Source organism: Flagellimonas baculiformis (genome assembly GCF_033441575.1).
Classification (GTDB): Bacteria; Bacteroidota; Bacteroidia; order Flavobacteriales; family Flavobacteriaceae; genus Flagellimonas; species Flagellimonas baculiformis.
Genome location: NZ_JAUZVW010000007.1, coordinates 115343 through 224729 on the forward strand (window position 1 = coordinate 115343; position 109387 = coordinate 224729).

Consider the following 109387-nt stretch of genomic DNA (forward strand, 5'->3'; position numbering starts at 1 on the left):
AAAATCAACGGAGAAGTATTACAAAGGGTACTACGGTAGGGAAAACTCCGGCAACCTAGTGAGCATCACCAGCGATTATGGAGGCATTACATTTTATCAAAACTAAAACATCAAATCAGAAAACCATTTTAAACACAAGATCATGAAAAAAATCATCACGCTCGCACTGGTACTAAGCACAATGGCCATCACCAATGCCCAATGGGGAAGAAAAGTAAAGGGGGACGGCAATGTGGTCACCATCGAACGCTCCGTTGGAGACTATGACGGTGTGTCACTCGCAGGTTGGTTCGATGTGGACCTCGTGGCAGGCAATGAAGGGGGAATCACGCTGAGAGGGGAATCCAACCTTTTGGAGCATATCATAACCGAGGTCAAGGACGGCGTTTTGGTCATCAAGACCGAAAAAGGGCTGGAACTAAGGCCCTCCAACTGGAATTCAGGGATCCTGATTACCGTTCCAGTCGAATCCATCAGTTCCGTGAGCCTGTCAGGTTCTGGTGACATCGTGGGCAAGACCACTATCGAAGCTGAGAGTTTCAGCACTCGGATTGCCGGGTCTGGCGACATCAGCCTGTCCGTACAAGCCAAAGAAGTGGAGGCTTCGCTTTCCGGGTCGGGAGACATCAATTTATCGGGACGAACCACGGATTTCGATGTAATGGTATCCGGTTCCGGGGACATCAAGGCGTATGAACTGGAAGCGGAATTTGTGAAAGCCACCGTTTCCGGATCGGCGGACATCAAGGTGACGGCCAACCAGTCCATCGATGCGAAGGTTTCTGGATCGGGAGACATCCATTACCGCGGAAATCCTAAAAAAATCAATTCAAAATCATCAGGCTCAGGGGATATTTCCAGAGGATAACAGAAATTTATCACCAATCAAAAAACGAAAAATGCTCTGGAATTCCGGGGCATTTTTTTATGTTGTTGGTTTGAGTTTTTGGAATCGTCTAGGTTATGATCAGTTATGGACTTCAAAGTACGGACTTTGTCCGTTTGCAGGATAGGAAGATTATTGAAAATGTGCTTTTGATCGGATTACAGCAATTAATGATACACGGAGTGGTAGTTCTTTTTTTAAAAATATGTTCTAACGGCAAATTCAAATTGTTCGATAAAAATGTCTTTAAGGTTAGAAATATTATTCTGTTCGTAAAATAACAACATCGCCTTTTTGTAATCTATTGAATCTACTGTTCGGAATGATAATGGGCAGTAGTCGTAGTTTATCAAAATGGCATTGCTTACAATCCTTGCTGTTCTTTTGTTCCCATCCATAAATGGCTGGATATATGAAATCAAGACCAGAGCCAGTAAGGCCTTTTCAAAGATGCTTTTCTTGTTGTTGATTACATCGCAAGCACCTTCAAGAGCGTCCAATATCTGAAATTCGTTGTCAAGTGGTTTGTAATTTGTACCCGAAATACCGACACGTCTTTTTCTTAAATTCCTTTCAACTCCAAGTTCTTTGGTCAGGATATTGTGGATGTCCTCTATTTTTGATACGGTCAATGGATTTAAATAATCCTTGTTCTCAATGATGAAATCAAGTGCGTCTTTGTGATTTAAGAGCATTACAGCTTCTTCCTTTGTTTTTCCCGAAGCTGTTTGTTTTTCCTTTAATAACCGCTCTGTTTCCAATAGCGAATAGGTGTTTCCCTCAATTTGAGAGGATTTCCAACTCAGGTCAATGGCAAGTCTCTCCAACTCTTTTTGGTAATCGGATGGATTTAGGTCTTTGATATTGGATTCGTATTCTTTTTGGAGCAGATCTAGTCCGGCCAACTCATTATCCGTGAATACGCTGTTCTTGTTCAAAATTTCATTGACCAACCCAAAATTGAAAGTTTCCTTAATTCGCCTTTCATCGATTTCTTTTTCGTAGTACTCGTCAATGTTTATGGGTCGAATAAGTTCGTAAGATGGCGAAAGAAAATATTTAGTTCCTTTGCCTTGCCCCTCTGAAACCACATAATTATTCGAAATCAGCTTTGTCAAAGCCCGCTTTAAAGTAGCGTAACTAACAGATAAAGATGAGTTTTCAAAAATATCCTTGGAAGAGCTTCCTGCATTTTTCTTGATAAAATCAATGATTTGTTGGTCTCTTTTGGTAATCATAATGATATTTTCGAGCTCATAATAATACTGAATTAAGCTCAAAATATAGTGATTTTGACCAGTAATTTTAATATAATTGAGCTACATCTTGTCCATAGAAACATAAAAGACATCACCATACCTCTAAAATAGGAATATAATCGATGTTTAAGACCATCCTATATTTATTCAATCCTTGTTTTTCACCCGCATCAACAAAAGAATGCCTACCAAGAAGAAAAGTCCCAAAAAAATGGTGCTGTTGCGCATGCTCCCCGTAAGTTGGGCCACTATGCCATACAAGAAGGTGCCGATGATGATGCCTATTTTTTCGGCCACGTCATAAAAGCTGAAAAACGATGTAGTGTCCGTGGTCTCCGGCAAAAACTTGGAATAGGTGGAGCGGGAAAGTGCCTGGATACCTCCCATAACAATCCCTACCAGACCGGCAGCGATGTAAAAATCCATGGGAGTCTGCAAGAAATAGGCATACACGCATAGCAACATCCATACCATGTTGATGACCATCAGTGTCTTGATGTTTCCGTATGCCTTGGAAGCCCAAGCGGTGGCCGTTGCCCCGAAAATGGCCACCAGTTGAATCACCAAAATGCTGGTAATAAGTCCGGTGGTCCGTTCGTTATCCGTTCCCCAACTGATTTCCTCTTCCCCAAAATAGGTGGCGATGAGCATAATGGTCTGTACCCCCATGCTGTATACGAAAAAGGCTCCCAAGTAGCGTTTCAGGCGTGTATTTTCTCCCAATTGATGCCAAACACTCTTCAGTTCCCTGAACCCATTGAGGATGATGTGCTGCCGCTCCCCTTCCCTTTTGTATCCTTTGGGCAAGTGGGCAAATGTATATTGGCTGAAAACGATCCACCAAATCCCAACCGAAATGAAGGAATATTTCATGGCCTTGAGCTCGGCAATCTCTCCGCCACTGTCCGTGATACCAAAAAGGCCCGGTTTCATCACCATAATCAGATTGAAGACCAGCAATATCACACTCCCGATGTATCCCAAAGAAAATCCCTTCGCACTGATACGATCCTGCTGCTCCGGGTAGGCAATGTCCGGCAAATACGAATTGTTGATGGCGAAACTGACCCAAAACCCCACTAGGCCAAAGAAATAGCACACCAGCCCAAAAAAGATGTTCTCCAAGGAAAACCAGTACAGCCCAATACAGGAAAGCGCACCCAAATAGCAAAAAAACTTAAGGAACATTCTCTTGTTCCCCATATAGTCCGCAATACCTGAAATTAATGGGGTGACGATGGCGATGAACACAAAGGCCAATGAGGTAACGTAGCTGATCAATGGCGCCCGGGCAATCTCCCCGCCGAAGATGGTGACCTTTTCTATCCCGGCCGTGCGGAACAGCAATCCATAAAAAAGTGGGAAAACGGCGGAGGATATCACCAAACTGTACACCGAGTTGGCCCAATCGTAAAACGCCCAGGCATTCAACAGTTTTTTGCTTCCCTTCAATGCCAGTACCTGTTCCATAAACTCTCGTAAAAAATAAATGTCATTTCAAACTTAGTGAACATTGGTTATCCAAAGGATAAGATGTCCATTAGGTCGAAATGACATAGCTTGTTGTTGTTTGATCTCAATTTATTTGAATGAGGTCACCCCAAACTTTCGTGCTTCCTGCTTTGCAGCGGGCGCCCAAGCGGTCAGGTTGCTGATCCTGGTATCGTTGGATGGGTGCGTGCTCAAAAATTCGGGTGGCGCTTGTCCTCCAGAGTTGGCCTTCATACGCTGCCATAGTTTGGCCGCTTCGTCCGGATTATAGCCTGCTATGGCCATGATCTGCAAGCCGATGCGGTCCGCCTCGCTTTCGTGGCCACGGCTAAAGGGCAACATGACCCCTACTTGGGAACCAAGCCCATAGGCAGTATTGAACATGTTCCTTTTTTCTGGATCTTGAATGGCAACGTTACCCGCCACGGCACCGATCTGCTGGACCATGCCAGCACTCATTCGCTGGGCCCCATGGTCGGCAAGGGCGTGGGCAACTTCGTGGCCCATGACCACTGCCACTCCGGTCTCGTTCTGGGTAATCGGTAGGATCCCGGTGTAAAACACAATCTTTCCACCTGGCATGCACCAAGCGTTCACAGTTTCGTCCTGTACCAGGTTATATTCCCATTGATAATCCTTGAGATAGCCAGGATACCCATTGGCGTCCAACCAGCGTTCGGCGGCGGAGGCGATGCGTTGCCCCACCTTGGTGATCATCTGGGCGTCCGAAGTGCCCTTGACCACCTTGTTCTCTTCCAAAAATTGATCATACTGAGCAAAGGCCATCGGGAACATTTGGCTATTGGGATAAAAGTTCAACGTGCTCTTCCCTGTAAACGGATTGGTCTTACAAGAAGCGACCATCAGAAAAACAGCGGCCGTGAGAATCAATCTTTTCATAACAGTATCAGTGTTTAGTCTTAGGTAAATTACAAAAAATTATTTTCCGATAATGTGAAGTTCCGTGAAATCCTTGCTCACTTCAATGGAATTGTTCCCGTTCAACTTGATGTCATTCAGGTCCACTTCCTCATTGTCCACTTCCACCGTGCCGATGGTAAATGGAAGACCGTGCAGTGTCAGTTTGAATTTTTCATAGGACGTAATAAAATTACCGTCCTTGAATTGCTGGATGATGAGTTCGTTCTCCTTGCCCCTCAACCTGAACCTACGCAGGCTAAAACGTCCTTTTTTGTAGTCGTAGCCATCCTGTTGGTCCTCATATACGATTGAATTTTCCGTACCTTCCTTGTAATAGACATCCAAGAACAGCTCCGTGATCTCTTTCTCCCCCACATATTGCTGTACGGGATATTTCGGGATTATGGCCCCTTCCTTTACATAGAGGGGAATCCTATGGATCTCTGCGGGCACCCATCTTTCGAGTCCTCCTGCAATCACCTCATCGGTCCAATAGTTGTACCAGTTGCCCCTTGGGAAATACATTCTCCTACCTTGGGCATTCGGTTCTTGGACAGGGCAGACCAACATTTGTTCCCCAAAAAGGAACTCATCGGTCCTAAAGTGGGTCTGGGAATCCTCTTGATCATAGAACACCAAGGATTGCAGCATGGGTATCCCATCTTTGATGTATTTGTAGAACATGGTATAGAGATAGGGCAACAACTGGTAGCGCATCTCTATGAATTTCCTGACAATATCGGTGATCTCTTCGCCGAACGACCATGGTTCTTGATCTCCATGGTCCCCGCTGGAATGCACCCTGCAAAATGGGTGGAAAATGGCCAATTGTATCCATCTGGCGAATAGTTCGCCATTGGGCTGCTCGGCAAACCCGCCAATATCGGACCCTACAAAGGAATATCCGCTCATGCACATGCGCTGCATCTGCACATTGGCGATCCAAAGGTGTTCCCATGTGGCCACATTGTCACCTGTCCATGTGGCAGAATACCGCTGCGTACCCGAATACGCGGCACGGGTAAGCACAAAAGGCCTCAACGGGAACGTGAATTTTTTCACCCCTTCATAAGTGGCCCTCACCATTTGCATACCATAGACATTATGTGCCTTTCTGTGGCTACAGGGATGTCCGTCATAATCGTGGCGAACATCGAGGTTGGCCGTTTTGGATGGCACCTCCATGACAGCTGGCTCGTTCATGTCGTTCCAGACGCCCCTCACGCCCATTTCAGCGATCATTTCCTTGTATAGACCTGCCCACCATTCGCGTACTTCCGGGTCGGTAAAGTCAGGGAACTTGCACTCTCCCGGCCATACTTTCCCCTTGAAGTGGGGACCATCGGCCCTTCGGCAGAAAAATTCATTGTCCATGGCCTGTTGGTACACCCAATAGTCCCTGTCTATCTTGATTCCGGGGTCGATCATGGTTATGACCTTGAAACCGTCCTCCTCCATTTCCTCGATCATTTTCTTGGGGTTTGGAAAATAACGGTTGTTCCAGGTAAAGCATCTGAAACCTTCCATGTAATCGATGTCCAGGTAAATGGCATCACAGGGAATGTTGAGCTTTCTGAAGGTCGATGCTATTTTTTTCACCTTGCGTTCCGGGTAGTAGCTCCATTTGGATTGATGGAACCCCAAGGCCCACAAAGGGGGCAGCTCGGGGACCCCGGTAAGGTCGGTATAGGCTTCCACCACTTGGCCCATTTTGGGTCCGTAGAAAAAGTAGTAGTTCATTTCCCCTCCATCGGCCCAAAAACTGGTGACGTTCCTTTTCTCGTTCGCGAAATCAAAATAGGTACTGAAGGAGTTATCAAAGAAAATACCGTAGGCCACGCTCTCTTTGAGCCCTATATAAAAAGGAATGGACTTGTAGAGGGGTTCCTGGTCCTTGCCATAGGCATAGGAGTCCGTGACCCAATTGTTCACCCTTTTTCCCTTGAGGTTGGTATGCGAGGCTTTGTCCCCCATTCCGTAATAACTTTCCCCGGAATGGCATATCTTACTCATCTTCACGATGTTGCCACCATAATCGAAGTTCTCTTCCCAGTGGAAACCTAGCTCATCCTCGCATAGGATCACATCTTCCAGGTCCACAATCTGGACCTTTAGGTCCGTTTTGTTGACATAGATCTTGATTTTGGAAGTGGTGATCACAAACTCAGGGATCTCTTCCTTTACCGTAAGCTCATTGTACCCTAAATTCACCCCATCGCTGATGGCATAGGAGAAGTCCGGCTCAAACACATATTCCGTGGCATATCTGAAGCGAACGACACTGTCGCGCAGTATGGTCACCTGAAGAATGACCCCGTTATGTGTGGTAAAATAAATCTTGTCTCCTTCTTGTTTGAAATCGACTATATGGTCGGGGTATTGGTTGCCCCTTTTCTCTATTTCCGTATTGGTTATCATTACTGATCAAATTGTTGCCCACAAAAGAAACACATTGGGCCGAATAATTAAAACGATGTTTTGAACATAAACCCACTATATCGTTATAGTTTGGCCGCTATTTATAAACGACCACTGACAAGGGCGGCAATGTCATCACAACCGATTGCTCATGTCCGTTCCAGGCTGTTTTTGATGGCTTGAGGGTCTTTTTGCCCATGCCACTACCCGAATATTTGCTGTCGTCACTATTGAAGACCAACTTGAGCTGTGTATGCTTCGGCACCCCTACCCTGTAGTCTTCGCGGGGCACCGGGGTAAAGTTACAGGCCACGATCAGGTCTTGCTTGGGGTCATTCCCTTTTCTGATATAGGTGACGACTGAATTTTCCCTGTCGTTGTACTCGATCCATTGGAAACCATCGGGACTGAACTGCTTTTCGTATAGGGCCGGACTGGTCCTGTACAGTTTGTTCAGATCCTTGATAACTTCTTGGATACCTGCGTGAAAATCGTATTGCGTGAGGTGCCAATCCAGACTTTCCTGAAAATTCCACTCGGATGATTGCCCAAATTCCCCTCCCATGAACAACAAATTGCCCCCAGGGTGTGTAAACATGTACCCGAACAGCAGCCTCAGATTGGCAAAACGCTGCCATTCGTCCCCGGGCATCCGGTACAAGAGGGATTTTTTTCCATAGACCACCTCGTCATGGGAGAACGGCAACATGAAGTTTTCCGTAAAGGCATAGGTCATACTGAAGGTGATCATATTGAGGTCGTACGATCGGTGGATCGGTTCCTTTTTGAAAAATTCCAAGGTATCGTGCATCCAGCCCATCATCCATTTCATACCAAAACCCAGTCCGCCATAGTGCACGGGCTTGGTCACGCCAGAAAAGGCCGTGGATTCCTCGGCAATGGTCTGGACGCCCTTAAAACTTGCGTAGACCTCTTGGTTCATCTCCCGAAGGAAGGACATGGCCTCCAAGTTTTCGTTGTTGCCATACATATTGGGCTCCCATTCACCATCTTCCCGGGAATAGTCCAGGTAGAGCATGGATGCCACGGCATCTACTCGAAGTCCGTCCACATGGTACTGGTCCAACCAAAACACGGCATTGCTGATCAGAAAGGCCCTTACCTCATTCCTGCCATAATTGAAAATGAGGCTCTTCCAATCGGGATGGTAGCCCCTTCGTCTGTCCGGGTGTTCATAAAGGTGCGATCCATCAAAAAAGCCAAGTCCATGGGCATCTTCGGGAAAATGCGACGGTACCCAATCCAAAATGACCCCTATGCCCCGTTGGTGGAACTTATCGACCAACATCTTGAAGTCCTCCGGTTTCCCAAAACGGGAGGTCGGTGCAAAATAACCAGTGAGTTGATATCCCCAAGAAGGATCAAAAGGGTATTCCATAACGGGCATGAACTCCACGTGGGTAAAGCCCATTTCATCCACATAGTCCACCAATTGGTCCGCCATTTCAAGGTAGGAAAGGGATTCCCAGCCATTCTTTTTCTTCCAGGAGGCCAAGTGCACCTCATAGACGGAATAGGGCCTGTCCAACCCATTTTTTTCCTCTCGGGTGTCCATCCATTTGCTGTCCTGCCATTTGTGGGGCGCATCCCAGACCAAAGAGGCAGTATTAGGAGGCTGCTCGCAATACCTCGCGAACGGGTCCGCCTTCTCTGTCCAGATATCATTGTTGTGGGAATGGATCTTGTATTTGTACTTGGTACCCTTGTCCACACCGGGAATGAACCCTTCCCAAATACCACTACCATCCCATCGTACATAGAGTTCGTGCTCCCCTGTGGTCCAGAAATTGAAATCGCCGACCACAAAGACCGCTTTGGCCGAAGGCGCCCAAACGGCAAAGTAGGTGCCCTTCACCCCATCCACTTCCGTCAGGTGGGAACCCAGTTTGTCATACAGACGGAAATGTTTCCCTGCCTTGAAAAGATCAACATCGAACTCTGTAAAAAAACTATGTGGGACTACCTTTGACATACTTGAGGATTTGACATTTACAATATTAAGCATCTTTGTCCAAGAATCCGACTTTGACCACTTATATCGGAAAGAAAACACTTTTTTAAAAAAATGGAACGCTTTTTGATTTTATTGCTTTGACAAACAAAAATCGAAGACAAATCCAAAATCTAAAATCATGAATAGACTCAACACTTTTTTAGGGGCATTTTTAGTACTTTTTATCATATCGTGTGAAGGACCCGAAGGCCCTCCAGGACCTCCCGGTTTTGACGGCGCACCAGGCCAAGATGGACTTGATGGCATTCAGGGCCAGGTAGTGGAGGTCGAAAATGTCAACTTTGGCTACGATGGTGAAGCCAATCTTTTCAGCACCCTGATCAATTTTAGCGATGTCACCGATTTCGAAGTTTTTGAAGCAGATGCCGTATTGGTTTACAGATATGCCGGTTCCATTTCTTTGGACGATGGCAGCATGGCCGATTTGTGGAGCCAGATCCCACAGAACTATTTTCTGCCCGAAGGGACCATTCAATATGTTTTTGAACACACCTTTGTGGACCTCGAACTCTTCATCGATGGCAACTTTGACCTTTCCACTCTGAGCACTGATTACACGGACGACCAAATTTTCAGGATTGTCTTTGTGCCCAGCGTATATGCCGAAGCATCCAAAATGGATACTTCCAACATCGAAAATGTAATGTCCGCTCTGGGCATCGAGGAAAATCAGGTAAAGAAATTGGACTTGAACTGATTTTCATATAAATGTTTACCTTGAGTCCCATTGGAGTTTCCAGTGGGACTTTTTTATTCTTTACCATCAAAAAAAACTGAAAGGAAAAAAGTGCTGCTACGTCTAACAACTTAAAAAGTCGCATACATGGGAAAAAGATTGCTATTGATTGTACTGGTCGTCCTTTCGGGATGCAAGGGCCGTACACAGGAAAAAGAAAATAAAAAGGAAGCCAAAAAGGAAGCTGCTTTCAAAGTGAACAAGACCGATGCCGAATGGCGTGCCGAATTGACGGACATGGAATATCAAGTCCTAAGAAAGGAAGCCACTGAACGGGCCTTTTCGAGCGACCTGCTGGACAACAAACAAAAAGGGACCTATGTCTGTGCCGGTTGCGGCACTCCTCTTTTCAAAAGCGAGCATAAATTTGATTCCGGAACGGGATGGCCCAGTTTCGACCGGGAGATCAAGGGCAATGTGGCCTATAGCGTGGATTACAAGATCGGGGTGGCCCGTTCGGAAGAGCACTGCGCAACATGCGGGGGACACTTGGGACATGTTTTTGACGATGGGCCCCGAAAAACCACTGGGAAGCGACACTGCATCAATGGAGCGGCACTGGATTTTATCCCGGATGAAAATTGATTTGAACAAAACCATGGAAAAAAAATACGGAGTACAGAAAACCGAGCAAGAATGGAAAGAGCAACTTTCCTCTGAAGAATATTATGTTTTGCGCCAAAAAGGTACGGAACGCCCACACACAGGCCAGTACAACCTACATTTTCAGGACGGGGACTACCACTGCAAGGCCTGTAACGCAATACTTTTTAAAAGCGACCACAAGTTTGAGAGCGGTTGTGGGTGGCCCTCTTTTGACCAAGCCGTGGAAGGGGCCATTGAATACATCAGGGACACTTCCCATGGCATGATCCGCACGGAGACCCTTTGTGCCAATTGCGGCAGCCACCTGGGGCACGTCTTCAACGATGGGCCACGGGAAACCACCGGCCAGAGGTACTGCATCAATTCGGTGAGCATAGGGTTTGATCCTGCCTAATATAATTTTGACCGTTCTTGATTCTATTTAATATCTTTGAAAGTATGATACCAATCATCGAATCAAATATTGAAAGGGTACGCAAAGTATGTATGAAACATCCTATTGCCGAACTATATCTATTTGGTTCGGCGGCTTCAGGATCTTTCACTGATGATAGTGATATAGATTTTGCGGTGGTGTTCAAGGAATCTTTAGATCCCCTTGAGCAAGGTGAAGCTTTCTTTGGATTACTGGATGACCTGGAAGAGCTTTTCAATAGATCCATTGACCTGATTTCATACAGTTCCCTTAAAAACCCCATTTTCATTGAAGAGCTCAATAATTCAAAAGTTTCATTGTATGCTGCATAAGGCTGCCCTGAAGTATATTTTGGATATTGAATCCATTATTTTGGAATTGGAACATATCACTGAGCACCATAAACATGATTACAACAATTTCAGTTCAAACTTTATATCTATCAGAGCTGTTGAACGTGACTTGATGATCATTGGGGAGGCGATAAACAAGATGACCAAACTGGAACCGAATATTACTATTTCCAACACAAAACATATCGTTGGGTTACGGAATATGATAGTTCATGCGTACGATTCAATTGACCCTACTTTACTTTGGACCATCTTGATCAAAGATATTCCAATGCTAAAGAAAGAAATTTTGGATTTGAAAGGATAGATGCCTTGCCTAAGCGGTAATTAATGTCCGATTTACCACAATCATATAGCATTACGGTACTGCATCAATTCGGGAGTATCGATTTTGACCCCTCTGAATAAACAAACCATGGATTTCCAAGAAAATTACCTCTCCAATGTGAAGTTTGAGTTCCTTCGGTACAAGACCCTAGGGGAAAAGACCTTTGACCAACTCACGGATGATGAGATCCTTTGGAAGCATGGTGATACCGATAATTCCATTGCCTTGATCGTAAAGCACATGGTCGGGAACATGCTGAGCCGTTGGACCCACTTTTTCACCGAAGATGGTGAAAAGACCTGGCGTGACCGTGAATCGGAGTTTGAGGCCCCATATACTTCAAAAGTCATAATGGTGGCCCATTGGGAAAAGGGTTGGAAATGCCTTTTCGATGCCTTGGAATGTATCGATCCTTCCAACTTTGGGACCAAGATCAAAATAAGGGACCAAGAACACACGGTTGTGGAGGCCATTAACCGGCAATTGGCGCATTATGCAAGCCATGTGGGCCAGATTGTACTGTTGGGTAAAATGATCAAGGGCCCTGACTGGGTCTCACCATCCATTCCAAAAGGGAAATCCGAGGCCTTCAACCAAAAGATGTTCGGGACCCCAAAAAGCTGATTTCACAAACAAAGCCATTTTTGCCTTTTTTCAACTTGGGATTTGGGGATGGTTTTCCGTACTTTTGCACCTGCCGCTTTTAGGCCGGCTTCAAATCTAACAACTAAAAATCACGATCTAATGAGCAAGTTTGATATAATTGTTTTGGGCAGTGGTCCCGGTGGATATGTTACGGCTATCAGGGCCTCTCAATTGGGTTTCAAAACAGCCATTGTTGAAAAGGAAAATTTGGGCGGTGTCTGTCTCAATTGGGGATGTATCCCTACCAAGGCCCTGCTGAAATCCGCTCAGGTCTTTGAATATTTGAAGCATGCCGGTGACTACGGATTGAATGCCGAAAACGTGGGACACGATTTTGGTGCCGTGGTCAAGCGAAGCCGTGGGGTGGCCGACGGGATGAGCAAAGGCGTCCAATTCCTGATGAAAAAGAACAAAATCGAGGTCATCAATGGTTTTGGAACACTAAAAAAAGGCAAAAAAATCGAGGTGAAATCCGATAGTGGAACCACCGAATATTCCGCAGACCACATCATCATTGCCACTGGAGCGCGAAGCCGTGAATTGCCCAGCCTTCCCCAAGATGGCAAAAAAGTGATCGGGTACAGGGAGGCCATGTCCCTTGACAAACAGCCCAAAAAGATGATCGTTGTGGGAAGTGGTGCCATCGGTATCGAATTTGCCTACTTCTACAATTCCATGGGCACCGAAGTGACCGTGGTGGAATTTATGCCCAACATTGTCCCTGTGGAGGACGAGGACGTATCCAAACAATTGGAGCGTAGCTTCAAAAAAGCTGGGGTCAAGATCATGACATCGGCCGAGGTCACCAAAGTGGACACATCGGGAGATGGCGTAAAGGCTACCGTAAAGACCTCCAAAGGTGAAGAAGTGCTTGAGGCCGACATTGTTTTGTCCGCTGTCGGGATCAAGACCAATATCGAAAACATCGGACTGGAAGATGTGGGCATCGCTGTAGATCGCGATAAGATCCTAGTGAACGATTACTATCAGACCAATATTCCGGGATATTATGCCATTGGCGATGTGACCCCAGGCCAAGCCCTGGCCCACGTTGCCTCTGCCGAAGGTATCCTCTGTGTTGAAAAAATAGCGGGTATGCACGTGGAAGCCCTTGATTATGGCAACATCCCCGGATGTACCTATTGCATTCCCGAAGTAGCCTCTGTAGGATTGACCGAAAAACAGGCCAAGGAAAAAGGATACGACATCAAAGTAGGTAAGTTTCCTTTCTCCGCCAGTGGAAAAGCCAAAGCTTCAGGAAGCGCCGATGGATTTGTCAAAGTCATTTTCGATGCCAAATATGGAGAATGGTTGGGCTGCCACATGATCGGGGCAGGCGTTACCGACATGATTGCCGAGGCCGTTGTGGCACGTAAACTGGAAACCACTGGACATGAAGTGTTGAAAGCCGTACACCCCCACCCTACCATGAGCGAGGCGGTGATGGAAGCGGTCGCCGATGCCTATGATGAAGTGATCCACCTATAAGAAAGCCCTATGCTGAAGTTATTTAGGGCCACCGCCATTTTAGAGGGAATTTCCTATTTGTTGCTTTTTGGTATGACCATGCCCTTGAAACATTGGGCGGACATTCCCGAACCCAACAAATTTGTGGGATATGCCCACGGAATCCTGTTTATCCTCTATGTGGTCGTGGCCTTGATTTTTTGTTGGGAGCGCAAGTGGGGCATCAAACGGTATATAGTATTGTTTGTGGCATCCCTACTTCCGTTTGGAACTTTCTATGCCGATAAAAGGTATTTGAAGGACCTAGCCTAAAAAACTCTGGATGGCCAGATCATAACTCTGCAGGCCAAATCCCAAAATCACTCCTTTTGCCCCGGGCGATATGTACGAGACATGCCTGTATTCCTCTCGTTTGTGCGTATTGGAGATATGGACCTCAACCACGGGGGTCTTTATTGCTTTCACGGCGTCCCCGATGCCCACCGAAGTGTGGGTGTAGGCGGCGGCATTCAAGATGATGCCATCATAGTCAAAACCCGCTTCCTGGATTTTACCGATGATTTCCCCTTCTATATTGGATTGGAAATATTCCAGTTCCACTTGTGGAAATTGCTGCTGTAACTGTTTAAAATAGTCTTCAAAAGTGGTACTCCCGTACACTTCAGGTTCCCGTTTGCCCAAGAGGTTGAGGTTGGGGCCATTGATGATGATCAGTTTCATGTCGCTAAAAATACAACAAAAAGAAAAGGGCGGGAATATCCCGCCCTAAAGTCTATGGTCACTGCTCTTTCTTAATTGAAGGCATAGCGTATTCCAAAGCCAAAGGCCCCAGCTTCGCCATCTCCAGCATCGCTCAGAACAACGGATGGTCTCCAGTCAAAGTTCAATACGATCGGAACGCCATCAATTTTGAAATCCAATCCAGCATGTGGACGCAGCGAAAAAATATTGTCAAAGTCATCAATCAGGATGATACTTGGTCCTATACCGGCATACCAACGCAGACCTGGAGCGCCATTGAATTCCTTGTGATAGGAATAAAGCACCGTAATCATGGTTGCATTGTCCTCAAAGCCCAAATCGGCCTGACCGACATGGTTCTCTGAAAAGAAATATTTACCACTTGGGCCAACAAATGTGGCCGAATCGTATAGGTCGATTCCCAGACCCACAGCGCCAGTATAACTGGTCTGGGCCATAGCCGTTCCAGAAACAAGTACTACAAAAGCAAACAATAACTTTTTCATTTTTAACAGTTTAATTTAAAGGTTACAATTCATAATTAATCAAAAACCGTTCTTCAAAACCAATTGACGGAACGGACTTACTTTTTTGAATGATGTCAGTTGTTTTGGGTAATCAAATATAACGGCTTTTTTTTACAACCCATCTTTGAATGCATGATTAATTTTAGTCCAAACGCTATATTGCAACCGTTCAAAAGTTTGAACTTTGTGCAACATTTCCCAAAAAATTATCAATAATCCTTAACATCTCCCCCTCATTTCTATCAACCATAAAAAAAGCGGGGATTTGATCCCCGCTCAACACATTCTGTCCTTTTCTTTCCTGAAAATCTTGTCCCAGTCTTAATTAAAGGCAAACTGAAGTCCAAAACCGAATGCACCGACTTCATTTTCACCCACTTCGCTGAGTACCACAGAGGGTCTCCAATCAAAGTTAACCACAAAGGGCACACCATCCACTTTAAAATCCATGCCCACATGGGGACGGAGCGCAAAAATATTGTCAGTGTACTTCAAAAAGATAATGCTGGGGCCCACACCGGCATACCAACGCAGCCCCTTCGCGCCCACAAACTCCTTGTGGAAGGAATACAGAAAAGTGGCAATGGTGGCATTGTCCTCAAAACCCAGATCGGCCTGCCCCACATGGTTATCAGAGAAGAAATACTTCCCCGTCGCCCCAAAAAAGGTGGCATTGTCATAAAGATCGATCCCAAGGCCCAAAGCGGCCTTGTAATTGGTCTGGGCCTTTATGGTCGTTGAACATAGCACTACCACACCAAAAGCAAACAGTAATTTTTTCATTTTTTTTGTGTTAAATTGGTTAATATTCATGGTTTTCAACTGCTTGTTGGGGCTATGAACAGTTGTTTTTCATTATCTAGAACAAGAACAGAACTCCCAATGCGACCATGGAGAAATTTCCATCATTGCTAACGTTGATGTACGACACATTGAGCTCGGTATTGCCAGTGATGTTGTAGCCGATGGAGGGCCGAATGTAAAGTCCTCCTTCATTGCCCTCATTTATACCCACTGCATATCCTACATCTGCACCCAGTTTAAAATCATACGTTGGGTAAATTCGCAAAGCCGCTGCCACAGGCAAGAACTGAATATCACCAAAATCCCCCGAAACGGTAATCGGTCCTTCGGTGATGTCAACCTCGCTACCAAACGCATGGATAAAACCTGAGGCCAAGCCAGCATCAATCAATTCCGATACCCCCCAATGGTAGGCCAGATCGAGGCCAAGGGCAAAACTGGAAAACTCTGAAGCATCACCCACGGGGAGGGCTGCATGGACACCTGCTTTGAAACTGCTCCTGTCCACATACTGGGCCATGGACGTGAAACTAAAGGCAATGAATGCCACAACTACGAATACTACTGTCTTTTTGTTCATATGTTAAAATTTTGTCAAGAACAAAACGCATTCTTCTTGGATATAGTACTTGTTTGTACTAAAAATCCTAATAAAAAAAATCAAGATTTATCGAACAGTGAAGGCCAGTTCAAAAAATCTTTCCGAAAGTATTGAAACAATTTTTACCAATGCCACCCCATTTGACCAAAGTGCCTTTTCAATTGATCGATGCAACGAATGGGGCCATGGTTGTGCATTTTGTATCTATCTTTGGTTCATGAACTGGTCACAGGCAATAACGGATTATCAAAATTATTTGAAGATCGAAAGGGGACTTTCGAAGAATTCGGTCACCAACTATGTGCTGGACCTTCAAAAACTGGTCGGCTATTTGGATGAGTACGAAATCAACGAAAGTCCAATCAAGGTTTCCAAGGAAATTGTCCAACAGTTTGTCTATGATGTGGCCAAAAATCTCAATCCCCGATCTCAGGCACGTATCATTTCCGGACTGAAGGGGTTCTTCAATTACCTGATTTTCGAGGATTATAGGGCCGACAACCCGATGGACCTGATAGAGACCCCAAAAATTGGACGGAAACTGCCCGACACCCTTTCCGTGGATGAAATCAATGACCTTATTTCCGCCATCGACCTCTCCAAACCCGAAGGCGAGCGTAACAGGGCTATTTTGGAAACTTTGTATGGATGTGGCCTCAGGGTTTCTGAACTGGTGAACCTGAAACTGTCCGATCTGTATTTTGACGAAGGGTTTATCAAGGTCACGGGCAAGGGCAACAAACAGCGCTTTGTGCCCATTAGCGATATCAATATCAAATACATCCAACTGTACCACGATGGCATTCGGGTGCACCTGCCCATTCAAAAAGAACATGAGGATGTTGTTTTTCTGAATCGAAGGGGAAAACAGTTGACCAGGGCCATGATCTTTACGGTGATCAAACAGTTGGCTGAAAAAATCGGATTGAAGAAAAGCATCAGCCCCCACACGTTCCGGCATTCCTTCGCCACCCATCTATTGGAGAACGGGGCCGATCTCAGGGCCATACAGCAAATGTTGGGACACGAGAGCATCACTACTACGGAGGTCTATATGCACGTCAACCGCGTACATTTGACCAAGGTCTTGAACGAGTTCCATCCGCGGAAGTAAAAATAAAACTTGAAGTGGGTTTAATCCTGCATCAACTTGCTACGGTCTGCTTGATTCTGTTTTTTAAAGGGACGAATGATCAATCGCGCCTCCCTATCGAAACGGATGTAGTTATAGACCCAATTGATAAAGACCACGACCCTGTTCCTGAAACCAATCAAAAAGTAGAGGTGGACGAACATCCACACAAACCAAGCAAAAACGCCCTGGAACTTGAACCTGGGCAGGTCCACTACGGCCTTGTTCCTTCCTACGGTCGCCATGCTGCCCTTGTCCCTGTACACAAAAGGTTTCATGGGTTTTCCGTCAATCAACCGGACCATATTTTCCCCAAGACTTCGCCCTTGCTGAATGGCAGGCTGCGCCATCATGGGGTGTCCTTCGGGAAATTCCTCGGTCTGCATTTGGGCCACATCGCCAATGGCAAAAATCTCCCCAAATCCTTCCACTTGGTGAAATTGGTTCACTTTCAAACGATTACCCCTAGCGAGGATTTCCTTTGCATCCAATCCCTTTATGCCTACGGCCTGCACGCCTGCCGCCCAGACCAATGTGGCTGCCTCAAAGACGGTGTTCGTATTGGTTGAGACACGTATCCCATCATAATCGGTCACACGGATATTTTTCCAGACATTGACCCCCAGACCTTCCAAAAAACGTTCAGCCTTTCGGGAGGCCACTTCGCTCATGGCCGGCAGCAGTCTATCACCGCTCTGTATGAGGTTGATCTGTGCCCTTCGGGTATCCAGGTCGGGATAATCCTTGGGGAGGATTCCTTTTTTGATTTCCGCCAGTGCACCAGCAAGTTCCACCCCCGTTGGTCCACCACCCACGATCACAAAGTTCATCAGCGCATCCCGTTCATGGAGATCGTCGGTCAGGAGGGCCTGCTCAAAATTTTCAAGGATCAGGCTTCTCAAATTCAACGATTGGGGAATGGTCTTCATGGCCATACCCATGTTCTGGATGCCCTTGTTCCCAAAAAAATTGGTCTCGGAACCCGTGGCCACCACCAGATAATCGTATCGGATGTCCCCAATATTGGTCAACACCCTTTTACCCAAAGTATCAATTTCCAGCACATTGGCCAACCGAAAATAGAAATTGGGATACCCCTGCAATACTTTTCGGATGGGATAGGCTATGGAGTCCGGCTCGAGCCCCCCTGTGGACACCTGATAGAGCAGTGGTTGGAAATTGTGGTAGTTGTGCTTGTCCAACAAGACCACTTGGGCCTCCTTTTTGCTCAATTTTTTGGCTAATGCTATGCCTCCAAAACCGCCACCAATGATGATGACCCGTGGAAAACTGGACTGTGGAATGTTCATGCTGCTGGACATGTCTGCAAATGTAAGTATTCCCATTTTCGCCATGCCATTTTAGGGTATGTTTTTTATATATTTAAGGGCTAACTCAAAAACTCCATACCATGAGAAAAAACCAACCACTGGTCGCTCTATCTCTTTTGTGTGCCTTGACAATGTCTTCGCAACAAAAAAAAGATGACGTTTTGAAAGACCTCGACTCAAAAACCAAACAATACGCTGAAATTGCCCTCAATATTTGGGATTTTGCCGAGATGGGCTATCTGGAAGAAAAAAGTTCCGCCTTGCTCCAAGAAACCTTGTCCAAGGAGGGTTTCTCCATAAAAAAAGGTGTGGCCGGCATCCCTACCGCCTTTGTGGCCGAATTTGGTTCCGGATACCCCGTGATCGCTATCCTTGGGGAATATGATGCATTGCCAGGCCTATCGCAAGAGGCTGCGCCGGAAAAGAAATCGGCAGGAAAAGCCGCTGGACATGCCTGTGGACATCATCTGTTCGGAACGGCATCCACTGCAGCGGCCATTTCGGTCAAGGATTGGCTGAAATCCAACAAAATGGAAGGAACCATCCGTTTTTATGGTTGCCCTGCTGAAGAAGGGGGTTCCGGTAAGGTATATATGGTCCGTGAGGGAGTTTTTGACGATGTGGACGTTGCGTTACATTGGCACCCAGGATCAGCAAATGCAGCAAGTGCCGGGGCAGCATTGGCCAACAAGTCGGCCAAGTTCAGGTTCCACGGCATCTCTGCCCATGCGGCTGGTGCTCCAGAAAAGGGCCGTTCTGCTTTGGACGGTGTGGAAGCGATGAACAATATGGTGAACATGATGCGCGAACACATCCCACAGGAAGCGAGGATACACTATGTGATCACCGATGGCGGGAAAGCTCCCAATGTGGTCCCTGATTTTGCCGAAGTGTACTATTATGCCCGTCATTCCAACCGTGAAGTGGTGGTGGATATTTTTGACCGGATCGTAAAAGCAGCAGAAGGGGCCGCCCTCGGGACCGGGACTACCATGGAACATGAAATGATTGGCGGAACACATGAGCTCCTACCCAACCTGACCCTTCAGAAAATGATGCACGAGAACCTTACCGAGGTAGGTGGAATATCCTATACCGAAGAAGAAAAAGTGTTTGCCGAGAAAATTTCCAAAACCTTGGGGAAAGAAACCTTGGACATGGAAACTGCTCAAAAAGTACAGCCCTACCAAGAAACGGCACGTGCCTATGGTTCAACGGATGTGGGAGATGTCAGTTATACGGTGCCCACTGCCGGTCTGGGAACAGCCACTTGGGTTCCGGGAACCCCCGCCCATAGCTGGCAAGCGGTTGCAGCTGGCGGAATGTCCATAGGAACAAAGGGAATGATGGTCGCTGCCAAAACACTCGCGCTTACCGCCATGGACATTTTTGAAAATACAGAAGTCATCGATGACGCAAAAAAAGAACTCGAGGAAAGAAGGGGCAAGGACTTCAAGTATGTGCCCATGCTGGGCAACAGACCACCTGCCCTCGATTACCGCAAGTAGATTTTTTGGCATTCGGTTGTAACAAATCCAATTTTATCCCTACCAATAAGCAAAGTAAACTTACCAACCTTTAGTGAACAAAGAACTGGAACATCGTTTTGTGACGGAGCTTGAGAACAATCAGAACATTGTTCATAAGGTGTGCAGCCTATACACCAACGACAAGGATTCGCACAACGATCTCTTCCAGGAGATCACGATCCAATTGTGGAAGGCCTATCCAAAGTTTCGGGGAGATGCCAAATTCAGCACATGGATGTACCGGGTCGCCTTGAACACTGCCATTACATTGTACAGAAAATCCAAGAAAAGGGTGCAGACCCAAGACTATGATTCTGTCGTACATAAGATAAAGGCCAACGATTATGATGATACAGAGGAAAAGCAATTGAAGCTGATGTATGATGCCGTGCGACAGTTGGGCGACATTGACAAGGCATTGGTTTTCCTTTATCTGGAAGACAAGGATTATTCGGAAATAGCCGAAACATTGGGTATCACTGAGGTAAATGCAAGGGTGAAAATGAACAGGGTGAAAAACAAATTAAGAACCATATTAAATCCGTAGATCATGGTGGATGAACTGGAGCTCTTGAAAAAAGACTGGCAAAAAAGGGAAGCCGACCTTCCCAAATTGTCGTATGACCAAATCTATAGGATGACCTGGAAAAAATCGTCATCCATAGTCAAGTGGATATTTTACATCAGTCTCATTGAACTGGTATTTTGGGCAGCGATCAACATCATCTTCAGTGATTCCGAAACCATGGAAGAGCTCAAGGCCCTGCACATTCACAAAGTGATCATGGTGCTCAACATCGTCAACTACGGCATCATCCTGTACTTCATCTACAAGTTCTATATCAATTACAGAAAAATATCCTTTACCGATTCTTCCAGAAAATTGATGAAGGCCATCCTCAAAGTGAAAAGAACGGTGACGCAGTATGTTTGGTTCAACCTCATCATCTTCACCACCTACCTCATCATCAACATGTATGGTGTTTTGTTGTATGCCCCCGAGGGTCAAAAAATTGTACAGGCCGCTTCGGAAGATGGTAACAGTTTTTCCTTTTGGGCGATGGTGATCACCATTTCAGTAATCTTTACCGCTGTCGTGCTACTGTTGATATGGCTATTCTACAAATTGCTCTATGGAATTCTGCTGAAAAGGCTCCGTGAAAACTACAACGAACTCAAGAAACTGGAAGTCTAGTCGCCCCGGTAACTGTAGCGCCTCTTTTCGTTTTCGGCCTCGTAGGCCAATAGCTCTTCTTTGGGGATCACTTTGAGAAAAGAAGGATGCTGCTCGATGGCATACTCCAATTTTTCCAATATCGCATCAATGGATTCATTGTCGTAGTCAATGTCCAAGGGCTGTTTGATCTGCATGGATTGAAGGATGCCCTTCTTTTTCACGCGAAGCCCCTTTTTGTCGAATGAGCGTCTAAAACCATCGATCACCACCGGAACCACTACCGGTTTGTACCGCTTGATAATGTGCGCTGTACCCTTGCGCAAGGGTTTCCAAGGTGTGGTGGTCCCTTGTGGAAAGGTGATCACCCAACCATCATCAAGGGCCTTTGCAATATTGCTGATGTCGCTGAATTTCACCTGCCTGTTCACGTCCTGACCATCGGCCCTCCACGTTCTTTCAATGCTAATGGAACCCGCATAGGCCAATATTTTGGTGAGCAGGCTCTTCTTCATGGTTTCCTTGGCCGCTACGTAATAGATGTTCAGTTTGGGGTTCCAAAGGTATCCCAAGTTCTTGATGTTGTCGTCCCTTCCCTTCAAACTTGCATTGAACACATGGAACATGGCCACCACATCGGCAAAATAGGTCTGGTGGTTGCTGACAAAAAGGACATTGGTCTCCGGAAGGTCCCGGATAATCTGTGATCCCTCAATCTCAAGGGTATTGAAACGCTTGTATCGCGCATGTGTCATCATTCCTGCGATACGGATCAACCACCGTTTTAAAAATAAAATATGGCCAAAAGGATTTCTCTTGAACAGACCCATGAATCAATAAATTGGACACAAATTTACAAAATAGCCGTCAAAGCGCTTCCAGCAAAAGTTCCTTGATCTCGCTCAACATCATGGCCGTGGCGCCCCAAACTGTGTAACCGTTTAATTTATAAGCAGGTACATTTATATTTTTCGCGTAGGAAGTACTCAATATTTCTTCAATATGGTTGGAATCATCCAAAAAATCCTTCAAAAACACCTCCACAATGCGTTCCACTTCGACCTCATCCTTCACAAATGGCCGCGGGTCTGGGTACATGCCCATAAAGGGTCTCACCAAAAAATTGCTTGGGGGAATATAGACTTCGCTAAGTTCCCTGATCACCTCAACGGCATTTGGGGCAACACCTACTTCCTCATAGGTTTCCCTCAGTGCCGTGTGCAAGAGATCCTTGTCCCCCTGTTCCACTTTCCCCCCCGGGAATCCGATCTGGTTGGAATGGATGCCCTCATACACCTTTCGCAGGATGAGCAACAATCGGGTCTCGTTCCCCTCATCAGGATAGAACAAGGCCATCACCCCTGCCCGCTTCGGTTTGAAATCCTCAATTTTGTTCGCCTTTAACCATTGAATCCGTAATTCGGGTGACATTTTATAATGCGATGTCTCCCCGGGTAGTGGGAGATTTTTTAATTTTAAGGCTACTTGACCAAATTCATCAAATTTCATGCTGTTGAGACCATTGGCTTTTTCTATACTACTGTTCGTGATATGTATCTCCTGCGGAGAATCCCCAAAAAAGACTACCGACAAAGTTGGTGAAAAAATTGTAAAAAAGGATACGGTATCCCAGGTCCAAAACGATACCATCCCCGAGGAGCCCGAAGAGGAGCCTTTTGTCCTCACCGAGGAAAATGCCATCGACTTCTTTTTCAATTATGCCAAGGAGCTCAAAAAAGACAAGGTGAAAATCACCACGAACATGGGTAGTTTTACAATCGAATTGTATGACAACGTCCCTTACCACAAGGCCAATTTCATCTATCTGACCCGAAAGAAATACTTTGACAGTACACAGTTCCACAGGGTGGTAAAGGATTTCATCATCCAAGGGGGCAATTCGGACGACCAAAGGACCGCAAAAAAAAGGGATAAGATCGGCAGGTACCTACTTCCCCCCGATACCCGAAAGGGACACAAGCACCATAGGGGCACCATTTCCATGCCCAGTAGTGAAAGGGACAACCCGCACATGCTTGCCTCTCCCTATGAATTCTTTATCGTGGTGACCAATCCCGGCTCCTATCACCTGGACGGTTCCTATACCCCTTTTGGGCGTGTCATAGAAGGCATGGAAGTCGTGGATGCCATAAACAAGGTCGATGTGGGGGACGGTGACTGGCCCTGGAAAAGTGTCTATATCCTCAAGGCAGAAGTGTTGTAAAAAAATCGGAAAATAATCTAATTTAGGTTGGACAAGGAACAACTAACTCATTATGATCAAAACAGACAAATTTACGTACTCCGGCAATGGACAGACCTATCAAGGGGTCATTGCCCATGACACCGTTTTCAAGGGCAAACGCCCAGTGGTGATGGTTTCCCACACTTGGATGGGTCAAGCCAAATTTGAAGAGGACAAGGCGACCGAACTGGCCAAAATGGGCTATCTGGCCTTTGCCATAGACGTTTTTGGCAAGGGAAAAAGGGCGAAGAACGCAGAACAGGCCGAAGAATTGATGAACGAGGCGTTGGCAGATCGCCAAGAGCTGTTGGACCGATTGCTATTGGCTTTGGAAAAAATCAAGGAACATGAGTTGGCAGACTCAGCAAAAGTGGGGATCATCGGTTTTTGCTTCGGCGGAAAATGCGCCCTTGATCTGGCACGTTCCGGAGTGGACATACAGGCCACCGTTTGCTTCCATGGCATGTTCGACCCACCGGGACTGGAACAGGAGGGCGATATCAAATCCAAGATACTGGTGCTCCATGGTTGGGAAGACCCCCTTGCTTTTCCCAAGGACATTGTTGCCTTGGGCTACGAGCTCACCGAACGGAATGCGGTCTGGGAAATGGACATCTTTGGCCATACCGGTCATGCCTTTACCAATCCCAACGCCAAATCCCCCGACCAGGGCATGGAATACAATGCCTTGGCCAGTGACCGATCTTGGCAACGCATGACACACTTTTTTGAAGAGGTTTTCGGAACCAAATAAACGGCTGACCTTACATTTTTAGGTTGATTCCAAAAATGATCTGGCGAAAACCTCCGGCAAAGACCCCGGAGGTGGCCCTGTTCAGACGTGATGCCCTGTACACTTCATCGGTGATGTTCTTTCCGTTGACAAATACCGTGGCCTCGACCGAGGTTCCAATGGTAAAATCATAGTTCACAAAAGCATCGATGGTGGTGAAGGAAGGCAATTGCCCAATGGCCCCATCAGCCGATTCGTTCACAAAATTGTGGAACTCCGTGAACTGTTTTCCCACATGGTGCACATTGAACCCGCTTGAAAGTCCCTTCCAATCGTAGTTCAGCCCTAGACTTAAGTTCACTTTTGGAGTATAGGGCGCCTCGGCATCAGAAAGCCCATCATCCCCAAAGGTGATCACACTTTTGGTGATGTCCGGAAAATCAGCAGCGTCGATGGTGGCATCGGTGAGCAAAGTTTCCCCGCTTCCCGTATCCACATACACATCATAGGCATCGCGATTGGCATTCACTTTTGCGATATATTCGTTTTGCGTATCCGTGCCATGGACCACTTGGGAAAACAGGTCCTTATCTTCCAATTTTCCTTCCATTACTTTGGAATCCATATAGGTAGCATTTGCCAAGAAATGGAGCTGATGGCCATTCCCGTTGAACAATTCGGCATCCAAAGCCATCTCCACTCCCTGTACATTGATCTTGCCCAGTTCGTTAAAGACCTCATTGCGCCCCCCGGCATAAAAGTTTCTGCTGGCATTATGGAAATAGGTCCATTGTCCATGGACACGATCGGCCCATAGGCTTCCCCTCCAGCCCAGTTCCTTGTTCCAGCTCAACTCCGGTTCCATATTGATGCTCTGCCCGGCCAAGGGATTGGTCACCACACCATCCTGCTCCACCAAGAACCCAAAGACTTTCGAAGGGGCTATCATTCCCTGATAAACGCTACCGTACAATTCACCTGATCCTAAAGGATAATCCAAGCTGATTCCCGGTAAAAATTGATTGTACACACTGGGTTCCCTTCCTTCGGAAGTGCCCTGAAGGTCTGGGTCTTGTGCCAGGACCAGCAAATTCTGACGGTACATGTCCACATGCTCAAAACGCAGGATAGGGACAATGCCCAAATCACCCAAATGGAATTCGTTGCGAACATAACCGTTCGCGGACCAAAGTCGGTACCACAGGTCCGTGGTGGTCCTTCCGCTCCTCGCCCATCGGGAACTATCGGCCTCCAAAAGCACATCCTTGAAGGTTTCCCTGTGCATATTGATGCCTGCTTCAAATTCGCTGGGAGCATTGAAAGCCTCCCATTTGGCCTTTATGGTTTCCTTGATGCCCGAAACCCTATAGATCCACCTGCTGTCCGTAGTGCTTTCGCGTCCGTTCAAGATCCTGCCCACAATCACATAATCCTCGTCATCAAACGACCGACCCTGGAGATATCGGTACCGGTCCGCAAAAATCTGGTCCCCTACATAGTCCTGGACGTCTGATGCCCTCACCTTTGCGGTCACCTGTCGCCACCAATCCCTTTCAAAATCTGAGGCATACACCTTTGTGGTAAAGCTCAAATCTTCATTCGGCAGCCATTTATGGATGATATCGACCCCATACCGCCTCATGATGAACTGATCGGCATCCAAAGGATTTTGGGTAGGGTCAGCTTCAAAAGTGAAGGGTGTTTGGGAACTCAGTGAAGCCTGATTGTCCTCGAACTGCCCACTTACTTTGAAATATAGGGACTGGTCTTCGGACAACTGGGCAAAGATTTTCGCATTCAGGTTCAAGATCTCTACGGATGAATTGTCGATAAAACCATCAAACTTCTTGTACACTCCTTCAACCAAGCCGCCAATATTTTTCCAAGTGCCCCCGTAGGAAAAGAGTCCCGAGGTATAATTGCGCTGCCCGCCTGTCAATTTCAGCCGCAGTGTTGGTTTTTGCGGAGGGAGTGCCGTGATGTAGTTTACCGCACCGTACATATTATTGGGCCCGTATTTTAAGAGATCGGCCCCTTTATACACCTCAACGGAAGTGATACGGTCACTCACCGGGTTGTAGTACGCTCCAGGAGCAATGTAGGGTGCCGGTGCCGAAGGTGTACCGTCTTCCATGAGCAGCACTTTTTTGGACCTTCTTCCCCAAGAGCCCCGTATACTGATATTGGGACGGTTGGACAGGCCCATATCCCCCACAATGTTCACACCGGGAACGGTGCGCAGTACCTCTTCGGTGTTCAATGGGTTCATGTTTTTTAAAGCTACGGGATTGATTCGATAATTGCTCCCCACAAATTCACTCTTGAAATTTTTGGCCGATGCACTCACAACCACCTCATCCAAGGTGGTATTGGAGCGGGTGAGTCCTATAATCCCCATATCCACATCTGAAGTAGAAAGCGAAACCTGCTTTTCCTCATACCCCAAATATTTTACGATAAGGGCATGGTCCCCTTCATTTTTCAGGATAGTGAACCTCCCAAAGTCATCCGTGACGGTTCCCTTATTGGTGGGGACCAACAGGACTTGGGCACCTAGTAAGGGCTGACCGTTGTCCGCATCCACTATTTTTCCGCTAATTCTGTCCTGTGCTTGGGCCAATGCCCCTGTCAACAAAAAGAGCATAAAGCCCCAAAGGACCAACGGCCCTTTACCGTTCCTGTACATTTCTTTTTAAAATTGTATTGCTGCTTTATGACTGTTCCCAAAGGAAACCTAAAAATATTCTATGTCTTTTCCGAGAAAATCAGCTCTTGAATTCACCCATCAATTCAGGGGCTACTTTCACCTTTTTGTTTGAAAAGCGGTAGGAAACCCCCACGTTGATCAAATAATCGGCAAAGGCGGCATCCCCTGCCCTAGGTTCGCCCGTAAGTTCCTGGGTTTCGAGGTCGGTAACACTTTGGGGACGTTCCCTTCTTACTGCAAAAGGAACATTGAGGTTCAGGGAAAAGTTGTTCTTCATGAAGGCGATGCCCGGGTCTATGGAAAGTACATTGCCCGGCCTTCTGAAACCATCGTTTCCACCAATAAGGTCTTTTACGGGAACCCCTTCATACCTAGCACCCAATGAAGTCGAAATGACACTGCTTATGGCATAACTGGCGCCGGCACGCACCGAAAACTGATCGGGAACGGCCATGATGGCCTCATTTTCCAGAAGAGGGCTCAAGGTTTCCCGAAACGTCCGAGTTCCGTTGGTCTCCCTTGGGTTGATCAAATAGAATCCGCCTCCATAAGCAAACAGCTTTTCAGCAATCTTCTGATAAAATTGAAAATCCAGGGTAACCCCAAAACCACCATCACCCGGCTGGATGCTCTGGTCAACAGGTCTGGTCTCCGGACCTCCTTCGGGACCTACATTGTAGAAGATATCCGAAGCATTGAAACTTCCGGTGGGCAGTTTTATGCCCAATCCAAACGCAAGGTTTCCATTTTGATGTTTTTCTAGGTCGAACAGCCAGTAACCCACCCCTACCCTGATATCGGCAAGTCCTCTGGAGTAGGTGGTGTTCCGTTCGTCCCTGCCGTGTTCATACAGTGAGGAACGAGTGTTGATCACCGTTGGGATGGTGATGCTGGTGTACAAACGGTCAGTGATTCCATAGGTCAGGAAAAAATCCCAGGAGTGGGAATGATTGATCACCTCCGTTTCGTTGGAAACCCTATCCGGCTCTTCATGTGTTCCCCTGAAATGCCTAAAAGACTTAAAATAGCGATAGTTGCTCCCTATCTGGATATCTCCCTCCCCCAACAGGTTGCTCTCCAACGTATTCCCCACACAGGATGAAAAATGTCGGATTGCGACACATCCTTGGGCATTGATGCTATCCATCCCAAAAAAGGAAGCAGAAAGAAAAAGGGTCAGTAAAACGGTTTTTGGTGTTTTCATATGTTAAGGTCTCGATTGGTTGATAAAAAGGCCGACACTACTGGGACGGCCCTTATACTTAATGAAGATTACAAAACTGGACACCAAAGTAGTGTTATCCTTGGCACGAGAAGGCTAACAAAAGGGTAAAAAAGATTAATCAAGGGTTAATCGTGCTAAGCAACAATTAACGGAAAAGCCATTGATCTACCTTATCTCCCCTCTTTTTCATAGACACTGGGCAAACGGACATCGTATTTTACGGCCAACAACCTTAGGGTGATCACCACCACGATCGCCGCGATGTAGGCATAGCCTTCCTTGATGGGAAGTTCAACAAAAAGAAAGTAACTGGCCCCGCCCACAATGCAGGTGGTGGCATAGATTTCCTTTCTTCTAAAAATGATTGGGATCTCATTGCACAGCATATCCCGGATGACGCCCCCAAAACAGGCCGTCATGGTGCCCAGAAAAATGCACATGATGGGCAAAAGGTCGGCTTCCAAGCCTTTTTCTACCCCGATCATGGTATACAGGCCAATCCCAATGGTATCGAACAGAAAAAGGGATTTTCTCAAATATTTCAACTGCTTCACAAAAATAATGGCGAAGACCACGGCTATGAAAATGGTGACCACATAGGTAAGGTCCCGCATCCACACCACTGGCGTGTTCCCTATGAGCAAATCCCGCAAGGTCCCGCCCCCAATGGCCGTGACAAAGGCGATGATGAGCACCCCAAAAAGGTCCAGCCGTTTTTCCATGGCCACCAAGACCCCTGAAATGGCAAAGGCCACGGTTCCCAAAATATCAATGGTCTGGTAGAGCATGGCTACATTTTTTGGGTGTAGTAGTTGTAATCTTTCAGCACCGTGTCAATATACTGCACATCGTACAGGTTGGAATTGGTCTTCAAAATGCTATCCACTTTGATTCTAAGTGCGGTCAGGGTCTTGAAATCCCCACTCTTTTTGGCAATGTGATATGTTTCCTTGATCAATCGGACATCCTTGTCCGTGAGCAGGGTCACATTGGTGAACTGGGGCTCGTAGGCCTCCTCCACTTCTTCCAAAATGGTATGGGACACCTTGGTCTTTCGTTTGGTGCTGATCACCACAGTGCCTGCGGCCGCATCTCCCACCCGTTGTTTTTTTTCCGAGAACAGGATGCTCAAGATGCCAATGGACCCCAAGAAAATCCAAATGTCCACGAGGCGCAACATCCATCGGACCAAGAGATTGCTCCAATGCACCGGGGTGCCATCCAAACGGACCACCCGCATCTTCATCAACATCTTGCCCACCGTCTGACCGTTGAACAAGCTGTGCATCAAAAGGGAATAGAACATGGCCGGCAAAAAAATCAACGAAGCCAGCCCACGTTGTGTCCAAGTATCTTCATAAATGAAACCAATGGCATTGCTGATGAGGCTTACCAAATAGGCATACATGTACAAAATGAGTCCATCGATGAGAAAAGCAACGATTCGCTCCCCAAGGCCCACAATCTTATAATCTAAGTTGACATTTTGCGTTGTATTGATTTGGAGGTTGCCCATATAAACGTATTTTTAAACTTGGGAAATAAATTCCATCTATGCGCGAAGCTGCTTTTGTGAAGCAAAATAAGGAAAAATGGATCGCTTTTGAAAAAGCGGTCGCATCAGGTTCACATACAGATCCGGATGCGCTTGTGGACGGCTACATCCAACTCACCAATGACCTTGCCTACGCACAGACCTATTACGCGGAAAGCAAGACTTTATTGTACCTGAACTCCCTTGCGTCACAGGCACATCAAAAAATATACAAGAACAAAAAGGAATCGGGCAACCGGATCATTGAGTTCTGGGCGCATGAATTCCCGCTTTTTTTTAGGCAATACCATAAAACTTTATGGATCACATTCCTGATCTTTATCACGGCCACGGCCATCGGCGCCATTTCCGCATTGAATGATACTTCCTTTGTTCGGTTGATTCTGGGTGATGCCTATGTGAACGAGACCCTGAACAATATTGCCAATGGGGAACCCACGGCCATTTATAAAAGCGGAAGTGAGATAGGTACCTTTTTGGGTATCACCATCAACAATATCCGCGTGGGCTTTTTGGCTTTCGCCTTTGGGGTGATCACCAGCATTGGTACGGCCTATATTCTATTCAGCAATGGGGTGATGTTGGGGGCGTTCATTACTTTTTTCTATACCAAAGGGGTGTTTTTTGAAGCGAACCGCCAGATTTGGCTGCACGGCACCATAGAGATTTCCGTGATTATTGTGGCGGGCTGCGCCGGATTGATCATGGGCAACAGCATCCTTTTTCCCAAGACTTTTTCCAGGCGGGTCTCCTTCATGAAAGGGGCCAAGGACGGGTTGAAAGTAGTGGTGAGCACCATTCCGTTTTTCATTATTGCAGGCTTCATCGAAGGGTTCATCACCCGGTATGCCAATATGCCCGATTGGTTGGCCTTCACGATTATTGGAGGGTCATTGTTGCTGATTGTTTTTTATTATATCATATATCCCATCTTACTAAACCGAAGACTACATGAAGGACAAATACATCGAGCTTAGGATCAACCGTGACTTTGGCGATATCCTCTCCGTTTATTTTGAATTTTTAAGGCAGAACATCAAAAAGTTCACCAACGTGTTCCTGAGCTATAATGGTATTTTCCTGGTCGGTCTCTTGATCACCAGCTACTTGATGGTATCCGGGTTCGTGGGCATGGTCTCGGAGGGTTCCAATATCTACGGAATCGGTTCGGGAGAAAGCAACGAAGGCACGTATTGGACCTACATTATCGTGGGCAGCATCATTTTTTTCATCATCTTCATTTTGGTGGCGGGCTTCAACTTTAGTCTGAGTTCTTCCTATTTGGTCAAATATGACGAACACAAGGGCCAAGGATTTGACAAAAGGGAAGTCTGGGAACATACGAAGGGTAATTTGGGCAATACGTTGATGTTCATTCTCTTGCTGATTCCCATTTATGTTTTGTTCTTTATCGTGGCCCTCATTTTTGCGTTCATTCCTTTATTGGGCATGTTCGCACAATATATTGTGCAATTTGCCATGACCGCTTGGATCGGGGTTTCTTTTTTTAGCATGATGAGCCAATCCAAGGGCGTGATCGATGGTTTTGGGGAAGGCTGGAACTTGGTCATCAACAATTTTTGGAGATCGGTGGGGGTGAATTTCATCCTCGGCTTGCTGAATGGCCTGTTGTTCTTCATCATCCTTATTGTGCCATCCATAATCATTGGGATCTATACCTTCCATGTGGTGGAAAACAATGTGGATGTGGGCGGCTCGGTCATTTCCACCGTCATTTACACCCTCGGACTGTGCCTATTGCTCATCTTGATGGTATATGCGCAATGCCTGTCCCAGTTCGTGAACGGCGTTCTCTTTTATGCCCTGCACGAGAAAACATACAACATCAACACCCGAAGTAAAATAGATCAAATAGGACAGACCGATCAGTGATCAAGCAGAGCTACATCCTTATCCTTTTATTGTGGGCAAACTTGGGTCTTGCGCAGAAGGATTCCATTGCCCTGCCCATAGACTGCAGTTCGGTGCTCACGGAACGCCAAATCACGGAAGACCTTGGCAAAAAATATACTGGGGAGGATTTTGACTATGATGTTAAAACAGGGGAATCCGCCAACTTGCTCAGCCGCTTTGTCCGATGGTTCCTGAATGCCATCAGCAGCGCTTTCGGGTTTGACATTTCACCCAAAACCCTTTTGATCCTGGAGTACATCATTTATGCCCTGATGGGCGTCCTGGTCATTTATCTATTAGTGCGGATGTTCATCAATGAAAAGTTCAGTTCCATTTTTACCCAAAAGGCCCGGTCCATCATCGACCTGGACCTTTCCGAACAGCACATTGAGAGCATCGACTTGGATTCATTGATGGAAGAGGCCCTTAAGAATGGGGATTACCGACTTGCCGTCCGCTACCAGTTCCTAAAGATCTTGAAACTGCTTTCCCAAAAGAACATCATCGATTGGCATTTTGAGAAGACCAATGTGGACTATGAACGGGAAATCACCCAGACCCAATTGCAACTGGAGTTCAAAAAGGCTTCTTACCTGTACGAGAACATCTGGTACGGGGAGCAGCCCATCGATGCATCCGGTTATGCCAAAACGGATTTGCGCTTCAAGGCCGTAGAAAATTCAATCCCGAGATAATTATGGATTTATACCCAACTCTTTTTGCCAAAACAAAGCTTCAAAAATCAAAGTGTACATTATTTTGTACATTTATAAAAAGATGATTTGATATGAAAACAATCAGCGTCACGGAGTTTAGAAAGAATCTTAAAAAATACCTCGATTTGGCACATACAGAAAAATTGGTGGTCCATCGAAAAAGTGAGGCATACATTGTTCTTCCTTTGGAAGAATTGACAAAAGACACGGACCTTTTAAGCGAAGATCAGAAACGGGCCATAGATGAAGCGATTTTGGATGTTGAAGAAAATAGGTTTTTTTCGCATGAGGAGGCAATGCGGGCCATTGGAGAAAGAGCGCCGAAATATTTCAACAAAAAATGAGAGTTATTATTTGGTCCGACAAAGCAATGGATGATTATCTGGAAAACATTGATTATTTGGAAAAAAACTGGACCGAATTGGAAATCAAAAATTTTATCACCAAGACCGATGATGTGCTTGGTAAACTTAAAATGGACAATATCCGTTTTTTATCCACAGGATATAGGGACACCTTTCGAGTTCCGATAACCAAACAAGTTACACTGTTCTATATGTTCAGGGAAAACGAAGTGATCTTGCTGCGGTTTTGGAACAATTATCAAAATCCCGATGTATTCAGTACAGAGTGAACCGTATGGACCGAAAATCGAAAATAGTCATTGCGGTATTTGCCCTGGTCGTTGTCGGGATCATCATTACGGAGATTGTGCGGCCTAGGCCCATCAACTGGCGGCCATCCTACACTTCGGTGGACAAGATTCCGTTCGGGTGTTTTGTGCTCTACAACGAACTCCCTTCCATTTTCCCCAATAGTACGATTGAAACGGTGGATAAAAGTGTCTATGATTTCATGATCGATCGGGATTCCACCCCAACGTCCAACTATATGTTCATCAACGAATATATTGAGCTGGACCACCAAGAAACCAATCAGATATTGGACTATGTGGACCGGGGAAATACTGTTTTCATTGCTGCCACTGGTTTTGGTTGGGAGCTGATGGATACCCTCAATATCGATTTTGGGGCCGACTATTCGCTGAAAGAGGGCACGACCATTTTGGACCTGACCCATGAAAAATTCAAAAAGGAAGAATTCAAACTATCCCGTGGGGTGTACAACGCCTATTTTACGAGTGTGGATTCCACCAAGACCACCATTTTGGGGCATATCTCCTATACCCCGGAGAACTTTCTGGAAGGGCAACCCGAAGAACAGGTGACCAAACCCAATCTGATCAAGACGCGTTTTGGAAAGGGCCATTTCATCATTTCCGCAACCCCCCAGGCCTATTCCAATTATTATATGCTCAAGGGCAATTCGGACTATGTGGCCCATACCTTTTCCTATCTTCAGGATGCCGATGTACTGTATTGGGACAATTACAAAAAATCCGGTCGGGTTTTCATTGATTCCCCCATGCGCTTTGTGCTCAACCAAATTTCCTTGAAATGGGCCTATTATCTGAGTATTTTGGGCATCCTGCTCTTTGTCATCTTCAAGGGCAAGCGGGAACAACGGATCATTCCCGTCATCGAACCCCTAAAAAATTCCTCGGTGGAGTTTGCTCAGGCCGTTGGGTCGCTGTACCATCAAAATAAAGACTATACAGATCTGATTAACAAAAAAATAAACTACTTTTTGGCCTACATCCGCAGTCAGTACCATATCGAAACGGCGCAACTCAACGAAAAGACGATACAGCTACTGGCAGCCAAGGCAGGAAAGGACATTCAAGAGACCAAGGTTTTGATCGAATATATCTTGAAACTGAAAAATAAAAATGCCCATACGGAGCAAGAAAGCATAGCACTCAATAAAAAAATAACCGCATTTAAGCAGTAACTTATGGAAGAACAAGAACCAAAAGACGACGCACTACAGTTCAATTCCCGTGTGGATCTCACCCGATTACAGGAAGCTGTCTCCAACATAAAGTCCGAACTGGGCAAAGTGATCATTGGGCAGCAGGATATGATAGAACTGCTCATTATTTCCATTTTGGCCAATGGGCATTCCCTCATCGAAGGGGTTCCCGGGGTGGCGAAGACCGTCACGGCCAAGTTGCTGGCCAAGACCATGAGCGTGGATTTCAGTCGAATCCAATTTACCCCAGACCTGATGCCGAGCGATATTTTGGGAACTTCCATCTTCAACATCAAAACTTCTGAATTTGAGTTCAAAAAGGGACCTTTGTTCTCGAACATCATCCTCATCGATGAGATCAACCGGGCCCCTGCCAAGACCCAAGCCGCCCTTTTTGAGGCCATGGCCGAGAGACAAATCACGATGGACGGTGTGGAATATGCCATGGAACCCCCATTTTTGGTGTTTGCCACCCAAAACCCCATTGAGCAGGAAGGCACCTATCGATTGCCGGAGGCCCAATTGGACCGTTTCCTGTTCAAGATCAATGTGAGCTACCCCTCATTGGAAGAGGAGATCCAGATCTTGGAGAGCAAGCATGAACAAAAAGCCAAAGTGGAGGAAGACCTCGTAACTGCCCTACTCTCTGCAAAGCAGATTGCGGAGTATCAGGATACCATCAAGGAAATTGTTGTGGAGAAAAACCTGCTCAAGTACATTGCCTCCATAGTGGACAACACCCGTAGCAATGCCAATCTGTACTTGGGTGCATCGCCCAGGGCCTCGATTGCCATCATGGATGCTTCAAAAGCGCTCGCCGCGATCAACGGTAGGGACTTTATCACTCCCGATGACATTAAAAAAGTGGCCATTCCCGTTTTGGGACACCGGATTTTGCTTACCCCAGAAAGGGAAATGGAAGGATTGACCGCCCATCAGGTGGTGAAACAAATCGTGGACGGCATCGAAATCCCAAGATAAAAAGTGAAAAGGCTCTTCAGACCCATATACCTGCAAAAACGATTTTTCATGATCCTCACGGCGCTCATCGTGGGATTTGTGATTTCGTATATGGTCCCCAACCTCTACGGGGCACTGAAGGTGCTTTTCTTTGTCCTGGTCCTATTGCTGATGGTTGACATCATCCTGCTCTTTGCTTCCAAGGGAAAGGTAGAAGGACACCGAATTTTGTCCGACAAACTCTCCAATGGGGACGAAAACCCGATCCAACTACGGTTGATGAACGGATATTTGTTCCCTGTAAAAGTCAAGGTCATCGATGAGATTCCCTTCCAGTTCCAGAAAAGGGATTTTCTGTTGGAGACCAAGCTGCCCAGTGGTGGGAAAAAAATATTCCACTATCAACTACGGCCCACCGAACGTGGGGTGTATTCCTTTGGAAGTCTTAATATTTTTTCGGTTTCACCCATAGGTTTCATGGCCAGGAAACATGCCGTGGGCCAATCCCAGGAAGTTCCCGTTTACCCCTCGTTCCTCCAACTCCAAAAATATGATCTGCTGGCCTTCACCAATCGTTTGCACGAATATGGCCTGAAGAAGATCAGGCGTATTGGACACACCATGGAATTTGAGCAGATAAAAGATTATGTGCTGGGCGACGATATCCGGAACATCAATTGGAAAGCCACGGCCAAGCGGGGACAATTGATGGTGAACCAGTATCAGGATGAAAAATCTCAGCCCGTATATTCAGTGATCGATAAGGGACGGGTGATGAAAATGCCCTTCAATGGCCTCAGTCTCCTGGATTATGCCATCAACGCCACCTTGGTGATCAGTAACATTGCCCTGAAAAAACAGGACAAGGCAGGCATGTTCTCCTTTAGCGACAAAATCGAGAACAGGGTGGTCGCAGAGCGGCGAAGCTCCCAGATGAACCTCATCCTTGAAACACTCTATAATCTGGAGACGAATTTTATCGAAAGTGATTTCAGTCGTTTGTATGTGGATGTAAAACGAAACTTGAACCAACGGAGTCTTTTGCTGCTCTATACCAATTTTGAGACCATGGATGCGCTGCACAGACAGCTCCCCTACTTGGTGGCCATGGCCAAACAACATCTGTTGGTGGTGATTTTCTTTGAAAATACCGAACTGAATGAATTTGCCCATAAAAAAGCCGAGACAGTGCATCAAATTTTTGAGCAGACCATTGCCGAAAAGTTCATTTATGAGAAAAAACTCATCGTGAACGAACTCCGAAAACACGGCATACAGACCATCTTGACCAAACCAGAGGACCTGACCGTCAACACCATCAACAAATACCTGGAAATCAAGGCAAGGGGATTAATTTAAGTACACCTTTTAGGCCGTCCAGCAAATGTCAGGTCGATCGCGTTCGAGACCTTGATAGTGCCCAAAACACTTCTCGACTGCGGACAAAGTGACAAAAATATCATAGCCGTTTATTCAAGAACAAACTGCTGATTGGAAAGTCCCAAGGTAGTCAAGTTGGGAAGACTACCATCCAAAACCACAAATTCAGATTTGGGATAGGGAAAGGGCTTTTGCTTTTTCAGATCTAGTTGGGAATAGCGGCCACGCAGCCTTTTTTTATCGTCCTTTTTGGAAAACAAATCAATGGTGACCCCCACGGTGACGCCACCCAAGACCGTTGCGGCCAAATCGTCGTTGTCCCAACCGTTCTCGCGCTGTCCCGCATCGACCGCTTCCTTGGCCAAGCCTATGAGTGTACTTCCTGCCACCGAGCCCACAAAGGTCCAGATACGGTTGCCCTCAGAGGCCTGTTTGGCGATTCCTGCTCCGGCCAGACCAAATAGGTTGCCGCCCAAAAAATGGAGTGCTTTGTCCCGCTCCACTTGCCCATGGCAATAGGAAGCGAGCACCAAAAAAACCAGTGTGGGGATAAGTGTTCTCATTGCTCTGGGATAAATGTATGAAAAAGCGCGAAAAGCTTCAACCAAACAGTCTAATAATCACTCACTTCCAACTTGGCCTTTTGGAATTCGGCCATCAAGTCGGTTACAATTTCGGCAGCAGGCTTTACCTCATGGATCAATCCGGAAACTTGGCCAATTTCCAACTCCCCTTCTTCCATATCCCCCTCGAACATCCCCCGCTTGGCCCTGGCCCTTCCCAGTAGTGTTCTCAGATCATCCACAGATGCGCCTTTGGCATAGGCCGCCTGCACATCTTGGTAGAATTTGTTCTTGAGCAGGCGCACGGGAGCGAGCTCCTTCAAGGTCAGTTGGGTGTCCCCTTCCTGTGCCTCCACCACTCTTTTTTTGAACGACTCGTGCGAGGAAGCTTCGGGAGTGGCCACAAACCGACTACCCACCTGTACGCCATCCGCCCCGAGCACCATAGCGGCGAGCATGGCCCTTCCGGTCGCAATGCCTCCCGCAGCTATGAGCGGAACAGTGATTTTTTCCTTCACGGAGGGTATCAGGACCATAGTAGTGGTCTCGTCCCTTCCGTTATGTCCTCCCGCTTCAAAGCCTTCGGCCACAATGGCGTCCACTCCAGCCTCTTGGGCTTTTAGGGCAAACTTGACACTGCTCACCACATGCACCACGGTGACGCCTTTCTCTTTGAGAAAACCTGTCCAGGTCTTGGGATTCCCTGCGGAAGTGAACACAATCTTTACCCCCTGGGAGACGATGATCTCCATCAACTTTTCAATATCGGGGTACAGCATGGGAACGTTCACGCCAAAAGGTTTGTCGGTCGCTTTTTTGCACTTGATGATATGTTCCTCCAATACTTCCGGGTACATACTTCCCGCGCCCAATAGCCCCAATCCGCCAGCATTGGAGACCGCCGAGGCCAACCGCCATCCGCTGGCCCATACCATTCCGGCTTGGATGATGGGATACTGTATTCCGAAAAGTTGGGTGATGGGATTCAAAAACGGTATATTTATGACAATGGATTATTCAGTATTTTAGAATATCATTCAGCGTGTTCTTTATTTTTTGTAATTCCGCAGAAGAGATTACTCCTATTTTCCGCTTAAAGCGGTCTTTTGATAGCGAACGAATATGAAAGACCATTATCTCTGAAGTTTTCAACAAACCATTTTCTTGAGACGGCATCAACACAGGATTTCCCTCATAATTATGCACTGAGGTGGTTATAGGGCAGACCACCACTACATTCAAATTGTTATTGAGCGTATTTCCACTAATGATTACCGCTGGTCGATTGCCCGCTTGCTCGCTTCCCTTTACAGGGTCAAAATATACTTGCCATATATCTCCTTGCTTCATTTTTCGGCCTCTTCAATCATCTTTAGGTATTCGGCCATGCCCTCCTCTGCCATGAGCAATACATTGGGATCTTTGGATGCTTTTTTATATGATTTGACATACTTTGCCCGTTTCAATTCATCCAAAAAAATTTCCAATGCCCGTTCAATTATTTTGTTCTTGGGCTGTTTCAATTCCTTGGATGTTTCAGCAAGCCTGTCCAAAAGTTCATCGGGAAGCGAAGAAGTATATGTTGCCATTCTAATTCATATTTATATTTTGTAAATATACAATATAAATCAAAAATTACGCAATAACCCCTGAACCCACCAACTCATCCTCCACATACCAAGCCACAAACTGCCCTTCGGTGATGGCGGATTGTTTTTCTTGGAAATCCACATACAGTCCGTTCCCTACTTTGTAGAGGGTCGCTTTTTGCAATGGTTGACGGTAGCGGATACGTGACATCACTTCCATGGTTCCGTCTTCTTCCAAAGCCAAATCTGGACGTACCCAGTGGAGTTCGTCCTCTTTTACAAAAAGTGTGTTCCTGTAAAGGCCTGGATGGAACTTGCCCTGTCCGGTATAGATGATGTTCTTGTCCACATCGGTTTCAATGACGAACAAGGGTTCCTTTGTGCCCCCAACGTTCAGCCCCTTTCGTTGCCCAATGGTAAAATAATGGGCCCCTTGGTGCTCTCCCACCACTTTGCCATCTTCCATGGAAAAAATGGGTTTTTCCGCTTGGAAGGCCAATTTCTCCCTTTCGTTATGAAATTCGGGAACAGCCACCGCAAACTGTGAAGCAGTGCTGGGTACTTCCACAATAATCCCTTTTTTGGGCTTCAATTTTTGCTGTAAAAAGTCGGGCAGGTGCACTTTGCCCACAAAACAGAGTCCTTGGGAGTCTTTTTTATCAGCAGTGATCAGATTATTCTCGGCAGCAATCTTTCGAACCTCAGGTTTTAGCAATTCCCCAATCGGGAACAAAGTTTTGGACAGTTGCTCTTGGGACAATTGGCACAAAAAATAGGATTGGTCCTTATTAGGGTCTTTTCCCGCCAACAATTGGTAGGTTTCGGTACCATCTTCATGCAGGATGGTGCCTTTTCTACAATAATGGCCTGTGGCCACGTAGTCGGCACCCAATTGCAGGGCAATTTTTAAAAAGACATCAAACTTGATCTCGCGGTTGCAGAGCACATCCGGATTGGGTGTACGTCCCCTTTCGTATTCGTTGAACATATAGTCCACAATACGCTCCTTGTATTCCGCGCTCAAATCTACGGTCTGGAACGGAATGCCCAATTTTTCGGCCACGATGAGAGCATCATTGCTATCTTCCAGCCACGGACATTCCTCTGAAATGGTCACGGAATCGTCGTGCCAATTCTTCATGAAAAGGCCGATCACCTCATACCCCTGCTCTTTTAGGAGATATGCTGCTACACTGGAATCCACTCCTCCCGAAAGTCCTACAACAACCTTTTTCATTTCATTGCTATTATGGGTACAAAAATAGAAAATAACAGGCATTCATATGATATGTACCTAAGTCGTACCACACCGCTGAACATTTCAAAATGGGTGGTTTTTCTAAAATGTTAAACTTTTTACAATTTTCCTTAAACAAAATCAATTTTATTTTGTTTAACTATATCTTTAAATCATTAAACAATATATAACAGCAACAAGATTATGAAAGCATTAGAAAAACTATCCCGTTTTACCCTACTATCATTGTTCTTGATTTTCACGTCCTGTTCGGATGATGACAACGGAACCACAGACCCACCAGAAACCGATGTGACCATTGTGGCGGCTGCCCAAGCTACTCCACAATTGAGCAGTCTGGTCAGTGCACTTCAAAAAGCCGATGAAAGTGCCAACAACGACCTTGTGGCCGCATTGAACGGCGAAGGTCCTTTTACCGTTTTTGCCCCTACCAATGATGCCTTTGCAGACCTATTGGCCCAATTGGACGGTTTTGATTCGCTGGATGACTTCAATACCCAACAGTTACAAGATCTACTCGCTGTGGTACTGACCTACCACGTGGTTGCTGATGCGGCCGTGCTTTCTACCGATTTGAGCGATGGACAGACCATCACCACTCTGCAAGGTTCAACCTTGGAAGTTTCAACCCAAGGCGGGGTGTTCATCAGCGATGCCACTGCTGAAGCGGCTCAGGTAACCACTGCCGATATCGAGGTGTCCAATGGTGTTGTACACATCATTGATAAGGTATTGCTTCCACAAGCTGCACTGGACGCTCTGGCCGATGTATTATTGGTTCCCATCACCGATCTTGCCATAGGCAATGAGAACCTTGAAAATCTAGTGGCGGCCCTTGTTGCTGCCAATGGTGACCTTCCCACTGTACTGAGAGGAGATGGTCCCTTCACCGTTTTGGCCCCTACCGATGAAGCTTTTGAGACATTCTTGGATGGTGCCCAATTGGAGGACATTCCCGTGGAGGTTTTGACCAATGTACTGCTCAACCACGTTATCAGTGGTGAAGTGACATCCGAAGATCTTACGGGTTTGGGTTCTGGCTACACCAGTACACTCGCTGTTGGTGCGGGCGACCAGAACATGAGCCTTTTCTTCGACACTTCGGGTGATGTTACCTTCAATGGCGTATCCACAGTGGTAATGGCCGATGTTAAAGCATTGAACGGTATTGTACATGTGGTGGACGCCGTAATCGACCTGCCCAATATAGTGGACCATGCCGTGGCCAATCCAAATCTGACCTCTTTGGTAGCTGCTTTGACCGATGGCGGAAACACTACGTTCACCGATTTGCTTTCCAATGAAGAAGAAGATTTCACTGTATTTGCTCCATTGAACGATGCTTTTGATGCATTCACCAATCCAAATTCCAACGATTTGAATGCCATCTTGGCCAATCACGTAGTGGTAGGCGCCGCTGCATTTTCTTCAGGATTGACAAATTCATACGTGAACACTGCTGCCGAGTTTGATACGGACGAGAACCTCAGCCTCTACATCAATACGGATGATGGGGTAACCTTGAACGGTACGAGCAATGTGGTCTTGGCCGATATTGTTGCCACGAATGGTGTCATCCATGCAGTAGATGCTGTGATCGATTTACCAACGGTGGTCACCTTCGCTGTTGCTGACCCGATGTTCGATTCTTTGCAAGCGGCCTTGACCGCAGAAGGTCAACCTGATTTTGTGGCCACCCTATCCGGAGCAGGACCATTTACTGTCTTTGCCCCGACCAATGATGCTTTCCAAGCCTTATTGGACAGCAACGATATGTGGAATGGATTGGCAGATATCGATGGTGGTTTGTTGACCAGCGTGTTGCAACACCATGTGATAGCAGGCGCCAATGTAAGGTCTGGAGATTTATCTGACGGCATCATGCCCACTACTTTGGAAGGGGATGCCATCACCATCAACCTGCCCGGAACCGGTGACAACATTGCCGATGTGACCGATGGTGCAGGGAATACCGGAATAGGTATCGATGCAGTTGACGTGCAGGCCATCAATGGGGTAATCCATGTTTTGGACACTGTAATGATCCCTGATACATTAAACTAAGATTTGAGCTGTTTCTATACTGCAGCAAAGGCCTTTTGGAAACCATTTTCAAAGGGCCTTTGTCCTTAAAAATTACCGTTCATCGATGACACATCAAAAGGGGAGAATTTAACTACAAAAACCAATGGTTTGACAACTATTACTTTTTTTCCGCTTGAATATGGCGCATCTTTGAAGTCCCAAATCTTTCCAAACTAAACCGAAATATGGAAAACTCCCCCAGAATTTTTTTGGGGGAGTTTTTTTTCAAATGGGCCCAAATTAATCCTCAGGCTCCTCTTCCAACACCTCTATGATTTCATAACCATTGTCCACTTCCTTGTAAACAGCTTGGTTCAATTCGTGCATGGTGATGCCATCAAAATCGATTTCCTCCGCATCTTCCGGCAACTCCTTCACCACAGCCCCAACAGGAGGGGCCGCCACTTCGTATTCCCCCTTATCCTCCACATAGAAAACGCCATCTGCGTATTGGTAGGGAACTCCCCGGACCACAATACGCACCGCTGTTGTGGGCAGTACCCGCAGCCTTAATCCTCTAACCGGAAAAGTACGCACATACACGTTTTTATGACGGATGAAGTACATTCCCCCCACGGGATAATAGGTGACATTTCTGAACAATATGGGTCTGGTATTTGCAGGAAGACGCCGTAACGTCCTTCTCACCACACGTCGGTTATGGCGACGGACTTTTCTTCTGATGGTGCGCTGCTCCTGTGGGGTACGCCTCACTTGGGCCTCAACATAATCCGTTGTTCCCAAAGCAAGGAACGCAAATAACAATAAGGTCAATCTTAGATTTTTCATAGTGCTGAATTGATGGTTAACCCCCATTGGACATCATTTGATGCCATAGGGTTTAATCGACCATCAAAAAATTCAGCAGAAAAACTATCTTTTCCCAGATTTCTTTTGTTCCTCGGCCTGTTCCATCATCTCACGCATCTTGCGTTGGAACCTGTTCTCTTTTTTGGGCTTTTTCTTGTTTTCTTGGATCTGTGCATGGATCTTGTTCTCGTCCAAGATGTAGTTCTTTATCGCCAACATGATGAAAATGGTAATCAGGTTGGAAATGAAGTAATAGAGACTCAACCCACTGGCGTAGTTGTTGAAGAAGAACAACATCATGATGGGCGATAGGTACATGATGAACTTCATGTTGGGCATACCGGGTTGTTGCTGCATCTGCATGCTCTGTCCTGTGGTCATCATCATATAAAAGAAAATAGCCACCGATGCCAAAATCGGGAACAAGCTCACGTGGTCCCCATAAAATGGGATGGTGAACGGCAAATTGAAGATGACATCATAAGAAGACAGGTCTTCTGCCCACAAAAAGGGTTTCTGTCGCAAAGCGAAAGAGGTGGGGAAGAACATGAAAAGTGCGTAGAAAATGGGCAACTGCAACAATGCCGGCACACAACCGCTCATGGGGCTCACCCCTGCCTTGTTGTAGAGCTTCATCGTCTCCTGCTGCTTTTTCATGGCATTGTCCCTGTATTTCTCGTTGATTTCGGTAATCTCAGGCTTCAAGACCTTCATCTTGGCCTGTGAGAGGTAGGATTTATAGGTGACGGGCGACAATACCAACCGCACGATGATGGTCATCACGATAATGGCGATTCCAAAGGGAAGGAAAGAGCTCAGGAACCCATAGAAAGGGGTGAACACATATCGGTTTATCCATCCGAAAATTCCCCAACCAAACGGAATGGAATCCGCAAGGCCCAATTCCTTATAATCGTCCAACACCTTCACGTCGGTGGGTCCGTAGTACCAGTACATGTTCTGTGACAGTTCCCCGCCTTGCAGTTGCAACGGGGCCTTGGTGCTGTATTCCTTGGTGAAAAGAATATCCCTGCTCTCGTCCTCGACCAGATTCTTGGAACTCAGTTGTGCCGTTTCGAAATGGTTGTCCGTGGCCAAAATGGAACTGAAAAAGTGCTGTCGGTACGAAAGCCATTTTACGTCCTCCTCGGTTTCTTCGTCCAGATCACTGCTCTCCGACAATTTGCTGATGTTTCCATCATCATGGTTATAGGTCAATCGGGTATAGCGGTTTTCATATTGGACACTCTTATTATGACGGATGCCCTTCATGTCCCATTCAAGGGTAATCGGTCTGCCACTGTTGATGACACCGTTCAGGCCCTGTGATCGGACCGTGAAGTCCACAAGATACTCATCGGGTTTCATTTCGTAGCGATATTCCAAAAATTGGTTATCGGCCACTTTGGCCTTCATGGAAAGCACCTGGTTGTCCCCATTTTTGGTAAGCGTGGGTTCAAAGTAAAGGTCGGCGGTACTGAGCACCCTATTGTCCGATGTGGAAAAGTTCAGGGTAAAATTGGCGTTGCCCTCCTTCACCAAATACACGGGAACTGAATCAAAAGTAACAAAGTTCTTCATTTTGGCTTCCACAATCTGTCCACCTTTATTGGACACTTCCAAATAGAGCACCTCGTTCTCCAACTTGGTGGTCCCTTCGGATGCCTGTGTAAAGCCAAATGCCCCTACAGCACTTTTGTAGTTGGCCACAGCAGTGGAATCGGCAAGATCAACGGTCTTTGCCTGTTTGATGGGGGCCGGATCATTTTTCGCTTCCTCTGCCGCTTTGGCAGCTGCTTCCACACGCGCCTGCTCCGCTTTTTGGGCCTCCAACTCTTCTGGGGTGGGCTGATTTTGGTAAAACATAAAAATGAGTATCCCAAAAATCAGTACAAATCCAATAATGGACTTGACATCCAGCTTCTTCTCTTCCATGAAAATTATTTAGTAGAACTGTATTATCGCTATTTCAGGTGGCAAATATATGTCCAAAACCCCAGTTTATGCCAAACTGGCATTTTTTTGTTTCTGCTTCTGGGCCAGTACGGCCTTTACAAACCCAACGAAAAGGGGATGCGGACTGGCCACGGTACTCTTGTACTCCGGATGGTACTGCACTCCGATGAACCAAGGGTGCGAAGGGATCTCCACCACTTCAACGAGCCCTGTTTTTGGGTTGAGCCCAGAGGCCATCAGGCCAGCTTCCTCCATTTGCTGTTTGTACGCGTTATTGAACTCAAATCGATGTCTGTGGCGTTCGGCAATTTCCTTACTTCCATATACCTTTTCGACCAAACTGCCCTCTTTCAAGTAACAGTCCCACGCACCCAAACGCATGGTCCCTCCCATATCGGTAATGGATTTCTGTTCTTCCATCAAACTGATGACGGGATACGGGGTATCTTTGTCCATTTCCGTGGAATTGGCCTTGTCCATCCCAAGCACGTTGCGTGCAAACTCGATCACGGCCATTTGCATGCCCAGACAGATGCCCAGGAACGGCACATTGTTCTCGCGGGCGTATCGCACGGCCATTACTTTTCCTTCGATACCACGTTCCCCAAAACCGGGTGCGACCAAGATTCCGTCCAGCCCCAGCAGTTTCTTGTCAATGTTCTTGTCGGATAGGTGTTCCGAATGGATGGAACGTACCTCGACCTTCACTTCGTTGGCAGCCCCGGCATGGATAAAGGCCTCCAATATGGATTTATAGGAATCCTGAAGCTCCACATATTTTCCGATCAGACCTATGGTCACTTTATTTTTTGGGTTCTTGTGCCGTTGCAAAAATTCCTTCCACTGGTCCAGATTGGGTTCCGTGTTGTTGGGAAGGGCCAATTTTTCAAGCGTCACGGCATCCAGGCCTTCTTCCTGCATCATCAAGGGTACATCATAAATGGTGGATGCATCAATGGATTGGATCACGGCCTCTTTTTTCACATTGCAGAACAGGGCCAATTTTTCCTTGATGTCCTCGGAAATTTCGTGCTCTGTTCGGCAGACCAAAATATCGGCCTTTATCCCGCTCTCCATCAACGTTTTCACGGAGTGCTGCGTGGGCTTGGTCTTCAGCTCGCCCGCGGCCGACAAAAAGGGCACCAAAGTAAGGTGCACCACAATTCCGTTGTGCTCGCCCAGTTCCCAGAGCAATTGTCGCACAGCTTCAATATAAGGTAAGGATTCAATATCGCCCACGGTACCCCCAATTTCGGTGATGATGATGTCATAATCACCACTCTTACCCAAAATCTGGATACGCTCCTTGATCTCATTGGTGATGTGGGGCACCACTTGGACCGTTTTGCCCAAAAATTCGCCCCTACGTTCCTTTTCAATGACACTTTGGTAGATCCTTCCCGTGGTCACATTGTTCGCCTGGGAAGTACGGACGTTCAAGAAACGCTCATAATGCCCAAGGTCGAGGTCGGTCTCCGCCCCGTCATCGGTCACATAACATTCGCCATGCTCATAGGGGTTCAGCGTTCCCGGATCAACATTGATGTAGGGATCTAATTTCTGTATGGTGGTCCGGTATCCCCTGGCCTGTAGGAGTTTGGCCAAGGATGCGGCGATGATTCCTTTACCCAAGGATGAGGTAACGCCTCCCGTAACGAAAATGTACTTGGTCTGTGACATATTGCAACTTCTATTACGGGGCGTAAAGGTACGAATTGCAGCGCAGAAATCAGGTGGATTCCTTGGGAAATTCTTTTTGGAGCTTTCTGATGATGGGTTCCAGGTTGTTGTCCTTGATGGTGAGCATGGTCTGCAGGAAGTTACCCAACTTCCCTTCGGGAAAGCCTTTTTGGCTGAACCACACCAGATAAGGCAAGGGCAGGTCCACCAGATAACGCCCCTTGTACTTGCCGTAGGGCATCTTATAATGCGCCAGTTCCAAAAGCTGTTTTGTATCGGGCCGTATTTCCATTTGTAGGGCTAATGTACTATCTTTCGCTGAACAATCATTACCAATAATGAAACGTAGAAATTTTATTGCCACCACCGCCATGGGCACCGCCGGACTGGCCTCGACCTCAGCCATGGCACAAAGCCAAGGGAACCAAAAAGACTTCAAACTGAAGCACAACATCAACCACAGCGTATGCGAATGGTGTTTTAACGATATTCCCTTTGAAGAGTTTTTACAGACGCTGAACGAACTGGGTGTAAAGGCCATTGATTTGATAGGTCCAGATAGATGGCACATCTTGAAGAAATATGACATCCACTGTTCCATGTGCAATGGCGCGGAAATCAGCCTTGCCGAAGGTTGGAACAACCCGAAATACCACGAACAACTCATTAAAAACTATACGGAAATGATCCCGAAAGTGGCCGAGGCGGGCTATACCAACCTCATCTGCTTTAGCGGCAACCGCAATGGCATGAACGATTATGTGGGACTACAAAATTGTGTGGACGGGCTTTCGCAGATCATTCCCTTGGCCGAAAAACACGGGGTGGTGATCCAGATGGAACTTTTCAACCAGGTGAACCACCCCGACTATATGTGCGATAGCAGCCTTTGGGGCGTGGAACTCTGCAAGCATTTGGGCAGCGACAACTTTAAATTGTTGTTTGACATTTACCACATGCAGATCCAAGAAGGGGACATTATCCGCAGCATACAGAACTACCACCCCTATTTTGGGCACTACCACACCGCCGGGGTTCCTGGTCGCCACGAGATTGATGAAACCCAAGAGCTGTACTACCCCGCCATCATCAAAGCAATACATGCAACAGGATTTAAAGGGTATGTGGCCCAAGAGTTCATCGTGACTTGGGAAGACAAAATCGATGCGCTAAAGGATGCTTTTTTGAGGTGTGATGTGTAATGCATCAATCCATGTCTCTTTTTAGGCACCCCGAGTGGATTCGAACCACTGTGAAAGCTTTTGCAGAGCTTAACCTAGCCTCTCGGTCACGGGGTGATAAGATGATAAAATCAATGTGATGCCAATAGCTTCAATAATAGATAGGTCATGCCAAAGGCAAAGGCCGGGGCAACTGCCCAGACGATGAAAAAACGCCTTACCGTTGAGTTGGACAATGTTTCCTTAATTCCATTCTTGGTAATGGCAAGGGCTATAAATGCAGTACCGTTCAATTGTACCAATGAGGTCGGTATACCTTTGGTAATGGAAACAGACAGCAACAGACTCGCTACCAAAAGTGAAATTACACTTGCATAAAATGGATTGACGGAGACAATTTCCTTGCCATTGTTACGGGTCACTTTGTGGCCGAACAATGAACTTCCAATGCCAAAACATGGTGCAACCAAAAGCATGGAATAAAATATTATCCCGGTAAGATCAGAATTGCCTGTCTGGTTGACCATAAGGGAAGCTATAGGAGCCGCGGCATTCGCCACATTATTTGCACCGATTGAAAAGGCAACATATAATGAGGAGACCACCAATAAAATTTTCAGTCCACGATGCTCTTTTAAATGGTCATAATTGTCTGTGAAAAATCTGTTCTTCAAAAGGGGGAATACCCATTTTGATAATGCCAATATGATAAAGAACGATATCAATGGCAGAATGAACCAAGCAGGCAAGATCTCAAGGAAAAGTTTTTGTGTGTTCAGCCCGTTCAATGCCATAGCTGCGCCTGCAATGGACATCACGGTTGACTGGCTGGTAGATTGGGGCACTCCCAGTAAATTGGCAGCAAACAAGGACAATCCGATGCAGAGTAATATTATGGAGGTTACAAAGGGAGAGAACAGTGTTTGGTCCAAAAGTCCTTTGCCTAAAGTGAGCGACACTTCCTTGCCGGCCAACAGGGCTCCCGCAAGCACCATAATGCCAAAAAGTGCCGGAATGATGGTCTTTTTGATCACACCCGCTCCATAAGCGGCAGAAAATGCAGGGGCCGTTCCACTCCCTCCCATATTTACTGCCAGAAACATTGACAGTAAAAGGGGAATTGACATGAGCTCCCAAAATGAATCGGTCTGTATTACATTTGATATTGTTTCCATGTTGAATATGTCTTTAGAACAGTCTGAACTGTGTGGTTATACCATAGGTGGCAGGGTCTCCAAGTACTCCTGCATAATGTCCCGCATTGCCCCCCGCGGGCAACAATTGCTCGAAATAATCCTTGTCGAACAGGTTCCTTGCCCAAACAAAAACGGAAAAGCTTTTACTGCTCCTGAAACCCAGCCTACCGTTTACTAGGGTATAGCCCTCAACGTTCAGGAAACGGGATGCGGATGGATCGGAAGAAAATGAAGATCGGCCATATAGATCCGCACCGAAAAAAAACTCGCCCGCTTTGCCGAATAGATTTCCTTTGCCATACACCTCGGAACCAACGGTCACGGTCCATTTTGATATGCCGGGGAGAACTTCCCCTGAAATGTCCTTTGAATCATTACCTCCCGTTTCCTCCAAGGGAACAGGTGCATTCTCAAACGATATGTATTTCCCATCGGTATAGGCCACAGAAGCGTTCACCCTGAAATATTTGGAGGGATCATAGTAGCCATCAAGCTCCACGCCCTGTACCCTTACTTTTTCCGCATTGGCCAAATACCCCCTGGTCACTCCCAACTGGGAAGACCTTACATTGGTCTGATAATCGTTTATCGTCGTGTTGAACCCTGTAATGTTGAGCACGGCATTTTTAAATGGCTCGGATTTGAGTCCCAACTCAAAATGGTGCGTCTTCTCCGGCCGTACCACGGCCAGTTCCAAAAGAGGTTCGCCATCTTCCGTGGGTATCCCTCCCAAGTTCAGGCCAACAGGCTTAAAACCCAGGGAATACGTACCATACACCCTAAGGTTTTCCTGGACGCTGTAATCCACGGTCAACTGTCCGGAAAGGTTCCAATCATCGATGTCGGTCTGGAATGAAATGGGGGTAAAGACCCTTTCCTGTAAAGCGATGAGTTCTGGGTCATCTGTCTGTAGCCCCCCGGTAACCGTCCGCTGAAAATCAACTTCCTTCTGGTCATAGTTGATACGGAATCCCGGTAGGACGGACCATTTATCGGAAATGCTCCAATCCAGTTGCCCAAAGAGGGCCCCACTAAAGTTTCTGAACTTGGGCCTGGTCTCCTGCGTCAGTCCATCCAGCAATCCGGGAGTTTCCCAAAGGGGGTCTTGGTTGTTCTGGACAAATCGCCATTGATCGGAACCCGCCTCCAAAATGTGGGCACCATCCGGGTCCAATTTTTGGTAAAAGGCAAACACACCAATGGTACCGTTGAGCTTATCGGTAAAATCCCCGGCATATCGGAACTCCTGGGTAAACTGATGGTGGATGGACGGGGCCTCTGACCGGGCAATGGCCGAAAGTCCCGTAAAGTCCCTATCGCTGGATGGACCCCACTTCCAACTTCTCCAAGCGGTGGTCGAAGTGAGGGTGCCCTTTCCAAGCTCAAGGTCCACATTCAAAGATAGCCCCCCGAAATCCTGGTCGGATCTCCATGGGGTATCGGTGTCTATGATACGATCAAAGGGATTGCGGCTGGGAAGGTCGTATCCCAGATCGGCTATGATGTTCTCGAACTGGCGGAACTCGGCCCGTTGGGTCGGGGCAGTGCCCGCATATACCTGGGCATAGCCATCGGGCCGTTGCCGGGTATAGTCCCCCGAAAATAGGATGCTTATATCGTCACTGGGCAAATACAACAATTGTCCCCTGATCCCTTGGTTGTTCAAGGTATTGGTATAGGATTGTGACCTTTGGTTGTATATGGTTCCATCGCGGGAGGTACCGCTGAACGAAATGCGGGCCGCCAATCTGTTCTCGACCAAGGGGCCAGATAGGGAACCTTTGGTCTGTATGAACCCGTAATTTCCAAAGGACTGTTCAAAGTTCAAGGTATTGGTAAAGGTGGGCCTTCTTGTGGTGATATTGAAGGTTCCAGCCGTGGTGTTCTTTCCGAAAAGGGTCCCTTGTGGCCCCCTTAACACCTCAATCTGTTTGGTGTCGATGAAATCGAGTGTGGTCGCCGCAGGTCGGGCATAATAGACCCCGTCCACATAAAAGCCCACACCGGGATCGATGCCATCATTGGTCAGTCCAAAGGTGGATCCCAGTCCCCTGATGTTCAATGTGGTATTTCGAGGATTGGACGAATATAATTGCACCGACGGCACAAGTTCTTTTACCCTGTTCACGTTGAAGGAAACCGAATTGTCTATTTCCCTTGCCCCTATTACTGCAATGGGAATGGGGATTTCCTGTACCGCCTCGCTTCTTCTTCGTGAGGTGACAATAATCTCGTTCAAAGAAGTGCTGGAAGGAGTCAGGTAAATCTCTAAAATTTGGGGAGCAGCCAACCTAAATTCCTTGGTCTCGTAGCCCAAATAGGAGACTTCAATGGCAATGGGGTAATTCTCCGTATGATCCAACCTAAAATTGCCCTCAAAATCGGTAACGGTGCCGTTTTGGGCATTTTGTACCACTATAGCGGCTCCTACCAAAGGTTCCGAAGTGGAAGCATCATAAACCGTACCTCGTAACTCTTGCTGGGCATTGGCCAAAGTGGTCCACAAAAACGGAAAATAGACCAATAGATAGATTTTGCTTTTCATAACATTTATATTCTATAGGATTAGTATGATTTAAAAACAAAAATATAAAACATATATTTCCTACCAAATTAATAGGATTTAAAATCTTAAAAAAAATTAATTGTTTTCCCTTAGTCTTTCTTCCCTTTGAAGTATGTTGGTCAGGGTTGCTGTATGTAGTTGGGCCACGGTCTGCTTTCGGATTTCCATGGCGACCTGTCTGATGCCGCAGGTAAGTTCGTCCACACATTCCTCGCAGCGCTCGTAGAAATTTTCCGACACACAAGGCAAAAGCGCAATGGCACCATCGAAAAGGCGCATGATATCTGCCATATGGATTTCATTGGGCGGCCTGTTCAGCGAATAACCCCCATACTTGCCCTTGGTACTTCGCAGAATACGTGCATTCTTCAATTCTGCCAAAATGGATTCTAGAAATTTCAGAGGGATGTTCTCCTCAGTGGCAATGCTTCTAACCGAAACAGGTTGTTCCTCCAATTTGGAGGCGATATGCACCAAGGCCTTGATGGCGTATTTTGACTTTTTTGATAACATCGATAGTACTGAAGTGCCCCTAAAATACAATTAAAGATTTTAATCCGTCGAGCTATTTAGCCTGAAAGATTTTAAACTTCCTCCAATACGCCTTCATTACTTTCGTTATTTTACGAACAGCGCCTTAAAAGTAGTCGCATCGTTGTCCTCTTCGGGGTTTTCTTCCTCGAACATTTTCAAAAAATTGGAAAAACTGGTCCATGAGGTGTGCAGCATGCCCCTATAGCGGGGTTTCATTTCGGCAGTTGCGTTCTTTCGGAGTGTTTTGAGCATTTCTTGCTGTTCCAAGGCCACTTTGGGCTTTCGCCAAGAGCAAGTGGCCACATCAAATCCGTTCATGGCAAAATAGATGGCCGTGGGGTCGGGCCGCTCATAGTGCCAATCGCAGATCATCACATCCTTTGGGATAAGGTCTATGGCACGGTGGGTATTGTTCATACTGGCCTCCCACATGCCAAGTCCGGTGGTCTTGCCATCGATCAAGCGATCGCCCCAGACCCAAAGCCGCTTATTGGTCTTGGCCAGATGGTTCCTGATCTTGGTGACCTCACCCGCAAAGAGTTCCGCCTTGTCCCTTCCGTTGCATCGTGGGCAATTGGGCATCCCAATGTAGAACACCTCATCCATCCCGGCATGAAAGGCATCGGCCTTAAAGGCCGTGGTGATCTCATCCACAAGGTCAAAGACCACTTTGTGCACCTCAGGATGTAGCGGACAATAGCTTTTGCAGTACAGTCCGTCCGCGTTGGGCCATTTGTATTCCTGTGGAATTTTCACCTCGGGGGTCTCATCAAATTCGGGATAGACCTCCAACAGTTTCCCGATCTTATCGGCCCAGGATTGGTGTCCTAATAAATTGATCTGGGGAATCACTTGGATATTGTTGTTCTGGCAGGCGGCCACGATTGCATCCACATCTGCTTGCGAAAGCGGGTTTTCGGAAACCAGTTCTGGATATGAGGTGTATTGAAAATTGTAATCGACACGAAGTACCAAGGTATTGATCTTTCGTGGGGCCAGTTCCTCATTGATGAATTTCACGAAAAGGTCCACATTGTCCTTGTCCGGGGCTGCAATGGCCAATCCTCGCAAGGGCAACTGTTCGTCCTGTGCACGCATTAGCAAAACAGCAAACAACAGGAAACTGAATAACACGGTTCTTTTCATGGTCGTAGAGTTAAGGTTGATGCCACAGGTGTCTTGACCCATGCGGCCCTACAAACATATTGATTTTGTTTGTTTTTTTGGAAGGAGAACAACGTGGACCGGTACTATTACCCATTTACAGCGCATCCCGTAGGGCAGTGGCAATCTTTTGGTTCCATTCCAGTTGCTTTTCCCGGTTCCTGGAAAAATTGGTCTCCCAATCGTACTGGTCCTGAAAGTCATCGAGCTCTTGAAGGATATCGTTGTAGATTTTCCGTACCTCGGCCTTCACATCATCGGAAAATGAGGTGCGCTTTAGCCTATTGCGCATTTTACGGGCAAAGAGCTCTGAAATGTCAAAATGGAGCTGTTCATGGGCCAAGGTATTGTCGTTGCAGAGTGTTGGCCTGTACCAAGATTCGTTCGGGTAAAAATAGGCGGTCACCTCAAAATCCAGTTTCACTTCGTGGTGCAACAGGTTGGCAGAATAGGAATAGCTGATACCACTGGCTGTAGTGGCGGCGGGAACGGCGGCCGGGGGAACTTTCCCCTTAAAGTCGTCCCAACTGAGCCTTATGTTTTCATTCCATGGAACACCCTCCTCAATTTCTTGTGCAAATCCCAAAAAACTGAGAAAAAGCAAGCATCCGATCAAAACTATCTTACCCAATGAAAATCGATTACCCTTTCAATGTCCGGATGGAGGCTATAGTGCACGGGGCATGTGTTTGCGGTATGCACCAAAATCTTTCTGTTCTTTTCGGACACATCGGCCGGAAGTTCCAGTTTTACCTCAATTTTGGATATCCGTCTTGGGTTGGCAGCCATGTGTTTGGTCACTTCGGCGGTGGAACCTTTCAAATCCACACCCAAGTCCCTGGCCTTGATTCCCATGATGGTCATCATACAATTGGCCAATCCGGTCGCCACGGTGTCCGTCGGGGAAAAGGCCTCGCCCTTGCCGTTGTTGTCAACAGGGGCATCGGTGATGTATTCACTTCCTGACCTGACATGGACGCAGGTGGTCCGCAGGTCTCCGTTATAGGTTACTTTTGATGTCATCGGGATTCACTTCTTTGATCTGTAAGTCTTCGTACTTCATAATATAACAGGCCCTGTTGAAGTAGCCTGAGGTCCAATCATTCAAATAATCAAAGCTGTTGCCGGTGTACTCCGTCAGACCGATGATCTTGGAGGTTTCAAAAAGATTGTTCTTGTGGGCCAACTTCAACAAAATATCGAAGGTAACATCAAACCCACGCACCGCGTAGCGATCAGGCTTTAATCCATTATAACGCTTTTCGTAGGCCGCGACAAAGGTGTCGTTCTCCGCTTCTCTATAAAATGAGGGATAGGTGAACTTCAAATTGGACAGGTGGGTCATGGAAACCGCATCGTCCTCAAACGCTCCGTTGTAGCTGGTGGTGAACATGCGCACTTTTGTCTTCTCCGTGTTCGCAGAGTTCAAAATGGAACTGACGCTGGACACCATATTGGGTTGGTCCGTTTCCAAGAATACCCAATTCTCCTTGGTATCTGAAAGCTTTACCAGAAATCGGTCCAGATGGAGGGACTTGTTGTCTATGATCTTCGCGATTTGTGCCGCCGGGAATTTGGACAGAATGGAATCGTGCGCTACCTGATGGGTGGAATCGGCCACAATGATCACATTCTCTCCCTTATGTATTTTTTTCATGTAGGAGAGCATTTTCTCCCTCAATACGGCATCGCGCGGTACGGAAAAGAATACATTGCTATGGCTCAACTTACTTTCCGAAGTAATCGGGGCGATCACCGGAATGTTCTTGGTGGCCGCTTGCACGGCAACCTCGTTCAAGGCTTCGGAGGACAAGGGACCAATGATGGCATTTACACCCAAAAGATTTTCCCTAAAAAGGATTTCCTTGACCTTAGCCTGGCTCAGTTCGGTATCGTAGGTTTTCACATCGACCGAAACGCCCAATTTTTTGATGGAATCCAAGGCGACCAAAGCCCCTGTGTACAATCCGAGGCTAATGGCAAGGTCCCTCCGGTTCTTGATCATGCTCTCAGCCTTTTCCTTATCGTTCACGTTTACACGATCCAGCCTAAAGGGCAACATGAAGACCAGTTTGGGCCTGTTCGTGACATCAATACTGTCTATCAGGTTAATCTTGTCCAGGACCAAGGCATTCTTTACCTCTAGGCCCGTGGCCTTATCTTTGGGAAGTTTGAGCACCATGCCCGCTTTGAGGCCGTTTTCAAGATCGGGGTTCAAACGGAAAAGTTCCTCCCTTGAAATCTTGAGGTTTTGGGTGATCCTGAAAATATTCTGCTTTGGTTTGACTTCGTAAAAGATGAAGTTTTCGGTGTTCACTGCTCCCGATGTGTCCCTTTTCTTGGGCAAGCGGATGACCATACCTTCCTTGAGGCCACCTTGTTTCATCACCTCTGGATTCAGCTTGACAATGGAGTCAGAAGGGATTCCGTATTCCCTGCCCAAACTATATAAGGTCATTTTTGGGGGAACGGTGTAAGAGGTGAACAGGTTCACTTGCTGTTCCTTGAGACTATCGCCTTTGGGTCGGGGAAGTTTGAGCTCCTGCCCAGCCGCCAAATAATTGTTGGTCTTGTCCAAATCGGGGTTCAGGAGCAAGAGACTGTCCACGGTAATGCCATACTTATGGGCAATGCTCCATCGGGTTTCCTTGGGCTGGACGGTATAGGTCTCAAAATCGAGGTCCCTTTCCTCATCCGGGTCCATTTTAGGAAACTTGGGAATCTGGAGCACCATTCCTTTTTTCAACTGCTCGGAATACAACTGGCGGTTATAGCGCTTGATCTGGTCTTCGGTGACCTTGTATTTTTGGGTGAGCCCGAACATGGTCTCTTTTCTTTTCACCCTGTGGCGCGTGTAGCCAATCGGTTTTTCTTCCTCTTGTTCCTCCTGTGCAGGTTTCTTTTCCTCCACGGTCACGGCTCCGTTCAACGGAATGATCAACATGGTGTTGACCTTCACATCGGAAGCACTTTTGATTTCCTTGTTGGCCTGTAAAATGGAGTAGGGCGTAACCTTGTACTTCTGGGAAATGCTCTGTAGCGTTTCCCCCTCCTTTACGGCATGTGTGGCATAATTCTGTGCGGAAACCGGGATTGCCGCCAAAAAGATGACCGCAATGACCAGTTGTAAGATGTTTTTTTTCATTCCCATTCTATAGTTGCAGGTGGTTTTGAGCTGATGTCATACACTACTCTATTAACGCCCTTGACCTTGTTTATTATATCATTTGAGGTCTTTTGAAGGAATTCATAGGGTAAATTCACCCAATCTGCCGTCATTCCATCGGTACTTTCAACGGCCCTGAGCGCGACACATTTCTCGTAGGTACGCTCATCTCCCATGACCCCGACACTATCTACGGGCAAAAGCATGGCTCCGGCCTGCCAAACCTTGTCATAAAGTCCCCATTTTTTCAAACCTTCAATAAAAATGGCATCCACTTCTTGTAAAATGGCCACTTTTTCCGGGGTGATGTCCCCCAAGATCCGTATGCCCAATCCCGGTCCGGGAAAGGGATGACGTCCCAAAATGGATTCGGACATGCCCATGCTGGCCCCTACCCTTCTCACCTCATCCTTGAACAACATTTTCAGGGGCTCCACGATCTTCAGCTTCATATAATCCGGCAATCCGCCCACATTGTGGTGGCTCTTGATCACGGCCGATGGTCCACCACTTGCCGAAACGGATTCGATCCTATCCGGATAAATGGTGCCCTGTGCCAACCATTTTGCATTTTCCACTTTGTGGGCCTCATCATCAAAAACCTCGATGAAGACCCTGCCAATGATCTTTCTCTTTCCCTCGGGATCGGATTCTCCCTTCAGCGCGTCCAAAAAACGTGCCGAAGCATCCACTCCCTTCACATTGAGTCCCATGTGCTTGTATTGGTCCAGCACATTTTCGAACTCATTTTTGCGTAAAAGGCCATTGTTCACAAAGATACAGTGCAAATGGTCCCCTATGGCTTTGTGCAGCAACATGGCCGCTACGCTGGAATCCACGCCTCCGGACAACCCAAGGATCACTTTATCGTCACCGATTTCGGCTTTCAACTCTTCAACGGTAGTCTCCACAAAGGCATCGGGGGTCCAGTCCTGTTTCAATCCGGCAATGTTCACCAAAAAGTTTTCGAGTAACTTTTTCCCGTCCGTTGTGTGGTAAACTTCAGGGTGAAATTGAATACCGTACGTGGTTTCGCCATCGATCTTGAAAGCCGCATTTTCCACATCGTGTGTACTGGCCAACCGGATACCGCCTTCGGGAAGTTCCTTGATGGTGTCGCTATGGCTCATCCATACCTGGCTTCCTTGGTCCAACCCTTTCAAAAATTCCTCCTCATTTTTTACGAAGGACAAATTGGCCCTTCCATATTCCCTTGTCGCGGATGGCGCCACATTGCCTCCATGAAAGTGGGACAGGTATTGCGCCCCGTAGCAAATGCCCAACAATGGCATTTTGCCCTTGATTCCGGAAAGATCGGGATGGGGAGCGGTTTCGGACCTTACGGAGGAAGGCGACCCCGAAAGGATCACGGCCTTATATTCCGAAAGGTCGTCGGGCAACTTGTTGTATGGTTTTATTTCCGAGTATATGTTCAGTTCCCTGACGCGTCTTGCGATCAATTGGGTGTACTGGGAACCGAAATCCAAGATGAGTACGTTGTTATGCATGGGCAAAAATAGCAATTTGCTTTAGTTGAAAAAGTATGTTTTAAAGGATATTTATGACACTTTTTCAAAAGGTCGCCTATACGTATGGATTCCAGTAGTGTGCCCTATATGATGCTTCCATTTTGAAGAACATAACCTTATGTAGTTTTTTTCTTAACAGTTTTCGTCATTTATTTGCGTTTCCTAAAACAAGTATAAAGCATGATCAAGGGATTCATCTTTGATTTGGACGGAGTGATCACAGATACTGCCGAGTTGCACTACGAAGCCTGGAAAAAACTTTCCGATGAAATGGGCTGGCACTTTGACCGTGAACTCAATGAGAAACTCAGGGGCATATCCCGAATGGATTCCATAAAGGTCATCATGGACCACAACCACGTTTCCCTTGCAGAGGACACGGTGGTTGAGCTTGCCACCAAAAAAAATGACCTCTATGTCGATAGTTTGGAGAGCATGACCCCCGAGGATTATCTTCCAGGTGCCAAGGAACTGCTCACCCATTTGCGACAGGAAGGATTCTTGGTCGCTTTGGGAAGTGCCAGCAAAAATGCGATCAAGGTGCTCCAACAGCTCAAAGCCATGCATTATTTTGATGTGATCGGGGACGGGAACAGTGTGGCCAAGAGCAAGCCTGCCCCGGATATCTTTTTGTACGCTTCCGAAAAATTGAAATTACAACCCAGCAATTGTGTGGTTTTCGAGGATGCCGAAAAAGGTATCGATGCTGCCATTGCCGGCGGATTCCACAGCGTTGGGATTGGTCCCGAAGAACGAGTGGGCCATGCCGAGTTGCGGTTCAATACCATGAAGGAAGCCACCTATTTTGAGGTCAGGTCCTTCTTTTCCGATTTTTTCTGATTCCTTTTTGAAAATGGACATAAAAGCAAAAAGCCCCGGGAACCACTCCGGAGCTTTTCAATAAAATCAAAACCAACCTAAACATATGAGTTAACCAACTCATAAATCTTTAATCTTTACTTTTTCATAGCAATTTTCAATAACAAAACAACCATAGGGGAAAATACCCTACCTGCTTTTTTACTTTTTTTTGAAAAAAAATTGATTTGCTGTCCTTGATTAGGATTTCAAGATGAGGAATCCATCAGAGAATGGGTCCAAGGTATCCAATAAGGAAGGAATCAGGAAGTCCCCCATTTCCAGGTACATTTCGGAAAAATTGAGCTGTCTTTCCTGAAGGGACCTATTGGGAAACAATTCATTCTGAAGGTCGGTCAACCGGACCACGTGGTCCTTCAACTTTCTTTTTTGGGCCTGCAGCAACCGCTTTTCCAGGGCATCCAATCCTTTCTTTTGTTTGACTTCCTGGGCCTTTACCGCTCCCAAAAAGCTCTTGTCCGTCTGCTCCGCCAGTTCATACATCAACTGGAACTGTTCTTCCAATAATTTCTTCTGGGGAGAAAAATCAATATCGATGTTGGAAATTTCCCGAATCTTCTTGTTGATCAGCGAATGTTGTTTCAGGAAGAGGTGGGAAATTTTCACGCCCAGCTTTTGTGCTTTTTTGTGCTGCTTTTCCGTGACCAGCAAAGCTGAATTTCGAAGCAGGAGCATGGGAAAGGTGATTCTCATATCCCCAAAATAAGGTTTGAGTTCCAACCAATAGGCCAACTCCCCTCCTCCTCCGATATAACAGAGATTGGGCAGGATGATTTCTTGGTACAATGGCCGGGCGATCACATTGGGTGAAAACCGTTCGGGATGCTGCCCCAATTCTTCCCGAAGCTCATCCGGGGAGAATTTGATCTGGGTATCGACCACATAAAAATGTCCATTCTTTTTAACGATCCGATCCCTGAGACCATCTTTCAAATAAAAGTAATTGATTTCCCGAGGGTTCACTTGGATGGTATAGTCGGCAGATACCTTGGCAAGCGCGTCAATGGTCTCCGTTACTTGGTGAAAGGGTGTATGTTCAAAAATATCCTTCTCCGCAAACGGCACCAGTAATTTCTTCAGTGCAGCATCATCCCCATCCACAATGACCAAACCTTGATCGCCAAACAGCTCATTGGCCAAAAAACGGGTGGCCTTGGCAAGGTTGTCATGCTCCAAATAAGCCTTTCTGAAGAGGTCCTTCAATCTTTCCGCCTTGGCGGTCTGTCCCAATTCGGCGGTAAGTGTTTCAAAAAGAACGTCCAGTCCTTCCGTGGACAGTCTTCCCACCGCGCCGGACGCTTTTCTGTTCCACTGTATCTTTTTACCATGCAGGTTGAAATAATTGATCTCCTCAAAATCATGGTCCTCCGTGGCCATCCAATAGACCGGCACAAAATGATGGTTCGGATGTTTCTCTTTCAGTTGCTTCGCCAAGTTGATAGCCGAAACGATCTTGTACAAAAAATATAAGGGTCCGGTGAAAAGGTTCAATTGATGTCCCGTTACCACCGTAAACGTATGGTCATCGGACAAGGAAGCCATGTTGTCCCTGGTGGCTTCCGACGTTTCAAAACCGTGGTACTGTCTTTTCAAAGATTCCACCAAGACCGCTCTGTGGGCATTTGGATAGTTTTGCTGCTTTTCCTTGATCTGCGCCTCAAAGTTTTCGGGCAATGGAAAACGGTTGAAAAATGGCTTTAGTTCTTCCCGTTGGTCCAGATAATCGCAAATAAGCCTTGAAAAATAACCTGTTTCCTTAAAAGGTACACAATCTACTTCCATTAAAACTGAATGAGGTGGTCAAAGATAATTCTCTTCTTTTTTTATCGTCCCAAAAATACGTTAATTACTTTTTTGCCCTTCAAGCCACTGAAAATTGTAACTCTAGCTGAATTTATTGTTAGATTTGGTTCATACTAATTAACCATCGCATGACCCGATTTTTATTTTTTACCGCTTTATTGATTTCCCTTTCCGCCACTTCGCAACAATTGAAATCTCCCTCGGAATTTTTAAGTTACGAACTTGGGACGGAGTTTACCCGCCATCACGAAGTGGTGGACTATTATGAATATTTGGCCGAAGCCGCCCCGGACCGTGTAAAACTTACCGTTTATGGGCAGACCAACGAGCGCAGACCCTTGTTACTGGCCTATGTTTCCACTGCGGAAAATATTGCCAATTTGGAAAACATCAGGCAGGAACATTTGAAGGATACCCAGGGAGGTGGAAATTCCGACAAGGCCGTTGTATGGTTAAGCTATAACGTTCACGGAAATGAAAGTGTCAGCACCGAGGCTTCCATGAAGACCATTTATGAGCTATTGACGGCCAAGAGTTCCTATTTGGAAAATACGGTGGTCATCATGGATCCCTGTGTCAACCCAGATGGTCGTGACCGATACAGCAATTGGTACAATCAATATAAGAACAACCCCTATCAAGTGGACCCCAACAGCAAGGAACACCACGAAGGTTGGTGGAGCGGACGCAGCAACCACTATATGTTCGACCTGAACCGCGATTGGGCATGGTTGACGCAAGTGGAGAGCCAACAGCGCATAAAGGTCTTCAACGATTGGTTGCCCCATGTGCATGTGGATTTCCATGAGCAGGGAGTGGACAACCCCTATTACTTTGCCCCCGCTGCGGAACCTTATCATGAGGTCATTACAGATTTTCAACGTGATTTTCAGGTCATCTTGGGAAAAAACCACGCCAAATATTTTGATGCCAACGGATGGTTCTATTTTACCAAAGAGGTGTTTGATCTTTTCTATCCTAGTTATGGCGACACTTATCCCGTTTATAATGGATCCATCGGAATGACCTATGAGCAAGGGGGAAGCGGGCGTGCTGGACTGGGCATTGTTACCAGCATTGGAGATACCCTTACGCTGAAGGACAGGATCGCGCATCATTTCACCACTGGGTTGTCCACGGTGGAGGTTTCTTCGCAGAACGCCAAAAAATTGAACGAGGAGTTCAAAAAATTCTACCAAAACCAGAACTTCAAATACAAAAGCTATGTACTGAAAGGCAACAAGGACAAGTTGGATGCTTTAAAAGCCCTTTTGGAAAAACACAAGATCCAATTTGGGGACCTCACAAGTGGCTCGTACAAGGGCCATGCCTATGGTTCTGGAAACAATGGTAGCATGTCCATTGACAAAAACGGAATGGTGGTCTCCACCAACCAGCCCAAGGGCACCTTGGTGCAGGTACTCTTCGAGCCCAATGCCAAGCTGTCGGATTCCTTGACCTATGACATTACGGCCTGGTCACTGCCCTATGCCTATGGTTTGGATGCCATTGCCACCACTTCCTTGGTCGCACCCCAAAACAATGGGGATACTGGGCCTAAATCGGTTATAAACCCAAACAGCTATGCCCATCTTACGGACTGGAACAGCCTCAAGGACGCCAAATTCTTGGCCGAACTCCTCAAAGAGGGCATCCGGGTGCGGAAAACGGACCATCCCTTTTCCATTGAGGGCAAGTCTTTTGATCGCGGCACCTTGATCATCACCAAAGGTGATAATGAACATGCGCCTGATTTTGTACAAAAACTACAGTCCATTGCCAACACCTATCAAAAAGAAATCGTGTCCACCAGTACCGGATTTGTGGATTCGGGAAAGGATTTTGGTTCTTCTTATGTACAAATGGTGACCGAGCCCAAAATTGCGGTTTTGTCCGGCGGACCCACCTCAACCCTTCGTTTTGGTGAAGTCTGGCATTTTTTTGAACAGCAACTGCAGTATCCGCTCACTGTAATCGATGACGAATATGCCAAAAGGGTGGACTTGGGCAAGTATAACATTCTGATTTTACCCGATGGCCGCTACGGCAACTATTTTGATGAAAACCAACTTTCCGAATTGAAGGATTGGGTAAGAAAAGGAGGCAAGATCATTGCCATGGGCGGTGCCATCAGTGCCATTGACGGGGAAAAAGGATTTGGCATCAAGGAAAAGAAAGAGGAAAAAGACGATGAAAAGACCAATGTCCCCCTCCCCTACAAAGATGCCGAGAGGGAACAGATAAAAGAGGCCATCACCGGGGCAATCTTCAAGACCAAGGTGGACAATACCCACCCCTTGGCCTACGGCTACGGGTCCGATTATTTCACCTTGAAATTGGGCAGTTCCAGCTATGATTATCTGGACGGGGGCAATGTGGTGTATATCGAGGATGTTACCAGACCATTCTCAGGTTTTGCCGGCAGCGAAGCGCAAAAAAAGATTGCCAAATCCTTGGTCTATGGTTCCGAACAGTTCGGCAGGGGCCAAGTTATCTATATGGTGGACAATCCCTTGTTCAGAGGTTTTTGGGAAAACGGCAAGCTGTTCTTTGCCAATGCCCTCTTCATGGTCAATTAAAAACCATAGATACTTGATTATAAAATATTTAGTTGATATTTTCAAGGTGGCAGAAGATACAGCGAAATCCAAAATTTTGTATCTTTAGTAGTACTTTCAATTAAAACTTTTGGATATGCAACTGAACAAACTATTCCCATCGTTGTGGAAAACCCCGTCCATAGTGTGGTTCGCCATATTGGCCCTGACAGCACTTGGCTCTACCAGAGCTTTTGCATTCCAAGACAGCGCCATTGATTTTGATCAATATAGCGGTGAAGTTGTGGATGGATCCACGAACAAGCCCTTGGTGTTCGCAACACTGACCGTGGAAGGAACCAATATCAGTACCATAACCAATACCGAAGGAAACTTTCTACTAAAAGTCCCTAAAAACACCAGCAGCAAAAATGTCATCGTATCCTTTTTGGGCTATAAGACACAGTGGGTGCCCATATCCGAACTTGAGCCTGAAAAAAATAAAATTTCGCTGGCTGTTTCCGTTACCCAATTGTCGGAAATCAATATCAATGCCCCAAAAGATGCAACGGCATTGGTAAAGGAGACCATGGCAAAAAGGGATCAAAACTACTTTGGGGATCCTGCTGTGATGACCGCATTCTACCGGGAAACCATAAAGAGACGGAGAAAAAACGTATCCTTGGCCGAAGCGGTGGTGACCATCTACAAAACTCCCTATGGGTCCAACAGGGACGATGCCGTGGAACTCTACAAAGCCCGAAAAAGTACAGATTACAGCAAATTGGACACCGTGGCGCTGAAGCTTCAGGGCGGCCCGTACAACACCTTGTATGTGGATGTCATGAAATATCCCGAATATCTTTTCGCCGACGAGTCCATATCCAACTATAAATTCTCATTCGACCGGTCCATCAGGGTCAATGATGCGTTGATCTATGTGATCAAATTCACCCAGCATGAAAACATCATCGATCCCCTTTATCAAGGCGAACTCTTTATCGATGTGGAAAAAAGGACGCTGACCAGTGCCATTTTCTCCTTGAACATTACCGATAGGGACAAGGCAGCGGAACTCTTTGTCCGAAGGAAGCCTGCAAAAGTGGACGTTTGGCCCACAGAGGTTGCCTATAGGGTGGATTACCGCGAAAAAGATGGACGATGGTTCTATGGATACAGCAGTGTCACCATGGAGTTCAAAGTGGACTGGGCGGACAAATGGTTCAATTCCGTGTACAGCATGACGGCCGAAATGGCCATAACCGATTGGGAGAAAAACAACAGCGGGGAACTTCCAAGGAACCGGGAACGGATCAAGAAGTCCATCATCATGGGCGATGAGGCCTTAGGTTTCTCCGACGCTGATTTTTGGGGGGAATACAACATCATCGAACCCGAGAAATCCATAGAATCGGCCATACGGAAGATTCAACGGCAATTGCGCCGCGATGAGCGGAACAGTGACTAGGCCCAAATCCTGACGCCAATTTTTTTGTGCATATATTTACTTTGGATTTTGCCATCAGTAATTTATAATGCAACGCACGACCAATGTCCAAACGAAGAAGTTTTCTAAAATCAGTCACCGCCCTTGGGGCCACTGCCCTATTGCCCCAAACCGGATGGGGAAATGAGCAACGATCCGTCCCAAATCCCATCATCAAACCCAAAAAACTGAAAAAAGGGGACACCATCGGTCTGGTGGCGCCAGGCTATGCCATCAAACCCGAAGTACTGCAAAAAGCCTTGGACACCTTGGAGGAAATGGGGTTCAAAACTTTTCACACTTCACGAATCTTGGGCAATCATGGGTATTTCAGTAATACTGACGAAGAGCGGGTGATGGACGTGAACCAGATGTTCGCCAACCCGGAAGTGGACGGTATCCTTTGTGCACGGGGCGGTTATGGTTGCACCCGTATCCTTGACCGTCTGGATTACAATAGCATTCGGAACAACCCGAAGGTCCTTATTGGGTTCAGTGACATCACCGCATTGATACAGGCCATTTACAAACAAACCGGGCTGGTCTGTTTCCATGGTCCGGTGGGCAGTACGTTGGATGATTCCTATAGCCAAAAGTATTTCAAGAAAATATTGATGAAAGGGAAGCATTCCCAAACCATCAAAAATGTGAAACTGACAGATCCAGAATTTCTGGGCAATCCTGAATACGAAAGATATGTCATCACCCCTGGAACTTGTCAGGGCGAACTTGCAGGGGGAAGTCTCACTTTGGTCAATGCACTGATCGGCACCCCCCACGAAATAGATTTCACGGACAAGCTCGTTTTTTTGGAAGATGTAGAGGAAGCCCCGTACCGAGTGGACCGTATGCTCACCCAACTCATTGAAGGGCCCACTTTTTCCAAGGCCAAAGGGATCATGTTCGGGGTCTGCAAAGGCTGTGACCGAGAAAAAGAAGACACTAATTTCACACTAAAAGAGGTGATTTTGGACAGGATTGCCCCTTTGGGGATTCCTGCTGCCTATGGCATGAGCTTTGGGCATGTTCCAAATAACTTCACACTTCCGGTGGGCATCCAATCCGCCTTCAACGCGGATGAAATGGGTCTGGAACTGCTGGAAACTGCAGTTTCTTGAATTTTCTCCCCTACTGTTTTGTGCCATAAGCCATTAGCGTTGTTTTTTTAGGATTAAGTTTTTTTGGAAAACGTGCTGTATTAAATAAAAAAAACGATATTAGCGAAGCTGTTTCACCCATAACCCCTCCGGAACAGTAATCCACCTCAGCTAAACGTCATTATCAGTTTTTTTAACCTAACCTACTAACCATGAAGCATGTACTTCCCAGGTTCCAAAGACCTATCAAAAGCAAGGACGAGCCCTTTGTCGATGTTTCGCATTGGGAAAAAGCTATTGAAGCCTACGACAGCAAAAATTTCAAGGATGCCCTTATCGAGACCATCAATTACATCAATCCAAAATTGCTGGCCAACAAGGATAGGGATGGGGATATCCACATTGTGCAGAGCCAAGGCTCCTCTGAAATCCATATTTCCATTGCAGATGACACTTTTTCCGTAAAGGCACCCTTTTTACGTATTGTGGAAAATACCAACAAAATTGCATTGTTCAGAAGGGTCGCCGAGATCAACTTTCATCCGTTGAAACTGTCCCAGATCCATTTGGACGGAAACACCCTATGGTTTGCGTACAAAACAGACATCCCTCTTTGCCAACCCTACAAGGTCTATGACGTATTGAGGGAAATCAGCATCAATTCGGATAATTACGACGATGAGTTCATCGATAAGTACAAAGCCGAATTCTATCAAGAACCCAAAGTAACCCCTTTGACCGACTCGGAAAAAGAGGAGGTATGGCAGCAAATAGGTTCCATTTTGGAGGAATACAAGAAATTCAGCGCCCAATTCAAGGAAAAAAGATGGGATGATTTCCAATGGGACATATCAGTCATTTCCTTATTGAAAATTGTGAACATGCCATGCGTTCACGGTACCTTGAGGACCACTCTGGAGAGCTATATATCCACACTTTATGACAGCCAGACCGATTTTAGACATCGAGTGGACAAAAGTTTTGGCTTTATGCAAAAATTGTGCGCTATGACCAAAGAAGAGTACTTGGCCAATATGTACCATGCTGAGGCCGTTATTTCCTTAAAATGGAGAAGCTCTACCCAAATATTGCAGGCCGATGCCCAAAACATGAAACACAATGTGGACCGCTATGTACAGGAAAACAACAATCTGATGTTGTGCTACTATCTGCAATATTCATTTTTGTATATCCTTTTCACTTTCAATGTCGAGGAACACCACAAGGAAGCCATATACAGTGTGTTGGAAAAAGTCTCGGGAATGGAGCTCCAGATGGCCGCTCCCATACTACTGGAAACCTATAATGGTTTCTTGAACGGAACAACGGGAACTGTTGTTCAGAAAAAAGGATTCTTCTCAAAATTTTTCAGCTAACCAAATCAAAAAACAGATGGAAAATATTCAAAAATCGGTCTTTAAGATCATAACCGCCTCAGGTACAGGAAGTGGGTTCATCATAAACGGGTACAACCATATCGTCACCAACTACCATGTGGTAAAAGGAGAAAAAGTGGTAGCGATCGAGGACCATAAAAAAGATAGGCATGTGGCCCATGTGGTCATGGCCAACCCAGAGGCGGACCTTGCCTTTTTGTCCACCAATGGTATCAGCCCCACACATGATGGTATTTCGCTACAGGAAGACATCATTATTGCCAACACCCAAAAGGTGTTCATCAACGGTTATCCGTTCGGTATGCCCTATACCATTACAGAAGGCATCATATCATCCGTGAGCCAACCCTTGGGCAATAGGAGCTACATACAAACGGATGCCGCCGTAAATCCAGGAAACTCAGGGGGACCCATACTGAACGAAGCAGGCATGCTCATCGGGGTCACCACCTCCAAGTTCACCAATGCGGACAATGTCGGGTTTGGCATCAAACATTCCGATCTGGTAAAGGAACTGAGGGACTTTGCAAATGCCAATGGGACTTCTTTCAATGTAAAATGCAATTCCTGTGACTATTACACCGAGGTAGCGACCGAATTCTGCAACAACTGTGGCCACTCCATGGACATATCGATTTGGGATGAATTTGAAAAAAGTCATTTTGCCCAATTTGTGGAAGATGCCATTACCGAACTTGGAATGGACCCAGTTTTGGGAAGGGCCGGCAGGGATTTTTGGGAGTTCCATCAAGGAAGTGCCCTCATCAGGATCTTTGTCTTCCAAAGAGATTACCTGATTGCCACCTCACCGTTGAACAACCTACCCAAACAAAATTTGGAGGAACTGCTCACCTATCTTTTGGAAAACCATGTCGAACCTTATTATTTGGGCATACATGACAACAAGATTTTTGTTTCCTACAGGGCGCACATCTCCGATATTTTCACGGAACACGCAGAAAACGTAAAGAAAAATCTCAAACATTTGGCCCTAAAAGCAGATGATCTGGACAATTTCTTTTCGGACAATTATGGTTGTGAAATGGCCATAGAATCCAAGGAAGAAAAGTAATGCTGATTGATGCTACCCCACAAGAATGGGGCCGCACGCAACAAAAAGAGAAATAGCATTTGTTTATATCTCTATATTTAGCCACTTAAACATAAACCTTATCTAAACATGAAAAGAATTGTATTAGTGACCGTTGCTGTATTTGCTTTGGCATTTTCAGCACAAGCCCAAGATGTAAGATTTGGGGCGACCGCAGGGTATCTGAATGCAAGGGGAAGCGTTAAAGCCGAAGGCATTAGCATATCCGCTTCAGAATCTGGATTTTACATCGGGGCAGTGGCCGATTTTGTTGTCTCTGACAATTTTAGCGTCCAACCAGAGCTTCTCTATGCAAGTGTCGATGAAAGTGATGGTCTTTAGCTTCCGATCCTGGGCAAGTTTGCCATTTCGGAAAAATTCAATTTTCAAGTGGGTCCGCAACTCGTCTTTTCGCTGGAAGAAACACCAGAGGACTTTAGCAGTGTGGAGTTTGACGTTGCAGGGGGAATCGGTTATGACATCAATGAAGACTTCTTTGTCGAGGCCAGATATACCTTTCAGATCAACAACTCCTACACCGGCAGCGAAGATGTCAAGGTTAGGAGCAACTACTTGACCGTTGGGTTGGGGTACAAGTTCCTATAAGAACCTTTTTTATCCAAAACCATATAAAAAAGAGGGCAGTGATTCACTGCCCTCTTTTATTTTTATGCATTCAAACAGGAAGTTACTTTGAAAAATCCTGAAGTGTCTTGATGATGATGGAAACGCAATCCATCAACTGTTCGCGGGTCATCACCAAAGGTGGGGCGAACCGGATGATGTTCCCATGGGTCGGCTTGGCCAAAAGTCCGTTTTCCTTCAAGGTCATGCAAATGTCCCAAGCTGTGGAACTGTCCTCACTATCATTGATGACGATGGCGTTCAGCAATCCCTTGCCACGAACTTTTTCTACCAAATCACAAGTGGGGATGAACTTGTTCAATTCTTCTCGGAACAATTCCCCCAATTCCTGCGCATTCTGTGCCAAATTCTCTTCTTGGACCACTTCCAAGGCAGCCATGGCCACGGCAGCTGCAACGGGGTTGCCCCCAAAAGTACTTCCATGGCTTCCCGGGGTGATGACTTCCATGACCCCATCATTCGCCAATACTGCGGAAACAGGATAGACTCCGCCTGAAAGTGCCTTGCCCAAGATCAAAATGTCCGGTTTCACTCCTTCATGGTCCAAGGCCAACATTTTACCTGTCCGGGCAATGCCGGTCTGGACCTCATCGGCAATAAAAAGTACATTGTATTTTTCGCAAAGGGCCTTGGCCTTTTTCAGATAACCTTCGGATGGCACATAAACACCTGCTTCACCCTGTATCGGTTCCACCAAAAACCCAGCTATATGTGGATTGGCTTCCAACGTTTTTTCCAAGGCCGACAGGTCATCGTAAGCAATCTTGATGAAACCTTCGGTATAGGGACCATAGTCCGTTCGGGCCACAGGATCATTGGAAAAAGAGATGATGGTGGTGGTCCTACCATGGAAATTGTTCTCGCATACCACAATCTGGGCCCGGTCTTCGGAAATCCCTTTCTTTTGGTAGGCCCATCGCCGGCAGATCTTGAGGGCCGTTTCCACGGCCTCCGCCCCGGTGTTCATGGGCAACAGTTTGTCAAACCCAAAAACCGAGGTGGCATATTGTTCATACTTGCCCAACATGTCATTGTAAAAAGCCCTTGAGGTCAGGGTCAGTGTCTTGGCCTGGTCCATCAGGGCACCAATGATCTTGGGGTGGCAATGCCCCTGGTTCACCGCCGAATAGGCAGAAAGGAAATCATAGTATTTCTTTCCTTCCACATCCCAGACATGCACGCCTTCCCCCCTGCTCAAAACCACGGGCAGCGGGTGGTAATTGTGGGCTCCGTACTTGTTTTCCAAATCGATCGCTTGCTGCGAAGTCAAATGCTCTAAAACAGTCATTTCAATAATGATTAAATTGATAAAACAACCATTCCTACTGTACCTTTATTCTTTCGGAGTCCCGAAAAAGCAGCGTGGGAGAGAAATCATCCCTTGGAGTGCACGCAAATTACAAATTATTGGCCAAATATTTTGGGGAAGAGATGGGCAAAGTTTTAGGGTCGATTTAAGAAGCTCCGCCATGACAAATACCAAAAAGGGGTTACTTTTGCTGCATGCGACGAAAGAATAAACGACAGACGTTTGAACATGTGGAAGTCATTGATGCCGGCGCCAAAGGAAAATCGGTGGGGAAAGCACCGGATGGCAGGGTCATTTTTCTATCCAATGCCGTTCCGGGCGATGTGGTGGATGTGATGACCACCAAAAAGAAAAGTGCCTATTTTGAAGGTGTGGCCACCCATTTCCACAAGCTTTCCGATAAACGAACCACCCCCGAATGCCAACATTTTGGGACCTGTGGTGGGTGCAAATGGCAACATATGGGCTATGGGCACCAACTGTATTTCAAGCAACGGGAGGTGGAGAACAACCTCAAACGCATCGGAAACCTGGAACTTCCGGATGTCAATGCCATTCTGGGTTCCGAAAAGGAATATTTCTACAGGAACAAGATGGAATTTTCTTTTTCCAACAGCAGATGGCTCACCCAAAAGGAAATTGTCTCGGACAGGGATTTTGAAGATAGGAACGCTTTGGGTTTCCATATTCCCGGCATGTGGGACAAGATCTTGGACATCAAAAAGTGCCATCTTCAGCAAGACCCTTCCAATGCCATCCGACTGGAGGTGAAAAAATTCGCCGTCGAAAACGGACTGCCCTTTTTTGACCCCAGAAACCAAAAGGGATTGCTTCGAACGCTCATGATACGGACAGCATCCACCGGAGAGATCATGGTACTCCTCCAATTCTTTGAGGACCAAAAACAGGAAAGGGAACAGTTGCTGAACCATTTGATGGAAAAATTCCCAGAGATCACTTCGTTGCAATATGTGATCAACCCCAAACAGAACGACACGATCTATGACCAAGAAGTGGTCTGTTTTTCTGGTCGCGACCATATTTTTGAAGAAATGGAGGGGTTACGGTTCAAGATAAATGCCAAATCATTTTACCAGACCAATTCGGAACAGGCCCATGTGCTCTACAACGTGACCAGGGATTTTGCCGGGCTCACTGGTAATGAACTGGTGTACGATCTGTACACCGGCACAGGAACCATTGCCCAGTTTGTCTCCAAAAAGGCCAAAAAGGTGGTGGGTGTGGAATCCGTTCCCGAAGCCATTGAAGATGCCAAGGCCAATGCGGTACTGAACGGCATTTCGAATGTGGAATTCTTTGTGGGCGATATGAAAAATGTGTTCAATGATGATTTTATCGCCCAACACGGCAGCCCCGATGTGATCATTACCGACCCTCCAAGGGACGGCATGCACAAACAGGTGGTGGAGCAATTGCTCCAGGTGGCACCGCCCAAAATTGTCTACGTGAGTTGTAACAGTGCCACCCAGGCAAGGGACTTGGCTTTGATGAAGGACACCTACAAAGTGACCAAGGTGCAGCCAGTGGATATGTTCCCGCAGACCCATCACGTGGAAAATGTTGTACTTTTGGAAAAACGGGTGTAATTGTTGAATTAAAATCCGCTACTATTTGGAATGAAGAGAATAATCCCCATCCTGCTTATCCTATTATTGCTCATCTATTTTTCTTCCTGCGAAAAAGATGACATCTGTGTCAACGGGGACACACCGCTTCTGGTCATTGGTTTTTTTGACATAGAAGATACCACTGTCGCAAAGGATGTGCCATCGCTCCGTATCAAAGAAGTGATCTTGGACAGCACCCTCAACACCTTTACTGACCGGGCCGATTTGGACTCGATAGGGATTCCACTCCGGAACGACGTGACCAGCACCTCATTTGCCTTTATCAACGATTCTGCCGATGATGAAGAGACCGATGCGGAAACCGGAAACATTGATTCCCTGACCATTTCGTATACCACAAGGGAAGATTTTGCTTCCCGGGCATGCGGGTTCGTGATCAATTATGATGGCATCAGCATTACGCTCCCTGAAAGTGCAACCAATTGGATACAGGACATTTCCATTGTCCAACAAAACATTGAAAACTCCAACAACATCCATGTCAAGATATTTCATTAGTCTTTTCGTTTCCATGGTACTACTCCCCATTTGTATGTTGGGGCAGAGCGAACCTATAGACCTTCAACCCAAAGATACCGTGGAGTATAAGGATGAATATGGCCTTCGGGTGGGTGTGGATTTGAGCAAACTGGTGTTGTCCTTTGCCGATGAGGACTACACAGGCCTGGAATTGGTCGGGGACTACCGATTGACCCAAAAACTTTATTTGGCCGCTGAGATCGGGAACGAGACCAAAACACAGGGAGAAAGCCTGAACAGTACCCTGCTCTACAATTTCAAGACCTCGGGAAGCTACATTAAAGTGGGGGCAGAAGTGAACACCTACCAAAATTGGTTCGGGATGAACAATTCCATCACCATCGGGGGAAGGTTTGCCGCTGCGAGTTTTAGCCAGACCCTGAACGATTACACCATTTTCAACAGCAATCATCTATACAATCCCGACTTTTTGCCGGGCATCCAACCCAATGAGGAATTCAGTGGTCTGAACGCTTCGTGGTTGGAGTTCGTCATGGGCATCAAGGCCGAACTTTTCGCCAATATTTATATTGGCATGAGTGCCCGTTTGGGATTCTTGGTTTCCAACAAGGAAGATGAGCGCTTCCCGAACCTTTGGATCCCTGGTTTCAACAAGGTGACGGACGGGAGTAATTTTGGGGTGAGCTACAACTATAGCATCTCCTACTTCATCCCTCTATATAAAAAATCAAAAAAGAAAAAGGAAGAACCCGAACAGTAACCATGAAGAATAGCCATATCAATTATGTGGAGTTCAAGGCTAATGACCTTCAAAAAATAAAGGATTTTTATGGCCCAACCTTTGGTTGGTCGTTCACGGACTATGGTCCCGATTATGTTGCCTTTTCGGATAGTGGACTTGAAGGTGGTTTTGAAAGAACCGAGGAACAGGCAGTGAACGGGGCTCTGATCGTACTCTACCATGAGGACCTGGAAGGCATACGGGAAAAGGTGGTCAACGCAGGGGGTGTCATTGTCAAGGACATATTCTCTTTTCCCGGCGGCAGAAGGTTCCATTTTACCGACCCATCCCATAATGAACTGGCCATTTGGTCGGACAAATAAGCAATTCCAACTTCGTTGATCCCAACAAAAAAAGGACCTGAATTTTCAAGTCCTTTTCCCGATAATTAGATTGAGTTAGTTAGTTTGTGTTCTAAACACATGCCAAAGCTAAACATTTATTCCACTTAAGCAAATTTTTTCGTTGTTGTTGTTGCAACAATCACAAAATAGCTCGGCTATTGTTGGAACTTTGCTTTTTTGCTTCCTTCATAAATTTCGTACTTGACCAAGCGTGCCTCCAGTTTTCCGTTATAGGCCTTTATTTTCCGTGATGGACGTAAACCCACATGCTTTAAAGCCTCAAGGTTGGAGGTGATCATCCATGCATCCGTGCCGGGATACTGTTGCTTCAAGGTGTCCCCTATCTTGGCATAGAATTCGTCCACCTCAATGGGCAAACGCTCCCCATACGGAGGGTTGAACACCATATGCAGCTTACCCTCCACCGGTTTCTCCGTCCTGAAAAAATCCTTCCGATCTATGGTGATGTATTCCGCAAGATTGGCATTCTCCACATTTTCCTGCGCCTTTCGTACCGCGGAGGGGGCCTTGTCGTATCCGATTATCTTATGATGGAACTCCCGGGTCTTCTTCAAACTGGCCGCCACAATTTTTTCATGCAGTTCTGCATCGTAATCCTTCCAGCGCATAAAGGCATATGCTTCCCGATTGATGTTGGCCGGGATGTTGCAGGCAATCATGGCGGCTTCGATCAAAAAGGTACCGCTACCGCACATAGGATCCAAAAAATCAGTGTGTCCGTCCCAAGCACTTGCCAAGAGCAGTCCGGCGGCCAATACCTCATTGATCGGCGCAATATTGGTCAAAATGCGGTATCCCCTTTGGTGCAATGAATTTCCGGAACTGTCCAGCGAGACTGTACAGGTATTTTGATGGATGTGGATATTGATCCGCACATCGGGATCTTGCGAATCCACATTGGGACGTTGTCTTTCCACTTCCCTGAATTTGTCCACAATGGCATCTTTGGCCTTGAGGGAGACAAACATGGAATTATTGAACACCTCCGAACTCATGGTCGTGTCTATAGCGAAGGTTTTATCAGCACCAAAAAATTGGGGCCAATCCAGTTCGTAAATACTTTTATAGAGGTCCTTTTCGTTAAAGACCCTGAACGTGCTTATGGGCTTGTACACTTTCAATGCCGTCCGAAGGCACAGATTGGCCTTGTACATGAACCCGGTGTCCCCTTCAAATGTTACGTTCCTGACGCCTTCCTCTACCCGGCCTGCCCCCAAGTTCCGTAGTTCTTTGGCCAAAAGGGGCTCAAAGCCATAGAGGGTCTTGGCCATCATCTTAAAATTTCCTGCCATCCTATCTTAAAATCTTTCCGTAAAAATAGGCTATTTTTGCCCCTTCAAGCCTAGATATGGATTTTCCTTCTATCTTCATTTATTTGGCCCCCATCGTCGCCGTTTGGGCAGGATTTGCATTCGTGCGGTTCACAAAGCCTAACCATACGGGACGTATCAAGCTTTTGTTGGCGTTCAGTGGCGCCTTTTTATTGGCACTCACTTTTTTTGAACTGCTCCCGGAAGTATATGAAGGCCATGACCCCAAAACCATTGCACTTTATATCTTGGGGGGCATCTTGTTGCAGATTTTTCTGGAATTCTTTTCCAAGGGAGCGGAACATGGACACCTGCACATCGATTTGAAGGAGAACAGGTTTCCCCTACTCCTTTTTCTGAGTTTGTCCGTGCACGCCTTGGTTGAAGGTGTTCCCATCCATGGCAACAACTCCATTCTCTATGGCATTATCATCCACAAGGTCCCGATTGCCATCGTACTCAGTATTTTTCTGCTGAACTCCAAAATGAGGTTGGGCACCATCCTGCTGTTCATGGCCGCTTTTTCGCTGATGACCCCTTTGGGCAGCTTTGTTTCGGCACAATCGGAATGGATGGAGAGTCACGGCCATTTGCTCACCTCCTTGGCCATTGGGGTGTTTTTTCATATTTCCACCATCATCCTTTTTGAAAGTGCGCAGGGGCACGCTTTCAATCTTAGGAAACTCTTGGTCATCATTTTGGGAATAGGGATTGCTTATTTTGTGTAGGTCTCATTGTCCTAACCTATTCCCTTTGTCGAATTTTCTGTCATTTATAGGAGACCAACTTTTATACCTCATCAAAAGTGTTTAGATTTAGCTGCATATACCTCTATTTGATGAAACATTTTTTACCCCATTGCCTGTTGATTTTCTTGGTTTCTTTTTTGTTCTCTTGCTCTTCTGATTCTGAAGAACCCGCACCAGAGCCTGACACAGTAGCACCACAGGTCGATTTCAGCATAGCTGGTAGCCAAAGCTCCAACACAGATGTACCGGTAGTGGTCAGCAACCAAATCGAAATAAGTATTGATGCGAAAGATTCAGGAGGGATAGCCAAAGTAGAGGCTTTTATTGACGACCAAAAAGTTGGGGAGGATACTTCCGCTCCATATCAGATCATCATAGACGTTTCCAACTATACTTCAAAACAACCCTCAACAAACAAGTTCACGGATTATACCCTGAAAATTACGGTAACGGACACTTCGGGCAATGAGACTTCCAAGGATCAGATCATCCATATTGACAACGAATTGCCTTCCGTCACCAACGTCACCTTGACCAACGGCCAAGTCATTGGCGGTGACACGAACATGGTTACTTTCAATGTATCGGACAATGAAGGACTGACATCCACAGCAATTTATCTGAATGATGAGTTGCTTAGCGAGATTGTGGATGGATTGTATGAGGTGAACATAAATACATTGGAGCTATCTGATGGGGAGAACAATTTCAAAATAGAAGCCATTGACCTAGCTGACAACAAAACAATACATGAGGTTGTTTTTATCGCTGATAACACAGGGCCGGAAATCACTTTGGAATCTTTGATGGAAAACCCAGTTGTTGATGAAACGCTTCTTTTGTCACCGGAAATAATCGATGCACATTCTGATATTGTTTCTGTGGAATTTTTGATGGGAGAAGATTCGCAAACCCTCATTGAAGGACAGGTAGCATACGAATGGGAGTTGGATCCAGAAACATTTACCACAGGATCGGCCAGTGTTTTCATCAAGGCCATTGACAACCTGAACAATGAGACCATCGCTGAATTTCCGATTGAAATCTTGAGAAGGTTGTTGACCATAAGTATACCTGCCAATTTTTATAATCCCGAAACTACACGGCTATTTGTATTTGCTTCGGGAATGGATGGTCAGCTCTTGGACATCGAACGTATTTATGATGACACTACCATCATAAAACTCCACACAGACCAAGAAACCAATGGTGATTTTGAATACATGCTCACCTTTGCCGAATACATTACGGGGCCTTTTGGGAATGCAACTGAGTTGACCACTGTCCAGAACATACTCCCTTCCGCCTTACCTGAAATGAACTTGAAACTATATAAAAGGTTTTCGAACCAAGTGGAATCCTACATTCTGCAAACAGAGAATTTTGATTTTAACGATCAATTGTCATTGACGGGTTGGGGAGCTGATTATTCTGCATCCTTTTCTCATGACAACAATGGTCCTACCGGAGAGGTTTACATAGAAAAATCTCAAAATACCAGCACTCCTCTCCAATCCAACTCAATGTATCTCTCTTTATATAATTATACAATGAGCGAATACTCCTATTCCCTATTGGACGCCAATGTATCCTCAAACCCGGTCCTTACACCAGATATGTTCACTACCGAAGGAGTGGAAAGAAGGGTGTACGAACCCATCATCAATGGCGAGGCTGTTGAAACCTCTGGCATATCATTGTACGGTTACATGAACCAGGAAGAATTTGATAACAACATCTATCATTTAATTTACGCTATTGGTTATCAGTTTTTGCCAGACGGAGGTATCCCTTATTTTATCAGCGATGCTTTTACCCATTACAAATACAATGTCAGGTTAAATGATTATTTCACAGAGAGAACAGGAGAACCTGTAGCAAGTTTCACTCCTGTGGATTGGACCATTGACTATACCTTTTCGAACAATCAATTTGAGTTGTCCAAGTCGGGCACAGGTCACACCATTGGCAAGATTTCCATCGATTCAGATGCACCTGAAGTAATCAATGGTCTAAACATTATGTATCGCTGGAACTTGGTTTTTGACAGTCAAGAAATGGATCAGGTGGTATTACCGGAAATTCCAGAAGAAATTCAATCGTGGGGTTTCTACCCTCTCTATGAAAACAATAATTTAAAGGTTCAGCAAGTGGAGTTAAGAGGCTATGAAGGCATTATAGATTATGATTCATATCTCACAGGGGTGATAAAAAGCAATACATATCCTTATAGCATTTCTCCAAAAATGGAATCAAAGTTCAAATCCCTTCTTCCCGGTTATTACTATAGGGCACCCAATTTTTTATTGGATTGATTTATAGATCAAAACCCAATGGCTCACTGCGCCACCCAACACAAAAAAGTGCCATATCAAATGGTTAAAGGGAATCCTTTTCACCGCATAAAATAAGATGCCGATGGTATAAAAGGCTCCTCCCAATCCAAGGTAGAGCAAACCTGTGGAAGACATATGCCCCATCAAATAAGGAAGGTCAATGACAATGAGCCATCCCATTACCCCATAAAGTATCAATGAAAATACTTCAAACTTTCCTGTGAAGAGTATTTTCAACACTGTTCCGAACAAGGCAATGCCCCAAACCAAACAGAACAACAACCATCCCTTTGATGGCAGCAATACCGTAAGACAAACTGGGGTATAGGTTCCCGCAATCAGGTAATAAATGCTGATATGGTCCAAGATCCGGAGTTTTTTTTTGAGTTTGGGATTTTGCACGGCATGGTACACGGTAGAGGCCACAAACAATAATACGAGCGACAGGGAATAAGCAATGAGACTGCACCTCAGATATGGAGTTCCATCCAATTCTTCCCGAAAAAGAAACATACTGCCCAACAAGGCCAGGACAATCCCGAACGCATGGGAATAGGCGTTCCACTTTTCTTCCACTAAAACAGGGTCCGATTTGGCAACCACAACGCTTTTTTATCAAACAAATGGAGATGCCAAAAGTAGCCCACAGGGACGCTTTTGCAAAATGTTCTTTGCTATTTTAGGCATTAGGGCTTAAAATACGCCACGAGCTCCGGCACGGCCTTCTTCAGTTCGTCCACCGCCAAATCACACACCGCAAAGGCCCCTGTTGGTGAAAGGTGTGTATCGTCCGCTTCCCCTTCTGGAAAAATGGCATATTCGCCGGGCAGATAGTGCAAAAACAATTGCTTGGAACGTTCCTCCCCAAAAGTGGAGACTAATTCGCGGGTGCGCTCCTCCATTTCAAGCAGAGGGACTTCCATTTCCTTTGCTACTTCGCGCACTTTGTCAGGATAGACGCCGTGGGTATAGACCAACGTGCCGTTCTCAAATTTCCTCCGGGTGATGGATGTGGCCAAAATGGGTGTTGCCCGTTCCTTCCGCACATCGAGGACAAACTGTTTCAAGTTGGCCCTGTACTGCTCCGGTGTGGAATAACGCAGCACTCCCTTGCTGGGGGATTCATCATTGTGTCCAAACTGGATGATGACATAATCCCCGGGTTGTACCCCGCTGAGCAATCTGTCCCAATGCCCTTCTGCCCTGAAGTCTTTGGTGGCCCGTCCATTGATGGCATAGTTCTTCACTTGGATACCTTCCACATATAAGGGCAACACTTGCCCCCAACCTTTCTCGGGGTTGTTGGGCGTATAGGGCTTGTTCGCCATAGTGGAGTCCCCGGCCATATGAATGGTAGGTGTATGCTGCGGCATCGAAAATGCCAACAGCAAAGGGATCAATACTAGTAATTTCCGCATGCTTTTCTATTCAAACGATACAGCTCCCTCTTTAACCCCTTTACCCAGTTCGGCTTGGGCTTGCAACGCCTTTTCCAATTTTACCTTCTCGGTCAATGGACCCAAAATCCGGACAGGACTGCCCTCTTTCCCTTCGTGGGAGAATGCATTTACCTCCACATTTTTGCTGTTGTATAGGGTAAGGGCACTTCCCTTGGTCGGAACAACCTTGACGTCTTTTAAGATCAGACCGTCCGTATCCACGGCAACAATGCCTTTCTCTGCCTCCAAAAAGGCATTTTCCAAGGTAACATTTTGAAGGTTCATTTCGGGTAATCCCTGGAAATTGGCCGCAACACCCGAAGCTACCACCCGAATGTTCTTCATGTGGATGTTTTTAAAGGATGGCGTTTCTTCGGTGACAGGGACCAAGACCTCATCACGGGCCTCATCCTCCGCACTTTGATCTTCCTCCAAAATAGGGGAATTGCCCTCATAGAACAGGTTGAAATTGATGGCGTCCGTAGGGATGTTGATCATATCGATGTTGGAAATATAGATGTTCTCCACAATGCCTCCCCTTCCTCGGGTACTTTTGAAGCGAAGTCCAATATCGGTGCCGATAAACGTACAGTTGGAAACATGGACGTTCCTTACCCCGCCCGACATTTCGCTGCCCACCACAAAGCCTCCGTGACCATGATAGACAATATTGTTCCTCACAATCACATTTTCCGTGGGCATGCCCCGGTCCCGCCCGTCCTTGTTCTTACCTGATTTGAAGCAGATGGCATCGTCCCCCACATCAAAGGTATTGTTGTAGATGAGTACATTTTTACAGGATTCCAGGTCTAGACCGTCCCCATTTTGGGAGTACCATGGGTTTCTTACGTTAAGGTTGCGGATGATGACATCTTCGCTCATGAGCGGATGGATGTTCCAAGCAGGGGAGTTTTGGAACGTTGGACCATCCAACAAAATACGCTTGCTCTTGACAATGCTCACCATGACGGGACGGAGAAAATCCTTCATTCCCTCCAAAACCTGTCTATCGTTCGTCTGGGGTACGTTAAAGTTGTCCGTGGCTATGAATCCTGAGAGGGAGGATTCAGAAGGGAACCAAATATCCTCCGTTTCGTTGAGTACACCTCCAGATTTGACAAGGCTCTTCCATTGGCTGGAGGTCATCTTTCCCTTTTTCACATAGCGCCATGCATCGCCATTGCCATCTATGGTCCCGTTTCCGGTAATGGCGATGTTCTCCACCCCAACCGCATAGATGGGCGACATGCAACGAACGGTGTTCAGCCCCTCAAAGCTGGTCTCCACCAACGGGTATTCGTCAAAATTCTTGCTGAAAAGCAGCAACGCCCCATCTTCCAAGTGCAGGTTGATGTTACTCTTGAACTGTATGGGGCCTGTAAGCCACATTCCCCTTGGCACCACTACCTTTCCGCCTCCATTCTTCGATACCTCTTCAATGGCATCGGCAAATGCTTTTGTATTGCTCTGGGTTCCATCGCCCACCGCTCCAAAATCTGCAATGGACACCACATAATCCGGAAAGGAGGTCTCTTTGACCCTTGGCATATCAAACTCCACCCCTTCATACATATCGGCTGTTTCTTCCTTGGGTTGCTCGGCGATGGTCTTACCTTCTTTTTCACCGCAGGCCACAAATGATAGTGCGGCCATGCCCAAAATCATCAGTTGAAATCCAATCTTTTTCATGTGCTATAAATTGTTCAGTTTTATTTCTTTATATCATTTCAAAAAATCCTCCCTGAGAGGTGTAAATACATCGATCAATAGGCCCGCTTCGAGACATTTTACCCCATGCTCGATATTGGGCTGGGCAAAAAAACCGTCACCCTCCTTCAATACTTTGGTTTGGCCATCCACAGTGACTTCAAACTGCCCACCGGCCACATAGGTGACCTGGGAATGAAAATGATGGTGCATGGCACCGATGGCACCTTTTTCAAACTTGACCTTTACCATCATCTGCTGGGAATTATACCCTACAAACTGTCGGGAAACCCCTCCGCCCAAATCCTCCCAGTCGGAGGTTCCATCAAAAAATAGATCTTTCTTCAATTTCATCTCAGTTGTACAGTTTTATCTCGGCCGGAACCCAGCCATTGAATATGTTTTCCAAGGTGTATTTCTTCACCTCATCGGCGTTTAGTTGGTGCGACCAGTCTACCCTTGTTTTAGGGCTGGCCCCTGGCCCCTTGCTATTGGATTCGGCATAATAGGTCGTTTTTTCCTTATCCGGGAACATTTGATCCCCGGGCCAATGGTGCCATCCCTCGGGCAGTATGTGAGCTCCTAGGTCAGAATCGATAAAAACGGTTCGGGCATAAGGCCTCCACGGACGTCCGAGATATACTTTGGAAACGCCATCCTCCGCAGTCAAACGGGCATTGAGGAACACATAACCATAGGCTTGATCCTTTGGTGTGGCCGCCGCCGTAATATAGGAATCCTTTAGGCTACGGATCTCACAATCCTTGAAAACGGCCGTTGCCTCCCCAAAAATGAAATCGGTGGTCCCTGCAATGAGGCAGTTGTCATAGTACTGTCGACTGCCTTCGTTTGCCGTATAAACTGTGTCCTGGCAACCCAAAATAGCACAATCCTCGGCAATGAACCGATCACCTTCCACATGCAGTGCCACGGCCTGTCCCTTGTTGCACCAAGTGTTCTGTATGGTCAGGTTTTTGAAATGGATATCGTCTCCTTCCACGAGAACGGTATGTGACGTAAAGGTGGATAGTTTACCGCCATCCTTGGTCAGTTTTCCTGAATAATTGTTCCCACGGATGATGGTCCCGTCCCTGCTTTCCCCAATAAAGGTCAACTGATGTTTCCAGGAAGGAATCTCAATATTTTCTTCATAGACCCCATCCTTGATATAAAACTGTACATAGGAAGGGCCGAGGTCGCGAGTGGAATTGATGGCCTCTTGGATCTGGGTGAAATCGCCACTCCCATCCTGCGCCACCACAATTTTTCGATAAGGTTCCTGGGCCTGAAGAATACATCCCAAAAGAGAACATAAAAGAAATACCTTGAGCCTCATCATTTGAACACTTTTTGTAAAAATTGCACGGTATGGTCCACGGTCGGTTCAAACCATGGGTGGACCAACCAAAAGGAATGGGGGGAATTGGGGAAGGTAAGTACTTCACTGTAAATGCCCCATTCCGAATATTTTTTGATCAAATCATCCCGTCCAGCATGAAATCGGGGCTGTGCACTGTTGATGAACAGTATGGGCGGTGAGTCCGGGGCGATGAACTCCAAGGGAGAAGCATCTTCCCACACTTTCAAATTGTCCGCCTTCATACCATCCAACCAGTATCCTGCATAAGTACCTTCTTCCGCTTCAGGGTGGACAAAGGAGACTATCCCATCCACATTTACAATAGCTTTGATCTGCTTGTTCTTCATCCCGACCAAGGAGGCCAACTGTGCACCCGCAGAGGCACCCAGAATGGCTATTTTTTCGGTATCCAAAGGATATTTGGATGTGTATAGATATGTTATCGCTGCATTCAAATCCTCGATGGCGGCCGGATATTTGGCCACATCAGCCAAACGATAGTTCACTGCCATGGCCACAAAACCGTTTTCGGCCAAATACTGTGCCATAACGCGTTGGTTTTCTTTGCTGCCCGAGATCCATCCGCCTCCATGCACCAAAATCACAGCTGGTGTTTTATGGGCGATGTCCTTCGGATAATAGATATCCGCCTGAAGTGACACCCCATCCACTTGATGATAGGTGAGGTCCTCTTGATATACGATCTTGTCAGATTGCAATGGCTCCACAGGAACAATGTCCGGGTAGTTTTTGAGCAATTTCTGGTAGGTGGTGGCTATAGTATAGGGAGTGGCATTTGGTCTTTCCACTTGGGCCGATACAACTCCACCGAGCAGTAAACAGAGCATCGTGATATGTACGGGCGATAACCTGATCACTTCAATTGCTTTAGGGCGTCAAATACCAGTTGCGCCACCGCCTTTGCCCCTTCGGGCTGAAAGTGGGTATTGTCCTCCTGCCCATCGGGATAGGCTTCATAGACCCCAGCGGGCAAGTTCATAAAATAGGTTTCCGACACATAATCTTTTCCTTTGGAAGAGAAAAAGTCCATGGACAATTGGTTCAGGTCGATCAGCGTCACGTCCATTTCCGTTGCAACTTCTTTGCCCGCTTGGGGATATTCACCGTGCACATTTTCCAGTTTACCTTCTTTCCACGGATAATTTCTGGCCACCGGGGTCAATATGATGGGTCTGGCATTTTTCTGTAGTGTCTGTGTCACGAACAACCGCAGAAATTCCTTGTAACCCTCAATGTCCACATAACGTTCAGTCTTGTTCTCAGCGGCATCGTTGTGCCCAAATTGCATGATGACCACATCACCGGGCTGGAGCACTTCATAGACCGAACGCCATCGGCCTTCCTGAAAAAAAGTACGGGTGCTCCTGCCCCCCCTGGCCCTATCGTCCACACGGACCGAATCGGACCGGAACAAAGATCTCACGGCATCCAAACTGTCCTTGGTAAAGAAGGATTGGAATCCCTGGCCCCAACCCGCTACCGGGTAACGGGTCTTCATATAGTCTTTTCCCGGATCATAATCGCCCGTGTAATCGGCCATGGTAGAATCTCCGATCAAATAGAGTGTTGTTACTTTCTCTTGAGGTTGACTTGCCCAAAACAAAAACACGGACAAAACTGCTAAAATTCCCTTCATGTTCTTTTTATTCTGTAATCCTAAAATAATCCACATCAACATAGCCACCATATTTGATGGCTGCCTCACTGACACTGAAAACCCCTACCTTGGCACCCACCCATTGCCCGGGCTGCGCCTTGAAGGGCTTTCCTATTTTGGTGTATTTTTTTCCATTTGTGCTATAACTGAACTGACACATCGCATCGGGTCCCGTGACCTCGACCTGAAGATGCACTTCGTTGGTCTTTACGCGAGTTTCCTCGTTGGTTTCTTCGGGAAGGTTCTTTTTGGCCTGGATGGACTGCGTCTGCTTTAAGACATACCCCTCTGCATCATGGGTGAGCGTGAGGGTAGCGTAGTCCAGACCGAACACTATCAATCCTGCACTTTTACCACTTTCTGCTTCTTCTGGCACCAATTTGATCTTGGTCGTTGCCTTAAAACTGGGTGCAGGAAACTTTTGCAACAATAAGGCCGGCATGTTCCAGAGGTTGTTGTCCGCTTCTTTCTTCTTTACGGTGAACAAACGCAAAAACCCTCTGTCCTTGATCAAGGAATACCAAGTGACCTGTGGGTTTGCCTGCCATTGCCATTGCAATCCTATACGATCTGAATTGAATTCATCGGACTCTGCAGGAGCGATGATCGGATGGCCAGCAACCGGTTTTTTAAATGTCTGGACAGGTTCCCCGATGCCATTTCCATCCAAGTCCTTGCCCATAAGGGGCCAATCATTTTTCCAATCTACAGGTTGAAGGTGTACGATACGCCCGTAGGCATCCACATCTTGAAAATGGACAAACCAATCGGTGCCATCGGCAGTATCCACCCACCCCCCTTGATGCGGGCCATTAACTTGGGTAGAACCTTGTTCCAATACAACCTTTTCTTCGTAGGGACCATAGATGTCCTTTGAACGCAAGATCAATTGCCAACCTGTGGCCACTCCGCCTGCCGGTGCAAAAATGTAGTAGTAGCGATTCCTTTTATAGAATTTTGGGCCTTCCACGGTTGGATGGGCATCATGACCGTCAAAGACCACGGTCCCTTTATCGAGTACCTTTGTCCCTTCGGGATTCATCTTGTTGATGGCCAAAATGCTCTTCACCGCTGCACGGCTTCCGGCATACGCATGGACCAGATAGGCATTTCCATCTTCATCCCAAATAGGGCTGGGGTCGATAAGCCCTTTTCCTTCCATGACCAGAACGGGCGGCTCCCATTCGCCATAAGGGTCCTTGGTCTTTACCATGTAGATCCCAAAATCGGGGTCGCCCCAATAGATATAAAATTCATTGTTGTGGTAACGAAGGCTCGGTGCCCATATCCCATTGCCATGTTGCGGTACATTGAACACATCTGTCGGAACGATTTCCTGAACGGCGTGGTTGATCAGTTTCCAGTTCACCAAATCCTTGGAATGCAGAATGGGCAATCCCGGTACTGCCGTGAAGCTGGAAGCGGTCATGTAGTAATCGCTCCCTACCCGGATCACATCCGGATCGGAATAATCCGCATATAAAATCGGGTTTTGGTAGGTTCCGTCCCCTTGATTGGAAATCCAAACCTGGGAAAAACCCCATGTTGTCCAAAGGAGGGTCAGCAATGGGACTACTTCTAACGCTTTTTTCTTCATTGCAAGATCAACTGTTCTTTGCACCACAATTGTGATGGTCTATTTATCCAACTCCAAGGCCGCCATGATAAATGGCCCTACCCCTTTGGGGTCGTTGGGACGAATGAGTTCGTTCACATAATACTCGTACGAACCGTCACGGTATGGGTTTCCACCCAATCCGGCAACCCCGCAAATTTGATTGAGACTTACGACACCCTTGTCGTCCTGTGTAACAAACTCCTTGACCATGGCATCAAAACTTTCATTGGCCACGGTCTTGTATTTTTCGGGGAGATAGCCTTGATTGGCCCCCTTGGCCAAGGTATACACAAACATTGCCGAAGCGGAGGCCTCCAAATAGTTTCCTTCTTCCCCTTCTTTATCGAGTACTTGGTACCACAGCCCCGTCTTGGGGTCCTTGACCTTATCGATTACTTCCGCGTATTGGTTCAAGTAATCGACCAGCCTTTGGTGTCCCGGATGTTCCTTGGGGAAAAAATCCAGCACATCCACCAAGGCCATTCCGTACCATCCCATGGCGCGTCCCCAAAAATGGGGCGACAATCCGGTATCTTTGTCCGCCCATGCCTGCTCTTTGCTCTCGTCCCAACCGTGGTACAGGAGACCTGTATCCGGGTCTTTGGAGTTTTGTTGGATCAGGTCGAATTGCAGTACAATATCATCAAATGCCCTTTGGGCCGTTTCCCCTTCATCAAACCGTTGGGTGTACTCCGCATAGAAAGGTTCGCCCATGTAAAGTCCATCCAACCACATTTGATAGGGATAGACTTTTTTATGCCAAAATCCACCTTTGGAATTGCGAGGCTGTCCCTTGAGCTGTTCCCTCAACTGATGAATGACCTTGAGGTATCTTTCATCCTTTGTTTCATCATACAGTCCGAAAAGGGCACTGCCCGGTTTTACACGGTCAATGTTATAAATGTCCATTTTGTAGGTCTTCACGTTGGCACTGTCATCAATCATGAGGTCGTACCAATCCTTGATGTATGCATCGTATTTCGGATTGGGATATTTGGCCTTTACCTGCTGACAGGCCAAGAGCATGAGCCCGTGTGTGTATTCCCACTTGTGCTTGTCCACAAAATCGAGCGTCCACGCCTCGGGATTGCGTTCCATTTCGGACAGCATCATCCGTTCCGACCATTTCAAATCCTCGGGCACGATCAATGTCATCTCTTCGGAAGATTCTTCTTTTTTGGGGCTTTCCTTACAGCTCAAAGGTGCCATCAACAAGAAGAGTGCTCCGATTGTTCCAAACAGTTGTTTCATTATTCCAAGGTTCCGTTTTGGTCCAACTGCTGCAACTTGCTATCCAAATCCTTGAAAAAATCGGCTTCATTGGTAATCCCATTCAACTCTCGCTCCCAAGCACCCAAGAAATAGTAGGTGATTCCGGTAGTTGTAGGTTTGAACACCACCAAGTGATCGTGCGGACCTTCGACCAATTTATCCAACTCGTCCATTTTGTAGAACACGGCCATTCCCAATAGGTCGGTATCGTTGACCAAAGTCTGGTTTCCATAGGTGGCGATGTAGCCCCACTTGCCATCTGCACTTGTCTTTGACTTGACAGGCACATGGTCAAACTTTACGATTCCTGTGGACAGCCCTGAAAATGCAACGGAAGGTTTCAATTCTGCTTTTGTGAACCTATCCTCTGGATAAATTGATAGGGTTGCTTTCAAATCCGTGGTGATATCTGCCGCTTCCCAGCCTTTGTAGTCGATGGTGACCATAGCTGCGTCTTTTCCACTTTCCACAGAAGCCATGGTATTCCCCACTTTTTTGAAATGCACCACTGAATCATTGACGAATCGTCCATAGCCTCCAATACCCATGGATTTTCCTGCTTTGAGGATGTCCAAGCCCCAATCGCTCATTTCATGGTAGGAATCGAAACCGTCCTGGCCTACGTAGGGCAGCACCAAGGAATCCACTTTTTTTCCATAGATATCGATAGCGTTTCGCCAATCCAAATAAAGGCGGTAGCCCACATTTTTGTTCTCCCATCCCGGACCTTCATACCGAATGTACCAAGAATGGTCGGTATGCTCTTCGGGGACGGTCATCTTTTCCACATTTTTGAAGGTTCCGCCTATGTATTCCTTGTGGCCTCTTGGGCCATCTTCCCAAGTTCCCCCTTCTTTGATGGAAATTTCAGCATAGGGAGCGGTCGCGGCCACTTCCACGGCTTCCTCGCCCTTTTCAGCCTCTTTTTTTTCCTGCTTGCAGGCCGTAAGCCCCAAAAGCACAATTCCTGATAGTGTTAAAATGTGTTTCATCTGTTTTATATTTATTTTTTTGGGTTCCAACCATCGGCCCCCTTCAAAATAGCTTCCGCTGTATAGTTATCGGCCTGCTGCTTGGTCAATTGTTTGGCCCATGCAACACGTGATCTATCATTCGCTCCAGGTCCCGTGGAACCGTACTCCGCATAAAAAGTGGTCTGCTCCGCATGGGGTTTGTTCCAGTTATGCCATCCTTCGGGCTTGATGTGTTTGTCCATATAGCAATTGATGAAAACGGTCTGGGCATGGTCCCGCCAAGGTCTTCCCAGATAGAAGGTGTTCGCCGCTGCACTTCCGGTCAGGCGACAATTGATAAAGACCAATCCATGATCCCTTTCTTTCTCTGTGGATGCTGCGGTGAGGTAGCCTTGATCTTTGGCAAAGATCTCGCAGTCCTCAAAAACGGCAGTTGCCCAACCAAAAATAAAGTCCACCGTTCCTTCAATATAACAGTTTTTGTAGAATTGGCGTGTACCATCGCCTTGCACATAGAGGGTGTCCTGATACCCAAGAAACCTACAGTCCTCAAAGATTGCCCTGTCCGCAGACACACGCGCTGCAACGGCCTGCCCCACAACTCTTCCATCTCCCGCATCGTTCCGAAAGGTGATGTTCTTGGCCTTGAAACCGTCACCGAACACAAAAAAAGAGGAAGAACCCGTGGTCCCTACTTCCTCCCCAAATCTGTTGAGCGTACGGGCAGAATCATTATAGGTCAAAATGGTGCCCGCGGCCGATTCCCCCACAAATGTGACATTGGTCTTGGTAGCGGGCAGGGTCAATTTTTCATGATAGACCCCATTCTTTATAAAAATCCGTGTTTCAGCTTTCCGAAAATTGGGCACGGCATCAATGGCTTCTTGAACCGAGGTAAAATCTCCTGTGCCATCTTGGGCCACTACAAAATGGTAGCGTTCCCCATGGATTAATGAGGTGTATTGTTGCTCCTCCACCAAACTATTGATATATACCTCCAGGTTGGTGTACTCTTTATCCAAGGTGAAGCTCATGGAGTCGTCCTTGCCCACATCCAATCCCTTTGCCTTTTCCCAAGCATCGGGCATGCCATCTTGGTCAGAATCCTTAGGGGCTTCGCCGGATTTGAGCTCTGGCCATCCGCCCACTTGTTCTTGCGAATCTATGATGCCATTTCCCACCGTAGCAGTTCCCATCCGCACGTTGTCAATAATGCGTTTGTCCACGGCATCACGTTGGAGGCTGGCCCCGGCCGATTTCAACACAGAAAGATAGGCCTCTTGGGCAGATTGTGTCCTAATATTGTCATGTATGGAAATGGCTTTTTCAAGCTTGGTGGATTGTGGGTCATCACACTGCACGCCACCGCTCCAGTTGTCCTTTGAAATTTTGGGAAACCCTTCCACATGGTTACCATCCACATAAAATTTACCATAGGGTTCCGACGGGTTTACAATCCTGTCCTTTCGTCCTTTTGACGTGGCGGGACCAGATTTGAAATAATTGTTCACCACGTTGTAGGTGCCCTTCTCTCCGCCGTAAATGCTGTTGCCTCCCCAATTGTAGATGACATTGTTCCTGAAATCGACAAACTCATCGGCTAGATTCTCCGTTGTCGATGAACCACTGAAACGTGGGTTTCTACTATTGTTGGACGCAATGAGGTTATGATGAAAAGAGACATTGGCCCCTCCCCAGATACCGCCATAGCCATGGTCTCCTTTTTCGTGAACGGAACGGTTCAATGCTTCGGACACAATGCACCATTGCATCGTAAAATTGTGGTTTCGGTAAAAGGAAGCGACCTCATCCGTGGCCCAACTCATGGAACAATGGTCCAGAATGACATTTTTGGTGTCCCTCCCCCCAATGGCATCGGCCTGTTGTTTTTTGATGTCCCCCATTCGAAACCGCATATAGCGTATGATTACATTGTCCGCCTTGATGGAAACCGGGTAACCTGCCAAAGTGATACCGTCTCCCGGTGCCGTTTGTCCGGCCAGAGTGAGGTCTCCCCGATTGATGTCGAGAGGCGACTTTAGATAAATGGTGCCCGATACGGCAAACACAATAGTGCGCGGACCATGCTTGATAATTCCTTTTCTGAGACTGCCCTCGCCTGAATCGTTCAAATTGGTCACAATGTACACCTCTCCACCACGTCCTCCAGAAGCATATCGCCCAAATCCTTCCGCAGATGGAAAGGCCAAGATCCGGCTCTCGGATTGTGACAAACCCAAAAGAGGCACACACATCATGAAGATGGCAGCCATAAAAATGGACATTGGGCCGTTCGGCCCTTTGATTATGTTCTTATTTTCAATCATTCACAGAATTTATGGGCCATTGCCCAAACAAAAACAATAGGGCGGGCTCGAACCATGGCCTCACCCACCCTATCACATTAAAACAAACTATTAGGACCGTATTATTGACGCCAACGTGGGTCGCCAATTTCATCATCTATCAATGCTTGGTTGGTCACTGTGTAATCCCCGTTTGCCGTATCGACAAAGCCGGGATCTAAAGTGGTGAAGGTACTGCTTCCATCATACTTTGTGTTTGCTGAATCATAGAATCCAGGTGCATTGTAATAATTGTTGGTTGAGAAAGTTGGATCTGCTGTAGATCCTTGATTGGAATAATATCCAGTCTCCATCTCTGCAAACAACGAATTGGTCACAACTGATTCATTATCAACAAAACGTACATACAACAGTCTTCGCAATGAGGAAGCCCCAACAACCGTAATGTGGTCCATCAGTACATTGGTGGTCAACCCTGTGCCCGACAATGGCCCTGCATCGGCACGTATAAAGTCACGTCCCGGAGAACAATTGAAAAAGGAACTGTTGGTAATCTCTATACTACTTGCATACGTATTCCTAAAGTCGATGAAATCACCTCCGCTGGTCAATACATCGGACACCACGGTGTTGTCTATCTTTACCGTTCCCACAATGGCATTTGAAGCATTTCCTGCCACAAAAGACCGACCATAATCGTGAACAGTACAACCGCTGATCAATAATGAAGTATAATTATAATCCGTGCCATTGAACCGCAACACATCATCCAAAACGGCGGGGGTGGGGACATCCACAACTTCATAAGTTCCGTGAAGTTCCAAATCCACCAATTCGATAACATCAGCCCCGGCCTGTACATCAAACGACACATGAAGTATAGGTTTATCATACGGGTAAAGTCCCTTCAGGCTGATTGATTTATCAAGTACAATGGTGCCTGTGGTCACAAATTCGCCTGGCGCAAGCACCAAAGCATCTCCTGATTCAGCATCTGCGATGAGTTGGGCCAAATCTTCCTCTGGCTGTACAAGTGTGGCATCACCTATGTCGATGAGCGTTGTGAAAATCGATGTGCCCCGTACGGTACCATTGTTATAGAGCACCACGGTATATTCCGTCTCCCCAGTAAGTCCTGTGATTGTTGCCATGCCCGCTGAGGCTTCCTCTAGGGTAATGGGGCGTTCCACACCTCCCGGATTGATCAACAGATGGGTAACGGCACTTCCAGCAGGCCATCTCAATGTAGCCGCTGTTGCCTGGATGTCCCCATCTTCGCCGGGCAAGAATATCTGTTCAGGATCCGTTTGGATGGAGACCGAGACCCATTTGGAATCCTGCTTGCCCTCTGCTATTCCCTTCACGCGAGCGGAATAAAGTGTCTCCCCATCAAACTGCTCTTGAATTGGCAGATTTTCAGGCGATACTTCCACGGTGCGGATGATGTTGTTGAAACCTGTACCTTCTGCAAATTCCACAATATAGCTTTCAGCATCTTCCCGCACATACCAACTCAATTCGATAGTGGTCATGTTGCGTATTCGTGCCTCAAGATCAGTAGGTGCAAACACCCGGTTCACATCAAGTTCCTCGATGACTTCCCCTTCCTTGGAATTACAGCCCACGGATAGGACTGCCAAAAGAGCTAGGACAACTATTGTTTTTATATATCTGAATGTTTTCATTTTTCTGATGTTTTGTGGATGACCATTAATAGCCATAATCGTTAACCAATTGTCCGTTGCTTCCATCTATGAACACCTGCCAGATGGGCCAGAACTGACGAGCATCTGGATCTACTCCCGGTTTGTAGAGCGCATCTATCTTTTCCGCATTGAAAACATCCCAAGCCTGTGCACTGTACTCTGGTCCTGGTGCTCCTTCTTCTCCGCGGTTCAAACCAAAAATCTCCAAGGATTCATTGTCCGCTTCGTTGATTCTCCAATACAGGGTCGTGGGCACGTTGGCATAATCCCCGGCACGGGAGGCCAAGTCATTGAGCTCCATTTTGGTCTCATCAAGCTTATCGCCCAACATATTCCAACGGATAAGTGCTTGTTTGCGCACCATTTCCCCGGCAAATTCCAACTTGTGCTCTTCCACAATGGCATTGAACATCGCTGCTTCACTGGACTGGGCCGCAGACAGGTACGCATCCACATGCTCGGCATGATCTTCGGGAGCAAAGGCTCGCTCACGCAATTCGCGCAAATAAGGTGCTGCCGCTCCTGGACCGTTCAGTTCGTTGGCGGCTTCGGCTGCCATGAGCAATACTTCGGCATAGCGCATATATACCCAGTTCAATCCATCATCATTGGAAGAGGTCACATAACGGGTCATCCATTCGTAACGATACTTGCCAAAGTTCCATATATCAATGTTAAGAAGTTGCTGTTGCGCAAATCCGTCCGTATTGGCCTGTCCATATTCATAAGGAACACAGGTTACATCCCTTCTTTGGTCAACTTCGGAATAATCGTAGAACAGACTGGGAACCGGACCTATGGTACCTCCCCTTGCTTGTCCGGTATGCTGGTCCACGCTCCTGTGTCGCACCCCGAAGGTGAAGGCCACACGCCCCCTACCCGATGCAAAGGGCAACTCCCAAAGGGATTCCCCTCCTGCGGAAATATTCTCTTGGCATACTTTTCTCCAAAATTCTTCAAAGGTGTTCTCCAGACGGACGGTGCCACTTTGAATAACATCCCTACATTCCTGCAATGCAATCGTGTACATGGCATTTCTGGACAGTTCGGGATCATTGCTCAACCTGATCCCATCGGGATATTGCTGATATCCACCAGCAATCAAGGCTATCTTTGCGCGAAGACCTTTTACAAATGCCTTATTGACACGCTCCACTGTTGAGGTCAGGGGGGATTGGTTGGGCCATGCCACCAATTCTGCCGCTTCCTCAAGGTCCATCAAAAGTTGCTTGTAGATAACATCCCTGCTGGATTTTGGGATGTAGAGGGTTTCGGAGGATATCGGTTCAAAACGGGCGGGAACATCTCCCCACGCCTTGGTCAAATCAGCATAGACGATGGCCCTCAATGTAAGGGCTTCACCCAAATGTTGTCCCATCTCGGTTCCCGGCATGGGGTCTCCATATTCACGGATGCCACGGATGACGATATTTGCACGCTCTATACTGGCATACATTTGCGCCCAGGCATTGTTCTCCGTGTTCATCTGGGAATTGCCCGGTTTGGCATCGTAGTTGATCAAATCGTATTGGTCACTGGTCGTATAGCTCTGTCCGTTGTTGTGCCACTCCACATCGGTATTCATTCCATACCAGGGAATAAAGCGGCCCCGATAGGAGTTGGTCTGCCCAAAGGGTATCTTGATGCCATCCACCGCGCCCATGGTAAGTCCTGGTGTGGAAAATATAACGGATTCATCGAGGGTGGACTGCGCCGGTGCATCAACTTCGCAAGAAGCCAGCATTCCCATAACCACAACACCCATCAAATAGAATATTCTTTTCATTTCTTTGAATTTTTTTGATTAAAAGTTAAGGTTTACACCGAGTACGAACTGACGGCTTCTTGGATATGGTGAAAAATCCACACCGGGTGTCAGCGGTGTTCTCCTTCTTGTGGATACTTCGGGATCAAGCCCGGAATATTTGGTCCAAAGCGCAACATTATAACCTGTTGTATAGATACGGAACCGCGTAAATCCGATTTTCTTGACCACATCATCCGGCAATGAGTATCCCAATGTGAGGGTGTTCAATCTTAGGAAGGAAGCATCTTCCACTGCCCAATCACTGAATACATAACTGTTCATATAGGGTGACCACATCGTGGTATTGGCATTCAATGCTTCCAACTGGGCAGGATCTGTTACCATTGCCCCTGTTGTAGGATCAATATTGGTCCACCTAATTCCCGAAGCCATTTGAGAACTCAAATTTCGGTATTGGCTATTTCGGCTAGCGGTGGTGTATTCAATTTTGTTGGCATTGTAGACTTGATTACCATAGCTATAGTTGAAAGCTGCCGTAAGGTCGAACCCATAGGCATAACCATTGAGCACAAAACCTCCAATATGTTTCGGCAATGCCCTGCCAACAATATCTATATCCTCATTTGTGACAAAACCATCTCCATCAAGGTCTTTCAACTTCATGCTTCCTGGCACAACTTGGTTGCCAAGCACTTCAGTAGCATCAGCCACACCTTCTTTTAAAACATACTCACCATCCACAAAATCAAAATCGGATACCTCGTAGCGACCATCATTACGGTATCCATACATTACCCCTAAAGGTTCCCCTTCTAAAACCCTGTATTCAATGTCGATATCCGATGATGCCCAATTGGTACGCTGTCCATAAGTTTCCAAGATACCTAATGAATTAATTCTATTTTCATTCTTACTGAAATTTAGTGAAAGGTTCAGCCCATAATTCTCCTTTTCAAGAATGGCAAGGTTCAGACTGGCCTCTATACCTTGGTTTTGGGTCTCCCCTATGTTACGGTATTGAAAATCATATCCTGTACCGGGCACAGGAAATTCCATCAGCAGATCTTCTGTTGTATTCTTGTACACTTCAAAAGAACCACTTATGCGATTATTGAATAGACCAAAATCCAGACCGATGTTTCTTGTAATGGTGGTTTCCCATTTAAGATCTGGATTCGCCAAAGTATTCGATGCCGACCAATAGCTGTCCACCCCATTGATCCAGGTGGAGTTGTTGGACACAAAATTTTGTATGGTTTGTCCCACTGGGATGTTCTCATTTCCAGCCTGTCCATAACTTACACGGAGTTTCAGGGCATCCAACCAATCAGCCTTATTCAAAAACCCTTCCTCGGAAACTTTCCAGGCAACTGCGGCCGAAGGGAAATAGCCCCAACGGTTATCGCCCAAGAATTTACTGGAGGCATCTGCCCTAAAGGTGGCCGTAAACAGATACTTATTGAAGAGATCATAGTTCACACGTCCAAAAAAGGACAACAACTTTTCATCTGGGCTATAAAAATTATTCACGGATTGAGGAGTTCCCTGTGTGGTCAATTTTCTGGCTTGATCAAAATTGAAAAACCTAGGGAATCCATGCACCACATCGGTCACTTCATTTTGTTCATAAAGAATAAATTCTTGTCCCAACAAGACCTTCAGCCTATGATCATCATTAAGGTATTTCCCCAGATCAATGTCAAGGGTATTGGCCGTCCTGAATCTTTTGTTCGTCCTATCCCGCATGACAATTGCCGGCAAGCCTTGGTTTTCTGCCGCAGGTGCATTGTTCGCATAATAGGTCTGTCGGCCATAGAACCTATAGTCCTGATAACGATAATTGTCCAGACCCAAATCAGCCTTTAACCTCACATTGTCAACAATCTTCCAAGCAAAACTCCCCAACATATTGTAGTTCTGTTTTTTTTGCAGACGATCATTATCAGCTATGGCCACAAAGGGATCTATCAATGCGGTAGAAGAATATTCCTCTGTATCCGTTGTGGTAATTCCTGGCAACGGAATAGGTGTATAACCCACCGAGTGCCTAAGTCTGGCATCTGCAGAAGACACTTCATTTTGCTCATTCGCTCCACTACCTTCTATTTCAGTATCTGAATAACGAATGGTAAAGCCAAGGTCAATCTTGTCATTGACCTTATTGTTTAATTTCAATGTGAGATTATTACGGGTAAATTCACTCCCCACTTGGATCGCTTTTTCATCAAAACGGGCATAATTGAAATTGTAATTGAATTTTTCGGTTCCGCCCCTTACCCCAATATCTTGGCTTTGAACTTCGCCGGTACGACCATATACTTGCATTTGCCAGTTGTTGCCTTCCAATCCATTGTACTGGTCAATATCCTGGTAACTTCCAAATATGTTTTCGTAAGAGGAAATATCCTCCGCATCACGAAGCATTGCGTACTCATACTGCCAAGCCACGAAATCAGCAGGATCCAACACATCGATAGTATTGGCAATCTGTTTCATCCCATAAAAAGAGTTGATGGTTACAGCAACTTTTCCGTCCCTTCCACTCTTGGTCGTGATAATGACGACCCCATTGGCTCCCCTGGAACCATAAATGGCCGTGGAAGAAGCATCCTTCAACACGGTGATGTTCTCAATATCCGAAGGGGAAATGTCATTGATGCTGTTCACTGGAAATCCATCCACGATCAATAACGGTGAACTGTCCTGGGTGATGGACCCACCTCCTCGCACACGAATGTTGACTTCCGCATCGGGCGAGCCTTCAGTAGAGACGATCTGCACCCCGGCCAAACGTCCTGTCATGGCTTCGGCCGCTGTGGCAACAGGCACATTTTTAAGATCGGTACCCGAAACGGTCACCACCGAACCCGTCAAATCCGATTTACGGGCAGTACCGTAACCTATCACCACCACTTCGTCCAATTCGGATGTTGATTCCGTTAGTGTTATGTTCATGGTAGAATTGTTTCCTACCGTACGCGTTTCGGTGGCAAAGCCCAGATAAACAAACTCCAACACACTTTGTTCACCTGCCACTGAGATTTCGTAATTACCATCAAAATCAGTGGCAACTCCATTGGTGGTACCTTTTTCCACAACGGCAACACCGGCCAGGGGCATACCATTGGCATCACTCACCGTCCCTTTTACCACATATTGCTGCGTATCGGGAAACAGGATTTTGCCCAGCACTGCACTGGTATCCCCTTTGGCATTGGAGCCCAGCATGGGCAAAAAAGCCAAAAGATGCCCCATCAGCACCAAGAGTACTTTCTTCTTTAAAAAGAATGTTTTTTTCATAAAGTTGTTTTTGAGTTAATTTTTAGCACAGGTCGCCTTCCAAAAGGCATGAATGAGTTTGTTAGCAATACTGTTTTGTAATCGATTGCACCAAAATATATATTAATTCTGAAATTGCAAAAATTTAAGTGCTAAATTTAGAGATATAGTAAATTTAAGAACCTATTTTTAGTGCTTTGACACCGAAAAAAGCCCATATATTCAACTATTTCACATTCGAACACGTAAAAAATGCAACTTGTGTTGGGAATTTGTTATATTTTGGAAATATTTTCAATCGATTACATAAATTTGTCCAGAAAACCACCGTGTTATGGCAAAGAATGAAAAAGTTACCATCTACGATATATCAAAAAAGTTGAACATTAGCGCGGCCACAGTGTCACGGGCTTTGAACAACAACCCGAAAATAAGTGAGAAGACGAGGGAGCTTGTCATGAAAACGGCCCAAGAGCTCAACTACAAGCAAAACAGACTGGCATTGGCCCTAAAAAGCGGCAAGACAAATAGTATAGGTGTAATCGTTCCCTACATCAATAGGAACTTTTTCTCCGCTGTCATCGATGGGATCGAGAAACAACTCACCCCACACGGCTACAATGTGATCATATGCCAATCCCACGAAGATGCCATAAACGAGGCCAATCACATCACGGCCCTGTTGAACACCCAGGTCGATGGTATTTTCATGTCGGTTTCCAAGACCACCCATGATACTGTACACATCGAGAAAATCCTTGAAAACAACACCCCGCTGATTTTCTTTGACCGTAAAAAGGACATCCCTGGCGTAAGTTCTGTCACCATTGATGACTTCAGGGGTGGATACATGGCCACGGAACACCTGATACAACAAGGTGCACAAAGAATTGCCCATTTTTGTGGCGATCTGAACCTTGAGATCTACAAGAACAGGAACAATGGTTTTTTGAAGGCTTTGGAGGACCATAACATCCCCGTCAACAAAAATCTTATCATACACACCAACAGTAGAATTGAGGCAGGTGCCGAGGCCGTAGCGAAACTTTGGTCCAAAAAGAACAGGCCCGATGCCATTTTCTCCTCCAGTGACTATGCCGCATTGGGCGCCATCCAAGAACTGCGCAAACTTAAGGTGAAGATTCCCGAAGAAGTAGGTGTTGTGGGGTTCAGTAACGAACCGTTCACTAAGTACATGGAACTTCCGATGTCTTCCATCGATCAAACACCCGTGACCATGGGCGAAATTGCCGCACAGGTCTTTTTGGAGCAGATCAACAACAAACAACATGTGCTTTCTGTGGAAAAGCGGGTGGTCCTTGCCCCCGAACTTGTCATCAGGAAATCATCCAACAAAACGAAGAGTCTTAAAGGGACACCCCCCGTTTCCACGGAATAAAATCGTTCTGGTTGAGTAGCATGGCCTTGGATTTTATTTCCCCAGAGGCCACTTTGATAATGTATTCCAACATTTCCTCCCCCATTTCCTCGATGGTCTTTTCTCCTTTGATCACTGGTCCTGCATCCACATCAATAATGTCGGACATCTTGGCGGCCAACTCACTGTTGGAAGATACTTTGATCACTGGAGTAATCGGGTTTCCGGTAGGCGTGCCCAATCCGGTGGTGAACACGATCATGTTGGCCCCCGAGCCTGCCATGGCAGTGGTGCTTTCCACATCGTTCCCAGGCGTGCAGAGCAGGTTGAGCCCTGGTTTGGTCACGTATTCCCCATAATCCAGCACAGCGGTCACAGGTGAGGTTCCTCCTTTTTTGGCGGCCCCGGCAGATTTCATGGCGTCCGTGATGAGGCCATCCTTGATATTGCCCGGTGATGGGTTCATATCGAAACCTGAACCTGCATCCACTACTGATTTTTCATAGTCCCGCATCAATTCCAGAAAACGGGCCGCATCGGCATCGTCCACACAACGGTTTACCAACTCTTGCTCCACACCACACAATTCGGGGAATTCGGAAAGAATGGGTGAACCTCCCACCGCCGATAAAATATCCGAAGCATATCCCAAGGCCGGGTTTGCGGATATTCCAGAAAAACCATCGGACCCACCGCACTCCAATCCCAATTTGATCTTGGACAATGGCGCAGGCTGTCTTTGGATTTGATCGGCCTTTTTTATGGCCTCGAAGGAGTCCTTTATAATAGTGGATAGCATTTCTTCCACCGTTCCCATTTTTTGTTGCTCATAAATGAGCACGGGTTTTTGAAAATCGGGGTTGATGGCCTCCAATGCCTTTTTGAAGATATCTATCTGCAGGTTTTGGCACCCAAGGCTCAAGACAGTGGCCCCGGCCACATTGGGGTTGTTTACATAACCCGCCAACAGCTTGGCCAGTAATTGCGAATCCTGGCGGATACCGCCACAGCCCCCTTGATGGGTAATGAACTTTACTTCAATATTGTTGAAAAAACCTTCCGGTTCCTCTTCTTCCGCTGGTTCCGAACCCGAAGTCGGCTTCAATAGGTTCCGAAGCATCAATTGGTGCTTGGTCGGCCTGTGATAGGCCAATTCTTTTTCGAACACCTCTTTCAACACTTCAATGTTCCTGTTCTCACAGAAAACCAAGGGAAAGAACAACCATACATTGGCGGTCCCCACCTGTCCATCCGGGCGGTGGTATCCCATAAAGGTACGGTCCTTCCAAGCGGATATGTCTGGAGAGGTCCATGATGTGGTCTCGGTTTTTCTCGTGGTCACATGGCTTTGGTGCTTTACATTTTCTGTGGTCAGCAATCCGCCCTTTTTAATGGGCTTTACCGCCTTTCCTACGAGAACGCCATACATATATACGGCATCGCCCACACTAAGGTCGTCCAGTGCAATCTTGTGCTTTGCCTTTGTCCTTTCCAAAAATGTAATGGGCCTTTCTTCAAAAACCACTTCCGAACCAGCAGAAAAATCCACCAATGCAATGGCGATGTTGTCCGCTGGATGTATTTTGATCAAAGTCTTCATAGTTCATAGCTTTTTTGGCATTTTGACGGTTACCCGACTACTCTGCTGTCTTCTGAAAATTTGTTCAATCCTTCGGCTATTCCGAAGGCATCTATGCATTCCAGTGCCTTTGCCACATGTTGGGACAATCCAAGGACTTGGGTCAAATCTTCATCCCAAAAAGCCAAGTGCGAAAGTGTCCTTTCTGAAATGGTGGCATAATCGTTGGTCCTCCACAAGGTCTTGAAGAAGTCCACCACTTGGGCGTCATCTTGAACCGGGAGTACCGTTCCTTTCCAGTCCCCTTTGTAAAAACGAATCAGGCAGGCGAACGAAAAGGTCAAGTGCAACGGCAACTTGCCAAATTTATCTTGATAATCCAACAGACTGGGCAATACCCTTACCTTGAACTTGGAAATCGAATTCAATGCGATACTTGACAACAGATGTTTGATGAAGGGGTTCCTGAAACGATCAAAGACCTCCTCCGCAAAATCATCCACCTTGGCCTTTGGCAAGGGCAAAATTGGATTGATCTCCTCAAAAACCGCTTGTTTCAAAAACGTACTGGTCACTGCATCATCCATGGTCTCCTTCACCGTGGTGTTGCCATACATGATGGACAATGGCACCACAGCTGTGTGTGCGCCGTTCAGTATCCTCACTTTTCGGGTACGATAGGGCTGCATGTCCTTCACCACCAGCACATTCTCATCAATTTTATGGAAAGGAATCTTCTCCAAAAGTCTATCGTCCCCTTCAATGACCCATAACAGGAATATTTCAGCAGCTACGATCAGTTTGTCCTTGTATTCCAATCGGTCCTCGTATGAGGCCAAATCGTCCTTGGGATAACCAGGCACGATCCTATCCACCAAGGTATTATGGAAATGGTTATGGTTTTCTATCCAGGCTATAAATTCTTGGCCCAAATCCCAATCCTTCGCATATTGGAGAACAATTTCCTTCAGCGTATCCGCATTATAGTTGATCAACTCGCAGGGAATCACGGTAAGTCCTTTGTCTTCTGCTCCATTGAAGTGTACATACCGCTTGTGCAACAATGCGGTGACCTTTCCGGGAAAACTGCTGGGGCATGAAGCATACCCTTTGTCTTCAGGATTGTAGGCAATCCCAGATTCCGTGGTGTTGGAAATCAAAAATTCCAAACTTTCCTCTTCTGCCAACGCCAAAAACTCTTGATAATCCGAATAGGGGTTTATGCCTTTTTGTACACTGGAAATGACTTTTTTTTCATCAATGAGCTCTCCTTTTTTGATTCCCCGCATAAAAAGGGTATATAGTCCTTCCTGTGCATTGATGGTAGGAATCAATCCTCCGTTCAGAGGTTGGACCACAACCACACCTCCATTAAAATCGGCTTCGGTATTGAGCCTATCCACTACATAGTCCACAAAGGCCCTTAAAAAGTTGCCTTCGCCAAACTGTACTATCTTAATGGGAAGTTTGGACCCGACCTTTAACGTGGTTCTATTTAAATTATTCATGTATTTTCTTTTTCAATTATAGATTACACCCCAAAAACCCTTGGCAACCACAGGCTAAGGCCCGGGAAATAGGTGATGAGGAAGAGCGCCACGATCATGGCAATGAACAATGGCAACAGGGGTTTAATGACTTTTTCTATGGTCGTATTGGCGATACCAACGCCCACGAAGAGCACAGAGCCCACCGGTGGTGTGCAGAGGCCAATGCAAAGGTTGAGCACCATCACAATGCCGAACTGTATAGGGTCCATCCCCAGTTCGGTCACAATCGGCAAGAAGATGGGGGTGAATATGAGGACGGCGGGTGTCATGTCCATAAAAATGCCCACAAACAACAACAACAAGTTGATGATCAACAATATTACAATTGGATTATCACTTAGACCCAGCAACACATCACTGATTCCCTGCGGAATGTTCTCAAAGGACATCACCCACGACATACTCATGGAGGCTCCGATGAGCAACATCACAATGGCCGTGGTTGCAGAGGCCTCCAAAAGGATATTGGGCAGACTTTTCCACGTGATCTCCTTATAGGCAAATCCAAGGACCAAGGTATAGAGCACTGCAATAGCGGAGGCTTCGGTGGCGGTAAAGATGCCCATTACGATCCCTCCCATGACCACGACCAGAAGCATCAAACTTGGGAAAGCTTTCCAAAAAGTGACCAGCACCTCTTTCATTGAACTTCTTTTCCCGACATTAAACCCTTTTTTCTTGGCCCAGAAATAGGCAACGATCATCAAGAAGAGTCCAGTGAGCAACCCTGGGATATATCCGGCCAAAAAGAGCGCGGCAATGGAAACCCCACCACTGGCGAGTGAATACACGATCAGCACGTTGCTGGGCGGTATCACTAATCCTGTTGTGGCCGATGTGATGTTCACCGCCACCCCAAATTCCTTGGAATAGCCTTCTTTTTCCATTTCAGGGCCGAGTATGCTTCCCATGGCGGAAGCGGATGCCATGGCGGAGCCTGCTATGGCCCCCATCAACATGGCGGATATGATATTGATCAAGGCCAGACCTCCCGGCAGCGATCCCACCAAGGTCTTGGCAAATGCGATGAGCCTATGGGCTATGCCCCCTTTGTTCATCAGTTGTCCCGAAAGCACAAAAAAGGGAATGGCCAGCAGCGCAAAACTATCCAGTCCGGTCGCCATCCGTTGTGACACCGTGGTCATTGCCGGTAAGGCAGGTATACTCACCAACATGGTCAACAAAGATGAAATGGAGATGCTCCAAGCCACAGGGGTCCCTATGGCCAATAGGCATAAAAAGCTGACAACCAAAACCAAGATAGGTATATAATCCATGTCTATTTTTTATAAATGAGGTCGGTAGTTTTATAGTAGATAATCAACAGACCGCTCAAGGGCAGTACCGTGTATATAAAGGCCAGGGGAACATTGAGTGCGGGGGAGTGCTGTTCCAGGATATAGCTGATGTACACCAACCGTATCCCGCCCACGACCAATGCAAAAAAAGCGAATAGGATGATGAGCACGTTCACCATGCGAAAGAGCAACAACTGCGTCTTTTTACCGGCTCTCATGGGAAGTACGTCAATGGCCACGTGCATGTTCCTTCCCGAAACATAGGCCGCGCCCAGAACACCGACCCATATCATCAGATATCGGGCCAGTTCGTCCGTAAAGGAACTTGGATTGCCCGTGATGTACCTACTGAACACCTGCCAAAGTACATTGATGACCATGACGGCCATGATGATCACCAAGACCCAGCCCAAAATTTTGTCCACTTGCTTCCTGAAGCCCATAATTATTTGGTTTGTTGGATTTGTTCTATGAGACTGCTCATTACCTTATCATCCTTGTATTGATCATAAATCCCTTGGACAGCTTCCTCAAAAGGAACTTTGTCCGGATAGATTACTTCAACGCCTGCCTTTTCCACTTCTTCAAGGGCCTGCTTTTCAGAAATGGCCCATAATTCCCTTTGGTATGCCACGGAATTGTCGGCAGCTTTCTGCAGCCATTGTTGCTCCTGTGCGGAAAGTTTGTCCCACAAATGGGTACTGACCACCAATGCGTCCGGTAACATCGTATGCTCGTTGATGGTGTAAAATTTGCAGACCTCATAATGTCTGGACAGATAGAAACTGGGGGGATTGTTCTCCGCACCGTCCACTACGCCCTGCTGCAATGAGGTATAGAGTTCGCCCCAGGAAATGGGCGTGGGCGCACCTCCCAGACTACGTACCATATCCATGGCCGTGGCGCTTTCCATGACCCTGATCTTCAAACCCTTCAAGTCGTCAGGTGTGGTCACTTGTTTGTCCTTTGTGTAAAAGCTTCTACTTCCGGCATCGTAATAGCAAAGGCCTTTCAACCAGAATTTTTCGCCCTCTTCGAGCAATTGTTTCCCGATAGGGCCATCCAACACTGAAAAAGAATGTTGTTTGTCCCTGAAGAGAAAAGGAATACCAAAGACCTTCATATCCGGTGCGAAATTTTCCATGACGCCCACGGAAACCTTGGTCATGTCCAGACTACCGATCTGCAAAAGCTCCAAGCTTTCCCTTTCGGACCCCAATTGTTGGTTGGGGTATATCTTGATGCTCATCTTACCGCCGGACAACTTTTCGAGGTCCTCGCCCATTTTGAGCATGGCCTTATGCACAGAATGGTTTACGTCCAGACCATGGGCCAATTTGATTACCCTGGTCTCATTGGCCGTATCGCAACCTGAGATCACGATCAACAGAACCAATCCCAAAAACCACCTGTACCCTAGTTTCATAGTTATCCTTTAAGCTTCTTGATGATGTCCAGACTCTGCTTCACTGCCGCCTCCAAGGCCGCAAAGTCCCCATTGGCCAGAATTTCCTTCGAGATGAGCTTGGAGCCCATGCCCACACAGGTCACCCCTGCCGCGAACCATTCGCCCAAGCTTTCTTCGGTCGGCGACACGCCTCCTGTGGGCATGACCTCCGTCCAAGGTTGTGGTCCCTTGATGTCCTTGACAAAGCTGGGACCATAGGTCCCCCCTGGGAAGAGCTTTACTATCTCACAGCCCAGTTCCTCTGCCCTGGCAATCTCGGTTAGGCTCCCGCAGCCGGGCGACCACAGTACTTTCCTGCGGTTGCACGCGATGGCGATGTCCTCCCTGAGCACCGGGGTCACCACGAAGTTCGCCCCCAATGCCATATATAGTGAGGCCGAGGCCGCATCCGTCACGCTGCCCACACCCATCATCATTCCAGGTAGTTCTTTCAGGGCATATTTATTGAGCTCCCCGAACACCTCGTGGGCAAAGTCCCCACGGGCCGTGAACTCCATCAATCGTGCCCCCCCATCGTAACACGCCTTGAGCACCTTCTTCCCCAATTCGATATCACGGTGGAAGAACAACGGGACCAATCCCGTCTCCCTCATTCCCTGTGCCACTTGTGTTCTTGTATATTGTGCCATGGTTCTTTTCTTTTAAATGTTATCGGGCCACCCTTCCTGAGGCATCCCCGCCCATCAATTTTTCGACTTCGTCCACCGTCACCAGGTTGGCATCCCCTTTGATGGTATGTTTCAGGCAGGAGGCGGCCACTGCAAAGTCAAGTGCCTTTTGGTCGTCCCCTTCATATTTCATCAATCCATAGATCAGACCGCCCATGAAGCTGTCCCCTCCGCCCACACGGTCCACGATGTCCGTGATCTGGTACTGGCGGGTCTCGTACATCTTCTTGCCATCGTACAGTACGCCTGCCCAGGTGTTGTGTGAGGCACTTATGGAACCTCTCAGGGTGGTGATCACCTTCTTTGCCTTGGGAAATTTTTCCATCATCTGCTTGCAGACCGACAGGAACGCCGCTGCCTCCACATGTTCCCCTTGTGTGGTGATGTCCAGACCCTCCGGCTTGATGCCGAAGTGTTTCTCCGCATCTTCCTCATTGCCCAGTACCACATCGCAGTATGAGGTGAGCTCCGACATGATCTGCTCACGCTTCGCATCGTTGCAGTACTTCCAGAGCTTGGCACGGTAGTTCAGGTCCGTCGAGATGGTGATCCCTTTCTCGCTGGCCGCCTTCACGGCCTCCAGACAGGCATCTGCCGCTCCCTGCGATATGGCCGGGGTGATCCCCGTCCAGTGGAACCATCCGGCCCCTTCGAACACCCTGTCCCAGTCCACCATGCCCGGACCGATCTCCGCCATGGCAGAGTGTGCCCGGTCATAGACCACTTTACTGCCGCGGCTCACTGCCCCGGTCTCCAAAAAGTAGATGCCCAAACGGTCACCACCATAGATGATCTTGTCCGTGCCCACTCCGCGCTTGCGCATCTCCATCAGTGCACATTCCCCGATGTCGTTCTTCGGAAGGCGGGTCACAAAGTCCACCGGGACCCCATAATTGGCCAAGGAGACCGCCACATTGGACTCCCCCCCTCCATACACCACTTCAAAACTGTTGGCCTGGGAGAAGCGCAAGAAGCCTTCTGGCGAAAGGCGCAGCATGATCTCCCCGAACGTTACCACTCTTTTCATATATTCTTGTTTTTTTTAAAAGTTAAAATAGTATTTAGCATTTCCATAACTGATATTGGCCACCATATTTCCCACCAGATCCATGTCGTTGGGTAATTCTCCGGAAGCTATTTCCTGTCCCAACAGATTGCACAGGATCCTACGGAAATACTCGTGCCTTGGGAAAGATAAGAAACTACGGGAATCTGTCAGCATACCGATAAAACAACTTAGCACTCCCATATTGGAGAGAGTGTCCAATTGCTTGGTGATCCCATCTTTTTGGTCCAAGAACCACCAACTGGAACCCCATTGCACTTTTCCTTTAACAGATCCGTCGTTGAAGTTGCCGATCATGGTCGCGAACACTTCGTTGTGGGAAGGGTTCAGGTTGTATATGATGGTCTTTGTCAATTTGTCCGAACTGTCCAAATGGTTCAGATAGGCAGATAATGTCTGGGCCTGTGGAAAGTCTCCCACGGAGTCCCAACCTGTGTCCATTCCCAATATGCCCAACATTCTGGTATTGTTGTTCCGCAAGGCTCCCAAATGGAATTGTTGGACCCAGCCCAAGCGGTGGTAGTTTTCCGAAAGGAACAACAAAAGCGCTGTCTTGAACTTTTCCTCTTCAATCGGGCTCAACACTTCCCCGTTCAATCTTTTGGAGAAAAGGGCCGATACTTCCGCATCGGTAAATTGGGTATAATACATTCGATTGAGGCCATGGTCGCACAGTCTACATCCATTTTCATGGAAGTATTCCATTCGCTTCAGCAAGGCATCACAAAGGTCTTGATAGGACCCAATATTGATACCCGATGCTCCGGAAAGCTTCTGAAGATAGTCCAGATATCCTGGGGATTCAATCAAAATGCTCTTATCGGGACGGAAGGCTGTACTCACCCTTACTTTCCAATTGTCCTTTGCCAAGGCTTTGTGGTGTTCCAAAGTATCTATCGGGTCCTCTGTGGTGCAAAGTGTTTCCACCTGCATCATTTCCAAAAGTCCTCTGGTGGCATGCGTCGGTTGTTGCAACTTGGCAGCAGTTTCCGCATATATTTCCTTCGAAGACCCTTCATTGAGGTATTGGTCGATGCCAAAGTATCTTTTGAGCTCCAAATGGGTCCAATGGTACAAAGGGTTCCTCAAGGTGTGGGGAACGGTCTTGGCCCAGGCATGGAACTTTTCTTCATCGGAGGCATTACCTGTGATGTATTTTTCATCGACACCCATGGTCCGCATGGCCCTCCATTTGTAATGGTCACCCGCAATCCACACTTGGGAAATGTTCCCAAACACTTCGTTCTCGGAAATACTCTTGGGAATCAAGTGGTTGTGGTAATCGATAATGGGCTGCTTTTCCGCATAATCGAAGTAAAGTTGTTCAGCATACTTGTTTCCCAACAAAAAAGTATCTGTAATAAATGTATTTTTTGACATTACGGTCTATTGTGTTTCAATCATTCGTTTGCAGGCTTTCCTATAGTGGCCAGAATTCCCCCGTCCACATAAATGACCTGTCCATTTACAAAATCACTGGCCTTGGAAGCCAAAAATACCGCTGTTCCGGCCAAATCCTCAGGATCGCCCCAACGTCCGGCCGGTGTTCGCTGTATGATAAAGTCATTGAATGGATTCCCATCCACCCTGATCGGAGCGGTTTGGGAGGTCGCAAAATAACCAGGACCTATCCCGTTCACCTGTATATTGTGCGGTGCCCATTCCGTTGCCAAGTTCCGTGTAAGCATCTTCAAGCCGCCTTTGGCAGCTGCATAGGCACTGACACTGTTTCTTCCCAACTCGCTCATCATGGAACAAATGTTGATGATCTTTCCTTCTTTCCTCTGGATCATATCCTTGACCACCAGTTGCGACATGATGAAAGGTCCCACCAAATCCACATCAATGACCCTTCTAAAGTCAGAGATTTGCATCGAAACAGCAGCTTCCCTCTTGATGATGCCCGCATTGTTTACAAGAATATCGATTTTACCGTGTTTGGCAATGATCTTACCGACAAATTTTTCCGATTCAACTTCATCCGTTACATCAAATAGATATCCCGTTGCCCTGAACCCTTTCTCTTGATAATGCTTTAGGGCATTGTCCATTTTTTCGGGCGTGGTCCCTGTTATTACCAGTTCCGCTCCGGCCTTCGCCAATCCTTCGGCCATGGCCATGCCCAACCCATGGGTACCTCCTGTGACCAACGCCACCTTGCCTTTTAAACTAAACAAATCCATTTTTCGTGGGTTTTCTGGTTGGATTTTATCTCAAATCGTTTGGGGATACACCATCCATGTCTCCATAGTCGAGGTTTTCACCCGCCATTCCCCAAATAAAGGAATAATTGGATGTCCCCGAACCAGAATGAATGGACCATTCCGGCGACAGTACCGCATCGTGGTTTTTGAGGAATATATGACGGGTTTCCTGTGGTTGCCCCATAAAATGGCTTATGGTCTGCCCCGCTTCCAGGTCAAAATAGAAATAGGCCTCCATTCGGCGGGCATGTACGTGGGCCGGCATGGTATTCCATACGTTCCCCTCCACAAGTTCGGTAAGTCCCATCTGCAATTGGCATGTGGACACAATACTGTTTACGATCAATTTATTTAGAATACGCTTGTTCGCAAATTTCTCTTCACCTAAATTGATAATCTCCGCATCTTTTCGGCCCACCTTCTTCACAGGATAACTTTTATGTGCAGGTGCAGAGTTGATATAAAACAATGCTGGACTATCGTCACTTGAAGACTTGAAAATGACCTCTTTGTTGCCACTGCCAACATATAATGCCTCTTTTCTTTCCAACTCATAGGTCTTGCCATCCACTTCCACTACTCCGGCACCACCCACATTGACTATTCCAAGTTCTCTCCGTTGCAAAAAGAATTCAGCTTTAATATCATCAATGGTTTCCAACTCTACCGCCTTCTTTACGGGCTTCACTCCTCCCACGATAAATCTGTCGTACATTGAATAGGTAAGTCGCACCGAATCGTCCTGGAACAGCCCTTCTATCAAGAAGTGGTTTCTCAATTCTTCTGTATTATATGTCTTAACATCTTCTGGGTGATGCGCATAGCGCAATTCGGAATAGGTCATATCTGTGTAATAAATAATGCAATCGATTACACAAATATAAAGATTTTTTTCAATTACAACATTTATACAAAAAAATATATTCAAAAATTGATATTGAACAAAAAAGCAATGGTTTTAATGTAAACTAAACAATAAATCGATAAAATCTGCAATACAGGAAATAAGAAGATAGTAACCTGAATCAGTAGCAATTGCATGAACGGAAAGTAATCTACGGGAGGTGTATATAAACAAAAAAGGCCCTTCACGGTTTGTGAAGGGCCTTGAGGAAGGCGGCGACCTACTCTCCCACCTGGTGTGGCAGTACCATCGGCGCTGACGGGCTTAAC

Annotated in this window: 102 protein-coding genes (1 of these 102 only partly in view); 41 read left to right on the plus strand and 61 right to left on the minus strand. The window is 46.7% G+C overall.

Features of this window, described 5'->3' with window-relative positions; all coding sequences use genetic code 11:
• Both SD450_RS11545 and SD450_RS11550 read left to right on the plus strand, forming a co-directional pair.
• Positions 1 to 106, plus strand: partial view of a DUF4097 family beta strand repeat-containing protein gene (locus SD450_RS11545; RefSeq protein ID WP_404828244.1) — the end only. Its footprint begins 992 nt before the window's first position; only the last 106 of its 1098 coding nucleotides appear in the window; its start codon lies beyond the left edge, outside the window; it ends in the stop codon at positions 104 to 106.
• A 36-nt stretch (positions 107 to 142) separates the two neighbouring features.
• On the plus strand, positions 143 to 868 hold the full coding sequence (locus tag SD450_RS11550; protein WP_318344601.1) for a head GIN domain-containing protein: 726 nt from the start codon (positions 143 to 145) through the stop codon (positions 866 to 868).
• Positions 869 to 1083: 215 nt separating this feature from the next.
• On the opposite strand, the gene SD450_RS11555 is transcribed toward SD450_RS11550, so the two are convergent.
• The 5 genes from SD450_RS11555 to glgB all read right to left on the minus strand — a co-directional run bounded on the left by SD450_RS11555 (position 1084) and on the right by glgB (position 8968).
• Positions 1084 to 2124 carry a Fic family protein gene (locus SD450_RS11555; RefSeq protein ID WP_318344602.1) on the minus strand — a complete coding sequence of 347 codons (1041 nt, stop codon included), beginning with the start codon at positions 2122 to 2124 and terminating at the stop codon, positions 1084 to 1086.
• Between the two features lie 168 nt (positions 2125 to 2292).
• On the minus strand, positions 2293 to 3615 hold the full coding sequence (locus SD450_RS11560; protein ID WP_318344603.1) for an MFS transporter: 1323 nt from the start codon (positions 3613 to 3615) through the stop codon (positions 2293 to 2295).
• 111 nt (positions 3616 to 3726) lie between these two features.
• Positions 3727 to 4536: a M48 family metallopeptidase gene (locus tag SD450_RS11565; RefSeq protein WP_318344604.1), complete on the minus strand. Its 810-nt coding sequence runs from the start codon at positions 4534 to 4536 to the stop codon at positions 3727 to 3729.
• Positions 4537 to 4575: 39 nt separating this feature from the next.
• A complete protein-coding gene (locus SD450_RS11570; protein WP_318344605.1) occupies positions 4576 to 6975 on the minus strand; it encodes a glycoside hydrolase family 31 protein in 2400 nt (799 codons plus the stop codon).
• Between the two features lie 97 nt (positions 6976 to 7072).
• The gene (gene glgB, locus SD450_RS11575; protein WP_318344606.1) at positions 7073 to 8968 is read right to left on the minus strand and encodes a 1,4-alpha-glucan branching protein GlgB; all 1896 of its coding nucleotides are present in this window, start codon (positions 8966 to 8968) and stop codon (positions 7073 to 7075) included.
• A gap of 160 nt (positions 8969 to 9128) precedes the next feature.
• Between glgB and SD450_RS11580 the strand changes: the two genes are divergently transcribed.
• The 8 genes from SD450_RS11580 to SD450_RS11615 all read left to right on the plus strand — a co-directional run bounded on the left by SD450_RS11580 (position 9129) and on the right by SD450_RS11615 (position 13872).
• A complete protein-coding gene (locus SD450_RS11580; RefSeq protein WP_318344607.1) occupies positions 9129 to 9707 on the plus strand; it encodes a collagen-like protein in 579 nt (192 codons plus the stop codon).
• A 126-nt stretch (positions 9708 to 9833) separates the two neighbouring features.
• Positions 9834 to 10331: a peptide-methionine (R)-S-oxide reductase MsrB gene (gene msrB, locus SD450_RS11585; RefSeq protein ID WP_318344608.1), complete on the plus strand. Its 498-nt coding sequence runs from the start codon at positions 9834 to 9836 to the stop codon at positions 10329 to 10331.
• A gap of 13 nt (positions 10332 to 10344) precedes the next feature.
• Positions 10345 to 10746, plus strand: a complete 402-nt coding sequence (gene msrB, locus SD450_RS11590) for a peptide-methionine (R)-S-oxide reductase MsrB (protein WP_318344609.1) — start codon at positions 10345 to 10347, stop codon at positions 10744 to 10746.
• 92 nt (positions 10747 to 10838) lie between these two features.
• The gene (locus SD450_RS11595) at positions 10839 to 11099 is read left to right on the plus strand and encodes a nucleotidyltransferase family protein (RefSeq protein WP_404828243.1); all 261 of its coding nucleotides are present in this window, start codon (positions 10839 to 10841) and stop codon (positions 11097 to 11099) included.
• Positions 11089 to 11427, plus strand: coding sequence for a HepT-like ribonuclease domain-containing protein (locus tag SD450_RS11600; RefSeq protein WP_318344611.1), 339 nt, complete (start codon positions 11089 to 11091; stop codon positions 11425 to 11427). The genes SD450_RS11595 and SD450_RS11600 overlap by 11 nt, the downstream gene beginning before the upstream one ends.
• Before the next feature lie 108 nt (positions 11428 to 11535).
• Positions 11536 to 12072: a DUF1572 family protein gene (locus SD450_RS11605; protein WP_318344612.1), complete on the plus strand. Its 537-nt coding sequence runs from the start codon at positions 11536 to 11538 to the stop codon at positions 12070 to 12072.
• Between the two features lie 120 nt (positions 12073 to 12192).
• Positions 12193 to 13581: a dihydrolipoyl dehydrogenase gene (lpdA, locus tag SD450_RS11610; RefSeq protein ID WP_318344613.1), complete on the plus strand. Its 1389-nt coding sequence runs from the start codon at positions 12193 to 12195 to the stop codon at positions 13579 to 13581.
• A gap of 9 nt (positions 13582 to 13590) precedes the next feature.
• Entirely contained in the window at positions 13591 to 13872 is a 282-nt protein-coding gene (locus SD450_RS11615) for a DUF3817 domain-containing protein (protein WP_318344614.1), read from the plus strand.
• On the opposite strand, the gene aroQ is transcribed toward SD450_RS11615, so the two are convergent.
• From aroQ to SD450_RS11635, 4 genes are all read right to left on the minus strand, one after another.
• Entirely contained in the window at positions 13864 to 14280 is a 417-nt protein-coding gene (gene aroQ / locus SD450_RS11620; protein WP_318344615.1) for a type II 3-dehydroquinate dehydratase, read from the minus strand. The two genes, SD450_RS11615 and aroQ, sit on opposite strands and share 9 nt — an antisense overlap.
• 71 nt (positions 14281 to 14351) lie before the next feature.
• Positions 14352 to 14807 (minus strand): hypothetical protein, encoded by a 456-nt coding sequence (locus SD450_RS11625; RefSeq protein ID WP_318344616.1) that lies wholly within the window; start codon positions 14805 to 14807, stop codon positions 14352 to 14354.
• Between the two features lie 342 nt (positions 14808 to 15149).
• On the minus strand, positions 15150 to 15611 hold the full coding sequence (locus SD450_RS11630; protein WP_318344617.1) for a hypothetical protein: 462 nt from the start codon (positions 15609 to 15611) through the stop codon (positions 15150 to 15152).
• Positions 15612 to 15687: 76 nt separating this feature from the next.
• Positions 15688 to 16212 carry a hypothetical protein gene (locus SD450_RS11635; protein WP_318344618.1) on the minus strand — a complete coding sequence of 175 codons (525 nt, stop codon included), beginning with the start codon at positions 16210 to 16212 and terminating at the stop codon, positions 15688 to 15690.
• 238 nt (positions 16213 to 16450) lie between these two features.
• Here SD450_RS11635 and xerD point away from each other — a divergent pair, with 238 nt between their 5' ends.
• On the plus strand, positions 16451 to 17347 hold the full coding sequence (xerD, locus tag SD450_RS11640; protein ID WP_318344619.1) for a site-specific tyrosine recombinase XerD: 897 nt from the start codon (positions 16451 to 16453) through the stop codon (positions 17345 to 17347).
• Positions 17348 to 17367: 20 nt separating this feature from the next.
• On the opposite strand, the gene SD450_RS11645 is transcribed toward xerD, so the two are convergent.
• Complete coding sequence (locus SD450_RS11645) at positions 17368 to 18675, minus strand: NAD(P)/FAD-dependent oxidoreductase (protein ID WP_318344703.1); 1308 nt, start codon at positions 18673 to 18675, stop codon at positions 17368 to 17370.
• 152 nt (positions 18676 to 18827) lie between these two features.
• Here SD450_RS11645 and SD450_RS11650 point away from each other — a divergent pair, with 152 nt between their 5' ends.
• The 3 genes from SD450_RS11650 (at position 18828) to SD450_RS11660 (ending at position 21420) form a co-directional block, all read left to right on the plus strand.
• On the plus strand, positions 18828 to 20204 hold the full coding sequence (locus tag SD450_RS11650) for an amidohydrolase (RefSeq protein WP_404828245.1): 1377 nt from the start codon (positions 18828 to 18830) through the stop codon (positions 20202 to 20204).
• Between the two features lie 73 nt (positions 20205 to 20277).
• Positions 20278 to 20772, plus strand: coding sequence for an RNA polymerase sigma factor (locus tag SD450_RS11655; RefSeq protein ID WP_318344621.1), 495 nt, complete (start codon positions 20278 to 20280; stop codon positions 20770 to 20772).
• A 3-nt stretch (positions 20773 to 20775) separates the two neighbouring features.
• Positions 20776 to 21420, plus strand: coding sequence for a hypothetical protein (locus SD450_RS11660; protein WP_318344622.1), 645 nt, complete (start codon positions 20776 to 20778; stop codon positions 21418 to 21420).
• Here SD450_RS11660 and SD450_RS11665 read toward each other — a convergent pair.
• Both SD450_RS11665 and SD450_RS11670 read right to left on the minus strand, forming a co-directional pair.
• Positions 21417 to 22229, minus strand: coding sequence for a lysophospholipid acyltransferase family protein (locus SD450_RS11665; RefSeq protein ID WP_318344623.1), 813 nt, complete (start codon positions 22227 to 22229; stop codon positions 21417 to 21419). The two genes, SD450_RS11660 and SD450_RS11665, sit on opposite strands and share 4 nt — an antisense overlap.
• Positions 22230 to 22266: 37 nt before the next feature.
• Positions 22267 to 22908, minus strand: coding sequence for an NUDIX hydrolase (locus SD450_RS11670; RefSeq protein WP_318344624.1), 642 nt, complete (start codon positions 22906 to 22908; stop codon positions 22267 to 22269).
• Here SD450_RS11670 and SD450_RS11675 point away from each other — a divergent pair.
• Together SD450_RS11675 and SD450_RS11680 are read left to right on the plus strand one after the other, a co-directional pair.
• The gene (locus SD450_RS11675; RefSeq protein ID WP_318344625.1) at positions 22907 to 23623 is read left to right on the plus strand and encodes a peptidylprolyl isomerase; all 717 of its coding nucleotides are present in this window, start codon (positions 22907 to 22909) and stop codon (positions 23621 to 23623) included. The genes SD450_RS11670 and SD450_RS11675 overlap by 2 nt on opposite strands.
• A 52-nt stretch (positions 23624 to 23675) precedes the next feature.
• Entirely contained in the window at positions 23676 to 24398 is a 723-nt protein-coding gene (locus SD450_RS11680; RefSeq protein ID WP_318344626.1) for a dienelactone hydrolase family protein, read from the plus strand.
• 10 nt (positions 24399 to 24408) lie between these two features.
• On the opposite strand, the gene SD450_RS11685 is transcribed toward SD450_RS11680, so the two are convergent.
• The 4 genes from SD450_RS11685 to SD450_RS11700 form a co-directional block, all read right to left on the minus strand.
• Entirely contained in the window at positions 24409 to 27063 is a 2655-nt protein-coding gene (locus SD450_RS11685) for a carboxypeptidase-like regulatory domain-containing protein (protein WP_318344627.1), read from the minus strand.
• A 79-nt stretch (positions 27064 to 27142) separates the two neighbouring features.
• The gene (locus tag SD450_RS11690; RefSeq protein WP_318344628.1) at positions 27143 to 28288 is read right to left on the minus strand and encodes a hypothetical protein; all 1146 of its coding nucleotides are present in this window, start codon (positions 28286 to 28288) and stop codon (positions 27143 to 27145) included.
• 191 nt (positions 28289 to 28479) lie between these two features.
• Positions 28480 to 29097: a trimeric intracellular cation channel family protein gene (locus SD450_RS11695; protein ID WP_318344629.1), complete on the minus strand. Its 618-nt coding sequence runs from the start codon at positions 29095 to 29097 to the stop codon at positions 28480 to 28482.
• Between the two features lie 2 nt (positions 29098 to 29099).
• Positions 29100 to 29825 carry an RDD family protein gene (locus SD450_RS11700; RefSeq protein ID WP_318344630.1) on the minus strand — a complete coding sequence of 242 codons (726 nt, stop codon included), beginning with the start codon at positions 29823 to 29825 and terminating at the stop codon, positions 29100 to 29102.
• A 38-nt stretch (positions 29826 to 29863) separates the two neighbouring features.
• Between SD450_RS11700 and SD450_RS11705 the strand changes: the two genes are divergently transcribed.
• The 8 genes from SD450_RS11705 (at position 29864) to SD450_RS11740 (ending at position 36685) form a co-directional block, all read left to right on the plus strand.
• Positions 29864 to 30841, plus strand: coding sequence for a stage II sporulation protein M (locus SD450_RS11705; protein ID WP_318344631.1), 978 nt, complete (start codon positions 29864 to 29866; stop codon positions 30839 to 30841).
• The gene (locus tag SD450_RS11710; protein ID WP_318344632.1) at positions 30816 to 31757 is read left to right on the plus strand and encodes a hypothetical protein; all 942 of its coding nucleotides are present in this window, start codon (positions 30816 to 30818) and stop codon (positions 31755 to 31757) included. Before SD450_RS11705 ends, SD450_RS11710 begins: the two co-directional genes overlap by 26 nt.
• Entirely contained in the window at positions 31754 to 32473 is a 720-nt protein-coding gene (locus SD450_RS11715; RefSeq protein ID WP_318344633.1) for a hypothetical protein, read from the plus strand. Before SD450_RS11710 ends, SD450_RS11715 begins: the two co-directional genes overlap by 4 nt.
• 92 nt (positions 32474 to 32565) lie before the next feature.
• Positions 32566 to 32838 carry a type II toxin-antitoxin system Phd/YefM family antitoxin gene (locus SD450_RS11720; RefSeq protein ID WP_318344634.1) on the plus strand — a complete coding sequence of 91 codons (273 nt, stop codon included), beginning with the start codon at positions 32566 to 32568 and terminating at the stop codon, positions 32836 to 32838.
• Positions 32835 to 33128 (plus strand): type II toxin-antitoxin system RelE/ParE family toxin, encoded by a 294-nt coding sequence (locus SD450_RS11725; protein ID WP_318344635.1) that lies wholly within the window; start codon positions 32835 to 32837, stop codon positions 33126 to 33128. Before SD450_RS11720 ends, SD450_RS11725 begins: the two co-directional genes overlap by 4 nt.
• Before the next feature lie 5 nt (positions 33129 to 33133).
• Positions 33134 to 34345 (plus strand): DUF4350 domain-containing protein, encoded by a 1212-nt coding sequence (locus SD450_RS11730; protein WP_318344636.1) that lies wholly within the window; start codon positions 33134 to 33136, stop codon positions 34343 to 34345.
• Positions 34346 to 34348: 3 nt separating this feature from the next.
• Positions 34349 to 35347 (plus strand): AAA family ATPase, encoded by a 999-nt coding sequence (locus SD450_RS11735; RefSeq protein WP_108425422.1) that lies wholly within the window; start codon positions 34349 to 34351, stop codon positions 35345 to 35347.
• A gap of 48 nt (positions 35348 to 35395) precedes the next feature.
• On the plus strand, positions 35396 to 36685 hold the full coding sequence (locus SD450_RS11740) for a DUF58 domain-containing protein (RefSeq protein WP_318344637.1): 1290 nt from the start codon (positions 35396 to 35398) through the stop codon (positions 36683 to 36685).
• A gap of 110 nt (positions 36686 to 36795) precedes the next feature.
• Here the strand turns inward: SD450_RS11740 and SD450_RS11745 are convergent, their stop codons facing one another.
• The 5 genes from SD450_RS11745 to mnmA are packed head-to-tail and all read right to left on the minus strand — an operon-like array spanning position 36796 to position 40095.
• On the minus strand, positions 36796 to 37269 hold the full coding sequence (locus tag SD450_RS11745; RefSeq protein ID WP_318344638.1) for a hypothetical protein: 474 nt from the start codon (positions 37267 to 37269) through the stop codon (positions 36796 to 36798).
• Between the two features lie 50 nt (positions 37270 to 37319).
• Positions 37320 to 38258 (minus strand): NAD(P)H-dependent flavin oxidoreductase, encoded by a 939-nt coding sequence (locus SD450_RS11750; protein WP_318344639.1) that lies wholly within the window; start codon positions 38256 to 38258, stop codon positions 37320 to 37322.
• 28 nt (positions 38259 to 38286) lie between these two features.
• On the minus strand, positions 38287 to 38619 hold the full coding sequence (locus SD450_RS11755) for a type II toxin-antitoxin system PemK/MazF family toxin (protein ID WP_318344640.1): 333 nt from the start codon (positions 38617 to 38619) through the stop codon (positions 38287 to 38289).
• Positions 38616 to 38858: a CopG family transcriptional regulator gene (locus SD450_RS11760; RefSeq protein ID WP_318344641.1), complete on the minus strand. Its 243-nt coding sequence runs from the start codon at positions 38856 to 38858 to the stop codon at positions 38616 to 38618. Before SD450_RS11760 ends, SD450_RS11755 begins: the two co-directional genes overlap by 4 nt.
• Before the next feature lie 46 nt (positions 38859 to 38904).
• Positions 38905 to 40095 carry a tRNA 2-thiouridine(34) synthase MnmA gene (gene mnmA / locus SD450_RS11765; RefSeq protein WP_318344642.1) on the minus strand — a complete coding sequence of 397 codons (1191 nt, stop codon included), beginning with the start codon at positions 40093 to 40095 and terminating at the stop codon, positions 38905 to 38907.
• 204 nt (positions 40096 to 40299) lie between these two features.
• Between mnmA and SD450_RS11770 the strand changes: the two genes are divergently transcribed.
• Entirely contained in the window at positions 40300 to 42180 is a 1881-nt protein-coding gene (locus SD450_RS11770) for a fasciclin domain-containing protein (protein WP_318344643.1), read from the plus strand.
• Between the two features lie 261 nt (positions 42181 to 42441).
• On the opposite strand, the gene SD450_RS11775 is transcribed toward SD450_RS11770, so the two are convergent.
• The 4 genes from SD450_RS11775 to SD450_RS11790 form a co-directional block, all read right to left on the minus strand.
• Complete coding sequence (locus SD450_RS11775; protein ID WP_318344644.1) at positions 42442 to 42990, minus strand: DUF6515 family protein; 549 nt, start codon at positions 42988 to 42990, stop codon at positions 42442 to 42444.
• Positions 42991 to 43074: 84 nt separating this feature from the next.
• Positions 43075 to 44946, minus strand: a complete 1872-nt coding sequence (yidC, locus tag SD450_RS11780) for a membrane protein insertase YidC (RefSeq protein ID WP_318344645.1) — start codon at positions 44944 to 44946, stop codon at positions 43075 to 43077.
• A 66-nt stretch (positions 44947 to 45012) separates the two neighbouring features.
• Positions 45013 to 46647: a CTP synthase gene (locus SD450_RS11785; protein ID WP_318344646.1), complete on the minus strand. Its 1635-nt coding sequence runs from the start codon at positions 46645 to 46647 to the stop codon at positions 45013 to 45015.
• A gap of 49 nt (positions 46648 to 46696) precedes the next feature.
• A complete protein-coding gene (locus SD450_RS11790; RefSeq protein WP_318344647.1) occupies positions 46697 to 46939 on the minus strand; it encodes a DUF3820 family protein in 243 nt (80 codons plus the stop codon).
• Positions 46940 to 46985: 46 nt separating this feature from the next.
• Between SD450_RS11790 and SD450_RS11795 the strand changes: the two genes are divergently transcribed.
• A complete protein-coding gene (locus tag SD450_RS11795) occupies positions 46986 to 47849 on the plus strand; it encodes a hydroxypyruvate isomerase family protein (RefSeq protein WP_318344648.1) in 864 nt (287 codons plus the stop codon).
• A 110-nt stretch (positions 47850 to 47959) separates the two neighbouring features.
• On the opposite strand, the gene SD450_RS11800 is transcribed toward SD450_RS11795, so the two are convergent.
• From SD450_RS11800 to guaA, 8 genes are all read right to left on the minus strand, one after another.
• Positions 47960 to 48931 (minus strand): inorganic phosphate transporter, encoded by a 972-nt coding sequence (locus SD450_RS11800; RefSeq protein WP_318344649.1) that lies wholly within the window; start codon positions 48929 to 48931, stop codon positions 47960 to 47962.
• An 85-nt stretch (positions 48932 to 49016) separates the two neighbouring features.
• The gene (locus SD450_RS11805; RefSeq protein WP_318344650.1) at positions 49017 to 51569 is read right to left on the minus strand and encodes a TonB-dependent receptor; all 2553 of its coding nucleotides are present in this window, start codon (positions 51567 to 51569) and stop codon (positions 49017 to 49019) included.
• 96 nt (positions 51570 to 51665) lie between these two features.
• A complete protein-coding gene (locus SD450_RS11810; RefSeq protein ID WP_318344651.1) occupies positions 51666 to 52103 on the minus strand; it encodes an RrF2 family transcriptional regulator in 438 nt (145 codons plus the stop codon).
• A 105-nt stretch (positions 52104 to 52208) separates the two neighbouring features.
• Entirely contained in the window at positions 52209 to 53270 is a 1062-nt protein-coding gene (locus SD450_RS11815; RefSeq protein ID WP_318344652.1) for a family 20 glycosylhydrolase, read from the minus strand.
• Positions 53271 to 53385: 115 nt separating this feature from the next.
• Positions 53386 to 53919 carry a DUF922 domain-containing protein gene (locus tag SD450_RS11820; protein ID WP_318344653.1) on the minus strand — a complete coding sequence of 178 codons (534 nt, stop codon included), beginning with the start codon at positions 53917 to 53919 and terminating at the stop codon, positions 53386 to 53388.
• Entirely contained in the window at positions 53907 to 54311 is a 405-nt protein-coding gene (locus tag SD450_RS11825; protein WP_318344654.1) for an OsmC family protein, read from the minus strand. The genes SD450_RS11820 and SD450_RS11825 overlap by 13 nt, the downstream gene beginning before the upstream one ends.
• Positions 54289 to 56433, minus strand: coding sequence for a LysM peptidoglycan-binding domain-containing protein (locus tag SD450_RS11830; RefSeq protein WP_318344655.1), 2145 nt, complete (start codon positions 56431 to 56433; stop codon positions 54289 to 54291). The genes SD450_RS11825 and SD450_RS11830 overlap by 23 nt, the downstream gene beginning before the upstream one ends.
• The gene (gene guaA, locus SD450_RS11835; protein ID WP_318344656.1) at positions 56430 to 57962 is read right to left on the minus strand and encodes a glutamine-hydrolyzing GMP synthase; all 1533 of its coding nucleotides are present in this window, start codon (positions 57960 to 57962) and stop codon (positions 56430 to 56432) included. Before guaA ends, SD450_RS11830 begins: the two co-directional genes overlap by 4 nt.
• 201 nt (positions 57963 to 58163) lie before the next feature.
• On the opposite strand from guaA, the gene pgmB reads away from it, so the two are divergent.
• On the plus strand, positions 58164 to 58823 hold the full coding sequence (pgmB, locus tag SD450_RS11840) for a beta-phosphoglucomutase (protein WP_318344657.1): 660 nt from the start codon (positions 58164 to 58166) through the stop codon (positions 58821 to 58823).
• Between the two features lie 219 nt (positions 58824 to 59042).
• On the opposite strand, the gene bshC is transcribed toward pgmB, so the two are convergent.
• Positions 59043 to 60644 (minus strand): bacillithiol biosynthesis cysteine-adding enzyme BshC, encoded by a 1602-nt coding sequence (gene bshC / locus SD450_RS11845; RefSeq protein ID WP_318344658.1) that lies wholly within the window; start codon positions 60642 to 60644, stop codon positions 59043 to 59045.
• Between the two features lie 149 nt (positions 60645 to 60793).
• Here bshC and SD450_RS11850 point away from each other — a divergent pair, with 149 nt between their 5' ends.
• The 7 genes from SD450_RS11850 (at position 60794) to SD450_RS11880 (ending at position 68878) form a co-directional block, all read left to right on the plus strand.
• The gene (locus SD450_RS11850; protein WP_318344659.1) at positions 60794 to 63244 is read left to right on the plus strand and encodes a M14 metallopeptidase family protein; all 2451 of its coding nucleotides are present in this window, start codon (positions 60794 to 60796) and stop codon (positions 63242 to 63244) included.
• Between the two features lie 115 nt (positions 63245 to 63359).
• Positions 63360 to 64670 (plus strand): carboxypeptidase-like regulatory domain-containing protein, encoded by a 1311-nt coding sequence (locus SD450_RS11855; RefSeq protein ID WP_318344660.1) that lies wholly within the window; start codon positions 63360 to 63362, stop codon positions 64668 to 64670.
• Between the two features lie 83 nt (positions 64671 to 64753).
• A complete protein-coding gene (locus SD450_RS11860) occupies positions 64754 to 65806 on the plus strand; it encodes a S66 peptidase family protein (RefSeq protein WP_318344661.1) in 1053 nt (350 codons plus the stop codon).
• 191 nt (positions 65807 to 65997) lie between these two features.
• Positions 65998 to 67161 (plus strand): type III secretion system chaperone family protein, encoded by a 1164-nt coding sequence (locus SD450_RS11865; RefSeq protein ID WP_318344662.1) that lies wholly within the window; start codon positions 65998 to 66000, stop codon positions 67159 to 67161.
• A gap of 16 nt (positions 67162 to 67177) precedes the next feature.
• Positions 67178 to 68254, plus strand: a complete 1077-nt coding sequence (locus SD450_RS11870; RefSeq protein WP_318344663.1) for a serine protease — start codon at positions 67178 to 67180, stop codon at positions 68252 to 68254.
• Positions 68255 to 68362: 108 nt separating this feature from the next.
• On the plus strand, positions 68363 to 68614 hold the full coding sequence (locus SD450_RS11875) for a porin family protein (protein ID WP_318344664.1): 252 nt from the start codon (positions 68363 to 68365) through the stop codon (positions 68612 to 68614).
• 24 nt (positions 68615 to 68638) lie between these two features.
• Positions 68639 to 68878 (plus strand): outer membrane beta-barrel protein, encoded by a 240-nt coding sequence (locus SD450_RS11880; RefSeq protein WP_318344704.1) that lies wholly within the window; start codon positions 68639 to 68641, stop codon positions 68876 to 68878.
• A gap of 82 nt (positions 68879 to 68960) precedes the next feature.
• Here SD450_RS11880 and rocD read toward each other — a convergent pair whose 3' ends face one another.
• Positions 68961 to 70205 (minus strand): ornithine--oxo-acid transaminase, encoded by a 1245-nt coding sequence (gene rocD / locus SD450_RS11885; RefSeq protein ID WP_318344665.1) that lies wholly within the window; start codon positions 70203 to 70205, stop codon positions 68961 to 68963.
• Positions 70206 to 70420: 215 nt separating this feature from the next.
• On the opposite strand from rocD, the gene rlmD reads away from it, so the two are divergent.
• From rlmD to SD450_RS11905, 4 genes are read left to right on the plus strand one after another with little or no spacing between them, the layout of a single operon-like run.
• Positions 70421 to 71833 (plus strand): 23S rRNA (uracil(1939)-C(5))-methyltransferase RlmD, encoded by a 1413-nt coding sequence (gene rlmD / locus SD450_RS11890; RefSeq protein ID WP_318344666.1) that lies wholly within the window; start codon positions 70421 to 70423, stop codon positions 71831 to 71833.
• 30 nt (positions 71834 to 71863) lie between these two features.
• Positions 71864 to 72373 carry a DUF6452 family protein gene (locus tag SD450_RS11895; protein ID WP_318344667.1) on the plus strand — a complete coding sequence of 170 codons (510 nt, stop codon included), beginning with the start codon at positions 71864 to 71866 and terminating at the stop codon, positions 72371 to 72373.
• A complete protein-coding gene (locus SD450_RS11900; protein WP_108425396.1) occupies positions 72354 to 73115 on the plus strand; it encodes a DUF6048 family protein in 762 nt (253 codons plus the stop codon). The genes SD450_RS11895 and SD450_RS11900 overlap by 20 nt, the downstream gene beginning before the upstream one ends.
• 2 nt (positions 73116 to 73117) lie before the next feature.
• Entirely contained in the window at positions 73118 to 73459 is a 342-nt protein-coding gene (locus SD450_RS11905; RefSeq protein ID WP_318344668.1) for a VOC family protein, read from the plus strand.
• Between the two features lie 176 nt (positions 73460 to 73635).
• On the opposite strand, the gene SD450_RS11910 is transcribed toward SD450_RS11905, so the two are convergent.
• On the minus strand, positions 73636 to 74793 hold the full coding sequence (locus SD450_RS11910; protein WP_318344669.1) for a THUMP domain-containing class I SAM-dependent RNA methyltransferase: 1158 nt from the start codon (positions 74791 to 74793) through the stop codon (positions 73636 to 73638).
• A gap of 56 nt (positions 74794 to 74849) precedes the next feature.
• Between SD450_RS11910 and SD450_RS11915 the strand changes: the two genes are divergently transcribed.
• Both SD450_RS11915 and SD450_RS11920 read left to right on the plus strand, forming a co-directional pair.
• Positions 74850 to 75539 carry a ZIP family metal transporter gene (locus SD450_RS11915; protein WP_318344670.1) on the plus strand — a complete coding sequence of 230 codons (690 nt, stop codon included), beginning with the start codon at positions 74850 to 74852 and terminating at the stop codon, positions 75537 to 75539.
• A gap of 110 nt (positions 75540 to 75649) precedes the next feature.
• Positions 75650 to 77875, plus strand: coding sequence for an Ig-like domain-containing protein (locus tag SD450_RS11920; RefSeq protein ID WP_318344671.1), 2226 nt, complete (start codon positions 75650 to 75652; stop codon positions 77873 to 77875).
• Here SD450_RS11920 and trhA read toward each other — a convergent pair.
• The 14 genes from trhA to SD450_RS11990 form a co-directional block, all read right to left on the minus strand.
• A complete protein-coding gene (gene trhA, locus SD450_RS11925; protein WP_318344672.1) occupies positions 77864 to 78499 on the minus strand; it encodes a PAQR family membrane homeostasis protein TrhA in 636 nt (211 codons plus the stop codon). The two genes, SD450_RS11920 and trhA, sit on opposite strands and share 12 nt — an antisense overlap.
• A gap of 83 nt (positions 78500 to 78582) precedes the next feature.
• Entirely contained in the window at positions 78583 to 79314 is a 732-nt protein-coding gene (locus tag SD450_RS11930; protein ID WP_318344673.1) for a rhamnogalacturonan acetylesterase, read from the minus strand.
• A gap of 6 nt (positions 79315 to 79320) precedes the next feature.
• Complete coding sequence (locus SD450_RS11935; RefSeq protein ID WP_318344674.1) at positions 79321 to 81024, minus strand: glycoside hydrolase family 28 protein; 1704 nt, start codon at positions 81022 to 81024, stop codon at positions 79321 to 79323.
• 33 nt (positions 81025 to 81057) lie between these two features.
• The gene (locus tag SD450_RS11940; RefSeq protein ID WP_318344675.1) at positions 81058 to 81396 is read right to left on the minus strand and encodes a cupin domain-containing protein; all 339 of its coding nucleotides are present in this window, start codon (positions 81394 to 81396) and stop codon (positions 81058 to 81060) included.
• A 1-nt stretch (position 81397) separates the two neighbouring features.
• The gene (locus SD450_RS11945) at positions 81398 to 82381 is read right to left on the minus strand and encodes a pectinesterase family protein (protein WP_318344676.1); all 984 of its coding nucleotides are present in this window, start codon (positions 82379 to 82381) and stop codon (positions 81398 to 81400) included.
• A complete protein-coding gene (locus SD450_RS11950) occupies positions 82378 to 83280 on the minus strand; it encodes an alpha/beta hydrolase (protein ID WP_318344677.1) in 903 nt (300 codons plus the stop codon). The genes SD450_RS11945 and SD450_RS11950 overlap by 4 nt, the downstream gene beginning before the upstream one ends.
• Positions 83277 to 84059 (minus strand): rhamnogalacturonan acetylesterase, encoded by a 783-nt coding sequence (locus tag SD450_RS11955; protein WP_318344678.1) that lies wholly within the window; start codon positions 84057 to 84059, stop codon positions 83277 to 83279. The genes SD450_RS11950 and SD450_RS11955 overlap by 4 nt, the downstream gene beginning before the upstream one ends.
• Before the next feature lie 7 nt (positions 84060 to 84066).
• Positions 84067 to 85677, minus strand: coding sequence for a glycoside hydrolase family 43 protein (locus SD450_RS11960; RefSeq protein ID WP_318344679.1), 1611 nt, complete (start codon positions 85675 to 85677; stop codon positions 84067 to 84069).
• A gap of 39 nt (positions 85678 to 85716) precedes the next feature.
• Positions 85717 to 86949, minus strand: coding sequence for a glycoside hydrolase family 88/105 protein (locus SD450_RS11965; RefSeq protein ID WP_318344680.1), 1233 nt, complete (start codon positions 86947 to 86949; stop codon positions 85717 to 85719).
• Positions 86949 to 87962: a DUF4861 family protein gene (locus SD450_RS11970; RefSeq protein WP_318344681.1), complete on the minus strand. Its 1014-nt coding sequence runs from the start codon at positions 87960 to 87962 to the stop codon at positions 86949 to 86951. Before SD450_RS11970 ends, SD450_RS11965 begins: the two co-directional genes overlap by 1 nt.
• Positions 87963 to 87973: 11 nt before the next feature.
• Entirely contained in the window at positions 87974 to 90271 is a 2298-nt protein-coding gene (locus SD450_RS11975; RefSeq protein ID WP_318344682.1) for a pectinesterase family protein, read from the minus strand.
• 101 nt (positions 90272 to 90372) lie between these two features.
• Positions 90373 to 91935 carry a DUF5123 domain-containing protein gene (locus SD450_RS11980; protein ID WP_318344683.1) on the minus strand — a complete coding sequence of 521 codons (1563 nt, stop codon included), beginning with the start codon at positions 91933 to 91935 and terminating at the stop codon, positions 90373 to 90375.
• A gap of 25 nt (positions 91936 to 91960) precedes the next feature.
• Positions 91961 to 93742 (minus strand): RagB/SusD family nutrient uptake outer membrane protein, encoded by a 1782-nt coding sequence (locus SD450_RS11985; protein ID WP_318344684.1) that lies wholly within the window; start codon positions 93740 to 93742, stop codon positions 91961 to 91963.
• Positions 93743 to 93760: 18 nt separating this feature from the next.
• Positions 93761 to 97024 (minus strand): SusC/RagA family TonB-linked outer membrane protein, encoded by a 3264-nt coding sequence (locus SD450_RS11990; RefSeq protein ID WP_318344685.1) that lies wholly within the window; start codon positions 97022 to 97024, stop codon positions 93761 to 93763.
• A gap of 313 nt (positions 97025 to 97337) precedes the next feature.
• Between SD450_RS11990 and SD450_RS11995 the strand changes: the two genes are divergently transcribed.
• Positions 97338 to 98402 carry a LacI family DNA-binding transcriptional regulator gene (locus SD450_RS11995; RefSeq protein ID WP_318344686.1) on the plus strand — a complete coding sequence of 355 codons (1065 nt, stop codon included), beginning with the start codon at positions 97338 to 97340 and terminating at the stop codon, positions 98400 to 98402.
• Here the strand turns inward: SD450_RS11995 and SD450_RS12000 are convergent.
• The 11 genes from SD450_RS12000 to SD450_RS12050 all read right to left on the minus strand — a co-directional run.
• Positions 98371 to 99981, minus strand: a complete 1611-nt coding sequence (locus SD450_RS12000; RefSeq protein ID WP_318344687.1) for a UxaA family hydrolase — start codon at positions 99979 to 99981, stop codon at positions 98371 to 98373. The two genes, SD450_RS11995 and SD450_RS12000, sit on opposite strands and share 32 nt — an antisense overlap.
• Before the next feature lie 29 nt (positions 99982 to 100010).
• Complete coding sequence (locus SD450_RS12005; protein WP_318344688.1) at positions 100011 to 101468, minus strand: tagaturonate reductase; 1458 nt, start codon at positions 101466 to 101468, stop codon at positions 100011 to 100013.
• A 23-nt stretch (positions 101469 to 101491) separates the two neighbouring features.
• The gene (locus tag SD450_RS12010) at positions 101492 to 102787 is read right to left on the minus strand and encodes a TRAP transporter large permease (protein ID WP_318344689.1); all 1296 of its coding nucleotides are present in this window, start codon (positions 102785 to 102787) and stop codon (positions 101492 to 101494) included.
• Between the two features lie 2 nt (positions 102788 to 102789).
• Positions 102790 to 103251: a TRAP transporter small permease gene (locus SD450_RS12015; RefSeq protein WP_318344690.1), complete on the minus strand. Its 462-nt coding sequence runs from the start codon at positions 103249 to 103251 to the stop codon at positions 102790 to 102792.
• 2 nt (positions 103252 to 103253) lie between these two features.
• Positions 103254 to 104234, minus strand: coding sequence for a TRAP transporter substrate-binding protein (locus SD450_RS12020; protein ID WP_318344691.1), 981 nt, complete (start codon positions 104232 to 104234; stop codon positions 103254 to 103256).
• 2 nt (positions 104235 to 104236) lie between these two features.
• On the minus strand, positions 104237 to 104905 hold the full coding sequence (locus SD450_RS12025) for a bifunctional 4-hydroxy-2-oxoglutarate aldolase/2-dehydro-3-deoxy-phosphogluconate aldolase (RefSeq protein ID WP_318344692.1): 669 nt from the start codon (positions 104903 to 104905) through the stop codon (positions 104237 to 104239).
• A gap of 19 nt (positions 104906 to 104924) precedes the next feature.
• Positions 104925 to 105971 carry a sugar kinase gene (locus tag SD450_RS12030; RefSeq protein ID WP_318344693.1) on the minus strand — a complete coding sequence of 349 codons (1047 nt, stop codon included), beginning with the start codon at positions 105969 to 105971 and terminating at the stop codon, positions 104925 to 104927.
• A gap of 15 nt (positions 105972 to 105986) precedes the next feature.
• The gene (uxaC, locus tag SD450_RS12035; RefSeq protein WP_318344694.1) at positions 105987 to 107390 is read right to left on the minus strand and encodes a glucuronate isomerase; all 1404 of its coding nucleotides are present in this window, start codon (positions 107388 to 107390) and stop codon (positions 105987 to 105989) included.
• A gap of 20 nt (positions 107391 to 107410) precedes the next feature.
• Positions 107411 to 108193, minus strand: coding sequence for a gluconate 5-dehydrogenase (locus tag SD450_RS12040; protein WP_318344695.1), 783 nt, complete (start codon positions 108191 to 108193; stop codon positions 107411 to 107413).
• Positions 108194 to 108218: 25 nt separating this feature from the next.
• The gene (gene kduI / locus SD450_RS12045) at positions 108219 to 109058 is read right to left on the minus strand and encodes a 5-dehydro-4-deoxy-D-glucuronate isomerase (protein WP_318344696.1); all 840 of its coding nucleotides are present in this window, start codon (positions 109056 to 109058) and stop codon (positions 108219 to 108221) included.
• An 80-nt stretch (positions 109059 to 109138) separates the two neighbouring features.
• The coding region (locus SD450_RS12050) for a hypothetical protein (protein WP_318344697.1) at positions 109139 to 109387 on the minus strand (249 nt) is incomplete at its 5' end.

Coding starts and splice junctions, on each gene's coding strand:
- SD450_RS11550 (WP_318344601.1), top strand. CDS start 143: ATGAAAAAAATCATCACGCTCGCACTGGTACTAAGCACAATGGCCATC.
- SD450_RS11555 (WP_318344602.1), bottom strand. CDS start 2,124: ATGATTACCAAAAGAGACCAACAAATCATTGATTTTATCAAGAAAAAT.
- SD450_RS11560 (WP_318344603.1), bottom strand. CDS start 3,615: ATGGAACAGGTACTGGCATTGAAGGGAAGCAAAAAACTGTTGAATGCC.
- SD450_RS11565 (WP_318344604.1), bottom strand. CDS start 4,536: ATGAAAAGATTGATTCTCACGGCCGCTGTTTTTCTGATGGTCGCTTCT.
- SD450_RS11570 (WP_318344605.1), bottom strand. CDS start 6,975: ATGATAACCAATACGGAAATAGAGAAAAGGGGCAACCAATACCCCGAC.
- glgB (WP_318344606.1), bottom strand. CDS start 8,968: ATGTCAAAGGTAGTCCCACATAGTTTTTTTACAGAGTTCGATGTTGAT.
- SD450_RS11580 (WP_318344607.1), top strand. CDS start 9,129: ATGAATAGACTCAACACTTTTTTAGGGGCATTTTTAGTACTTTTTATC.
- msrB (WP_318344608.1), top strand. CDS start 9,834: ATGGGAAAAAGATTGCTATTGATTGTACTGGTCGTCCTTTCGGGATGC.
- msrB (WP_318344609.1), top strand. CDS start 10,345: ATGGAAAAAAAATACGGAGTACAGAAAACCGAGCAAGAATGGAAAGAG.
- SD450_RS11595 (WP_404828243.1), top strand. CDS start 10,839: ATGAAACATCCTATTGCCGAACTATATCTATTTGGTTCGGCGGCTTCA.
- SD450_RS11600 (WP_318344611.1), top strand. CDS start 11,089: ATGCTGCATAAGGCTGCCCTGAAGTATATTTTGGATATTGAATCCATT.
- SD450_RS11605 (WP_318344612.1), top strand. CDS start 11,536: ATGGATTTCCAAGAAAATTACCTCTCCAATGTGAAGTTTGAGTTCCTT.
- lpdA (WP_318344613.1), top strand. CDS start 12,193: ATGAGCAAGTTTGATATAATTGTTTTGGGCAGTGGTCCCGGTGGATAT.
- SD450_RS11615 (WP_318344614.1), top strand. CDS start 13,591: ATGCTGAAGTTATTTAGGGCCACCGCCATTTTAGAGGGAATTTCCTAT.
- aroQ (WP_318344615.1), bottom strand. CDS start 14,280: ATGAAACTGATCATCATCAATGGCCCCAACCTCAACCTCTTGGGCAAA.
- SD450_RS11625 (WP_318344616.1), bottom strand. CDS start 14,807: ATGAAAAAGTTATTGTTTGCTTTTGTAGTACTTGTTTCTGGAACGGCT.
- SD450_RS11630 (WP_318344617.1), bottom strand. CDS start 15,611: ATGAAAAAATTACTGTTTGCTTTTGGTGTGGTAGTGCTATGTTCAACG.
- SD450_RS11635 (WP_318344618.1), bottom strand. CDS start 16,212: ATGAACAAAAAGACAGTAGTATTCGTAGTTGTGGCATTCATTGCCTTT.
- xerD (WP_318344619.1), top strand. CDS start 16,451: ATGAACTGGTCACAGGCAATAACGGATTATCAAAATTATTTGAAGATC.
- SD450_RS11645 (WP_318344703.1), bottom strand. CDS start 18,675: ATGAACATTCCACAGTCCAGTTTTCCACGGGTCATCATCATTGGTGGC.
- SD450_RS11650 (WP_404828245.1), top strand. CDS start 18,828: ATGTCTTCGCAACAAAAAAAAGATGACGTTTTGAAAGACCTCGACTCA.
- SD450_RS11660 (WP_318344622.1), top strand. CDS start 20,776: ATGGTGGATGAACTGGAGCTCTTGAAAAAAGACTGGCAAAAAAGGGAA.
- SD450_RS11665 (WP_318344623.1), bottom strand. CDS start 22,229: ATGGGTCTGTTCAAGAGAAATCCTTTTGGCCATATTTTATTTTTAAAA.
- SD450_RS11675 (WP_318344625.1), top strand. CDS start 22,907: ATGCTGTTGAGACCATTGGCTTTTTCTATACTACTGTTCGTGATATGT.
- SD450_RS11670 (WP_318344624.1), bottom strand. CDS start 22,908: ATGAAATTTGATGAATTTGGTCAAGTAGCCTTAAAATTAAAAAATCTC.
- SD450_RS11680 (WP_318344626.1), top strand. CDS start 23,676: ATGATCAAAACAGACAAATTTACGTACTCCGGCAATGGACAGACCTAT.
- SD450_RS11685 (WP_318344627.1), bottom strand. CDS start 27,063: ATGTACAGGAACGGTAAAGGGCCGTTGGTCCTTTGGGGCTTTATGCTC.
- SD450_RS11690 (WP_318344628.1), bottom strand. CDS start 28,288: ATGAAAACACCAAAAACCGTTTTACTGACCCTTTTTCTTTCTGCTTCC.
- SD450_RS11695 (WP_318344629.1), bottom strand. CDS start 29,097: ATGCTCTACCAGACCATTGATATTTTGGGAACCGTGGCCTTTGCCATT.
- SD450_RS11700 (WP_318344630.1), bottom strand. CDS start 29,825: ATGGGCAACCTCCAAATCAATACAACGCAAAATGTCAACTTAGATTAT.
- SD450_RS11705 (WP_318344631.1), top strand. CDS start 29,864: ATGCGCGAAGCTGCTTTTGTGAAGCAAAATAAGGAAAAATGGATCGCT.
- SD450_RS11710 (WP_318344632.1), top strand. CDS start 30,816: ATGAAGGACAAATACATCGAGCTTAGGATCAACCGTGACTTTGGCGAT.
- SD450_RS11720 (WP_318344634.1), top strand. CDS start 32,566: ATGAAAACAATCAGCGTCACGGAGTTTAGAAAGAATCTTAAAAAATAC.
- SD450_RS11725 (WP_318344635.1), top strand. CDS start 32,835: ATGAGAGTTATTATTTGGTCCGACAAAGCAATGGATGATTATCTGGAA.
- SD450_RS11730 (WP_318344636.1), top strand. CDS start 33,134: ATGGACCGAAAATCGAAAATAGTCATTGCGGTATTTGCCCTGGTCGTT.
- SD450_RS11735 (WP_108425422.1), top strand. CDS start 34,349: ATGGAAGAACAAGAACCAAAAGACGACGCACTACAGTTCAATTCCCGT.
- SD450_RS11740 (WP_318344637.1), top strand. CDS start 35,396: ATGATCCTCACGGCGCTCATCGTGGGATTTGTGATTTCGTATATGGTC.
- SD450_RS11745 (WP_318344638.1), bottom strand. CDS start 37,269: ATGAGAACACTTATCCCCACACTGGTTTTTTTGGTGCTCGCTTCCTAT.
- SD450_RS11755 (WP_318344640.1), bottom strand. CDS start 38,619: ATGAAGCAAGGAGATATATGGCAAGTATATTTTGACCCTGTAAAGGGA.
- SD450_RS11760 (WP_318344641.1), bottom strand. CDS start 38,858: ATGGCAACATATACTTCTTCGCTTCCCGATGAACTTTTGGACAGGCTT.
- mnmA (WP_318344642.1), bottom strand. CDS start 40,095: ATGAAAAAGGTTGTTGTAGGACTTTCGGGAGGAGTGGATTCCAGTGTA.
- SD450_RS11770 (WP_318344643.1), top strand. CDS start 40,300: ATGAAAGCATTAGAAAAACTATCCCGTTTTACCCTACTATCATTGTTC.
- SD450_RS11775 (WP_318344644.1), bottom strand. CDS start 42,990: ATGAAAAATCTAAGATTGACCTTATTGTTATTTGCGTTCCTTGCTTTG.
- yidC (WP_318344645.1), bottom strand. CDS start 44,946: ATGGAAGAGAAGAAGCTGGATGTCAAGTCCATTATTGGATTTGTACTG.
- SD450_RS11785 (WP_318344646.1), bottom strand. CDS start 46,647: ATGTCACAGACCAAGTACATTTTCGTTACGGGAGGCGTTACCTCATCC.
- SD450_RS11790 (WP_318344647.1), bottom strand. CDS start 46,939: ATGGAAATACGGCCCGATACAAAACAGCTTTTGGAACTGGCGCATTAT.
- SD450_RS11795 (WP_318344648.1), top strand. CDS start 46,986: ATGAAACGTAGAAATTTTATTGCCACCACCGCCATGGGCACCGCCGGA.
- SD450_RS11800 (WP_318344649.1), bottom strand. CDS start 48,931: ATGTTTCTGGCAGTAAATATGGGAGGGAGTGGAACGGCCCCTGCATTT.
- SD450_RS11805 (WP_318344650.1), bottom strand. CDS start 51,569: ATGAAAAGCAAAATCTATCTATTGGTCTATTTTCCGTTTTTGTGGACC.
- SD450_RS11810 (WP_318344651.1), bottom strand. CDS start 52,103: ATGTTATCAAAAAAGTCAAAATACGCCATCAAGGCCTTGGTGCATATC.
- SD450_RS11815 (WP_318344652.1), bottom strand. CDS start 53,270: ATGAAAAGAACCGTGTTATTCAGTTTCCTGTTGTTTGCTGTTTTGCTA.
- SD450_RS11825 (WP_318344654.1), bottom strand. CDS start 54,311: ATGACATCAAAAGTAACCTATAACGGAGACCTGCGGACCACCTGCGTC.
- SD450_RS11830 (WP_318344655.1), bottom strand. CDS start 56,433: ATGAAAAAAAACATCTTACAACTGGTCATTGCGGTCATCTTTTTGGCG.
- guaA (WP_318344656.1), bottom strand. CDS start 57,962: ATGCATAACAACGTACTCATCTTGGATTTCGGTTCCCAGTACACCCAA.
- pgmB (WP_318344657.1), top strand. CDS start 58,164: ATGATCAAGGGATTCATCTTTGATTTGGACGGAGTGATCACAGATACT.
- bshC (WP_318344658.1), bottom strand. CDS start 60,644: ATGGAAGTAGATTGTGTACCTTTTAAGGAAACAGGTTATTTTTCAAGG.
- SD450_RS11850 (WP_318344659.1), top strand. CDS start 60,794: ATGACCCGATTTTTATTTTTTACCGCTTTATTGATTTCCCTTTCCGCC.
- SD450_RS11855 (WP_318344660.1), top strand. CDS start 63,360: ATGCAACTGAACAAACTATTCCCATCGTTGTGGAAAACCCCGTCCATA.
- SD450_RS11860 (WP_318344661.1), top strand. CDS start 64,754: ATGTCCAAACGAAGAAGTTTTCTAAAATCAGTCACCGCCCTTGGGGCC.
- SD450_RS11865 (WP_318344662.1), top strand. CDS start 65,998: ATGAAGCATGTACTTCCCAGGTTCCAAAGACCTATCAAAAGCAAGGAC.
- SD450_RS11870 (WP_318344663.1), top strand. CDS start 67,178: ATGGAAAATATTCAAAAATCGGTCTTTAAGATCATAACCGCCTCAGGT.
- SD450_RS11875 (WP_318344664.1), top strand. CDS start 68,363: ATGAAAAGAATTGTATTAGTGACCGTTGCTGTATTTGCTTTGGCATTT.
- rocD (WP_318344665.1), bottom strand. CDS start 70,205: ATGACTGTTTTAGAGCATTTGACTTCGCAGCAAGCGATCGATTTGGAA.
- rlmD (WP_318344666.1), top strand. CDS start 70,421: ATGCGACGAAAGAATAAACGACAGACGTTTGAACATGTGGAAGTCATT.
- SD450_RS11895 (WP_318344667.1), top strand. CDS start 71,864: ATGAAGAGAATAATCCCCATCCTGCTTATCCTATTATTGCTCATCTAT.
- SD450_RS11900 (WP_108425396.1), top strand. CDS start 72,354: ATGTCAAGATATTTCATTAGTCTTTTCGTTTCCATGGTACTACTCCCC.
- SD450_RS11905 (WP_318344668.1), top strand. CDS start 73,118: ATGAAGAATAGCCATATCAATTATGTGGAGTTCAAGGCTAATGACCTT.
- SD450_RS11910 (WP_318344669.1), bottom strand. CDS start 74,793: ATGGCAGGAAATTTTAAGATGATGGCCAAGACCCTCTATGGCTTTGAG.
- SD450_RS11915 (WP_318344670.1), top strand. CDS start 74,850: ATGGATTTTCCTTCTATCTTCATTTATTTGGCCCCCATCGTCGCCGTT.
- SD450_RS11920 (WP_318344671.1), top strand. CDS start 75,650: ATGAAACATTTTTTACCCCATTGCCTGTTGATTTTCTTGGTTTCTTTT.
- SD450_RS11930 (WP_318344673.1), bottom strand. CDS start 79,314: ATGCGGAAATTACTAGTATTGATCCCTTTGCTGTTGGCATTTTCGATG.
- SD450_RS11935 (WP_318344674.1), bottom strand. CDS start 81,024: ATGAAAAAGATTGGATTTCAACTGATGATTTTGGGCATGGCCGCACTA.
- SD450_RS11940 (WP_318344675.1), bottom strand. CDS start 81,396: ATGAAATTGAAGAAAGATCTATTTTTTGATGGAACCTCCGACTGGGAG.
- SD450_RS11945 (WP_318344676.1), bottom strand. CDS start 82,381: ATGATGAGGCTCAAGGTATTTCTTTTATGTTCTCTTTTGGGATGTATT.
- SD450_RS11955 (WP_318344678.1), bottom strand. CDS start 84,059: ATGAAGGGAATTTTAGCAGTTTTGTCCGTGTTTTTGTTTTGGGCAAGT.
- SD450_RS11960 (WP_318344679.1), bottom strand. CDS start 85,677: ATGAAGAAAAAAGCGTTAGAAGTAGTCCCATTGCTGACCCTCCTTTGG.
- SD450_RS11965 (WP_318344680.1), bottom strand. CDS start 86,949: ATGAAACAACTGTTTGGAACAATCGGAGCACTCTTCTTGTTGATGGCA.
- SD450_RS11970 (WP_318344681.1), bottom strand. CDS start 87,962: ATGAAACACATTTTAACACTATCAGGAATTGTGCTTTTGGGGCTTACG.
- SD450_RS11975 (WP_318344682.1), bottom strand. CDS start 90,271: ATGATTGAAAATAAGAACATAATCAAAGGGCCGAACGGCCCAATGTCC.
- SD450_RS11980 (WP_318344683.1), bottom strand. CDS start 91,935: ATGAAAACATTCAGATATATAAAAACAATAGTTGTCCTAGCTCTTTTG.
- SD450_RS11985 (WP_318344684.1), bottom strand. CDS start 93,742: ATGAAAAGAATATTCTATTTGATGGGTGTTGTGGTTATGGGAATGCTG.
- SD450_RS11990 (WP_318344685.1), bottom strand. CDS start 97,024: ATGAAAAAAACATTCTTTTTAAAGAAGAAAGTACTCTTGGTGCTGATG.
- SD450_RS11995 (WP_318344686.1), top strand. CDS start 97,338: ATGGCAAAGAATGAAAAAGTTACCATCTACGATATATCAAAAAAGTTG.
- SD450_RS12000 (WP_318344687.1), bottom strand. CDS start 99,981: ATGAAGACTTTGATCAAAATACATCCAGCGGACAACATCGCCATTGCA.
- SD450_RS12005 (WP_318344688.1), bottom strand. CDS start 101,468: ATGAATAATTTAAATAGAACCACGTTAAAGGTCGGGTCCAAACTTCCC.
- SD450_RS12010 (WP_318344689.1), bottom strand. CDS start 102,787: ATGGATTATATACCTATCTTGGTTTTGGTTGTCAGCTTTTTATGCCTA.
- SD450_RS12015 (WP_318344690.1), bottom strand. CDS start 103,251: ATGGGCTTCAGGAAGCAAGTGGACAAAATTTTGGGCTGGGTCTTGGTG.
- SD450_RS12020 (WP_318344691.1), bottom strand. CDS start 104,234: ATGAAACTAGGGTACAGGTGGTTTTTGGGATTGGTTCTGTTGATCGTG.
- SD450_RS12025 (WP_318344692.1), bottom strand. CDS start 104,905: ATGGCACAATATACAAGAACACAAGTGGCACAGGGAATGAGGGAGACG.
- SD450_RS12030 (WP_318344693.1), bottom strand. CDS start 105,971: ATGAAAAGAGTGGTAACGTTCGGGGAGATCATGCTGCGCCTTTCGCCA.
- uxaC (WP_318344694.1), bottom strand. CDS start 107,390: ATGTCAAAAAATACATTTATTACAGATACTTTTTTGTTGGGAAACAAG.
- SD450_RS12040 (WP_318344695.1), bottom strand. CDS start 108,193: ATGGATTTGTTTAGTTTAAAAGGCAAGGTGGCGTTGGTCACAGGAGGT.
- kduI (WP_318344696.1), bottom strand. CDS start 109,058: ATGACCTATTCCGAATTGCGCTATGCGCATCACCCAGAAGATGTTAAG.